At 43.4% G+C, this 115,343-nt stretch carries 93 protein-coding genes (2 of these 93 only partly in view); 52 read left to right on the top strand and 41 right to left on the bottom strand.

Annotated elements, in window-relative coordinates:
- Positions 1 to 616 carry the 5' portion of a helix-turn-helix domain-containing protein gene (locus MUCPA_RS03980; protein ID WP_008504595.1) on the bottom strand. It extends 593 nt beyond the left edge of the window, so only the first 616 of its 1,209 coding nucleotides appear in the window; it begins with the start codon at positions 614 to 616; its stop codon lies off the left edge, out of view.
- 463 nt (positions 617 to 1,079) lie between these two features.
- On the opposite strand from MUCPA_RS03980, the gene MUCPA_RS03970 reads away from it, so the two are divergent.
- The 6 genes from MUCPA_RS03970 (at position 1,080) to MUCPA_RS03945 (ending at position 7,443) form a co-directional block, all read left to right on the top strand.
- Positions 1,080 to 1,976 carry a hypothetical protein gene (locus tag MUCPA_RS03970; RefSeq protein WP_008504592.1) on the top strand — a complete coding sequence of 299 codons (897 nt, stop codon included), beginning with the start codon at positions 1,080 to 1,082 and terminating at the stop codon, positions 1,974 to 1,976.
- A gap of 124 nt (positions 1,977 to 2,100) precedes the next feature.
- On the top strand, positions 2,101 to 3,060 hold the full coding sequence (locus tag MUCPA_RS03965; protein WP_008504591.1) for a hypothetical protein: 960 nt from the start codon (positions 2,101 to 2,103) through the stop codon (positions 3,058 to 3,060).
- A 185-nt stretch (positions 3,061 to 3,245) separates the two neighbouring features.
- Complete coding sequence (locus tag MUCPA_RS03960) at positions 3,246 to 4,748, top strand: DKNYY domain-containing protein (RefSeq protein WP_008504590.1); 1,503 nt, start codon at positions 3,246 to 3,248, stop codon at positions 4,746 to 4,748.
- A gap of 123 nt (positions 4,749 to 4,871) precedes the next feature.
- Positions 4,872 to 5,336, top strand: coding sequence for a hypothetical protein (locus MUCPA_RS03955; protein WP_008504589.1), 465 nt, complete (start codon positions 4,872 to 4,874; stop codon positions 5,334 to 5,336).
- A gap of 120 nt (positions 5,337 to 5,456) precedes the next feature.
- The gene (locus tag MUCPA_RS03950) at positions 5,457 to 6,839 is read left to right on the top strand and encodes an NAD-dependent succinate-semialdehyde dehydrogenase (protein WP_008504587.1); all 1,383 of its coding nucleotides are present in this window, start codon (positions 5,457 to 5,459) and stop codon (positions 6,837 to 6,839) included.
- A 31-nt stretch (positions 6,840 to 6,870) separates the two neighbouring features.
- Positions 6,871 to 7,443: a YceI family protein gene (locus MUCPA_RS03945; protein ID WP_008504585.1), complete on the top strand. Its 573-nt coding sequence runs from the start codon at positions 6,871 to 6,873 to the stop codon at positions 7,441 to 7,443.
- A gap of 85 nt (positions 7,444 to 7,528) precedes the next feature.
- Here MUCPA_RS03945 and MUCPA_RS03940 read toward each other — a convergent pair whose 3' ends face one another.
- Positions 7,529 to 8,047 (bottom strand): helix-turn-helix domain-containing protein, encoded by a 519-nt coding sequence (locus tag MUCPA_RS03940; protein ID WP_008504583.1) that lies wholly within the window; start codon positions 8,045 to 8,047, stop codon positions 7,529 to 7,531.
- Positions 8,048 to 8,539: 492 nt separating this feature from the next.
- On the opposite strand from MUCPA_RS03940, the gene MUCPA_RS03935 reads away from it, so the two are divergent.
- Positions 8,540 to 8,893, top strand: a complete 354-nt coding sequence (locus MUCPA_RS03935; protein ID WP_008504582.1) for a cupin domain-containing protein — start codon at positions 8,540 to 8,542, stop codon at positions 8,891 to 8,893.
- Positions 8,894 to 8,957: 64 nt separating this feature from the next.
- Here the strand turns inward: MUCPA_RS03935 and MUCPA_RS03930 are convergent, their stop codons facing one another.
- The 8 genes from MUCPA_RS03930 to MUCPA_RS03895 all read right to left on the bottom strand — a co-directional run bounded on the left by MUCPA_RS03930 (position 8,958) and on the right by MUCPA_RS03895 (position 13,996).
- On the bottom strand, positions 8,958 to 9,500 hold the full coding sequence (locus MUCPA_RS03930; protein WP_008504580.1) for a helix-turn-helix domain-containing protein: 543 nt from the start codon (positions 9,498 to 9,500) through the stop codon (positions 8,958 to 8,960).
- A gap of 298 nt (positions 9,501 to 9,798) precedes the next feature.
- A complete protein-coding gene (locus MUCPA_RS03925; RefSeq protein ID WP_008504579.1) occupies positions 9,799 to 10,794 on the bottom strand; it encodes an MlaD family protein in 996 nt (331 codons plus the stop codon).
- A 5-nt stretch (positions 10,795 to 10,799) separates the two neighbouring features.
- A complete protein-coding gene (locus MUCPA_RS03920) occupies positions 10,800 to 11,588 on the bottom strand; it encodes an ABC transporter ATP-binding protein (RefSeq protein WP_008504578.1) in 789 nt (262 codons plus the stop codon).
- A gap of 5 nt (positions 11,589 to 11,593) precedes the next feature.
- Positions 11,594 to 12,364, bottom strand: a complete 771-nt coding sequence (locus MUCPA_RS03915; RefSeq protein WP_008504577.1) for an MlaE family ABC transporter permease — start codon at positions 12,362 to 12,364, stop codon at positions 11,594 to 11,596.
- Between the two features lie 74 nt (positions 12,365 to 12,438).
- Positions 12,439 to 12,870: a cupin domain-containing protein gene (locus MUCPA_RS03910; RefSeq protein WP_008504576.1), complete on the bottom strand. Its 432-nt coding sequence runs from the start codon at positions 12,868 to 12,870 to the stop codon at positions 12,439 to 12,441.
- A gap of 60 nt (positions 12,871 to 12,930) precedes the next feature.
- Positions 12,931 to 13,314: a hypothetical protein gene (locus MUCPA_RS03905; protein ID WP_008504573.1), complete on the bottom strand. Its 384-nt coding sequence runs from the start codon at positions 13,312 to 13,314 to the stop codon at positions 12,931 to 12,933.
- A gap of 105 nt (positions 13,315 to 13,419) precedes the next feature.
- Positions 13,420 to 13,713 carry a hypothetical protein gene (locus tag MUCPA_RS03900; protein WP_008504572.1) on the bottom strand — a complete coding sequence of 98 codons (294 nt, stop codon included), beginning with the start codon at positions 13,711 to 13,713 and terminating at the stop codon, positions 13,420 to 13,422.
- A 64-nt stretch (positions 13,714 to 13,777) separates the two neighbouring features.
- Positions 13,778 to 13,996: an SHOCT domain-containing protein gene (locus MUCPA_RS03895; RefSeq protein WP_040625700.1), complete on the bottom strand. Its 219-nt coding sequence runs from the start codon at positions 13,994 to 13,996 to the stop codon at positions 13,778 to 13,780.
- A 520-nt stretch (positions 13,997 to 14,516) separates the two neighbouring features.
- Between MUCPA_RS03895 and MUCPA_RS03890 the strand changes: the two genes are divergently transcribed.
- Genes MUCPA_RS03890 through MUCPA_RS03880 form a run of 3 tightly spaced genes read left to right on the top strand, consistent with a single transcriptional unit; the run spans position 14,517 to position 16,497 of the window.
- Positions 14,517 to 14,777: a hypothetical protein gene (locus MUCPA_RS03890; RefSeq protein ID WP_008504570.1), complete on the top strand. Its 261-nt coding sequence runs from the start codon at positions 14,517 to 14,519 to the stop codon at positions 14,775 to 14,777.
- A gap of 9 nt (positions 14,778 to 14,786) precedes the next feature.
- On the top strand, positions 14,787 to 15,782 hold the full coding sequence (locus tag MUCPA_RS03885) for an NADP-dependent oxidoreductase (RefSeq protein ID WP_008504569.1): 996 nt from the start codon (positions 14,787 to 14,789) through the stop codon (positions 15,780 to 15,782).
- Positions 15,783 to 15,810: 28 nt separating this feature from the next.
- Positions 15,811 to 16,497 (top strand): type 1 glutamine amidotransferase domain-containing protein, encoded by a 687-nt coding sequence (locus MUCPA_RS03880; protein WP_008504568.1) that lies wholly within the window; start codon positions 15,811 to 15,813, stop codon positions 16,495 to 16,497.
- Positions 16,498 to 16,596: 99 nt separating this feature from the next.
- Here the strand turns inward: MUCPA_RS03880 and MUCPA_RS03875 are convergent, their stop codons facing one another.
- The 5 genes from MUCPA_RS03875 to MUCPA_RS38120 form a co-directional block, all read right to left on the bottom strand.
- Positions 16,597 to 16,854: a hypothetical protein gene (locus MUCPA_RS03875; protein WP_157543806.1), complete on the bottom strand. Its 258-nt coding sequence runs from the start codon at positions 16,852 to 16,854 to the stop codon at positions 16,597 to 16,599.
- A 35-nt stretch (positions 16,855 to 16,889) separates the two neighbouring features.
- Positions 16,890 to 17,939 carry a zinc-dependent alcohol dehydrogenase family protein gene (locus tag MUCPA_RS03870; RefSeq protein ID WP_217220393.1) on the bottom strand — a complete coding sequence of 350 codons (1,050 nt, stop codon included), beginning with the start codon at positions 17,937 to 17,939 and terminating at the stop codon, positions 16,890 to 16,892.
- 19 nt (positions 17,940 to 17,958) lie between these two features.
- Complete coding sequence (locus MUCPA_RS03865; RefSeq protein ID WP_008504562.1) at positions 17,959 to 18,822, bottom strand: CHAD domain-containing protein; 864 nt, start codon at positions 18,820 to 18,822, stop codon at positions 17,959 to 17,961.
- Between the two features lie 20 nt (positions 18,823 to 18,842).
- Positions 18,843 to 19,490 (bottom strand): BON domain-containing protein, encoded by a 648-nt coding sequence (locus MUCPA_RS03860; protein WP_008504561.1) that lies wholly within the window; start codon positions 19,488 to 19,490, stop codon positions 18,843 to 18,845.
- 116 nt (positions 19,491 to 19,606) lie between these two features.
- On the bottom strand, positions 19,607 to 19,744 hold the full coding sequence (locus tag MUCPA_RS38120) for a hypothetical protein (protein ID WP_169316150.1): 138 nt from the start codon (positions 19,742 to 19,744) through the stop codon (positions 19,607 to 19,609).
- 444 nt (positions 19,745 to 20,188) lie between these two features.
- Here MUCPA_RS38120 and MUCPA_RS03855 point away from each other — a divergent pair, with 444 nt between their 5' ends.
- A complete protein-coding gene (locus tag MUCPA_RS03855; RefSeq protein ID WP_008504559.1) occupies positions 20,189 to 20,875 on the top strand; it encodes a PIG-L family deacetylase in 687 nt (228 codons plus the stop codon).
- 144 nt (positions 20,876 to 21,019) lie between these two features.
- On the opposite strand, the gene MUCPA_RS03850 is transcribed toward MUCPA_RS03855, so the two are convergent.
- Positions 21,020 to 21,265 (bottom strand): hypothetical protein, encoded by a 246-nt coding sequence (locus MUCPA_RS03850; protein WP_008504557.1) that lies wholly within the window; start codon positions 21,263 to 21,265, stop codon positions 21,020 to 21,022.
- A 457-nt stretch (positions 21,266 to 21,722) separates the two neighbouring features.
- On the opposite strand from MUCPA_RS03850, the gene MUCPA_RS03845 reads away from it, so the two are divergent.
- The 10 genes from MUCPA_RS03845 to MUCPA_RS03800 all read left to right on the top strand — a co-directional run bounded on the left by MUCPA_RS03845 (position 21,723) and on the right by MUCPA_RS03800 (position 36,452).
- A complete protein-coding gene (locus MUCPA_RS03845; RefSeq protein ID WP_008504556.1) occupies positions 21,723 to 22,328 on the top strand; it encodes an RNA polymerase sigma factor in 606 nt (201 codons plus the stop codon).
- 68 nt (positions 22,329 to 22,396) lie between these two features.
- Positions 22,397 to 23,404, top strand: coding sequence for a FecR family protein (locus MUCPA_RS03840; RefSeq protein ID WP_008504555.1), 1,008 nt, complete (start codon positions 22,397 to 22,399; stop codon positions 23,402 to 23,404).
- 19 nt (positions 23,405 to 23,423) lie between these two features.
- Positions 23,424 to 26,873, top strand: a complete 3,450-nt coding sequence (locus tag MUCPA_RS03835; RefSeq protein WP_008504554.1) for a SusC/RagA family TonB-linked outer membrane protein — start codon at positions 23,424 to 23,426, stop codon at positions 26,871 to 26,873.
- Between the two features lie 17 nt (positions 26,874 to 26,890).
- A complete protein-coding gene (locus MUCPA_RS03830) occupies positions 26,891 to 28,420 on the top strand; it encodes a SusD/RagB family nutrient-binding outer membrane lipoprotein (protein WP_008504553.1) in 1,530 nt (509 codons plus the stop codon).
- Positions 28,421 to 28,504: 84 nt separating this feature from the next.
- Complete coding sequence (locus tag MUCPA_RS03825) at positions 28,505 to 30,133, top strand: alpha-L-fucosidase (protein WP_008504552.1); 1,629 nt, start codon at positions 28,505 to 28,507, stop codon at positions 30,131 to 30,133.
- 12 nt (positions 30,134 to 30,145) lie between these two features.
- Positions 30,146 to 32,449 (top strand): beta-N-acetylhexosaminidase, encoded by a 2,304-nt coding sequence (locus MUCPA_RS03820; RefSeq protein ID WP_008504550.1) that lies wholly within the window; start codon positions 30,146 to 30,148, stop codon positions 32,447 to 32,449.
- Between the two features lie 10 nt (positions 32,450 to 32,459).
- Entirely contained in the window at positions 32,460 to 33,776 is a 1,317-nt protein-coding gene (locus MUCPA_RS03815) for a gluconate:H+ symporter (RefSeq protein ID WP_008504549.1), read from the top strand.
- 14 nt (positions 33,777 to 33,790) lie between these two features.
- The gene (locus tag MUCPA_RS03810) at positions 33,791 to 34,261 is read left to right on the top strand and encodes a RidA family protein (RefSeq protein WP_008504548.1); all 471 of its coding nucleotides are present in this window, start codon (positions 33,791 to 33,793) and stop codon (positions 34,259 to 34,261) included.
- A 13-nt stretch (positions 34,262 to 34,274) separates the two neighbouring features.
- The gene (locus MUCPA_RS03805; protein WP_008504547.1) at positions 34,275 to 35,378 is read left to right on the top strand and encodes a D-TA family PLP-dependent enzyme; all 1,104 of its coding nucleotides are present in this window, start codon (positions 34,275 to 34,277) and stop codon (positions 35,376 to 35,378) included.
- Positions 35,379 to 35,381: 3 nt separating this feature from the next.
- Positions 35,382 to 36,452 (top strand): dipeptidase, encoded by a 1,071-nt coding sequence (locus tag MUCPA_RS03800; RefSeq protein ID WP_008504546.1) that lies wholly within the window; start codon positions 35,382 to 35,384, stop codon positions 36,450 to 36,452.
- A 90-nt stretch (positions 36,453 to 36,542) separates the two neighbouring features.
- On the opposite strand, the gene MUCPA_RS03795 is transcribed toward MUCPA_RS03800, so the two are convergent.
- From MUCPA_RS03795 to MUCPA_RS03775, 5 genes are read right to left on the bottom strand one after another with little or no spacing between them, the layout of a single operon-like run.
- Positions 36,543 to 38,822 (bottom strand): GH92 family glycosyl hydrolase, encoded by a 2,280-nt coding sequence (locus MUCPA_RS03795; RefSeq protein WP_008504545.1) that lies wholly within the window; start codon positions 38,820 to 38,822, stop codon positions 36,543 to 36,545.
- Positions 38,823 to 38,833: 11 nt separating this feature from the next.
- A complete protein-coding gene (locus tag MUCPA_RS03790) occupies positions 38,834 to 40,945 on the bottom strand; it encodes an alpha-L-fucosidase (protein ID WP_008504544.1) in 2,112 nt (703 codons plus the stop codon).
- Positions 40,946 to 40,952: 7 nt separating this feature from the next.
- Positions 40,953 to 43,250, bottom strand: a complete 2,298-nt coding sequence (locus MUCPA_RS03785) for a family 20 glycosylhydrolase (RefSeq protein WP_008504543.1) — start codon at positions 43,248 to 43,250, stop codon at positions 40,953 to 40,955.
- Positions 43,251 to 43,265: 15 nt separating this feature from the next.
- Entirely contained in the window at positions 43,266 to 44,690 is a 1,425-nt protein-coding gene (locus MUCPA_RS03780) for a glycoside hydrolase family 125 protein (protein ID WP_008504542.1), read from the bottom strand.
- A gap of 15 nt (positions 44,691 to 44,705) precedes the next feature.
- Positions 44,706 to 47,369 carry a glycoside hydrolase family 2 protein gene (locus tag MUCPA_RS03775; RefSeq protein ID WP_008504541.1) on the bottom strand — a complete coding sequence of 888 codons (2,664 nt, stop codon included), beginning with the start codon at positions 47,367 to 47,369 and terminating at the stop codon, positions 44,706 to 44,708.
- Between the two features lie 241 nt (positions 47,370 to 47,610).
- On the opposite strand from MUCPA_RS03775, the gene MUCPA_RS03770 reads away from it, so the two are divergent.
- The 5 genes from MUCPA_RS03770 to MUCPA_RS03740 all read left to right on the top strand — a co-directional run bounded on the left by MUCPA_RS03770 (position 47,611) and on the right by MUCPA_RS03740 (position 55,219).
- Entirely contained in the window at positions 47,611 to 49,776 is a 2,166-nt protein-coding gene (locus MUCPA_RS03770) for a glycoside hydrolase family 3 N-terminal domain-containing protein (RefSeq protein WP_008504540.1), read from the top strand.
- Positions 49,777 to 49,865: 89 nt separating this feature from the next.
- Positions 49,866 to 51,734, top strand: a complete 1,869-nt coding sequence (locus tag MUCPA_RS03765) for a glycoside hydrolase family 97 protein (RefSeq protein ID WP_008504539.1) — start codon at positions 49,866 to 49,868, stop codon at positions 51,732 to 51,734.
- Between the two features lie 1,122 nt (positions 51,735 to 52,856).
- Positions 52,857 to 53,294 carry a hypothetical protein gene (locus MUCPA_RS03750; RefSeq protein WP_008504538.1) on the top strand — a complete coding sequence of 146 codons (438 nt, stop codon included), beginning with the start codon at positions 52,857 to 52,859 and terminating at the stop codon, positions 53,292 to 53,294.
- A gap of 53 nt (positions 53,295 to 53,347) precedes the next feature.
- A complete protein-coding gene (locus tag MUCPA_RS03745) occupies positions 53,348 to 54,043 on the top strand; it encodes a hypothetical protein (RefSeq protein ID WP_008504537.1) in 696 nt (231 codons plus the stop codon).
- 72 nt (positions 54,044 to 54,115) lie between these two features.
- Positions 54,116 to 55,219: a glycoside hydrolase family 43 protein gene (locus MUCPA_RS03740; protein ID WP_008504536.1), complete on the top strand. Its 1,104-nt coding sequence runs from the start codon at positions 54,116 to 54,118 to the stop codon at positions 55,217 to 55,219.
- Between the two features lie 100 nt (positions 55,220 to 55,319).
- Here the strand turns inward: MUCPA_RS03740 and MUCPA_RS03735 are convergent, their stop codons facing one another.
- The 9 genes from MUCPA_RS03735 to MUCPA_RS03700 form a co-directional block, all read right to left on the bottom strand.
- Entirely contained in the window at positions 55,320 to 56,495 is a 1,176-nt protein-coding gene (locus MUCPA_RS03735; protein ID WP_008504535.1) for a lipase family protein, read from the bottom strand.
- A gap of 80 nt (positions 56,496 to 56,575) precedes the next feature.
- Entirely contained in the window at positions 56,576 to 56,728 is a 153-nt protein-coding gene (locus MUCPA_RS37545; protein ID WP_157543805.1) for a hypothetical protein, read from the bottom strand.
- A gap of 38 nt (positions 56,729 to 56,766) precedes the next feature.
- Positions 56,767 to 57,513 carry a LytR/AlgR family response regulator transcription factor gene (locus MUCPA_RS03730; RefSeq protein WP_008504534.1) on the bottom strand — a complete coding sequence of 249 codons (747 nt, stop codon included), beginning with the start codon at positions 57,511 to 57,513 and terminating at the stop codon, positions 56,767 to 56,769.
- Between the two features lie 59 nt (positions 57,514 to 57,572).
- A complete protein-coding gene (locus MUCPA_RS03725) occupies positions 57,573 to 58,427 on the bottom strand; it encodes an HvfC/BufC N-terminal domain-containing protein (protein ID WP_008504533.1) in 855 nt (284 codons plus the stop codon).
- Positions 58,420 to 59,343: an MNIO family bufferin maturase gene (bufB, locus tag MUCPA_RS03720; RefSeq protein WP_008504532.1), complete on the bottom strand. Its 924-nt coding sequence runs from the start codon at positions 59,341 to 59,343 to the stop codon at positions 58,420 to 58,422. The genes MUCPA_RS03725 and bufB overlap by 8 nt, the downstream gene beginning before the upstream one ends.
- A gap of 15 nt (positions 59,344 to 59,358) precedes the next feature.
- Positions 59,359 to 61,449, bottom strand: a complete 2,091-nt coding sequence (locus MUCPA_RS03715; RefSeq protein ID WP_008504531.1) for a ferritin-like domain-containing protein — start codon at positions 61,447 to 61,449, stop codon at positions 59,359 to 59,361.
- A gap of 211 nt (positions 61,450 to 61,660) precedes the next feature.
- A complete protein-coding gene (locus MUCPA_RS35650) occupies positions 61,661 to 62,623 on the bottom strand; it encodes an SAM-dependent methyltransferase (RefSeq protein WP_008504530.1) in 963 nt (320 codons plus the stop codon).
- A 25-nt stretch (positions 62,624 to 62,648) separates the two neighbouring features.
- A complete protein-coding gene (locus MUCPA_RS03705) occupies positions 62,649 to 63,677 on the bottom strand; it encodes a phytanoyl-CoA dioxygenase family protein (protein ID WP_040625695.1) in 1,029 nt (342 codons plus the stop codon).
- On the bottom strand, positions 63,670 to 63,900 hold the full coding sequence (locus MUCPA_RS03700; protein WP_008504528.1) for a hypothetical protein: 231 nt from the start codon (positions 63,898 to 63,900) through the stop codon (positions 63,670 to 63,672). The genes MUCPA_RS03705 and MUCPA_RS03700 overlap by 8 nt, the downstream gene beginning before the upstream one ends.
- Positions 63,901 to 64,305: 405 nt before the next feature.
- Here MUCPA_RS03700 and MUCPA_RS03690 point away from each other — a divergent pair, with 405 nt between their 5' ends.
- From MUCPA_RS03690 to MUCPA_RS03680, 3 genes are all read left to right on the top strand, one after another.
- Positions 64,306 to 65,637 (top strand): DUF5690 family protein, encoded by a 1,332-nt coding sequence (locus MUCPA_RS03690; protein WP_008504527.1) that lies wholly within the window; start codon positions 64,306 to 64,308, stop codon positions 65,635 to 65,637.
- Positions 65,630 to 66,757 (top strand): TIGR03364 family FAD-dependent oxidoreductase, encoded by a 1,128-nt coding sequence (locus MUCPA_RS03685; protein WP_008504526.1) that lies wholly within the window; start codon positions 65,630 to 65,632, stop codon positions 66,755 to 66,757. Before MUCPA_RS03690 ends, MUCPA_RS03685 begins: the two co-directional genes overlap by 8 nt.
- Positions 66,758 to 66,871: 114 nt before the next feature.
- A complete protein-coding gene (locus MUCPA_RS03680; protein WP_008504525.1) occupies positions 66,872 to 67,561 on the top strand; it encodes an HAD-IA family hydrolase in 690 nt (229 codons plus the stop codon).
- Between the two features lie 35 nt (positions 67,562 to 67,596).
- On the opposite strand, the gene MUCPA_RS03675 is transcribed toward MUCPA_RS03680, so the two are convergent.
- On the bottom strand, positions 67,597 to 68,178 hold the full coding sequence (locus MUCPA_RS03675) for a cupin domain-containing protein (RefSeq protein ID WP_040627021.1): 582 nt from the start codon (positions 68,176 to 68,178) through the stop codon (positions 67,597 to 67,599).
- Positions 68,179 to 68,381: 203 nt separating this feature from the next.
- On the opposite strand from MUCPA_RS03675, the gene MUCPA_RS03670 reads away from it, so the two are divergent.
- From MUCPA_RS03670 to MUCPA_RS03590, 18 genes are all read left to right on the top strand, one after another.
- Positions 68,382 to 68,957 carry an HD domain-containing protein gene (locus MUCPA_RS03670; RefSeq protein ID WP_008504523.1) on the top strand — a complete coding sequence of 192 codons (576 nt, stop codon included), beginning with the start codon at positions 68,382 to 68,384 and terminating at the stop codon, positions 68,955 to 68,957.
- A gap of 178 nt (positions 68,958 to 69,135) precedes the next feature.
- Complete coding sequence (locus MUCPA_RS03665) at positions 69,136 to 72,444, top strand: carboxypeptidase-like regulatory domain-containing protein (protein ID WP_008504522.1); 3,309 nt, start codon at positions 69,136 to 69,138, stop codon at positions 72,442 to 72,444.
- A 20-nt stretch (positions 72,445 to 72,464) separates the two neighbouring features.
- Entirely contained in the window at positions 72,465 to 74,045 is a 1,581-nt protein-coding gene (locus MUCPA_RS03660; RefSeq protein WP_008504521.1) for a SusD/RagB family nutrient-binding outer membrane lipoprotein, read from the top strand.
- A gap of 56 nt (positions 74,046 to 74,101) precedes the next feature.
- Positions 74,102 to 75,337 (top strand): alkaline phosphatase family protein, encoded by a 1,236-nt coding sequence (locus tag MUCPA_RS03655; RefSeq protein ID WP_008504520.1) that lies wholly within the window; start codon positions 74,102 to 74,104, stop codon positions 75,335 to 75,337.
- Between the two features lie 8 nt (positions 75,338 to 75,345).
- A complete protein-coding gene (locus MUCPA_RS03650; RefSeq protein WP_008504519.1) occupies positions 75,346 to 76,434 on the top strand; it encodes an alkaline phosphatase family protein in 1,089 nt (362 codons plus the stop codon).
- Between the two features lie 305 nt (positions 76,435 to 76,739).
- Positions 76,740 to 77,021, top strand: a complete 282-nt coding sequence (locus MUCPA_RS03645; protein WP_040625692.1) for a hypothetical protein — start codon at positions 76,740 to 76,742, stop codon at positions 77,019 to 77,021.
- 60 nt (positions 77,022 to 77,081) lie between these two features.
- Positions 77,082 to 77,279 (top strand): hypothetical protein, encoded by a 198-nt coding sequence (locus tag MUCPA_RS37540; protein WP_008504514.1) that lies wholly within the window; start codon positions 77,082 to 77,084, stop codon positions 77,277 to 77,279.
- Positions 77,280 to 77,548: 269 nt separating this feature from the next.
- Complete coding sequence (locus MUCPA_RS03640; RefSeq protein ID WP_008504512.1) at positions 77,549 to 78,145, top strand: RNA polymerase sigma factor; 597 nt, start codon at positions 77,549 to 77,551, stop codon at positions 78,143 to 78,145.
- A gap of 67 nt (positions 78,146 to 78,212) precedes the next feature.
- Positions 78,213 to 79,328 carry a FecR family protein gene (locus MUCPA_RS03635; protein WP_008504510.1) on the top strand — a complete coding sequence of 372 codons (1,116 nt, stop codon included), beginning with the start codon at positions 78,213 to 78,215 and terminating at the stop codon, positions 79,326 to 79,328.
- A gap of 251 nt (positions 79,329 to 79,579) precedes the next feature.
- On the top strand, positions 79,580 to 83,056 hold the full coding sequence (locus tag MUCPA_RS03630) for a TonB-dependent receptor (RefSeq protein WP_008504509.1): 3,477 nt from the start codon (positions 79,580 to 79,582) through the stop codon (positions 83,054 to 83,056).
- Between the two features lie 11 nt (positions 83,057 to 83,067).
- A complete protein-coding gene (locus MUCPA_RS03625) occupies positions 83,068 to 84,483 on the top strand; it encodes a RagB/SusD family nutrient uptake outer membrane protein (protein ID WP_008504508.1) in 1,416 nt (471 codons plus the stop codon).
- A gap of 66 nt (positions 84,484 to 84,549) precedes the next feature.
- A complete protein-coding gene (locus MUCPA_RS03620) occupies positions 84,550 to 85,464 on the top strand; it encodes a glycerophosphodiester phosphodiesterase family protein (protein WP_008504507.1) in 915 nt (304 codons plus the stop codon).
- Positions 85,465 to 85,669: 205 nt separating this feature from the next.
- On the top strand, positions 85,670 to 86,443 hold the full coding sequence (locus tag MUCPA_RS03615) for an alpha/beta fold hydrolase (protein ID WP_008504505.1): 774 nt from the start codon (positions 85,670 to 85,672) through the stop codon (positions 86,441 to 86,443).
- A gap of 143 nt (positions 86,444 to 86,586) precedes the next feature.
- Positions 86,587 to 87,204, top strand: a complete 618-nt coding sequence (locus tag MUCPA_RS03610; RefSeq protein ID WP_008504504.1) for a sigma-70 family RNA polymerase sigma factor — start codon at positions 86,587 to 86,589, stop codon at positions 87,202 to 87,204.
- Positions 87,205 to 87,262: 58 nt separating this feature from the next.
- Positions 87,263 to 88,432 carry a FecR family protein gene (locus tag MUCPA_RS03605; RefSeq protein ID WP_008504503.1) on the top strand — a complete coding sequence of 390 codons (1,170 nt, stop codon included), beginning with the start codon at positions 87,263 to 87,265 and terminating at the stop codon, positions 88,430 to 88,432.
- Between the two features lie 276 nt (positions 88,433 to 88,708).
- A complete protein-coding gene (locus MUCPA_RS03600; RefSeq protein ID WP_008504502.1) occupies positions 88,709 to 92,113 on the top strand; it encodes a TonB-dependent receptor in 3,405 nt (1,134 codons plus the stop codon).
- A gap of 11 nt (positions 92,114 to 92,124) precedes the next feature.
- Positions 92,125 to 93,519, top strand: a complete 1,395-nt coding sequence (locus MUCPA_RS03595) for a RagB/SusD family nutrient uptake outer membrane protein (RefSeq protein ID WP_008504501.1) — start codon at positions 92,125 to 92,127, stop codon at positions 93,517 to 93,519.
- Between the two features lie 59 nt (positions 93,520 to 93,578).
- Positions 93,579 to 94,361 carry a PI-PLC domain-containing protein gene (locus tag MUCPA_RS03590; protein WP_008504500.1) on the top strand — a complete coding sequence of 261 codons (783 nt, stop codon included), beginning with the start codon at positions 93,579 to 93,581 and terminating at the stop codon, positions 94,359 to 94,361.
- Positions 94,362 to 94,609: 248 nt separating this feature from the next.
- On the opposite strand, the gene MUCPA_RS03585 is transcribed toward MUCPA_RS03590, so the two are convergent.
- The 5 genes from MUCPA_RS03585 to MUCPA_RS03565 all read right to left on the bottom strand — a co-directional run bounded on the left by MUCPA_RS03585 (position 94,610) and on the right by MUCPA_RS03565 (position 104,263).
- Positions 94,610 to 96,004 carry a RagB/SusD family nutrient uptake outer membrane protein gene (locus tag MUCPA_RS03585; RefSeq protein WP_008504499.1) on the bottom strand — a complete coding sequence of 465 codons (1,395 nt, stop codon included), beginning with the start codon at positions 96,002 to 96,004 and terminating at the stop codon, positions 94,610 to 94,612.
- 11 nt (positions 96,005 to 96,015) lie between these two features.
- Entirely contained in the window at positions 96,016 to 99,717 is a 3,702-nt protein-coding gene (locus MUCPA_RS03580) for a SusC/RagA family TonB-linked outer membrane protein (RefSeq protein WP_008504498.1), read from the bottom strand.
- Between the two features lie 126 nt (positions 99,718 to 99,843).
- The gene (locus tag MUCPA_RS03575; RefSeq protein WP_008504497.1) at positions 99,844 to 100,959 is read right to left on the bottom strand and encodes a FecR family protein; all 1,116 of its coding nucleotides are present in this window, start codon (positions 100,957 to 100,959) and stop codon (positions 99,844 to 99,846) included.
- 74 nt (positions 100,960 to 101,033) lie between these two features.
- A complete protein-coding gene (locus MUCPA_RS03570; protein WP_008504496.1) occupies positions 101,034 to 103,328 on the bottom strand; it encodes a Gldg family protein in 2,295 nt (764 codons plus the stop codon).
- A gap of 5 nt (positions 103,329 to 103,333) precedes the next feature.
- On the bottom strand, positions 103,334 to 104,263 hold the full coding sequence (locus tag MUCPA_RS03565; protein WP_008504493.1) for an ABC transporter ATP-binding protein: 930 nt from the start codon (positions 104,261 to 104,263) through the stop codon (positions 103,334 to 103,336).
- A gap of 302 nt (positions 104,264 to 104,565) precedes the next feature.
- Here MUCPA_RS03565 and MUCPA_RS03560 point away from each other — a divergent pair, with 302 nt between their 5' ends.
- Together MUCPA_RS03560 and MUCPA_RS03555 are read left to right on the top strand one after the other, a co-directional pair.
- Positions 104,566 to 105,360: an AraC family transcriptional regulator gene (locus MUCPA_RS03560; protein WP_233276842.1), complete on the top strand. Its 795-nt coding sequence runs from the start codon at positions 104,566 to 104,568 to the stop codon at positions 105,358 to 105,360.
- A 75-nt stretch (positions 105,361 to 105,435) separates the two neighbouring features.
- Positions 105,436 to 106,617 carry an FAD-dependent oxidoreductase gene (locus MUCPA_RS03555; RefSeq protein WP_008504488.1) on the top strand — a complete coding sequence of 394 codons (1,182 nt, stop codon included), beginning with the start codon at positions 105,436 to 105,438 and terminating at the stop codon, positions 106,615 to 106,617.
- A 129-nt stretch (positions 106,618 to 106,746) separates the two neighbouring features.
- Here the strand turns inward: MUCPA_RS03555 and MUCPA_RS03550 are convergent, their stop codons facing one another.
- Together MUCPA_RS03550 and MUCPA_RS03545 are read right to left on the bottom strand one after the other, a co-directional pair.
- Positions 106,747 to 107,328, bottom strand: a complete 582-nt coding sequence (locus tag MUCPA_RS03550) for an RNA polymerase sigma factor (protein WP_008504486.1) — start codon at positions 107,326 to 107,328, stop codon at positions 106,747 to 106,749.
- Between the two features lie 232 nt (positions 107,329 to 107,560).
- Complete coding sequence (locus MUCPA_RS03545; protein ID WP_008504484.1) at positions 107,561 to 108,436, bottom strand: helix-turn-helix domain-containing protein; 876 nt, start codon at positions 108,434 to 108,436, stop codon at positions 107,561 to 107,563.
- A gap of 240 nt (positions 108,437 to 108,676) precedes the next feature.
- Here MUCPA_RS03545 and MUCPA_RS03540 point away from each other — a divergent pair, with 240 nt between their 5' ends.
- A complete protein-coding gene (locus tag MUCPA_RS03540) occupies positions 108,677 to 111,187 on the top strand; it encodes a glycosyl hydrolase family 95 catalytic domain-containing protein (protein ID WP_008504483.1) in 2,511 nt (836 codons plus the stop codon).
- A 128-nt stretch (positions 111,188 to 111,315) separates the two neighbouring features.
- Here MUCPA_RS03540 and MUCPA_RS03535 read toward each other — a convergent pair whose 3' ends face one another.
- The 3 genes from MUCPA_RS03535 to MUCPA_RS03525 form a co-directional block, all read right to left on the bottom strand.
- Positions 111,316 to 111,789 carry a Dps family protein gene (locus MUCPA_RS03535; RefSeq protein ID WP_008504482.1) on the bottom strand — a complete coding sequence of 158 codons (474 nt, stop codon included), beginning with the start codon at positions 111,787 to 111,789 and terminating at the stop codon, positions 111,316 to 111,318.
- 19 nt (positions 111,790 to 111,808) lie between these two features.
- A complete protein-coding gene (locus MUCPA_RS03530) occupies positions 111,809 to 112,804 on the bottom strand; it encodes an alpha/beta hydrolase (protein WP_008504481.1) in 996 nt (331 codons plus the stop codon).
- 125 nt (positions 112,805 to 112,929) lie between these two features.
- Complete coding sequence (locus MUCPA_RS03525; RefSeq protein ID WP_008504480.1) at positions 112,930 to 113,970, bottom strand: cupin domain-containing protein; 1,041 nt, start codon at positions 113,968 to 113,970, stop codon at positions 112,930 to 112,932.
- 205 nt (positions 113,971 to 114,175) lie between these two features.
- Here MUCPA_RS03525 and MUCPA_RS03520 point away from each other — a divergent pair, with 205 nt between their 5' ends.
- The gene (locus MUCPA_RS03520; protein ID WP_040627018.1) at positions 114,176 to 114,871 is read left to right on the top strand and encodes a LytR/AlgR family response regulator transcription factor; all 696 of its coding nucleotides are present in this window, start codon (positions 114,176 to 114,178) and stop codon (positions 114,869 to 114,871) included.
- Positions 114,872 to 114,969: 98 nt separating this feature from the next.
- Positions 114,970 to 115,343 carry the 5' end (the start) of a response regulator gene (locus tag MUCPA_RS03515; RefSeq protein WP_008504478.1) on the top strand. It continues 1,828 nt past the right edge of the window, so only the first 374 of its 2,202 coding nucleotides appear in the window; the start codon lies at positions 114,970 to 114,972; the stop codon falls past the right edge of the window.

Genomic DNA, 115,343 nt, shown 5'->3' with positions numbered 1-115,343 from the left:
CGGATACCAGCAGGGCCGTTAACAAAGTAAAAGCGTATAGAAAATTACGTAACCACTTAAAACCGGCAACATCGGCAAACGAAAACTCAAGGTAGGTAAATATCCGGTATTGCAGGTAATAGCGGATAGACAAGGCCAGGTATGCCAAAATACTGACAGACCAGGTGATGCTGTACCATTTGTCAAAATCGGGATCAGTACGGCCATTCATTAAATAGTAGTGCCCTATCCATAACTTATCAACAACTACAACAATGATTGACCAGAGCATATAAAGAACACCGGGAATAAAGTGGTAGTAGTCGTTTTTTTTAATTTGATAGCCTGTATTGGTGAGACTTTTTAAATAGAGGTATAGCAAGGGCCCAAAAAATAAGGCGTGAATGAATGGCGTATAGAACAGGATTTCGCGATAGGGTTGCGTATCATACCAGCCGGCAAAGCCCGACATCCATGGAAAAATAAATAGTGCCGATGATAACAGGAAAGCACCTAACAATTGATCAGAAAGGCGGCCCTCAGTTATCCCTCGTTTCCAGCTTAAAATTGCATAAACAATTAAATGGGTAAAGAAAATTAAGAGTAAGGAACTGCGAAGGCCGAATTCAAAGTGCATTTACCAGTGTTTTATAATTGACTAAGATAGCAAAGTACTGATATGAAATAATAGGTTTGTCATAACCGGATAAAACCGCTCGTCGAGGGTCATTGGTCGAAAACATAATCCAAAAGTTTTGGCATAAGTTTCAACGGATTATTTAAATCATGCTTTTATACTGATTTTATTAATCGATAGGGACTGCGAACGGGCCATACAAACATATGTCAATCTTTTTTGCCGGTTGCTTTGTTTAATAGGCTTAGGCCTTGTATTCCGTAAATGTGCTCTTTTCCCGGGTAACCGTATTTTTGAATAATATGCTTTACACTGTCAAGCTTTAACGAAACCTCTTTTTTTACCGCAGCTGATATTTTAAGTATTGTTTTAAAGGATGGTATATTTTGCAGCATTATAGAAACGCAAAACCATTTATAACACAAATGGTTGTTCAAATACCAATTCATGGAATTACTAATCAATGGCTACAGCAAAATCCATAAATAAATGGTTGATAGGCATCCCGGGCCTGGCTATTATCATAATGGCCTTATCGGCATGTAACCAGCGCAATAAACAAAAAAGAGACGATCAGCTATCGTACAACTGTAATAACAAGGTATGGTATGATGTTCCCGATATTCAATTTAAAGGTTATTTACCGGCAGTAAAACCTATTGTTGTAATTAAGCGCGGGGGCCAGATTTTAGAAAACAAATTACAGTTAAAAGAGATCAGCAGAAGCGATACTATAAATTATCAACTCGCTGCTATTACTACGGATACCGCATTAATTAATAGAAGCGATACCGTGTTAATATCCGTTGGTAATGAAAAATACGCCATTTATGGTTTTAAAAGCAACTCCTATTATGGCGACCACCACATTGTTGATTGCGATAACCAATACCAATTGAACGGTAAAATATTTAAAAGTAAGGAATTAAACTTTATTTATAGCAGGAAACAGTCGCAAATAAGCTTACATCCGCTAAGCCCCTTTACTTATGAATTTAAGGACAACGCCCCGCAAGGAAAATATGTTATGGACAGAGCCGACTTCTTTTATGCAGATGCTAACAAGTACTTAACTAAAGAACAACAGAAACAACTTTTTGCAATAGTTAAAGCTCAGAAAGATAAAATCAATGGCAATTATAATGCCTTGTCAATTTATGTATACAAAAAAACAGATAAGCTAAACCCAACATATAAGGGAAGTTTTCAGGATATTAAAGGTGTTTATGATAACGACCTGCTTTCCTATACCCGATGGATGAATGGCAGGATGGATATCTTTTACATGATAAAAGACGGGAATGTAGTTTACGATATGGCAGAAAATAAGGAAATGTCGCCGCCTTTTGAATTTAACTAAATAAGAGCCGGATGAACTTAAATGTCAGCATAAACGGGCTTAAATATAAACTGCGAAAATAGTAACAATACAGATTGGAAAGCTCAGGCATTGCTTATTAAGCCAGATCCTAATTAATTACTTTATGACATATAGCTTTAAACACATTATTACAAAATTAAATGCCATACTGCTTATTGCTGCTGTTACAATTTTATGTAGCTGTGGCAATAAGCCTAAACCTGCTAACGACGAACAAGCCAATGTAACCGCAAATGATAAAGCTTTAACTTTTGATGGTGTACTCAAATGTCATTCTTATACTTATAACGATGGCTATTTTATGACGGCCGATTATGGTTGTATTTATAACCCCAATGGCGGCAATAACTGGGGTAACGTTGTTGTTTATTTAGTTCCGCAGAAAGCGTCGGACATAACCGACGATCAAATTGCGGCAGAAAACAAGAAAATCAATGCGCTAAATGCAGCTCAATATAAGAAAGATTATACCATCTATGTTTTCCTGGTTGACAAGAAGTATTTAAACTATAATAAAGACGGTGACCCTGCATATTATCAAAAAGATAAATTTACAGAAACCCTTTACACTTACGACAGCGGAAGCGATAAGTGGAATATAATTGACACTATAAATGTTAACGGGGATGCTACTAAAGAACAAACCTGGCGCTACAGTTTCTTAAATAAAAGAGTCAATAAGCCAAAGCCAGCGGTTGTTTCAGGCTCTGATTCTATTTCTGGCGAGTGGTTAGGTACCTACAATATTAACATCAATGAAGATCATAGTGACTGGAGAGATATGCAAAAAATCTCATTAATTGTTACTAAAGATTCTGTAATATACCATGCAGAGGGTTATCAGATCGATCAAACTTATTTGCTATCCGGAACTGAAAATGGAGCGTCGTTACAACTAAAATATAAAAGCGCGCTGGACAACACAGAAAGTGCAGTATTAGATAAAACAAAAGATTTCGGCACAATTACCAAGAACGGAAAAGACTATAAATGGACTTGCCCTTATCTAAACATCAGCTTTACAGAAGGTAAAAGTGCAGTATATACACTCAACAAAAAGTAATTGATTAAAATTTATGCTGGCAACTCTTTTAAGTAAAACTTATAAAAAATTGAATAATTATTCAAGCGTAGTTTATGTATGCGGTTTGTTGATGATGCTTAATTCCTGTAGCAATCGATCATCTTCGGGAAATAGATCCCAAATGACTGTTTTTCAAAAAAACTATTATCCATAATCTAAAATAAATGAGCGTAAGCATTATTAAACGTGTCGGGGTTACGGCAATCATAGTATTTCTATTGTTTTTATTAACATTTACGGTAGCTATGTTCTTATCAGACAGCAAGGGGCCGGATAGCAATGTTATAGATGATCATGGACAGAAAATAGGTGGGGTATTTATCCGTTATCAAAACCAGATATATGCAGCCGTGCCGAGTAATGGATACTATCTGATCAAGGAGGCTGATGCCAATAGCTTCAAACTGGTTGACGACAGCTACCAAAACCGACAGTTCGGTATAGATAAAAATCACGCTTACTGCGGCAACCTCGTTATCAAAGATTTCAATCCGGCTACAGCCAAAGCAATCGGAAATGATTATTTTACCGATGGTAAGCAAACCTGCTACTGCGCCTCAATGAGTGTGAGAAATGAGGCCTTATCAATTGCTTCAGAATTAGGTCAGCGGAGTTTACATGGTTTCGGCATATACGATAAACCACAGACCTATATTTACCCACTCACTAAACTTGAGGCCGGATACGCGCCTTATCGCGCCATCCTGAAAACGGAGGTTGTGACTAACGGAACCTTGTCTTATTACCAAGGTAAAATTCTTCCTCAAACGCATGCTGCGGGCCTCAGACAAATTTCAGAATTGTACAATGATGGTGGTATTCGTGAAAGTCAACACTATCTGGCAGATGGCCAATCGGTGTATTACAAAAATACAAGGTTGCCACTTCATGATCATCCTGATTTGCACGCCATAGTTATTGATGGCCAAAGCCAGACGGATTATCTTATAGATCCAAAGCAGGGTATGGTTTACGTAAATGATATACCTTTCGACAAGCAGTACAGTCCTTATCACGTGTTGTCTCTAAACGGAGAACATGTTTATCATTCTTTATTTCTAAGCAAGGATGGGGTTTTTTACTTTGATAAGCAGGAAAAGAAAGTTTTGAGGATCAAGGACAATCCTTTCGGTAGTGGTGGTTTCAAAGAAATTGCACCACTTATTTTTTCAGATGGTCATCAAATTCTATATACAGAAGCCAGCCAGATTTGGGGCGGGTATAGAAATCCGGGACTTAAATCCGAGTCAACCCATATTTTTAGATTGGATGAACCCACAACAGGAACATGGCAGAAAATCGGTATGGTTAATGGTAGCTTTGGATCGGTCTGGAAAAATGGGAACACCTATTATTACTTTGACCAACTTGGCTATTCTCAACTGATTAACCAAACCATTTACCGCATTACTGATCAGGCTACGGTTGATGCTTTGTTATTCCCCGAAATCCGGACTGACGACATTCGCAAGCTCGTAGACAAGGGGCACCTGGCAAAGGTTAAACGCACGGAATTACTTGAAGTAAAGACGAAGTTTTCGAACGGCCCTGGAGAGGTAATATGGATTGTATCAGCTGTATTTATAGGTATTCAACTGATAATATGGGTGCTCAGGAAATTAGGTATCAAGAGCCCTTTAGCATCAAAGATCAGCACCTTAAAGTGAATAGCTTTTTTGGAGATTTTACCCGCCGGAAGATTATGCACCGGATACGCTGTAAATTTGTGAAGCGCTGTTCCGCGCGTGATCTTAATTAAACTTATATATAATACGCTAATCCATTAAATTATGCAGTTTGCAGGAAACCTTCTTAATACCAGCCCTGTACTTGCCGCAATTTTGATGACGCTATTCTTATTTATTGATATTGTAATCATACTTGACCTTGTACGGGTATGCAGCAGATATTATTTACCGAAAAAGATACAGCTGCGGGAAGATCCGCCGCCTACTAAAGCGCCCTTAAAAAATAAATTCAAAGGGGTGTTATCGATATATGCTTTAGCTTTTGGTGCCGTAGCCTATTATTTTTTACAGTTTTTCATCTGGAACCACCGCCCTTCTACCGGCGGGATCGGATTGTTATATGTAGCCGTAATAGTTTTGTTAATAACAACGCTCCTCCTGCTTGCAGGTGCCATTTTAAATAAGATCAGAATCGCATATACCTCAAGAAAAATGCTGGCAATCAATTTAGTTGTGGACGTAGCGTTACTTATCGTTCTGAATGTGCTTTATTTTGGGTTTTGTTAACGGCAAATATCCAACATTCAGCCGGCCATAATGTGTGAATGATGTAACCTAAACTAAGATTTGTGTAACATCCATACTTGCTGATATAATCACCTTTAGGGATACGTAAATAAAATAAACATGTCTATTCAAACCATCAATCCTACCACTAACGAGGTTGTTATGTCTTTCGATGAAATGACCGATTCTACCGTGAATACGGCGGTAGCGCAGGCTGCATCTGCTTATAACGACTGGCGAAAAACTTCGTTTGCACATAGAGCTCAGTTGTTACACAAGGTTGCCGATTTGATGCGGGCCAAAAAAGAACAACTGGCTAAACTGATTACCCTGGAAATGGGGAAATTGTTATCACAGGCCGAAGGCGAAATTGTACTCAGCGCCGATATTATAGATTATTATGCCGATCATGGTGCAAAATTCCTGGCAGATAAACGCCTCAGCCCAAAATACGGGGAAGCGTTTATCCGCTACAGCCCAATCGGTGTACTTTTAGGTGTAGAACCCTGGAATTTTCCTTTTTACCAGGTGGCCCGTTTTGCTGCCCCAAACATCATGATAGGCAATACAGTACTGGTTAAACATGCATCAAACGTGCCCCAATGTGCCCTGGCAATTGAAGACCTGTTTAAAGAAGCGGAAGCTCCCGCAGGTTTATATACCAACCTGTTCATATCGGGTAAACGGGCTTCTGCGCTTGTATCAGATGTGCGGATCAAAGGTGTTTCTTTAACGGGAAGCGAAGCGGCTGGCGCCAGTTTAGCCGCCGAAGCGGGTAAGCACTTAAAGAAATCGGTTTTAGAATTGGGTGGGAGTGATGCCTTTATCATTTTAGAGGATGCCGACATTGATAAAACCGTGGAGTGGGCCGTTGTTGGCCGCATGAATAATAACGGCGAGTGTTGCGTAGCGGCCAAGCGCTTTATTGCGGTAGAAGCGATAGCCGACGAGTTTATTAAAAAATTTACCGATAAATTATCCAAACTGAAGGTTGGCGATCCGATGGATCCGGCTACAGAATTGGGCCCTTTGTGCAACGAAGCAGCAGCCGTACAAATTGCCGACCAGGTAAGCCGCTCGGTATCTGCCGGTGCCAGGCTGTTGTTAGGTGGCAAAAGGGTTAATCGTAAAGGGGCTTTTATGGAGCCAACCATTCTTACCGACCTGCACCCAGGCATCCCCGCTTATCATGAAGAATTATTTGGGCCGGTAGCTTCCTTTTACCGGGTGAAGGATGAACAGGCTGCTATTGATTTGGCAAACGACTCGGACTTTGGCCTGGGCGGCTCTGTATTTACCGGCGATGTTGAACGTGGCAGAAGAGTGGCCGACCAGATTGATACCGGAATGGTATTTATCAATCACCCTACCTGGACCCAGGCCGACCTGCCCTTCGGCGGAACTAAAGGCTCAGGCTACGGACGTGAATTATCTGAACTGGGGATTGATGAATTTGTTAACAAAAAATTGATTCGCACCAGCGCACTATCAGATCCTTTTTAATTAAATTTACATATACCTAAAAAACAAAAAAATGAAAAAAACAATATTGTTAGGGATAACTGCTTTGTTATGCTCATTATCTGTTGTTGCCCAGCACAAATATTTGCTGGACAAGTACCATGCAAGAGTAGGATTTAGTGCAACGCACTTCGGCATTTCGCATGTGGAAGGCAATTTTAAAACTATTGATGCTACGCTTACCGCCAAGAAAGCAGATTTTACGGATGCGGTAATAACCTTTACTGCTGATGTTAATTCAATCAACACGGATGTTGACTACCGCGATAAAGATTTGAAAAGCGCGGGCTACTTTAACGCTGAAAAATATCCAACTTTGAGCTTTAAAAGTACTTCGTTCAAAAAAACAGGCCCCAAAAGCTACAAACTTGCCGGTAATATTACCATTCACGGCGTTACTAAGGCCATTGTTTTTAACGTAATTTATAATGGTACGGCAGTTACTGCTATGAAAAAGCCTACCGCTGGTTTTACCATCACCGGAAAACTCAACCGGCTTGATTTTGGCGTAGGTACTGCCGCGGTTAGCAGTGGCGTAAGCAACGAGATTGAATTACGGGCTAATATCGAATTTACGGTTATTTAGTTCAGAAGACAGGAGATGAAGCCCGGCTTGGCGATTGCGCTAAGCCGGGCTTTTTTAATACCCTCGGGGGGCATAGTAATGAGTATTAAGGGTTAACCAGGCCTTTTTGGCGGTTCTCTTTAAATTTTTTAAAATGTGAAGGTGTTAAACCTGTAATTTTTTTAAACTGGTTAGATAGATGGGCAACGCTGCTGTAATGCAGTTTATACGATATTTCGGTAAGCGAAAGCTCATCGTAAACCAACAATTCTTTAACCCGTTCAATTTTATGGAGGATGATATAATGCTCAATATTGATGCCCACCACTTCTGAAAATAAGTTGGCCATGTAAGTATAATCGTGGTTGAGCTTACTGCTCAGATGATCGGAGAAATTTACTTTGGCGGGCTCTTCTGCATAGTGCACCAGTTCAACAATTACTTTTTTTATTTTTTCGATCAGGATGCTTTTTTTGTCGTCAAGCAGCTCCAGGCCAAATTTCAATAAAGCCGTCTTAAATTCCTTCTGTTGGGCTGCCGAAAGATCTTCGGCTATTTCCACTTCCCCCAGCTCAACGCAAATATAATTAACAGATAGTTTTTTAAGCTGTTGTTTGACGATCATCTTACAACGGATGCATACCATATTCTTTACGTAAAGTTTCATTCTGGATGGGGCTCGGCTTTAAAATGTATGAACAGGGAACTATTTTTTAACCAGAATGGATCTGACAGCAGAAACACGACATGCGCTAACAGCGTAGATTCCACCCACTGATTATTTATCTTTCAATGTTCAACCAGGCATGGCTGTAGGGATAAGGAATAAAACCCTTTATAGTTTTAACTATAACGTAAAATAAATAGATGGATAGTTTGTTGGGAGTTTTTGAGCTAAATTGTTGTTTTTCAAAGCGATTTAAACTTTTTTTACGCTTGCCATATTTGCCTTGGGGTGTGAATGATGTAACTTATTCATGGAGTTATGTAATACTTTAGATTGAACGATTGCCACCTTTATATTCTGATCTTTAACGATTAACATCAAAAGTACTCAACGTTGCGGATTCAGAATGGATCTGTGGAAAGTATCAGCGGCTAAGCAAGATTTACTATCATGGAAAATAATAAACCGGATAATACCGAGCTGGAACCCGGAAAGGCACACATTATTGTGGATATTATTGAATATGTACCGAATTCGGTGGTCATCAAAACCATCATCAGGAAGTCAACAGGCAACATCAGCATCATGTCTTTTGATAGCGGCGAGGGCCTCAGTGTTAAAACAAGCCCCTTTGATGCCTTTGCCCAGATTATTGAGGGTAATGCCGAGATTGTGATTGATAATGTTTCAAACCACCTGGAATCGGGCATGGGTATCATCATACCAGCGCATTTGCCCAATTACATCAAACCCAACGGCCGGTTTAAAATGATCCAAACTATTATTAAAAGCGGATATGAGTAGAGTAGAGCAGGGATCATCCGCAAAATGCGATCATCATTGTGCAGGCACAGCTTTAGTTTAATGGTTAGCTTGCTTGTATTTGCATTTTTTTAAAATGGGTAGGTGTTAAGCCCGTTATCTTTTTAAATTGATTGCAGAGGTGTGCTACACTGCTATACTGCATTTTGTAGGATATATCGGTAAGCGATAGCTTATCGTACATTAACAGCTCCTTTATTCGTTCAACTTTGTGGATAATGAGGTAGTGCTCAACGTTTATTCCCTCTACTTCAGAAAAGAGGTTGGCCATGTAAGTATAATCATGGTTTAGCATTTGGCTAAGGTGGTCCGAAAAATTGATTTTGGCAGGCTCCTCTTTGTAATGAATCAACTCAACAATCACTTTTTTAATTTTTTCGATCAGCACACTTTTTCTGTCGTCCAAAATATCCAAACCAAATTTTTGCAAAGCCATTTTAAGATCGGCCAGTTGGCCATTGGTAATATCTCCCTTAATTTCAACTTCGCCTAATTTAACAGCCCTGTGGGCAATAGATAGCTTTTTAAGCTGTTGTTTAACCAGCATTTTGCAGCGGATACAAACCATGTTTTTAATGTAGATCTTCATTTTAAACTACTGGTTTATTAGTTTGCCCGGCCAAATTAATAGGTGTAAAGTAAAGGGTACTCAGGTGGAAGCCCTTAGTGCAAATTATGCTTGTCCTACTCAGACTTTGGGGCTTTTTATTCTGGATTGACGGGCAATCCATTGATGGCAGCACCGTACTCAATGAAATTGTTGCAACATGGATGATGGGCTGTTTCATAACAGGTGATGTGCCTTTTGGCATTGATCAAAGCTGCTGAATAATTAGTTGAATAATATGACCGTCATCATATTTGATAGGGTTTGTTATCACAATAAATTATTGTGCACTTAACTTTTTATCAGCCTGCTTTTTTTTCTCCTGCTTCTTAAAGTATCCTTTAAAAAAGAAATTATGCTTTAAGGCTTCCATGTTTTGATTGAAGCCGTCGGTTCCTTTCATGATATTGTCGAGGCTGATGCTGATCTTTTGTACAATCAGGGAATCTTTAAGCAAGGCATGCAAAGTTCCTTTGCCATCATTCATATCATGGTTAACCGAGCTGAGGATGATATTGGCCTGCGCAGTTAGGCTACCGGCATTATCGCTGGCTAATTTTAGTTTACGCACAGCTTGTTTTAAGTTACCTGCAAGCGCGGTATCTGTAAGCAACAAGCCCGCGGTTCCTTTGCCTTGCCTGATCTGTATTACAAGACTATTTAAGCCCATGGTCATATCGCTGGCGTTTTTGCTGGCTGTATTGATATGACTCAGTGACGATTTTAAGCTCGGGCCAATGGTTTTGTCGTTCAGTACATCAAAAATAGCACTGCTATCTAACCGGAGCACGGTAGTTTTTAATACGGCCGAGATGCCTGCTATGTTGTTGTTGGTTTTGGATAGGGTTTGCAGCATTTCATCAGTACTTATCATGTGTTGTGCAGTTAACAGGTCGCCGGTGTTAACGCTGCTGCCTGCATCTTTACCGGGTTGAATATTCACTACTTTATTGCCCATCAACCCTTCGGTGCCAATTGAGGCCAGGGCATTTTTATGGATGAATGTTTTGATCTTGCTGTCAATCACCATGTTTACTTGTATGGTGGTGTCGTTAATCATTTCAATGCTTTTAACTGTGCCGGCTTGTATGCCCGAGAATAATACATTATTGCCTTCCATTAAACCGTTAAGATTAGTAAAGCGCACTTTAAGTTCAAAGTCGCTTCCAAAAATATTGCGGTTTTTGCCAATCATGTAAAAGGCCACCATCATAACCAGCAGCCCGGCCAGCACAAATAGTCCAAGTTTAACATTATTTTCTCCCTGTTTTGCCATAGTTATTATTCAAAAAATTGTTTAATTTTTTGGTCTGCTGCATGTGCCAGCTCATCATAAGTGCCATCGGCATAGCATTTACCTTCCAGTAGTAAAATAACCCGGTCTGCTAAATTTTTAACGCAGTTCATATCGTGAGAAATGATGATGGATGAAGTATGATACTTTTTTTGCAGCTTAAGTATCAGGTGGTCAATCTCCCGGGCGGTTACGGGGTCGAGCCCGGTTGTGGGTTCATCGTATAGTATAACTTCGGGCTTTAGTATCAAGGTACGGGCCAGGGCTATTCTTTTTAACATCCCTCCCGATAATTCCGACGGCATCATATTGGCGGTTTCAACCAAATCCACATTCTCAAGCGCCTCTTTCACCATGGCATTGACCTCTTGCTGCGGAAGGTTGATCCAGTGCCTGCGCAGGGGGAACTCCAGGTTTTCCCGCACGGTCATGGAGTCGTAAAGCGCGTTAGCCTGGAATAAGAATCCAACCTTTGACCTTACGCGATCCAGGTCATCGTCACTTAATTCGGTTACGTTGTCGCCCAAAACCACAATACTGCCTTTATCCGGCTTTAAAAGGCCTATTACACATTTAATCAGTACCGATTTACCGGCTCCTGATTTGCCTAATATCACCACGTTTTCTTCTTTGTAAACGGTAAGGCTAAAATCCTTCAACACTTCATTTAAACCGAACCGCTTGTAAAGATGTTCGATAACAATAACAGCGGTACCCTGTGCATGGGCGGCAGTTTCGGTATTTTTAACTGATGGGTTACTTGTCGCCTTGGTCATGGTATTTAATTTAAGCCCAGCAGGTTAGTGAGTTGTACGGTAAGCAAATCGATAACAAAAATGACCACCGAAGATAGTACCACGGCAGAATTGGCAGAATTGCCCACGCCTTGGGTACCTTTAGTAGAGTTAAAGCCTTTGTAGCAGCCGATGATACCCACGGCAAATCCAAAAAACAAGGTTTTAATAATAGCTGGCACGATATCGCTGTAAGTTAAGCTTTGAAATACCTGCGTAAAAAAGAAACGTACACTGGTTACCGCGTTGATGTTTACACCAATATACGCTCCGAATAAAGAAATGGCGTCTCCAAGTAGGGTAAGTACGGGCAACATTAAGGTAGTAGCCACTACCCTGGTAGCTACCAGGTATTTAAAAGGGTTGGTACCGCTTACGTCCATGGCGTCTATCTGTTCGGTTACTTTCATGGAGCCAAGTTCGGCGCCAATACTGCTGCCAATTTTTCCGGCAAAAATCAGCGCCGTTATTACCGGTCCTATTTCTCTTACAATAGCTATACCTACCATTACCGGCAATTCAGACTGTACCCCGTAAACAACCAGCGAAGGGCGTAGCTGCATGGTAAGTACGAGCCCCATAATAAAGCCCGTTAAGCCTACCAGCGGAAACGATTTGTAACCAATAAGGTAACACTGCGCAAGCAACTCCTTAATTTCAAACCGGGGTTTAATGCCACGCGAAAAAAAGTGTCCTGTAAACCTGGATATTTTTCCGGTTTGTTCAAGAAAATCATTTGTATCGGATAACAAAGACATATTTAAAATACCTGGTAGAGCTTGATAGCCGCTGGTGAATTATTGCCCATTTTATAGTTGGTGCCAAAAACTATTTATTCGGTGGTTGCACCCTCAAACTTTTCAGGGTTTTCTTGTGCTTCTTTTTTTGTTTCGCGCACTATACCGTCTTTATGATGGGGCGGCGCATAAATAGTGTACATTTTTAAATCGTTTTGCGCATCGGTATTGATTACGTTATGCTTGGCACCGGCGGGCACCACAATGGCATCGCCATCTTTAACTTTATATACATTTCCGTTAATAATGCATCTGCCGTTGCCACTTTCAAACCGGAAAAACTGATCGTTGGCGTTGTGTATTTCCTCCCCGATATCTTCGCCCGGCAAAAGGCTCATCAGCACTACCTGCATGTGGTTGCTTGTGTACAATACCTTACGGAAATTGCTGTTCTCCAGTACTTCGCCTTCAATAGGAGCGCTAAAACCTTTCACCGGTTTTACTTCCAGATCTTCATTGTTTTTCATTTTGATTGGTGTTTTTTTGTTTTTAGAGAGCGGTAGCCTGCAAATTGATAGGCCTGCTGCTTAGCAAACGGTAAAATAGTCGCGTACCAGGGCATGTTGCTGTTTATCGGTCATCTTATCAGCCGGAATTATTTCAAATTTAATATTGGCAAAAAGATGATCATCCTTTAAGGTATTATATAACTCAACCTTGGCTTCAGTAGGGCCAAAAAGCACTACCTCACTGTAATTTCTAATCACCTCGCCAAGTTTCCGGTAATAGTCGGCTTGCTCATGCTGTTCTTTATGGTGCATTAAATTTTCGCTTCGTTCCAGCGTTTGCTCTTTTTCCTGGTGGTTAAAATCACAATCAATAGTTGTAGTGGTCATCGGTTCTGCGCCAAATTCTATTAAATCAGCATGTTGATGATCCATCCAAATGCCTAAATATTTTGCTTCTTTCATTTCTTTTTTTGAAAATAAAGATGATCCTTTGCCAGCCAGGGCAATTACATAATTCGGTGAATGAGTTACATCATTCACACCTTTGTTAATAAAGTGGCTATATTGTTAACCCGCCTTCAGTGTTAAAAAGTCGTTCAGTTGTTGTTCCAGTAAACCACTGTTATATTCCGGGCTGATATGATTCTCGGTAACGGTGATCTCTTTTTCGGATACGATGATAGAAAAGGCAATTCCCTCAATTACATCGGGGAATAACACATTGATCACATCGTCAACATGGGCAAAACCTATGTTCAGGCCCGAGTCTAATTTACTGTTGATGTAGCCGGCAAATTCTGTTTTTAAAATGCCAAAAAGCTTTTCGGCGCTTAGCGCGGCCGTGTTTTTAATAGGTTCCATTTGTTGTAAAGAAGTAGAGATAGATATATGGTTAATGGTGCTCAGGCATGTAGAATAGCGGATATTACAGATCGCCCATGATTATTTTTCTTCGTTCTTCATAATCATCTTTATTGATTTCGCCCGAAGCAAAACGCTTCTGCAAAATATCCAGGGGCCCACTTTTTCTATTTCGCTGAAAGGGGACATCGTAAGGCGTGGCGAAGATCCAGATGAGCAGCATAATCCATACACACCACCAGATAAAATCCATTCCCCAGAAGTTGTTGTCGTAAAACATCATATTGGTTTTTTAAGTAAATTTTTTAATGAGAACACTACAAATCTGGCGTCTTTAAGCAACTGATTTATTATGCAATTCTTTTAATTAATTACATCATTCACACGTTGAGCTGATGCAGCAATGTGTGAATGATGTAAGCTATTGCCAATATTGTGTAATGCCCGATAGCAACGGAGTGCCCATCTTTATCCGGTTGATAGTTGATGTTTGATATTGCTTTTATGAGTAGGCATTTGCGCGGATCATGTAAACTTTACGACAGCAGGAATTTTAGCAAATAGGTGGCGGAGGAAATAGGGGAGGTGCTTGAAGCATACCTGCCGGCAAAACAATTTTACGCTTTAAAAGTTGAAACTATAAGTAGCGTGGCTAACGCGATGAAAAAAAATATCGGCTTGATTGCTGCGGGAGAGCGGCCATATTAACTTTTTCTATCCAGCATAATCAGCGTTAACAGAGGGAGCTATTTAATTAAACAGCCCGAAAGGATTATCAGAATAAGCTATAAGCAAAAGCACCAATGAGTTACGAAATTATACAAACTGAAGAAACCGGTGTGATCAGATTTCTGCACATCACTTCAACCAGTTTTAGGCGATGGAAAATATGGCGTATTCAGTTTCACGACGGTAAAGAAACATTTATGTACCGTTGCGGCAACCAGTGGATGCAATGGAGTAAAAACTATTTGGATAAGCCTGTTTTAAAGGCCATTGAAGAGTGTATCGAAAACAGCACGATCAGAAATCAGCTCAAGTCGATTTTAACGATGCTTAAATAACAACTCAATATGAATAAAATAATTGTTTTATACAAAAGGCCGGCCGGTAAGCCCGCCCTTGGTGATTTTAAAACTGAGATTGAAGATGTACCTACGGCCGATGATGGTGAGGTGTTACTTAAAACACGTTACGTTTCGGTAGATCCGTACCTGCGTGGCCGAATGAATGATGAGGAATCGTACATCCCGCCATTTGAATTGAATAAGCCATTACAATCGGGCATCATAGCCGAGGTGGTGGATTCCAATAATACGCTTTTTAAGGTAGGCGATTTTGTTTTGGGAAACCTCGATTGGAAAGAATACCAGGTATCTAACGGGAAAGGCTTACGCACCATACCGAACGATCCGGCCTACTTAACGGCCCACCTGGGCATTTTGGGTATGACCGGAATGACCGCCTATTTAGGGCTTACAAAAATAGGTGCGCCAAAGCCGGGCGAAACCATCGTTGTATCGGGGGCGGCAGGTGCTGTTGGCAGTGTTGTGGGCCAGGTAGGTAAATTACTCGGCTGCAGGGTAGTTGGCCTTGCCGGATCGGATGAAAAGGTTGAACTGCTTAAATCAAAATTCCATTTTGATGAAGCTATTAACTATAAAACCACGACTGATTTAAGCGCAGCTATTAAAACAGCATGCCCGGCTGGGGTCGATGTTTATTTTGACAACGTAGGCGGCCCAATATCAGATGCTGTTTTAAACAATATTAACAAGCATGCGCGCATTCCGTTATGTGGTGCTATTTCGTTGTACAATGCTGCCGAGCCGGTACTTGGGCCGTATATACAACCCGTGCTGGTAAAAAAGAGCGCGCTGATACAAGGTTTTATTATAGGCGACTTTGCTGCCCACTTGCCCGAGGCTACCAAGCAGTTAACCAGCTGGTTGATGGAGGGTAAACTTACCTATAGCGAAACCATTTACGAAGGTTTTGACCATATCACACAGGCTTTTCTGGCGCTTTTTGAGGGTAGCAATGAAGGAAAAATGATTGTTAAAATTTAATCTGATAAATTACAAAAATCCTAAAAAAATGAAAGTACTAATGGTATTAACATCCCATAGCGAATTGGGAAACACAGGTAAAAAAACCGGGTTCTGGATAGAAGAGTTTGCAGCACCTTATTACGTGCTGGCCGATGCCGGTGCACAAATAACGCTGGCATCTCCAAAAGGTGGTCAGCCGCCTATAGACCCCAAAAGTGAAAGCCCCGATGCGCAAACCGAAGCAACCCGCAGGTTTGATCATGACAAGGAGCTTAAAGAAAGGCTGGCGCATACGCTTCCGCTGGATACGGTAAACGAGATGCATTACGATGCCGTATTTTATCCGGGCGGCCACGGCCCTTTGTGGGATCTGGCTAACGATAGTGCGTCAATCGCCCTAATAGAAGATTTTTATGCACATCATAAACCCGTGGCCTTTGTTTGCCATGCACCAGGTGTTTTAATGAAAGTTAAATTACCCGATGGAAGCCCCCTGGTAAAGGGTAAAACCGTTACCGGATTCTCTAACACCGAAGAAGAGGCAGTTCAATTAACCGATGTGGTTCCGTTCCTGGTAGAAGACGAATTGCAAAAATTGGGCGGACTGTACAGCAAAGGCCCCGACTGGGGATCTTATGTGAAACAAGACGGCTTGTTAATCACCGGCCAAAACCCGGCATCATCAGCAGAAGCTGCCGAATTATTGTTAAAAGCCTTAGCAAAAAAAGAATAACCAACTATGATGGTAAGCCTTCGCCCGACAAATGTTTTTGTTATCCCGTTGTAACGGATGCCTTTAAGCAATTTTGTCGGGCGAAAATGGGCTTCAACATCATAAAACCTTGATCTTGTCTATCGCTATCATCAATTCCTGCGCGTCATTTTTGCATTTTGTAACCATTTCGGCGGCAATGGCACTTTGGCCTCCTAATTTCCGGGCGTCTACTTCAAAAGCAAAAACCTCCATCTCCCGGTTTCTAAAGCTTTCGGCGGTGTAGGCAATAATACCATCGCCTATAGCTTTCATTTCCTTTTGTTTGGCTGCCAAAGTATGCTTTACTTCGCTAATAATATTCTCAATTTCGTTCATGTTAAAAAGCATCTTTATGTTTATTGGGGTAAAAATCACATCACCAGTACAGCAGCGCCGCTGATATCGCCATTGCGAACGGCAGCCAGCGCCTCGTTGGCCTGTTGTAGTGTGAATAACCTTGTTTCGGTTTTTATTTCAACTTGTTTAGCAAGAGCAAAAAAATCTTCGCCATCCTTCCGCGTCAGGTTGGCCACAGAGCGGATTGTTCTTTCTTCCCAAAGCAGTTGATAGGCAAACGATGGGATGTTGCTCATGTGGATACCTCCGCAGATAACCGGGCAACCTTTATCGATATCCTTTAATGCTTTAGGAACAAGCTGCCCCGCCGGGGCGAAGATAATGGCACCATCTAATAGTACAGGCGGCGCATCTTCAGAATTACCCGCCCATACCGCGCCCATCCTGGTTGCAAATGCCTGTGCTTCCAGATCGCCATCCCGTGTAAAGGCATAAATTTGCTTACCCTGATGTTTTGCTATCTGTACCAGGATATGTGCGGCTACGCCAAAACCGTAAAAACCTATTTTTTTAGCCGCCTGCCCTATCATTTGATAAGAGCGATAGCCTATTAAACCGGCGCAAAGCAGTGGCGCGGCTGATGGATGCCCATATTGGGGCTCCAGGTGAAAGCAGTATTTTTGGAAGGCCACCGTAAATTCGGCGTAACCGCCATCTATAGTATAGCCAGTAAAAAGGGCGTTTTCGCATAAGTTTTCCTGGTCCCTGAGGCAATATTTACAATGGCCACAGGTATAACCTACCCAGGGTACACCAACCAGATCGCCTGGTTTTAAGGTAGTTACCTTGCTGCCGGTTTTTTCAACGGTTCCTATAATTTCATGTCCGAGTATCAGCGGGAGTTTGGGTTTCGGGAGTTCGCTATCCATAATATGCAGATCGGTACGGCATACCCCGCAGGCCATGATCCTGATCAGTACCTGTTGGTCGTTAGGTATCGGCAAGGGCATTCTTTTGTAAACCAAAGGCTGTCCGGCAACTTCCATCACCATGGCCTGCATCGTTTCAGGCAGTAGCGATGAGGCTTTGATTCCGGCTGTGGTTTTTAAGTTTTGGCTGTTCATCGTCATTAGTTTTGGGTAATTAGATCATAGCATATTGGATGAGCGGTTGTACTGGTTGGCGCGAACTGATGATTTGCTGCAACTGCTGGTATACCTGTAGCCTTATTGTTTCTTTTTCTTTGATCCACAGGCGCTCCAGAGTTCTCAAAATTTCCTTTTCAGATTCTTCCGTGTCTCTATTCAAACAACAGTCATGCAGCAGGCCTATGGCCGTATCCATGTCATGAAATTTGCCTAAAACCTCGGTAAATGCAGCTATGTTTTCTTTGCCCGATAGCAGGCCGTAAGGCGAAGTTTGAGCTACCTTATCGCCAATATGTGGCCATACATACAATAATCCTTTTAAAAGTTTCCTGATCTCGTGCAGCGAATCATCAGAAGGAAAAACCGGCATCAATAGCTTCTCCAATTTCTTAATTTCCGATCGTACAAACTGCGCTGCCGATTTAGAGCTGAGATGATCTGGCAGTAACTTCAACAGGTTTATTTCTGCCCTTTTAAAAGGCTGTACACCTTTCATGATCTGGCTGGCCACCACCATATGGTGCAGGATTTTATTAGACACCAAATTAAGATAAGCGCCTGCGCGCATAGCTTGCCTTGCATCCAGCGTGGTTTCAACATAAAGCTTTTGTAATTGCAGGTTTCTTACTATTCCTGCTACCTCAAAATACTTCAATAGCCTTGGCGGTATTTTTATGGCCTTATGCTGCTGCCCCCTGGCCGCGTTTATCAGTTGGATGCAGGCGGCCAGTTTTTTCACTTTAACCCTGAACACCCGGATGTCGTCTTCATGAAAATGCAATCTGATACTTTCCAGGCCGATATTGATCTTTTCAAATCTTGTTTTAACAATATTATCTATTTCGTGGTGCTTTATCATTTTCTGTATGTGTAAACTCCCTATTCAATTACCAGTTCGTTGTTAACCATCAAAACACCCGGCGCATTCCAGGCTACTTTTTCCGCCTCTTCTTTTTGATAGAATGACTGCACCGTGCCATTCAGTGTTATCGTATTCTTATCGGCCTTAACCCTGATGTTTTGATCAACAGTAGCAGAATAACGGAGCAGCGCGTGTTCAATCGTCTTTTTTTCCAGCTGATCTTGCGTTTGTTTGGCCAACACAAGGTTGTTGGTAAAAACCCTGACACCCTGTACGCCACCTACTGATTTTTTGGCGGCTTCTTTTTGAAAATTATAGGCCACTTCACCATCAAGGGTAACGTGGCCTTGCTCTACCTTAACCGTTATACGGTCAACAGGTACCCAATTTAATTGCAGAGATTCAAGCACAGCTTTAGCAATGGCATCATCAGGAATTTCATCGTGGCCACCCAAATCAACGTTGATATGCTCTATCATCGCTTTAACACCATCAATACTCTTTGTAACAGTTTCCGCGCGTAATTTATCCAGGTAGTTTTTAACCGTGCCCGACAACTGTACCAAACCATTGTTTGCTGTTACAGTAATTTTCGCGCCTTTCAATAAGGGTTCCCAATTCAGGGCATCCAGGATATCTTTTTGTAAATCGCGGTCGTTTTTCATGTATTCAAGTGGTGAAAAGTAAAATTCAGATTTTAAGCGGGCGTAGCTGTTATGTAATTCTATGTTTAAGTTACATCATTCACACCTGGATACTGTTAGCGTATTGAAGATCATGATTAAGTGGATAAGATCAGCCCGGTTAGTTTTAACTGAGGCTGCGCCTGATAACCTATAGCGTCAGCTTCAACTCTTTTCAGTCTGTTTTTTTTAATACCTGCCGGGTTTACCATGTGTGAATCATGTAATCTATTCACATAGTTGTGTAAGATATTTAGCGCAACAAGTATGCATCTTTATGGCTATAGTTTAATTGATGCTTAAACTATGCACTGATCAACTAATTTGACAAAAACGGTAAATTACCAGGGCTAACCGGACCCTTATTGAATTATTATGATTTCTGGCCGATGAGATTGAATGAACCAAAAAGCTGGACTGTACCGGCCTCGAATACCCAAATTGATGGCATGGGCTACAGGAGGCGTTAAAAAAATAAATTAATAGTGTGGGTTAACGCGACCACATTTTTCTGCCTGGAATTAAAAAAACTTTGGTTTTACGGTGCTTGACGATTTTACTTCGCGAAATACCCCTCTGGAACGATGAGGCGCAACTGAACTTATTTGCTACCAATGATAAATACCGCCATTAAGCGCGGTAAAAATTAACAGCATACACGCTCACAGCTCAATAATTAAATGGAACAACAAAACTTAACGAATGTAGCTCTTATCGTGGCGTATCCGGATGAGGAAACGTTATGGGCCGGAGGTACTATCATCAGCAATCCGGGATGGCAATGTGATGTGGTTTGCCTTTGCAAAAAAAACGATCGTAACAGGGCGTCTGTTTTTTTCGAGGCGTTAACTGAGCTGGGAGCAAATGGATTTATGGGCAATCTGGATGATGGTCCCGAACAATTGCCGCTGCAAGATAGCCAGTTACAACAAATGATACAACAGTTAATGCCGGACAGGAAATATGATTTGATAATTACGCACAACCCCGACGGGGAATACGCCAGTTACCACAGGCACCAGGAGATTAGCAGGGCTGTAATCAATTTATGGGCAAAAGGCCTGATAGCAGCAAAGCAACTCTGGACATTTGCTTATCAAGAAGGGGAGTCAGGCCTATCTGCCGAACCAAGGGTTGATGCTGATCGCTACCATATTCTTGAGCAGTCTGTTTATGAAAGGAAATATAACATCATTACCCAAACCTATGGTTTTGAAACAGGAAGCCGGGAGGCTCAAAACATACCTGAGAATGAAGCTTTCTGGCATTTTCAAAACCCGGTAAAAGCAATGCAATGGTTGGTACAAGGGGGGCGGCCGCGTAAGCCTATCCAAGTACCGATGATCGATACCCGTGCAGCTATTTGATGCAGATTGAAAAGGTATAAAAGCCTGCAGCTATTTTGTGTGGAATTAAAGTTCGGCCCGGTAAACCCAGACCGAACTTTTTGCTTTATCTCAAAAAGCTACGAGTTAATTCATTTGAATATAAGCCCGTTACTATATTGAGAATTAGTGCTTAGTCCATTTTGTGCCGTTGCTCCAATAGATAGTCTTCCCGTCGGGAGAAAGCACGCCGGTAAAAGGGGCATCATCTGAAAAATCAACACCGCACGCAGGCTGAGGCAGTTCATCAATTTCATGTCCCGGAAACGGGCCTCTTCCGTTTCCGTATTTTACAGTTAGTATATTATTGCGTTCGGTAATCGTAACGGTTACATTACTGTGATCTGTCCAGTTTCCAATAAATGAGTTCATGGTTTTTGTTTTTTTTCCTACTCTTAAGGCTTTTCGGGTTTCGCCCCTGTATTAGTTACCCCACAGGCAGGCTCGTTTTTTTTAGTGGGGTCTGCTCCACTGGTAAAAGCTTTTAACAATGTAAATTTAAAGCTTCAACCAGCAGGTTTACAGCGTATTAATAAGCGTTTATGATATTGGGTATTTATACTTTTTTTGTTTTAACAGCAGGTATTAATACCTGCTGTTAAATTTTTTAATGGCCAAAACGAAACGGTAGCTTTGGCAACATTCGTTTGTTTTTTTTAAAAATTAATTTTTTGAATTTTTCAGCAGCATCTTGCAAAGGATAGTTGTAAGACTTAATTAGCCAGGGCGGCTATCGGGTGTGTTGTACCTTCAGTTTAGTTTTATTTTTAAATTATTAAGTGTACATTAGTTTTTTACATTTAGTTTTATTTGTGTTTTTTTAATTAATATGCCCCCTAACGAAGATATATTATTGCTTTGGAGTTTATTTAAACAAGGCGAGTGGGATGCGTATACCAAATTATACAATCAGAATTTTAAGCTTTTAAATAATTACGGTTATAAGTTTACTAAGGACATTAATTTAATAGAAGACGCCGTACACGATCTGTTTATTAAATTATGGACTAACCGCGCCAATTTGGGGAACCCCATTTCGGTGAAAAACTATTTGTATAAAGCCCTCCGGAGTGTCATCTTCCGGAAGATGCAGAATCAATCCCGGTTTACGCCGATGGAGGATGATTACCCTTTTTTATTTGAAACATCTTTCGACCTGGTGTACATCGCCAACGAAGATGAAAGGCTTCTGCAGGATAAAATCAAATCTGTAATTCAAACTTTACCTCATCGCCAACAAGAAATTATATTTTTGCGCTTTTATGAGGGCTTTAGTTATCCAGAGATAGCTGATATTATGGAAATTAACGTAAGTTCCACTTATAAGCTGCTTTATAAGGCGCTAAATAGCATGCAAATGTCACTTAAGCTATCAAAATTGGTAATTATTTGGGCTATTCTCTCCCAAATTAATAAAAACGCAAAAATTTTATAAAAAAAGTCTCAACCCGAGGGATAATTGGGCATGGTGTCTGTATATCGGTAGTGTAATAAGCTTGATACATGGACACCAATAAGTATTCAAATTTCACATTTAAAGATTTTTTAGAGGATGACGACTTTCTAAACTGGGTAATTGGCCCGTCAGCAGAAAGCGATTTGTTTTGGAATGGATTTTTAGAACAATTCTCTGAAAAAAAGGATGACATCGTTAGGGCCCGGGATGTTATTCGCCTTTATCGTGAACAAGACACTTTTTACAACCAGGATCGCCAGGCAGAAGTGTGGAAACGCATTGAAAGCTCGGTAGGTACAAATGTGCAGGCAAAAACTTTCAGGTTACCGCAAGTACTACGTATAGCTGCAGCTATATTACTGGTAGGCCTGGGGGCGTTCATTTTCTGGTATCAGAAGGATCAAAATTTCCAAACCGCTTTTGGCGAAATCAAAACGGTAGTTATGCCGGATGGTACAACCATTTTGCTGAATGGAAATTCAAGCCTTACGTATCAGCGCGGCTGGGGCAAAAACTCCAGGGAGGTTTGGCTTAAAGGGGAAGGTTTTTTTAAAGTTACACACCTAAACCAGGATTCAACCCACATTAAGGCAGGCGAGCGATTTATTGTGCATTGTAACAACATCAGCATTGAAGTATTAGGTACTACTTTCAATGTGAATAACCGGCACAACAAAATCGATATTGGCTTGGTTACAGGGAAAATCAAAGTTACGCCTAACGCGCAAACCAACAACAGCACGGTACTGACGCCGGGCGATTATGTAGAGTATTCTGCCAAAGCTACCGCATTAAAAGTTAAGCTGCCGCATCCCGAAAAGTTAATGGGATGGACAAAAAGACAGTTCATTTTTAACAATGTGAAATTGGGCGATATTCTTAAAACTCTTGAAGATACTTATGGCTACCGGATAAAATATGGTAATCCGGCCGTAAAGGATATTCAGATTGAAGGTGAGATCAATGTTACCGGTGTTAAAGAACTGCTGGAAACGGTATCTACCTCGCTACACGTCAGTGTTTTTCAGAGTGATGATCAAATAACTATTAATTAACCCTATTAATTTAAAAAGTATGAGAAATTTCAACTCAACGAGTTGTTTAAGATGCTATACCTTATTGTTTATATTTTTGATCAGCGGCTTTTCAAGTAATGCGCAATTGGCCATGGCCAGTAAACCGTTTAAAAATAACATAAGGTATACTCAAAGCGGGCAATCGGACACCGATTCAAAAAAATCTCTGAAGGATGCAATCGAAACGCTTAAGTCGCAATACCATATCCAGATCGCTTTTAAAGAAGGCTTGCTTAATAATAAGTTTGTAACCTCCGTGGATTCGGCCGGCAGCGACGCCAGTGTTGATCATAAACTTACACGCCTACTAAACGAATTTGATCTTTTATTTAAAAAGATCGGCACAAAACAATATGTGATTTACCAGGCCCCGGCAGATAAAAACGTAGCCAGTACCAATGTAAAAGGTAAAGTTGTTTTTAGCGAAGATGGCACAGGTGTACCCGGAGCTACAATAACTTTAAAAGAGGATCGCCAGGTTGGTACTACAACTGATATAAACGGTAATTTTGATCTTAAAATACCAGCCGCTTATGATGATAAGCCGGTTACAGTAGTAGTAGCTTTTATTGGTTATGCCAAAATGGAAGTGCCCGTTGCCAATAGGGCCAACGCTATACTGGTTAAGCTCGCAAAAAACGACCAAACATTGAACGAGGTTGTGGTAACTGCATTAGGTATCAGCAAACAAAAAAAATCATTAGGATACGCGGTTACCGAGGTTAAAGGCGATGAGCTTACCCAAGCCCGCGAAAACAACGTGGCCAACGCTTTAACAGGTAAGGTAGCCGGTGTAAACGTTGCCGGTATGTCCACAGGGCCGGGCGGATCGAGCCGCATCACTATCCGGGGTAATGGTTCTTTGTCAAGGGATAATCAACCGCTCTATGTTATCAACGGTATGCCAATGGATAATTCGGTGCCGGGGTCGGCACCAACCACAAGCGGTGGCGGCAGTAACGTTGACCGTGGCGATGGCATAGCGGCTATTAATCCGGATGATATCGAATCGATAACGGTATTAAAGGGCGGTACAGCTGCCGCTTTATACGGTTCAAGGGCGTCTAACGGTGCTATTTTAATTACAACCAAAAAAGGTAAAGCTCAAAAAGGTATCGGTGTTGAATTCAATTCCACCGCAACCGTCGAGAAGATAACTTCCCTTCCGGATTTTCAATATGAATATGGACAGGGCGATGGAGGGGTAAAGCCAACCACGCTTGCAGCGGCCCAATCTACAGGCCGCAGGTCGTGGGGCTCTAAAATAGACGGCTCAACCGATTATGTTGGCGTTGATGGTTTAACCCACCCTTATGTAGCTCAAAAAAACAACCTGCAAAATTATTATCAAACCGGCAGCACTTACACCAATACGCTGGCGTTATCGGGCGGTTCGGATGCGATAGTTTATCGTTTTTCGATGGCCGACCTTAACAGCAAAGGCATTTTGCCTGGTAGTACTTACGACCGTAAAACAGGCAACCTGTCTTTAAGCGGAAAATTAAGCCCGAAGTTAAGTTTTGAGGCATTGGCGCAGTATAATTTGGAGGTGGCGCATAACCGCAGCAGCGCCGGTGATGCTACAGCCAACCCTAACTGGTCGCCGTACATGATTGCCAATACGGCTGATGTACGCTGGTTAAACCCTGGATACGATGCCAGTGGTAACGAAACCGTTTGGAATGATGCCAACGTTGCTACCAACGGTTATTTTGTAATTAATAAATTTAAAGAGGATGACCGCAAAAATAGGTTTATTGGCCAGGCGTCCATCAGCTACGAATTTATAAAGGATCTGGTACTGAAGGGAACGGTTAGCCAGGATCATTATGATTACAACTACGTTAGTATTACACCTACAGGCACCTTGTACGCATCAACGGGCCAATACGGCGGTATCAAATCCGATGCTTCGGAAACCAACGGATTAGTTACCTTATCCTATAAAAAACAACTCAAAGATTTTGGCGCTTCTTTTTTAGGTGGTGTTAATAAAAGGCACTCCGAGAATAACGAGCTGGATATGAGCGGTACCGGTTATATTATTCCTTATTTTTATAGCTATAACAATTTATCGTCATCTACAACTCAGGCTCTCAACCAGCATCAGGAAGTTAATTCAATCTTCGGCTCGGCAGATTTTAGCTACAAAACCTATTTGTATTTAACCGTTACCGGCCGTAAAGATTGGTTTTCTACACTGAGCCCCGAGCATAACAGTATTTTTTACCCGAGCGTTAATGGTAGTTTCATTTTATCAGAAGTAGTTCAGCTACCCAAATTTGTCAGTATGCTAAAGCTTAAAGGCGCATACGCGCAAGTTGGGGGAGGAGCGCCAGATCCGTATGCTGTAAAGTTAACCTACAGTAACGTACCAAGTTCGGGCCAGCCTTTAGAAAACGTAACCGCTAACACAACAGGCACAGGCATTACCGGTATTAGCAATGCTAATCTTTCTCCAGTTAAATCCATTACTTCAGAAGGGGGGATAGAAGGCCAGTTATTTGGTAACCGCCTCAATTTTGATGTAACCTATTATAACAGGTTAACACAAAATGATATTGTTAATGCAACTATATCATCAACATCCGGTTATAATAATGTGTACTTAAACACAGGCGAGGTGCGTAACCGGGGTATAGAAGGTTTGCTAAGCGGCACGCCTGTGAAAACTTCTAAATTTAGCTGGACAACCAGCTACAACATAGCTTATAATGATAACAAGGTTTTAAGTTTAACCGATGGTGTAACATCACAAAATGTTGCTACAACTGTGGGTAACTGGGGCAACATCAACAATATTGTAGGCGAATCGGCATTCGAGATCGTTGGTACCAGGATACTAAAGGATGCTAATGGCAATACCGTATTTAATTCTGCAACAGGGTATCCCGTAGCAACCGGACAGGTACCGTTGGGCAAAAGCGTTGCGCCTTTAACTATGGGTTACAGCAACGAATTCAGGTACAAAAGGTTCTCGCTGAATTTCCTGTTAGACGGAAAATTCGGAAATAAGATCTTCTCGATATCTGAGGTTTATGAAACCCGTTTAGGTTTGCTTAAATCAACCCTGCCAGGCAGGGAGAATGGTTTAACCCTTACCGGTGTTGATCAAACAGGCGCTGCTTATAACCGTGTTGTTCCGGTAAGCGGTTTACGCACCTATTATGATAATTATAAAAACTATTCTGAATTATTCCTGCACGATGGCAGCTTCATCAAGCTCCGCCAGGTTATTTTTTCTTACAGTGTTCCAGTCAATAATATTAAGGTATTTAAGATTCAATCGGCCAATATATCATTTGTTGCACGTAACCTGGCGATCCTCTACAAGCATACCGATTTTGATCCCGAGCAAAGCTATACCAACAGCAACTTCCAGGGGTTTGAGTCTATCGGTTTGCCACGTACCAGGTCATTTGGTTTAAATCTTTCAGTTAAATTTTAATCATAAAAATGATAACGATGAACAAGTACATCAACAAATATAAAATACTCGCATCTTTTGGTCTGATCGCTTTGGCCTCATGTACCAAAAACTTTGCCGATCTTAATACCAATCCCAACGCGGTAACCACCGCTACACCTCAATACTTTTTTACCAAAGCCGAGTACGATGGTGTGGCTAACATGCTTAACCTGCTGCTGGGAACCATGCAATATACCACCAGCTACAACGATGTTTCGGGCTTTGGCTCCAAATACGTTGCCAGTCAGGTCAATACATCGTCGTCGTCGTTCTCCAGCGCCTATCCCGGTGCATTGAACGAATTGGCAACCGTTATTACCGCCGTGCAAAGCGATCCTGCCCAGGTTAACTTATTAGCTGCAGCGCGGATATGGCGCGTATATTGCTATAGCCGATTGACCGATGTATATGGTGATATTCCCTATTCTCAAGCTACACAAGGCTACACCAGCGGACAATATACACCTGCATACGACGCTCAAAAAGCAATTTATGCCAATATGCTGACCGAGCTTGACCAAGCCGCAAGCAGTCTTGACGCATCAAAAACTACATTTGATAAAGCAGATTTGATGTACGGAGGCAATACCGTTCAATGGAAGAAGTTTGCTTACTCTTTAATGTTGAGGTTAGGCATGCGCTTAACCAAAGTTGATATCACCACGGCACAAACATGGGTAACTAAAGCTATCGCCGGCGGCGTGATCACCGCTGATGCTGATATTGCAAAAGTTAGTTACCTGGCTTCGGGGCAAGTAATCAACCAAAATCCTTTAGCTTATACTTTATACAATAGTGATTATATTGCAGCCGATGGTAACAAAAACCAAGAAGGAGGCAAGTATCAGGATGTATTTATCAATTACCTTAAACAAACTAAGGATCCTCGTTTAGGTGTTGTATCTATCGTTTACTCTGGCGGAGTGCCCGATACCACTTTTGCCAAGCAGCAGGGTATGCCTGCAACATTGAGCTCAAAACCTGCAAATTTTAGCACTTTAAGCGAGCCCAATCCTAAAACTGTATTGCTTTTAAATTCTCCCCGGTTAATCTTTACCGCTTCTGAGAGCTATTTTTTGCTTGCCGAAGCTGCTTTAAGAGGCTGGTACACGGCATCAACAGCAAGTGCATTGTACACCAACGGAGTAAGCGCGGCTTTAAGGCAATGGTCTGTTATCAGTTTAGGTTCAAGCGATGGTACATTGTCATCAGCGCAGATCAGCACTTATGTTAACCGTAATACCCTTGCCGCAGGCACGTTTGATCAGCAAATGCAACAAATCTATACCCAGTTTTGGGTAAGCATTTTCCCCGATGCACAGGAAGCATTTGCCAGCTACAGGCGTACCGGTTACCCCTCATTAACTCCCAATAATTATCCAGGCAATGCAACCGGCGGCCAGTTTCCGCGCAGGTTTTTATATCCCGTTTCCGAGCAAAATTTAAATGCCGTATCCTATGCCGCAGCAGTAGCAAGGCAAGGGCCCGATAACTTGCTTACGCGGGTATATTGGGATAAACAATAATAATTTCCCCTTAATTAGGTTTGATTTGTTTACAAGTTCAGGAAGAGCGAAAGTTCTTCCTGATTATTTTATCCCCCACCTACCATGTTGAATAAAGTATTTGCATTTTTTTTATTGATACTTTGCCTTAACAAAGCGTTTGCACAAAACGATGTTGTTAACGATGATGAAAAAAGTAGTTTTAATCTGAATAAGCCCGAGCGCGAACAATGGCTCAAAAATACAGGGGCCGGTTTATTTATCCATTTTAGTGTTGATGCACAATTAGGCGTCGTGATCAGCCACTCGTTGGTAGGCGCGTCTGACGATTATGTAGATCGCTTTTTTACAGAATTGCCTAAAACCTTTAATCCCGATAAATTTGATCCTTACCAGATAGCTGTATTGGCTAAACTTGCCGGGATGAAGTATATTGTATTCACCACAAAACACCACTCTGGTTTTTGTATGTGGGATACCAAAACAACCGATTTTAATATCACCAAAACACCGTATAAAAAAGATTTGCTTAAGCAGTTTGTTGATGCCACCCGTGCAGTTGGGTTGGATGTAGGGCTATATTTTTCTCCGGAGGATTTTTATTTTTTACATGCTAACCACCTCCCAATTAGCCGCACCAATGTAGTTATGGATGCCGCGCTCACCAAAAAATATGCCGATTATAACCGTCGCCAGTGCGAAGAGCTGATGACCAATTACGGCAAAATTGATGTTTTATTTATCGATGGCGAGCCTAAAGAAGTTGTTAAACAAACTTGCTGGAAACTGCAGCCCGATCTGCTAATCACCCGTGGTGCAATCAAAACGCCCGAGCAAACTTTGCCCGGTACCCCAATTACGCAACCATGGTTATCGCCCATTACCATTGGTACCGCATGGCAATACCAACCCACTAACGAACGTTATAAATCGGGCTCGCAGCTCATTAACCTTTTGGTTGAGGCGCGCTCAAAAGGTGGTTCTCTTTTATTAAATGTGGGGCCGAAGCCTAACGGCGAACTTGCCGAAGAACAGGATGGCCGCCTGCGCGAAATGGCGGCATGGTATTTTATTAACCACGAATGTATTGACAGCGTTAAAACGTGGGTGATCAATAAAGAGAACAACATACTTTTTACGGCAAAGGGCGACGCGGTTTACGCCATAGTTACCGAAGCAGCCGAATGGAAGGAAGGTGAACGTAAAACATTTACCCTGCACTCGGTAAAAGCTCAAAGCAATACAGTAGTTAATGTGTTGGGCCAGAATAGTAAAATTATGGAATATAAGCCTAATGCTGATGTGAGCTGCAAGTATAAGCAAACCGCTTCAGGCCTTGAGGTATCGGTGGTGAAGGCGCAACGCATCTATGATGATCATCGGTGGCCAAATGCTGTGGTGATTAAGCTTGATCATGTTTTGCCCGCCATTACTGAGGCTGTTACCGTTGAAACGGACGACGCCAAACCGGCAGGCACCGGTTTTTTATTAAGCGGACGTTTGTATGACTTTAAAAATAAGAATGTTAAACGCGCCAGGTTTGCTTATCGTGCTTACCGCGGCCGGGTGGAAACCTTGTATGCCGACCAATGGAAATACACCGATTGGGTAAACGTTAGCCCAGAAGGACGTTTTAACACTACCATAAAAACTGCATCCGGCTCGTTTGAATACAAGGCCGTAGCCGAACAAAGTAAGGTTGATGTGGAGGGTGATACCAAGCTTTTAAATTAAAAAAAAACAATTGTGTACTGCATAACAAAGCAAAATGTTTTAGCTTATATTTTGTATCTCTCCTTGTATCTGGGCGTGATGATCAGGCCATGTTATGCACAGCGGCCAGCTGTAATTCCGCAGCCGGTTGCGTTAACGCAGAATAGTGAGGTATTTGTTTTGAATACCGATACCCGGCTCTACAGAAGCATAAACATAGCAGAGAGCAATCTCGTTTTTTTTAACCAGTACGTTAGGTCAATTGCCGGAATAACACTCAAGGCAAGTACGCAGCGTACCGGCAGCAACCTGGTCACGCTAACGATTGATAGCGTAGCAGTAAAACAGAAAGAAGGCTATCATTTAGCAATTGGCAATAAGGGCATCCAATTAACAGGTAACAATGAGGCCGGTGTTTTTTATGGCCTGCAAACACTTATCCAACTGATGCAACCCGTGGTAGGGAAGAGGATCAATATACCAGGCGGTAATATAACCGACTATCCACGGTTTGCTTACCGGGGTATGCACCTTGATGTTAGCCGCCATCTTTTCCCGGTGAGTGCCATAAAAAAATGGATAGATATTTTAGCCCTTTACAAGATCAATACTTTTCACTGGCACCTTACCGACGACCAGGGCTGGCGTATCGAGATCAAAAAATATCCTGCACTGCAAAATATTTCGGCCTATCGCAACGAAACGCTTATCGGCCATAAGAAGGAGTTACCCCACCAGTTTGACGGCCAACGCTACGGTGGCTATTATACGCAAGCCGAAGCTAAAGCTATTGTGCGTTACGCAGCTGAACGCCATATTACCGTAATCCCCGAGATTGAAATGCCGGGCCATGCCCTTGCCGCGCTGGCGGCTTATCCGCAACTGGGCTGTACAGGAGGGCCTTATCAAACCGCTACTTACTGGGGCGTTTTTAACGATGTTTATTGTGCCGGCAACGAGGCTACCTTTACTTTTTTAGAAGATGTACTCAGCGAGGTGATCAATATATTTCCCTCACAGTATATTCATATCGGCGGTGACGAATGTCCCAAAGACAAATGGAAAGTTTGCCCTAAATGCCAGCAACGGATTAAAACAGAGCATTTAAAAAACGAACACGAATTACAAAGCTATTTTATTAAACGGATAAGTAATTACCTGGCTACCCAAGGCCGCAAAATTATTGGCTGGGACGAGATTTTGGAAGGCGGCCTGACTCCCGGTGCTACGGTGATGAGCTGGACAGGCGAGCAAGGCGGCATAGAATCGGCAAGGCAGCATCACCAGGCTATCATGACACCCGAGAAGCAGGTTTACCTTGATTATTACCAATCGCTTTATGCAACAGATTCGCTTGCTGCCGGTGGCTATACGCCGCTGAGTAAATTATACAGTTACGAACCGGTACCCGCAAGCCTGACACCGGCGGAGGCCAGTTACATATTAGGTGTACAAGCCAACCTGTGGACAGAATACATCACCAACACCCGCAAAGCCGAGTATATGATGTTCCCCCGGATGCTTGCCCTGGCCGAAATTGCCTGGTCGCCAAAGGCAACCCGTAACCTCCCCGGCTTTTTAACCCGTACACGGGTTAACCTTAAGCTGTTAAAAAAACAGGGCATTAATGCTGCCGATAATTTTGACCAGATAACCGATACCGTTACCACCAGCAGCGATGGTACACTTTTCCTGACTTTAAAAAGCAGCCTGCCAAACGCGCAACTGCGCTATACTACCGATGGCAGCCTGCCTGATGCTTTTAGCCTGAAATATACATCGGCTTTGCCGGTAAAAAAAACATGTACCGTAAAGGCGGCTTTGTTTATAGGCAAAACACGCTATCAGGATATCTATACCAAGCAGTTGGTAGTGAGTAAGGCCACAGGCAAAAAAGTAAGCTTGCAAAACCAACCGGCAGGTAACTATAACCCTGGCAGCACCGACCGCATGGTGAATGGCCTTACAGGCAACAGCCGCTATAACAATGGCGAATGGTTTGGCTTTAGCGGTACCAATATGGTAGCTACAATTGATTTGGGTAAGCCGCAATCCATTAGCTCCATTGCTACCCATGTGCTCAACTATCACTGGCAAAAAATGTGGCCCCCGGTCGAAATGGTTTTCTCCATATCGGCAGATGGTGTTAACTATCAGGATGTCTACCGGCAAACCAACTTCCCTTTAAACGGCATTAATACGGTTGGTGCAAAAATACCGGCTGTTACGGCGCGCTACGTTCGCGTTAATGCTGTTAACCAGGGTACTATCCCTGCTGGCGAGTATGGAACTGGTGCTGCGGCCTGGTTGCTGGTTGATGAGTTTATTATAAATTGAAAATAAAAAAATGACTTTAATTATAGTACTGCTTTGCATTGCCGCCCTGGTCGTCATGATCTCTGTATTTAAGGTCAGTGCTTTTCTTTCTTTCCTGGTTATATCGGTCGCTGCCGGCTTAATGCTGGGCATCCCACCTGCACAAATTTCACATTCGGTTGAAAAGGGTATCGGCGACACGCTGGGCTCGTTGGTTATTATTTTATGCCTGGGCGCTATGCTGGGCAAACTACTTGCCGAGAGTGGCGCTGCGCAAAACCTGGCCAGCTCCATGATGGGGGTATTTGGCACCAAATACATTCAGTGGGCTATGGTGGTAACAGGTTTTGTTATTGGCATCCCCCTTTATTACGGTATCGGTTTTGTGTTGATGGTGCCGCTCATATTTTCTATCGTTTATCAGTATAAAATGCCGGCCATCTATATCGGGTTGCCTATGCTGGCTGCTTTATCGGTAACGCATGGCTTTTTGCCCCCGCATCCATCTCCATCTGCATTGGTAGTACAGTTTAATGCCAATATGGGTATCACGTTACTATACGGTATAGCTATAGCCATACCGGCTATTGTGGTGGCGGGGCCATTGTTTTCCAGAACACTTAAAGGTATTGAGGCGCATCCGCTTGAGGTTTTTATGCCAGCGCAGTCTTCGGGCTCAAAAATACCAGGTACGGCCAGTAGCTTTTTCACAGCGTTATTACCGGTGTTGCTGTTAATGCTTACCGCGGTGTACCCCTTTTTATATAATCACCGCCTGCCTTTTCAAAATATAGTAGCTTTGGTGGGGCAACCCTCTATCGTGATGATGCTTGCGCTGATGTATGCTACCTGGTCGTTAGGTATGCGATGCGGTAAAAGCATTAAACAAGTGATGACTATTTATGCCGATGCCGTTAAAGATATCGGTATGATCGTCCTCATTATAGGCTCGTCGGGTGCGTTAAAACAGGTACTTACAGATAGCGGGGCCAGTATGCAGATAGCCGGTTTGCTGCAACATGTTAACTTACCGCCGCTATTGCTGGCCTGGTTAATGGCAGCGGTAATAAGGGCTTGCGTAGGCTCGGCAACGGTAGCCGGTTTAACAACAGCGGGTATCATATTACCTTTAATGCAGCAAACCCATACCGATCCCAACCTGATGGTACTGGCCGTTGGCGCGGGCAGCCTGATGTTTTCGCACGTGAACGATGCCGGCTTCTGGATGTTTAAAGAGTATTTTAACATCAGCGTAAAAGATACCGTTAAATCGTGGTCGGTAATGGAAGCGCTTGTGGCTACCATGGGGCTGGCAGGCGTTTTAGTAATTAATCAAATAATCAAATAATATACATCGCATTTATGAACACTCCTGAAGAAAATTTCGAACAAACCGGCCTTAACCTGCCACCCGCACCTTCTCCGCTGGGGGTTTACAAACCTTACCTGGTAGATGGCAAATATTTGTACGTATCTGGCCATGGCCCCGTACAGGATGATAAAAGCCTGATCATTGGCCGTATTGGCGATACGATAGATATGGAGAACGGCAAATTGGCTGCGCGCCAGGTTGGCCTTACCATTCTATCAACCATTAAAACAAACCTGGGTAGCTTAAACAAAGTAAGAAGAGTGATCAAGGTTTTAGGAATGGTAAACTGCACGCCCGATTTTGAAAAACATCCCTTTATTATTAATGGTTGCAGCGAACTTTTTGCGCAGGTTTGGGGTGCCGAGAACGGTATAGGCGTGCGTAGCGCCGTTGGCTTTGGCTCGCTGCCGGATAACATCCCGGTTGAAATAGAGGCTCTTTTTGAGTTGGAACAAGAATAGCTTCGAGAGTAATATGGAAGACTGGTTTAGTATAACTGATATTGATCTGCCCGATAGCCCTGCTTTAATTGTTTATCCCGAAAGGGTAAAATATAATATTGGGCTATTAGTGAGCAGTATTGATAACGTAAACCGTTTAAGGCCGCATGTAAAAACCCATAAAAGCAGCCAGGCTGTTGAATTATGTTTGGAGGCAGGCATCAGCAAATTTAAGTGCGCTACTATAGCCGAGGCCGAAATGCTGGCCTTGTGCAATGCGCCCGATGTATTGCTGGCTTACCAGCCCGTAGGCCCCAAAATCGACAGGTTTATCGCCTTAATTAAGCATTATACCGCTACGCAATTGGCCTGCCTGGTAGATGATTATACCGTTGCCGAAAGAATGAACGAACTGGCTTTAGCTAACCAGTTAACCATCCAGGTTTATATTGATCTGAACGTGGGCATGAACCGCTCGGGTATTGTACTGCAACACGCTTTGGCTTTATACCAGCGTTGTGCGGCCTTGCCAGCTATTCAAGTAAAAGGTTTACATGCATACGACGGGCACATCCATGATGAAGATCTGGCCATTCGTGCAGAACGCGTGAATACCGCTTTTGCACCTGTGGATAGTTTGGTTGTACAGTTGCGTAGCCTGGGCTTTGAGCCGGTTGTTGTAGCCGGGGGCACACCTACTTTCCCTGTCCATGCCGCTAAAAGCGATATAGAATGCAGCCCCGGAACGTTTATTTATTGGGATGGCGGTTACCAGCAGGCGTTTACCGAGCAGGCTTTTTTAACAGCCGCCCTGGTTATTACCCGCGTGGTGTCATTGCCTGACGAAACTAAGATCTGTGTGGACCTTGGGCATAAATCAATAGCGTCTGAGAATGTTTTAGATAAACGCGTCACTTTTTTGAACACACCCGAACTGAAATTTGTGGGCCATAGCGAAGAGCATTTGGTTTTAGATGCAGGGCCCAATCACCAATACCAAATTGGCGATGTGCTTTACGGCTTGCCCCACCACATTTGCCCAACGGTGGCTTTGTATGCAAGTGCTACCACCATAATTAACAAAAAGGTAAGCGGCGAATGGCAGAACCAGGCACGCAACCGTAAAATTAATTTTTAGAACATGTTTATAATAGATGCCCACCTCGATTTGAGTATGAACGCGCTCGAATGGAACCGCGATTTAACCCAACCGGTTGCCGCCATTAATGAGCGCGAACTTGGTTTGACAGATAAGCCCGACCGGGCTAAAGCGGTGGTAAGCCTTCCTGAATTACGCAAAGGTAATATTGGCCTGGTGGTTGCTACGCAAATAGGCCGTTTTGTGGCACCGGGTAACAACCTGCCAGGCTGGCACTCGCCGCAACAGGCCTGGGCGCAAACACAGGGGCAGCTGGCCTGGTACAAAGCCATGGAAGACTGCGGAGAGATGGTGCAGATTAATAACTTAGATACCCTTGAAAGCCACCTCAAGCTCTGGTCTAACGGCGAACAGACAGACAAAAAACCTATAGGCTATATTTTAAGCCTGGAAGGTGCTGATTCCTTAGTTACAGTTGGCCATCTGGAGCAGGCCTACAACAGCGGCCTGCGCGCTGTTGGCCCCGCACACTATGGCCCGGGCCGCTACGCCCAGGGAACCGATGCCACGGGTTTAATGGGGCCTAATGGCCATGCTTTGCTGAAAGAAATGGAACGCCTGAATGTGATTTTAGATGCCACCCATTTATGCGACGATAGCTTTTGGGACGCACTCGATCACTTTAACGGGCATGTATGGGCAAGCCACAACAACTGCCGGGCTTTGGTAAACCACAATCGCCAGTATAGCGACGAGCAGATTAAGGTATTAATTGAACGCGGTGCTGTAATTGGCGCTGTGCTGGATGCCTGGATGATGGTGCCAGGGTGGGTGAGGGGCGAGTCGACCCCAAGGGGGATGAACTGCAATCTGGAAGTGATGATCAACCATGTCGACCACATTTGCCAGATAGCAGGTAATGCCTTGCATGTAGGTATGGGGACTGACCTTGACGGCGCTTTTGGCCGCGAGCAATGCCCTTACGACCTGGAAACCATAGCCGATCTGCAAAAGGTAACCCAGCTGCTGGCCAACCGTGGCTATACCGCTCAGGATATTGAGAATATGATGCATGGCAACTGGCTCCGGTTTTTAAGAAAAGCCTGGGCTTAAGCCGATGCCAAATAACAGAGGCTGATTAAAATAGCCATGAGCAATTTTAATCAGCCTCTAAAATAACGCCTATAGTTATCTGTCGCTTAATTAGTGGGGGTCGGAGTGGGGCCTGTCTGCGGGTTTAGTGCCCCATGCCAAATTGGGTTTGGGCCCCATTTCAAAAATCAGCTCTCCGCCTTTTTTTAGCTCGGTATAAGTTATCAATGTTTTGCTGTGGGGCTTGCCGTTCAGCCAGGCTTTTTGGATGTAAATATTTTGGCTGCTGTTGTTTTTAGCAATGATATGCATTTTACTTTTGGCAGAGAGGGTAAGCGTTACTTCGTTAAACAGCGGGCTTCCAAAAACAAAACCTCCATCAGCCGGGTCAACCTGGTAAAAACCCATCGACGATAAAATATACCAGGCCGACATCTGGCCAACATCTTCGTTGCCGATGATGCCATCCGGTTTAACGGTATAAAAGTTATTCATAATGTAACGCACCTTTTCTGCGGTTTTCCAGGGCTGGCCGCTGTAGCTATATAGGTAAGCAATATGGTGGCTCGGTTCGTTACCGTGTGCGTACTGGCCAATCAAACCCGAAATATCGTTGGATGCGCCCGGACCCATATCGCCCTGCGCAATAAAAAGCGAATCGAGTTTCTCATTAAAAGCCTTATCGCCGCCCTGTAGTTTAATCAGGCCGTTAACATCCTGCGGCACCAGCCAGGTATATTGCCAGGCATTGCCCTCGGTGTAATCATCCTTCATGTGTACCGATTTGAAGGGATTGAACGGCGTGCGCCACTGATGGGCGCTTAACCTGCCACGCATAAAATGCGTTTGCTGATCAAAGTAATTTTGATAGTTATTGGCCCTGTTTTTAAAATACAGATAATCGGCTTGCTTGTTCATCCTGAGGGCCATTTTGGCTATCGCGGCGTCATCAATGGCATATTCCAAACCCATCGCTACAGATTCTACCGTGCTGTCGGCAGGTATAAATCCATTTTGTTTAATAAAGTTTAATCCACGGATGTTACCCATGTTTGTTGTTTTAACAGCCTGGTAAGCCAGCTCCGCATCAAAACCCTGATAGCCTTTTAAGTAGGCGTCAACAATAATGGGGATGGCGCTGTTACCGGGCATGGTATTGGTTTCGTTAGCCATTAAAGGCCAAACCGGCAGCCTGCCCTGTTGCTGGTAAATAGCCAAAAGCGAATTGATGATGCCGCTCATCCTTTCGGGCTGAATAAGCGTATAGAGCGGGTTTGCAGCCCTGTAGGTATCCCATAACGAAAAGGTAGTCAGGTTGGTAAAAGTGGCTTTGCGGTGTACCTGTTTATCGGTTCCCCAATAGTCGCCGTTAGCATCATTAAAAGTTGATGGCGCTATCATGGTATGGTACAAAGCCGTGTAAAATATTTTAAGTTGCCCGGCATCGCCGGTTTTGATCATCACCTTTTGTAATTGCTTATTCCAGGCCTTATCCGCAGACGATCTGACTTGTTCAAAATCCCAACCGGGTATTTCGGCAGCAATATTGAGCAAGGCGTTTTCGGTACTTATGGGCGATAGGCCAACCTTAACGTATACCTTTTCGCCGTCGAGGGTTTCAAAACTCACTACACCTTTTACTTTGGTTGCTGTTAGCGAAGTACCGCCGGTTAGTTGATTACCGTTGTAAACAGCGAAGTTTTTTACCGGTTTTGAAAACACGGCGGCAAAGTACACCCGTTTATCTTTAGCCCAACCGCTGGTATAGCGGTAGCCGGTAATGGTATTACTATTCAACAATGTGATGGAAGTACTTACCGGAGTTCGGCCTATCCCTTCCTCTAAATCGATAATGATGTGCGACCGGCTGTTTTTGGGGAAGGTATACTCGTGGAAACCAACCCTTGTGCTGGCAGTTAGCCTTACGCCTATATCATATCGCTTTAGCCTTACGGCATAGTAGCCGGGTTTTACCACTTCATCCTTGCGGTCAAACAACGAAACGTAGCCGCTTTGTATATCGGCTATGGTGCCTTTGGTAACTTTAAGTTCGCCGGTGGTAGGCATCACCGAGATATCGCCCAGGTCGCCTATGCCGGTACCGCTTAAATGGGTATGCTGGAAACCGATAATGGTTGAATCGGAAATATGGTAGCCCGAGCACCAGTCCCAGCCCGTAGATAAATTAGTGGGCCCTAATTGCACAGCCCCGAAGGGCACATTGGCACCAACAAAAACATGGCCGTGAAAACCGGTGCCAATGTATGGATCAACAAATTGCGTTAAGTTGTTCGCCGTATTTTGCGCGTTAACCCAGGTTATACTATTTAAAGTTATAAAGGCACTGAGCAAAATAATTTTCCATATCGTGATACTCTTGTTGGCGGGCATTTTCAATAGCATTAATGTTGTATAATTACGCCTATTTCGGCAGCCGTTATGCCGTTGCCATCAATGGCATGCAGGGCTTTAAAACTAAAAAATCTGGCCTTATGGGCGCCATTCAGTTTAACCAACTGCTCAATCGGGTTAGACCTGATATTGGAAAACTCGCCTGTAGCCACCTGCTGCCAGTTAACGCCATCGTTACTGATAGCGATCTCGTATTGATCAATAAGCCCGGCTGTTTTTTTATCCTGCCTTGGCAGATAGGTAAACGCCGTTATGTTTTGAGCTTTGCCCATATCCACCATGATTTGCGCCGGGGCAAATTTGGCGGTGGTATCTGTTTGCAAGGTGCTCCAAAGCGAGTATCCCTTTTCATCAATGGCCCTTTCAGGATGGTCGGCTGTACTGCCGGGCATTACTTTCCAATCCTGTTTGCTTAAGCCAAATTGCTCATAAGCCACTTCGCTTATTTTTTTGCCGTCCATCGCTATCGCTTTGATCGATCCTCCGTCGGGAAACGTGATGGTGCCGGTATATAATGGCGAGTTTAGGCCTGGCCTTGTACCATCTGTAGTGTAATGTATAGCTGCTACCGGGGCATCTGTATTGATGCTAACCTGGCCATTTTTGTTTCTGCTGATGTGCGGTGCTGTTACGTGCACGGGTTCTTTATACAAGCCAAAATCACTGAGGGTTACGCAAGCGGCTGATTTTACTATCCTTAGCCTAACCTTACTGGTGCTGATGTTTTGCGGCAACCTGATTAAGCGGTTAGCACCGATACTTGTGGCAGATGCTATTTTTGTCCACTTGCCGGATAACAGCGCGTCAACTTCTATTGCTTCTATGCGCTGGCCGAGCTTAATGTTTTCGCGCAGGCGAATCACATTGAAGTTTACGGGCTTGCCCATATCCAATACCAGTTCTGGAGTAGTAACGGCATCATCGGTAGCCCAATAGCTGTACCGGTCGTCATCAAACAAAAAACCGGGGCCAAACTTTTGATTGTTTTTACCGCGAATGTTGCTGGCGGTAGTTTTGGCCTGTTTAGCCAGGTTAACCGCAAATGTTTGGGTTAAAATATCGCCGAACTGTTTTAACGACGCCACATCTTCGGTATCCAACAAACCATCCCGGTTAGGTGATAAACCCAGATCTAATGCTGCACCGCGTCCTACACTTTTGTAATACAGATCCAGTAAAGTATATGGGGACTTTACCTGCGCGTTTTGGCTGGCATGGTAAAACCATCCCGGCCTTAAAGGCACATCGCATTCTGCGGGCATCCAGCGTGTGCCATGCATGGTTCCTTCGGTAGCTTCCTCGTAGTTGCTGTAACCATTGGCGGCAACTTTACCGGCATCGGGGGCTTTGGGGTCGTAGGTGGCCCAGCAGGTTTCGCCTGCGTAGCCTTCTTCGTTACCAACCCAGCGTACATCCGGGCCAACATCGCCAAATATAGCCGCCGAAGGCTGCATTTGGCGGGTAATGCCCCAGGTTTCGGGCCAGTGGTAATAGCTGGTACGGTCTATTTTACGTACTTCCCTGGTGCCGCCATAATAGCCATCGCCGCCATTGGCGCCGTCGTGCCATGATATAAATAAGCGGCCATAGTTTTGGTACAACTCGCGCAGCTGGCTCTGGTAAATGGCTAAATATTCGGGCTTGCCATAATAGGCATTGTTCCTGTCCCAGGGCGAGCAGTAAATGCCCATCTGTATGTTCAGCTTTTGGCAGGCTAACTGGTACTCTTTAACCATATCGCCTTTGCCGTTTTTCCAGCTGGCTTGTGTTATGTTATGTTGGGTGGTTTTTGTTGGCCAAAGGCATAGCCCATCGTGGTGTTTAGCTACCACCGTAATACCTTTAAAGCCGCCCGCTTTGGCTGCACCAACAATTTGTTCGGCGTTAAATTTAACCGGGTTCAGTATTTTAGGGTCTTCATCGCCAAAGCCCCACTCTTTATCGGTATAGGTATCAACCCCGAAATGGATAATACAATACATTTCCATCTGGTGCCAGTTAAGTTGTGCTTTTGATGGTAAAGCGCCATAAGGCTTCGGTGCCAACTGGCCAAATGCCAATGGACTGGCAAACGTTAAAAAAAGGATAATCAGTTTTTTCATGTTACTATTAGTGTTTTAACCAGTCTGCCGGCATATCTTTCGGTGCAGAACCATCTTTACTATACTGCAGTTTAAGCGTGTAGCCGCCGCCTCCTTCAATAAAATTAAGCGCTATAGGTTGCAGGCCCTGCTTCAAGGCCACCTGCCCTTCCTTTTCAATAGCCGAATGTTGCCCGTCATTATCAACCACCGGCCGGTTGGCTATATTTAATACGCCGCCATCATCGCAGGTTAAATAAAAGGTATAAATGCCCGTTTCGGGGATGGCCAGGTAGCCCGTATACCTTAAACCGAAGCTTGGCGCTGTAGCCTCTTTAGGTACAAGCACCTCGTTAACAATGTAGTTGCCTGTGGGCTTTTCAAACGGTATCATTTTAGTTGCCTTGTAAAAGCCTGCAAAATAATTGCAACTCAGGCCATTGTGTAAAGTTAACGTAGCAACGGGATCGGCAAACGCCTGCTGCTGGTAATTGATGTTGTAAATATCGCCGTGTAAACCATTGGGCATAAAAGCTGCCAGTTTAATGGTTTGAGGGGTAGTGATGACTAAAGGCTTGCTCAGCTCTGTTGAAGTTGCGGTAGGCTCGGTGCCGTCGGTAGTGTAATGCAAGCTCATTTGGGCTAAAGGTTTGGTTACGTTTAGCGTGGTTTGGCTGGTAAATACGTTGTTTTCGCCAATGTTCAGCAAGTCGGGCAGGCGGTAGTGTACATTCAAAGCATCAAGGCGTGCCAGGCTTTGGTTTAATCTTTCGGTATAACCATCATAATCCTGTTTGTTGGTCCATAAAACCTCAGCAAGGGCGGTCATCCTCGGGAAAACCAGGTAGTCGGCACGGTTTTCTGTCGGTACATGCTCTGTCCAAACGTTGGCCTGCGCCCCGATGATATTTTTTGCTTCTGCGGCATTCAATTTTTCAGGAACCGGATTGAAATGATACACATTGCTGATGGAGTTTTTATCAGGAATATTATCAAAATAAAGCGGGCTGCCTGGCGTCATAATTACCTTATTGCCGTTTTTGGCCGCTATAACCGGGGCGTTTGGTTTCCAGCTGCGCCAGTACATAACGATAGCCGTAGGGCTGATGCCGCCTTCCAATATCTCGTCCCAACCGATCAGTTTGCGACCGTGCTGATTAAAGAACTTTTCCATCCGGTTAATAAAATAGCTTTGCAATTCGGCAGTGGTTTTGATGCCCTCTTTGGCCATTAAAGCTTTACACGCGTCGGATTTGCCCCAACTGGTACGGTCAACCTCGTCGCCGCCGATGTGGATATATTGGCTCGGGAAAATTTCAAATATCTCTTTAAAAATATTTTCGGCAAAGGTGAAGGTAGTTTCGTTACAAGGGCATATCGGGGTGGTAAACAATTCTCCCCATTTACTGCCGCCTTCGCACGATAGAAAGGGGTAATTGTTAATAGCCGCCATCATGTGGCCGGGCATATCTATCTCGGGTATAACATCAATATGGCGCTGTGCCGCATAGGCCACAACATCCTTCATTTGCTGCTGGGTATAAAAGCCGCCGTATAAGGTTTTGCCGTTCCGTTGGATGATGTGTTTAGGGTCGATAATAAAATCGGGGTTTGTTTTGGCCTTTACCATACAGGCCGAATCCTGGTTATTGAAGGTGCGCCATGCGCCCTCTTCGGTGAGCTTAGGATATTGCTTGATCTCGATACGCCAGCCCTGGTCGTCGGTTAAATGCAGATGCAGCTTATTAAATTTATAAAGCGCCATCAGGTCGATGTATTTTTTAAGATAATCGACAGAGAAAAAATGTCTCGAAACATCCAGGTGCATGCCGCGCCAGGCGTAAACGGGATAATCTTCAATCTGCACGGCGGGCAGTACCAGCTGCTTTTCCGCAGTACTTTGCCTGGTTTCTACCTGTGCAGGTAACAACTGACGAATGGTTTCTATCCCCCGCAAAATACCGGCTGCATTTTTTGCCGATAGAACGATGTGCTTACTATCAACAAGCAGGTGGTGCCCTTCTTCGGTTGTTATTGCCGGATCGGTTACCAGCTTAATAAAGTTTGTTTTGGGTTGGATACCATATTTTAGCGGGCTACCTAAAGTGTTAGCCATCAGTTGATTGAAAAGATCGGCCTCCTGCAGGTACTTTTTACCCGGTGGCAATACCATAACGGTTTGCTTGTTAATGATAAATGCGCCCGTGCCAGTAGTTACATTTTGAGGATAGGGAATTAAAGGTAAGGGTTTGTTTTGCGCCCATAAATTGGTACTGACGAGCAGGGCCAGCACGCAAAGGATAAAAAAGGATCGTATTGTTATCATGGTAGAATTGAATTGTTAAGCATTCAGCAGATGTGGTTTTGCCTGGTAGGTTTCCCATAGAAACTCACCAAAAATGGTATTGGCCCAGGCGAACCACTTGCGGGTAAAATCCGCCGGGTTGTTCTTGTTAAACGATTCGTGCATAAAGCCAGTACCGGCGTGGCTGCCCTTTAACATGCGGATACATAGCTTAATCTCGCTGTCATCAATACTGGTTAAACCACGGCAAATAATGCTTAAAGGCCATATCATATCGGCTTTGCCCACATGGGGGCCACCAACGCCCGATAAGCTTTGGCCCTGGTAATAATAGGGGTTGCTATCTGATAATACAAAGCTGCGCGTATTTTGATAAACCGGATCGTTCACCGGTACCGCGCCCAGGTAAGGTAGCGAAAGCAGGCCCGGGATATTGGCATCGTCCATCAGGTTCACATTGCCAAAGCCGTCAACCTCAAAAGCGTATATTTTTCCAAATTTAGGATGGTTCACCATGGCGTGCTTTTGCAGGGCCGTTTCAACTTCGGTTGCTAACAAGTTAAGTTTACCGGCAAGCGGGTCATCATTAAATATCGCTTTAACCATTTCGGCAGCTTGTTTAAGACTCACAACCGCGAAAAAGTTAGATGGTATCAGGAACGAATAAGTGGTAGCATCATCGCTGGGGCGAAACATAGAGCAAATCAAGCCTGTAGGCTTAACCGGGAAACCATAGCCATCCATGGGTAAGGTATCGGTGGGCTTTAAAGTTTCGCGCTGAAAGTGGTACTCACCCCTGTTGCCGTTTTTGCGTTGCTGCGCCGTAAATACTTGTAATATTAATGCTATAGCGCTTTTAAATGTATTGTTAAAAGGGGCGGTGTCGCCGGTTCTTTTCCAGTAATGATAGGCCAGTCTGATGGGATAACATAACGAATCGATTTCCCATTTTCGCTCATGAACGCCGGGCTTCATATCGGTATGGTCGTTTTTCCACTCGCTTTCCTTGTTACCATCTTTATAAAAAGCATTGGCATAGGGGTCTTTCAAAATACATTTCATTTGCCTGTTTATTACACCGGCAACCATGTTTTTCAGTTCCTCGTCCTGCTTCAAAAAAGTAAGATAAGGCCAAACCTGTGCGCAACTGTCGCGCAGCCACATGGCATCAATGTCGCCGGTTATCACATAGGTATCAGGCAGGCCATTATCCTGGCTAAAAAATACCGTGGTATCCAGCGTATTAGGGAAACAGTTTTCAAAAAGCCAGGCCAATTCCTTGTCTTTTACACCTGCCTTAAATTGCTCAATGGCAGCCTCAACAGCTTTACTTTTGAAATTGCGTTTTGATGGAACCGGCCTTAGGCTGCTCCAATCGGCAACCGAGGCAAACAAGTTCTGATTAAACAGCAGCCCGGCAGATAGTAAACCGGCACGCTGTATAAAATCACTTCTTTTCATAGTTAAAGCTCTTATTTAATTGATTTTTATGGTTTTAGCTTCCAGATTCCACCCGCTGACAGCTAACAAGGGCAATTTTGTAAACGTGGCGGCATCATAATCTATCATGATGGTTTTCTGTTCGCCAGGCAATACAGAAACGTAATTGTCCGAATAAAAAACAGGCAGTAATCTTTCATTCGATTCTGCTTTTACTAAGGATAAGCGATTGAAGAATGCAACCGGCGCGTCTGCAGGATTGCTTAAAACAACCTGTACTTTACCTGCCGACACCAAGTGGGCCGATAGGTTCAGCTTTGATGGTGGCATTTTTTGCAATCCGCTGTAAATGCCTTTAGCGTTGGGCAACCAATAAAGGTTATCGCTTAAAATATCCTGATGCAGATTCAGTAAGCGGAGCGACAAAAAGATGCCATCAGCCTTGGCGGCGATATTAATTTTGTTTTTAATAGCTGCATAGCCTTTTACTGTTGATGGCAGTATCTCCTCAAAAACTTTGACGACGTTTTTTTCCTTTCCATTCATATCAAGGGTTGTAACAATCAGCATCATGTCCCGTTTGGTTTCAAACGAGTTGTTTACAATGGTTACCATGCCATCCAGTGGGTTGTACATTACGTGTAGTGGTTCGCCACCTTGTTTAAGGCCGTACAGGCAGGCGTTAGGGTCAAGGTAGTAATCATACATCTGGCCCCGCATGGCAGTCCAGGGGTTTTGCGTTTTCCATATCATTACGCCGGTATACCAATCCCACATGTGCGCGCTAAAGCCTTCTATTAATGCGCGGTACTGGTTATAGTTAACCAGTTGTGCCTTATCGGCAAAATCCTTTGTATCTGTTGGCTTACCGTAGGCATCTACCGATGCATCATAACCAATGTATTTATGGTAATCCCATACCGAATCTGTTTTGGTGGTGTTGTTTGCTGCGGAAAACTGAGGCGCTATTAAATTTTCTTTCGGGATAAAACGCTTGAGCGATTCATAGTCGCTTAGGCCTACCGAGCCTACCTCGGAGTTGAAAGGATAAGTATGCGTGCGCCAGAAAGACGAGTCGGGCTGGATGGTGTAGGGGCCGTCGCCGTTGCCGCCAATGGTATTTAACGACATTTTATCCGAATTGGAATACTCGGCAAACCATCGCGTTCCATCAAGTTTAGGCAGCAAGGTATCGCGCAGCGCCAATAAAATATCTTCTGGTGGTGTAATTTCGTTACCGCCGCACCAAATGGCCAATGATGGATGGTTGCGAACCAGTTTAATCTGGTCAGCAGCGGAAGCAAGATAAAGCTGATGATCGTCGGGATATTTACGCCTGGTCCATTGATCCTCCTTTTTCATTGGGTCGTCCCATCGCCCGTTCGCATCGCCCGACATCCAGAAATCCTGGAAAACCAGCATACCATATTTGTCGCAGGCATCGTAAAACTCGGGGCGCTCAACCAAAGCACCGCCCCATATACGGATCAGGTTTAAATTCATATCGCGGTGAAAGCGCACCTCTGAATCATACCTTTGGTTTGTGAACCTCAGCATAGCATCCGAGATGATCCAGTTACCACCTTTAATAAATATCTTTTGACCGTTAATCGCAACTTCAAGGCTTTTGGTTTGCCCGTTCCAGCTGGTTTGCAGCTCGCGTACGCCAACGTTGATGCTCTGCTGATCAGAAACTTTATCCCCAATTAAAAACTGAATATTGGTTTTATACAAGTAAGGCGTTCCGTAGCCGTTTGGCCACCATAGTTTAGGGTCTTTCAGCGTAAAATCACTAAGCTTAACTTCTACTGTTGTATGGGGTTTAAGCAGCACATTTTTAACTACTTTATCATTGCCGATGAGGTATTGCAATACGCCCGACACCGCTTTGCTTGTAGGGTTAGTAAGCTGGGCCGATACCTTGATACTTGCCGGTTGTTGCTTACCATTAACCTGCCTTAGGCCCGGCACCAAAGTTATAACGTGCGGGTTAGATACCTGTACGGCTCCTGTAGTTTCAATAGTCACTTTGTCCCATATGCCCGTGTTACGGTCGCGGATGGGTTGTATCCAGTCCCAGCCGGCGGTATATTGCAGGCCCACGTTTTTAGCAATACGGCCATCGCCGCCCTGCCCGCCATTGGGTTCGCCTGCCGGGTCGGGTGGGTAAACCAAAACTGCCAGGCGGTTTTTGCCGCCTTTGTTAAGCAGGGGCGTAATGTTATAGGCCTGGCGCAAAAACATCCCGTAATGGGTTTTATCGTTTAGCTTTTTGCCGTTTAAATAAACCTCGCAGCTGTAATTTACACCCCTTAAATTCAAATAAACTTGTCCGTCGGCAGCTGGTAGGGCTTGTTCAAAATCTTTAACAAACCAGTAGGTATAATAATCGCTGCCGGTATAATAAATATCTTTAATCAGGTTATTGTTCATTCCCCAAAAAGGATCGGGTACTTTTTTATTGTTAAGCAGGGTAGTGAGCACGGTACCCGGTACGGTAGCTTGCATCCAGGATTGCAGTGAAAAATCTGTTTTAGAAATTTGTGGGCCATCAGCCTTTAAATCGCCTTTCTTTTTACAAACCCAACCGCTATTTAGTTCATATTTGGCCTGGCCAAACACTTTGAAAGCCGAAAAAAATATAAAAAAAAGGATAGGAGTTAACAGAAATTGTTTTTTTAAGGATATATGTTTAGTCATTGATATGAATTTATTGCTTTTATACGTTTAACACCTGTTTTTATCCCTTTTTAATGCAGTTAAATTAAAAGAACCATATAGGCGAAGTGATTACCCTAATAGAATTTAAGTTCATAACGCAGTTTTTAGGGTCATATTTTGCATAAAGAACACAAGGAGCTATTTAATGCCTGATTTTATGTTGATGCTAAGGGATAAAAATTAATGCGCCTTGTATAATAAACACATTACCAACTATCAAATGAAGTATAAAAAAATTTGGATAATTTTTGCCGTCCTCACCAGTTTGGGCCTTATTAAAACAGCATTTTGCCAGCAAATACCGATTTATAGAAACCCCGATAAAAAGCTTAGCACGCGTGTGCAGGACCTGATTTCGAGGTTGACGCTTGCCGAAAAGGTTTCGCTGCTGGGCTATCGCAGCCAGGCTGTGCCGCGTTTAAATATCCCGGCCTATAACTGGTGGAACGAAGGGCTGCACGGTGTGGCCCGCGCCGGCGAAGCCACTATTTTTCCGCAAGCTATTGCTATGGCTGCAACTTTTGATGATAACCTGGTTAAGCAGGTTGCCAACGTAGTATCAACCGAGGCCAGGGCCAAGTACAATTTATCAACCGCTATGGGCAGGCATTTGCAATATATGGGGCTCACGTTTTGGTCGCCCAATATTAATATTTTTCGCGATCCGCGTTGGGGCCGCGGGCAGGAAACCTATGGCGAAGATCCGTTTTTAACCAGTAAAATGGGTAATGCCTATGTGCATGGCCTGCAAGGTACAGATCCCCTGCATTTAAAAACATCGGCAACGGCCAAACACTTTGTAGCCCATAGCGGCCCCGAAGGCGAAAGGGATTATTTTGACGCCCTGGTTGACGAGAAAGATTTACGCGATACCTACCTCTATGCCTTTAAAAGTTTGGTAGATGGCGGCGTAGAATCTATCATGACGGCCTATAACCGCGTAAACGGTGTGCCCAATTCTATCAACAAAACCTTGGTGAACGACATTGTGATTAAAGAATGGGGCTTTAAAGGGCATGTAGTAACCGACTGCGGTGCCCTGGACGATGTTTACAAAACCCACAAAGTGTTGCCCAATAGGATGGAGGTTGCCGCCGCAGCCATTAAGGCGGGTGTAGACCTGGATTGCTCGAGCATATTTCAAACCGATATCATCAACGCCATTAACAATAAATTACTGACCGAGAAGCAGGTGGATGCGGCCTTAGCGGCAGTTTTATCAACCCAATTTAAATTGGGTTTTTTTGATGCGCCATCATCATCACCGTTTTACAGCTTCGGCGCCGACAGCATTCATAACGACAGCCACGTGATGCTGGCCCGCCAAATGGCGCAAAAAAGTATGGTGCTTTTAAAAAACGACAAGCAAATTTTACCACTCAAAATGCAAAACTACTCGAGCATAATGGTAGTAGGGCCGAACGCGGCGTCGTTAGATGCCCTGGTAGCCAGTTACCACGGTGTGAGCAGCAAAGCTGTTAATTTTGTTGAAGGGATAACCGCCGCCGTAGACAAAGGCACAAGGGTAGAATACGACCTTGGCGCAGACTACCGTGATACCACGCATTTTGGCGGAATTTGGGGAGCCGGTAATGCCGATGTAACGGTGGCCGTAATAGGATTAACCCCGGTTTTAGAAGGGGAGGCTGGCGACGCATTTCTATCGCAAACGGGCGGAGATAAGAAAGATTTAAGTTTGCCTGCCGGCGATATTGCTTTTATGAAAGCCTTGCGCAAATCGGTTAAAAAGCCCATTATAGCCGTGGTAACCAGTGGTAGCGATGTTGATATTGCAGCTATTGCACCTTATGCAGACGCCGTTATATTGGCCTGGTACCCAGGCGAACAGGGCGGAAATGCGCTTGCCGATATTTTATTTGGCAAGATTTCGCCATCGGGCCATTTACCCTTAACTTTTTATAATTCGGTTAATGATTTGCCCGCCTACAACAACTATAGCATGAAGGGCCGCACTTACCGTTACTTTGCCGGGGCGGTGCAATATCCCTTTGGTTTTGGTTTAAGCTATACTACTTTTAACTATCAGTGGCAGCAACAGCCTAAAACAAGTTACAGCGCTAAAGATACTATCCAGCTTTCGGTGGTTGTAAAAAACACAGGCAACATCAGTGCCGACGAAGTGGTACAAGCATACATTGGCTACCCTACTTTAAACCGGATGCCATTAAAGGAGTTAAAGGGTTTTAAACGCATTACCTTAAATAAAGGTTCCACAAGTTTGGCCAGCATCAGTATACCTGTCACCGAACTGCAAAAGTGGAACAGCAGCAAACATCAATTTGAGCTTTATCCGGGTAATTATACCGTGTATCTGGGGAGTGATTCTGAGGATAAGAAGCTGAGTGCGGTTTTTAAAGTGAAGTGATGAAGCTGAATATACCATAGTTGCAATAATTTATTTACTTTTAAAAACTGTGCAGCACAGTGCTCATACTCCAAGTAACAAGGATACCAATGAAAGCATTTAATACCCTACTGACTTTTTTGTTTTTAATAACTGTAAAAAGCGCATTTGCGCAAGGCCAGGCCGTTACTATCAACAGTCCGGATAAGCGCTTGTCATTAAGTGTTTTCACAACGGATAAAAAGCTTGTTTACTCCGTTCGGGCGGGTAATACTCCCATTATCAAACCCTCTGCACTGGGTTTAAAGGTTGATAATACCGATTTGGGCGACAATGCGCAGATAAGCGGTACAGCGGTGCTAAGCACCATCAATGAAAGTTATGCAATTTTAGGAAACCACAGCGTGGCGTATAACCGCGCCAACGAGGCAGATATCCCCGTTGCAGCATCAGGCCGTAAATTCAGCATCATCGTTCGTGTTTATAATGACGGCGTTGCTATTCGTTATACAATCCCAGTCGAATCCAAACATATTGATGGCGAGTACACAGCCTGGAGCCTGCCCGATAAAGTTACTAAAATTGCCTGGGCCGATTTTCATCAAAGTTATGAGGGTTTAAACTACGTAACCCCTGTAGCAAAAATTCCAGAAGGAAAAACCATCATGTCGCCGGTTACTTTTGAAGCTGGCGGCTACTATGTTTCGATAGCGGAGGCCGACTGCGAAAATTTTTCGGATATGGCGCTGGTTCGTAACGGTAATGTATTGAGTGTAAACTTCCCGTTCGCAAAAAGTGGCTGGGACATCAAACCTGCAATCACCCAAATTCCGTTGAATGGTATGTATCACGGAAAGCAAGTTTCGCCATGGCGCACCACCCTTGTAGCCCGATCAATGAACGAACTGGTGAACTCAGACCTGGTAACCAATTTATGCCCGGCACCGGCAGCAGGAAGCGATTTTTCGTGGGTTAAACCCGGGCGGGCCCTATGGCAATGGTGGAGTGTTGGCTCGCCAAAGTACGAAGACCAAAAAAAATGGTACGATGCCGCGGCGAAACTAAAATGGGAGTATTACCTTGTTGACGATGGATGGCGCTACTGGCAACAACCCGGAAAAGACCAGTGGGCTTTATTGAAGGAAGTGATTAACTATGGTAAAACGGTTGGCGTAAAATCATTGGTTTGGGTAGATTCGAAAGAGTTTAGGAAAGCGCCGGAACGCAAGGCCTACCTGGAAAAGGTTAAAGCTATTGGTGCGGATGGAATTAAAATTGATTTTATACCCGATGCTACAGACGAAATTATGCAGTGGTATGCCGAAACTATGCAGGATTGCGCTGATTTAAAATTACTGCTCAACTTTCATGGCAGCGTAAAACCCACGGGCCTGCGCCGTACTTATCCTAACGATATGACCAGGGAAGCCATAAGAGGCAACGAGTACCACATGACGCGATACAACCGTGTTATGCCGCCGCAGCACGATGTTACGGTGCCTTTCACCCGCTTACTGGCGGGTCCGGCTGATTTTACTGCGGTGATATTGAACCCTAAAGAACTTGAAAGTACAAAATTTACCTGGCCGCATGAGTTTGCGCAGGCCATTGTTTACCTATCGCCCATCACTCACTTCGCCGATCAGTACCAGTATTATCTGGATAGCCCGATGTTTGATCTTTTTCAGCAATTGCCTACCACCTGGGACGAAACCAGGGTATTGCCTTGCACCAGCATGGGCGATGTAGTGGCCTTTGCACGCCGTAAGGGTGATACCTGGTGGGTAGGTGTAATGAATGGAGGGGATGAGCGGGAAATCAAAATTCCGCTGGATTTTTTGAACAAGAAAACTCAGGCTTCGCTTGTTTATGACGGGGCAACCAATAACAGTGTTGACAGGCGAGAGCAAACCGTAACAAAGCACGATGTATTAACCATAAGGCTGCGCCCAAGTGGTGGTTTTGTTGCTAAAATGTAACCGCTTTTGAGTGATGGAGCAAAAGTTGGTTCTCTGACGAGTAGTATGGTTAAATTGAAAAACAAAGCAATAAATTACAGTTTATAATGACGCATTGTTAAGTTTTTGATTTTCAGTACTAAATTTCTCTCCATCATGTCATCCTGACGGGAGGAGGGATCTTTTGCACGCGGTAAGTATGCAGCATATTGAGTGCACTGATTGTCAATCGCTTATTTTGCGTTAATAATCAGAGCTCTTAATTTAAAGCATCGGCCCGCTCAATCGCCGCGGGAAGGGGCTTGTCACTTTTTGTCTTGATACAAAAAGTAACCAAAAAAATCAAGACTGCCCGATCCTTCCACCCACAGGCCAACACCCGGCCCGGCGTGCAGTCAGGCTTTTGCGCACATTTCTTTCTGCGCAAAATAGCCTACAGGTTCCCAACGTCATACCTGTTTTTTCCCGTTGGCCGGGTCCGTTACTTATAATGAAATTCATTTAAGTTGTTGATTATCAATGCATTTTTTCTTTTCACTTTGTCATCCCGACGCGAGGAGGGATCTTCTGAAAGCGTTAAGTATGCATCATATTAGGTGCGCTGATTATCAATGTGCTTATTTGTTCCGATAATCAGTATTCATAATTTATAGCGTCGGCACGCTCAATCGCTGCGGGAAGGGCTTTGTTCTTTTTCTTGACAAAAAAGAACCAAAAAGTCAAGACTGCCCGATCCTTCCGCCCACAGGCCAAACCCGGCCCGGCGCGCAGTCCGGCCTTTGCGCACTTTGCCTGTGTGCAAGAGAAGATCACTAAGGTTCAAAATATCATCGCTTTTTTTTGGCTGGCCAGGTTTGTTACTTGTAAAAGTTTATGATGCTGATAATCAATGGTTAAATTAAAAATAAGATCTTAAAATAGTAGTGGGATTTCACAAAAAATATCATTAGTAAAATATTGGCTTAGCCTATCACTTACAAATCGAATTTTTAGTGCCCATACAAAACGTCATAGAGCCCAAAAGTTTATGCCGTGTTATGATGATTTTAAAATATTCATATTCTTTTAAAAGCCTTTGGATGTAAAGCCCAAAGGCTTTTTCTATATTTACGTCTATTTTAACCTTGATCTTATCCTTGTTATATGAAAATAAAGCATATCCTTTCTGCCATTGCAATCGGGGTGGTGTTTTTCATCAGCTCATGCAAAATGTATTACATTCCTGTTGAGAGCTTTAAACAACAATTTGCTGTTTGGGATACCTCTAAATTTAAGCAGGTGAAAACACAGGGGCCTATGGGTGATGTAGTTAAATACAAAACTTACCCGATAGATGCTGTGAAATGCGTAGATAAGGATGGAAATCCGGTATTACTAAAAAATAGCCCTGCCCTGGAAATTCGTTTTACCGACGTCAATAACAAAAGGACCACGTTTTATTTCGACCGTATTTTTGTTAAAGGAGATTCGATACAAGGCTCGCAATCCAGGTTTTTTTTCGTGATCAAAACCATTCCGTTAAGTACGGTGAAACTGATTGAGATACAGGATAGCAGGAAGAAATTAAAGTATGTTGACTAAGGGCTTTTTGCATCGCCTTAATATACCAATTTTGCCTACCGGCATCACTTACTATGAGAATAGCACTAATTATTGTTTTATTAAGCTTTTTCAATTTTGCTCATGCACAAAATACGCTGAATGTTTCTTTGAAAAAGAAGTTAGATAGTATCGGTGTACTTGATCAGAAGTATCGCGAAGCTCAGACAATTTTAAACAGGGGAGGCAATGCCGATTCTGTTGCCGATTTGTTCGGCAGGTCGTCCAAGGGCCTGTTCATGTTTTTGATTAACGATATGCAAAGGGTTGATTCGCTCAATATGTTACAAGTGAAAGCAATGATCAACCATTATGGTTATCCCGGAAAAAGTTTGGTTGGGGTTCCTACTAACGAAGTAGCCTGGAATGTTATTCAACATTCACCACATATAAAAGACTACATCAGCATCATTGAAAAGGCTTCGAAGCATCATGAATTACCCTTTACCTTGTATGGCAAAATGCTGGACAGGCGGCTGATGGAGGAAGGTAAAGCGCAAATTTTTGGCACCCAGATTTATGGATTAACAGTAGTTGATAGGGCAAGCGGAAAAAAAGAATGGCGGATGTTTGTGTGGCCTGTACGTGCAGCCAATCATGTTAATGCTGTGCGGAAAAAAGCGGGTTTTGAGCAGTCGATCGAGGCTTATGCGAGATCTTTTGGTGTAACATATAGCCCGATAACATTAGCAGAAGTAAAAGAACTCCAAAAGGCAGTAAATAAATTTTAGAGAAAATTTCTGCACAAGTAAGCAGCATGCTTATATTGCAGCGTATTCCAATAAAATTATAAACCACTGCCAATGAGATTCTTTAAGATTTTAGCAACTGTTGCTGCACTGGCCTTATCGGCGGGCAGCAGCTTAGCACAAAACAATAACGCTGAGCAAGCCCCTACGGGTATCGAAATCGTATCCAGGTTGCAAAAACCGAAGAACGCGCCTGTCTTTGATGAGAAAAAATTGAGCGGCTACCTGCTGGTTTATTTTAAAGATCAAAACCAATCGGCCTACCTGGCTATCAGTAAAGATGGTTATACCTTTACCGATATTAATAACGGGCAGCCCGTATTTATAGGCTCACAACTGGCTGAACAAAAAGGTGTACGCGACCCGCATATTACACGTGGGCCCGACGGCGCTTTTTACCTGGCCATGACCGACCTGCATATCTTTGGGAAAAGGGCAGGCTTTCGCGATACCGAGTGGGAGCGCCCCGCAGAAAAATACGGGTGGGGTAATAACCGCGCTATGGTGATGATGAAATCGTACGACTTGATCCACTGGACACATGCTGATTTCCGGGTTGACCTGGCTTTTCCGGAATTAGGAGATATCGATTGCTCATGGGCGCCTGAAACCATTTATGATCCTGTGAAAAAGAAAATGATGGTGTACTTTACCATACGCTACAATAATAAAGATGCTAACATTTACTACTCATACGCCAATAACGATTTCACCAAATTGGAAACTGTGCCCCAACAAATAACTACCGTAGGCGGTATCGACGCCGATATAACAAAAGTTGGCGATCAGTACCAGTTATTTTATGTATCAAAGGCGCGGGTGTTTCATGCCGTATCGAACAAAATTAATACTGATTTTAAAGCGGAAGACAGGCGGATAGATCCTGAAACGGTAAACACCGAAGCCCCCAATTTATTTAAGCGCCTCGGTACCGATAAATGGGTGTTAATGTACGATGTGTATGGCGCCCGCCCCAACAATATGGGGTTTAGCGAAACGGTCGATTTTGTAAACTTTACCAATATTAATCACTTTAACGAGGGTGTAATGAAAACCACCAACTTTACCGGCCCTAAGCACGGCGCGGTAACTTATCTTACCCATGACGAGTTAAAGGTCATTGCTGCACATTGGAAAGTTGATATCAATCTGGATTGATCGTGTTGGTATTCTTCGGCCAAAGCCAAACCGGCAGCGGCATGAATCTGCGGCCGCCGGTTTATTCTCAAAAAAACAATTTCAAATAGCCAATCCACGCTTAAAGATGCGCGCAAAGGCAGATATTGTTATTGTAAAGCTGTTGCGTAACGCTACATACGTCGAAAGGTATTGAAGGCGTGGTTTGCAAAATTTCCAGTGAGTAGGCGGCAACGTGCTGGTAGAGCATCTCGGCTACAAAATCGCATAAATCAGCGTCATCTTTATCACTTGAAGTTACGCAAGCCGCGGTGCAATTATAGCCTGGGGTGTCGGCAGGTTGTACAAATGTTCCGGCAAACTGGCCCTTTTTGTCCGGATCCATTGGGCTGTAGTCATCTAAAGCAGTGCCTACCTGTGCCCTGGTAATAATGCAGTTTACGTATTTAGGTGTGGTTACCCCATTTGAAGCGTAGATGCTTTTGATAACACCAAGGTTGGCCCATGCTTGCGGAACCACATCCAGCGAATTCCATATTTTACAATTAAACTGTTGCCATACCGGGTTGGTGCCTGGCCCGGTTGCCTTGAAAGACTGGGTAAAATATTGAACGTAGTCTTTATTGCCGATATCGGGCCCGGCAGTTGCATATACATTGGCTGCTTGCAGTAGTGCGGGGTTAACTGTGGCTGCTGTACCAAACAAGGCAAGCGCCAAAGCAGGTGCCAGCGCACCGCCAAGGCTGTGCCCTGTTACCACTACTGAGTTTGTCGCCACATTGATGTTGTCGCCGGCAAAGAAATCGCTGATGGATAAACCGGTTGATGGGTCGGTCATTTCGTATAATAAAATGTTTACGCCATCATTGGTGCCGGTTGATATCTTAGGATTCAGTCCGCCAGGCGAGCCGAAAGCCCATTTTACTGTACTTACTACCTGCCCATCTTCAACCACCACGTCAAATACCGACGTTGCCTTGGTACCGGCGATAGCTACTACATAGGTGTTAACGCTGTTTATGGCCAGGTTAAAAACTACCATCGTGTTACTTGCAGTAGCGGTTACGCCGTTGTTGTTTGATGAATAGTCTTTTGGGGCGATATATACTGCCGGCCCCCAGGCCACAGATACGCCAGACAGGCCGTAGTCGGTCAGATAACCAGGTATGGCATCTTTTAATTGTGTCTGCATGGCTTGTTCTGCCTGCTCAATGGAGTCTACACTCGTATCATTAACGAGTTCCTTTGCCATATTGGAGATCATGGACATGGCAAAAATCTGTTGAAATTGATTCATAATAGAATAGGTTTTTGGTTTAAGTAAATGTTATAGCCAACGTGTTGGCGTTGGCATACTTAAAGGTGGTAACAAAAACTTTAATGCCGGGATGTTTGATTACAGATACCCCTGTTTTTGGTTATAAAACGGGATATAGCGGGGACGAAGTTAACATCGCTAAAGGCAACAGAAATACAGGTAGGCAGGCCATCAATTAATTCGGCCCAAAGGATACCTGGCGGTATACTCATGGAGAGGCAAACTTTATCTTTTATTGACGTAGAGCCTTTTAAGAGATCAAATTAAGGCTATTTTTTAATGTTTTAATATACGAATCGTTTACGGTAAATCTTTTATATGGGGTATATACTTCGTCGCCTTTAAACTCATCAATAAACGGCAACTGCACAATCTCTGCACGGTTAATTTGTATAAAGTTATTTTGCAAGTGTTTGGGGATGATGTTTTGTGATGTTTTATGCAGCGAACTCCTGATGTAATATTCCATATCGTCTGCTGCATTAAACAGTACGGTATAATTTTTATCGGAAGTTAGGTAGACTACATTTTTCCAGGATACTTTTTTATACTTATCACCTATCTTTACAAAAAAAGTTTCGCTGCCATGGTTTTCGGGCTGCATAGGCGCATCAACGGCATGGAAATTTTGGATAGCGCTTTGTATCGCTACAATCAACGAAGCCATATCTAAAGGTTTGGTTAAATAGGCAGCAGGCCTTGATTGAATAGCTTCGTCAAGTGCGTCTTTTTCAAAACCGGCGGTTATAAAAATATACGGCTTTTTGTAAAACTTATACATCATTCTACCTAATTCAATCCCACCGATATTTTTATTGTTCAGATCGATATCAAGCAAAGCAATATCATAATTAAGCGTATTTAAAGCAATTACAGCTTCTTCAAAATTAGTTGCTATACCTGTCACGCGGAAACCCAATTCGTTAAGGCTGTTTTTCAGGCTTTTGGCCCATCGTTCTTCATGGTCTACAATCAGTATGGTTATATCTGTTTGCATTTGGTATTTTCAGTTTAGGTAGATAGTGATTTATAAATTATTGTAAATTCATGTTATTACTAACATGAATTTACTGGGAGTAGATAGCCGGTATCAATCGCTATCGGTGTCCATAACAATAGGTCGGCCATTAATTGGTGGGGTGGGATACAGCAAATATCGGCCACTGCACCAATGGTGCCTGTATAACTTGCTGAGCTTTGGAGTATTTGTAAAAAATGCCATTGCCATTGTTCAAGCTCCTGCATCCTGATATGGTAGTTTTTTCTGCTTACCGCTATCAAAGTTTCCTTTTTTTCGGGTATAAGGGCATCTTCCTTGCGGTAGGCTTTCCTCACAAAGTCAATTAAAGCAAACTGTTGCCTCAGCAGGCGTAAGGCCGGGTTAGTTTTAAAATGGGCTGTTGCATAAGCCCAGGTCAATTGTTCGCCGGTTGCTGGTAAGGCCGATTCCTGTTCGGCTCCTTTACATCTGGTTATTTCGGATATGGCACGCTCCAGTACGGCCATTTCAACCGGGAGGTTAAAAATGGCAATATCCTGAGCCATGCCTGATTTGTGGTCCGGCTGAGAGGCTTGCAGAAAATCAGGAAAATCTCTGCCCAGGTCAAATAAATCCGGACTTTGAGAGGGTACATTCACCAGGTAGGCTCGTACAAATGTTTCGAACAGTTCATCGCCCATTAATTTTTTTACTGCCGTAAATTCAGCCATCATACATTCCAGCAAACGATAGAAATAGCCTCGTGCATAAATACCTATCTTTTCGGAGGCTGATAATTTAAAAGATGCGTTGATCAGCTGTTGATGATTGAGCCCGTAATGATGGTCGGCAAGTCCGATTTTATCAGGCAGGGTACCAGGTTTAACCAGTATGGAGGTAAACCACCTTTGCACATTTTCCAGCTCAGTCATAAGATACCCAAAGTTGGTGGTCAACTGGATTTGACGCCACTTGGCCCGTTTGCATGCTGTACACCGGAACTTCGGGGAAATTGCCGAGTAACACTTGCCTTGCCTTATTAACTTCGGCAACCAGTTCCGGGTAATCCGGAATGTTGGAATCCCACTCCAGCAGGGTGGATACACCTCCGGTTAGTTGCTGCGCCAGGCGATATAATTTCCAAACCTGGGTGGGTACCGGCTGATCATGAGTATCCAGCAAATGAGTATGGCAGTCGGTTGGGCCTGCTATGTGTATCTGCACAACGGCATCATGTGGTATGTTGCGGATGTAAAATTCGGGATCGAAACCATGATTGGTTCCCGAAACGAAAACATTATTCACATCAAGCAGCAAACCGCAGCCCGTTTTGTTAACCAGTTCGGTCATAAACTCCCATTCCTGCAAGGTTGAGTGCTGAAACTGAAGATACGTAGAAGGGTTTTCAAGTATTAATGGCCGTTTTAAAAAATCTTGTATCCGGCTTACCCTCCCGGCCACGTGGTCCAGGCTTTCCAGGGTTAAAGGCATAGGCAGCAGGTCGTGCGTGTTTAAATTTGCCACCCCGGTCCAGCATAAATGGTCGGATATCCAAACTGGCTTTACCAGGTTGGCCAGTTCTTTTAATTGCGTTAAATAATTCAAGTTGAGCGGGTCTGTGCTCCCTACAGACATGGATACGCCGTGCATCACAACAGGCCTTATGGAGGCGATATGTTGCAGCACATGCCTGGCATAGCCAAAGTTGTTCATGTAGTTTTCGCTAATGATTTCGAACCAATCCACCACCGGGTCATTCTTCATCAGGTGATCATAGTGTTTGGTACGTAAACCAACGCCCAGGCCTAAATTGGGGAGGCCCAGGCGTTTTGTTTTGGCTGTGTTCATCTCAGTTTAAATTGATCAGGTTGAAGGAGGAAAAGCCATACGCAGATCGCTTGTTACCGGTTTTGGGGGCACTGGCTGTGCAGGGTTACGGTTGGCCAGTACGGCAACATAGGCGTTCCAGGCGATATCATGCACCAGGTCGCCGGTTTTAAATCCTATTTTGTTTTTTCCATCGGGCAGTTGTACCGTTTTATACGAGCCATCTGCTTGTTTAACAAAATCGTTAAGCTCCATGGTGCCCGTAGTTATGGTTTTGCCATTATCAGTGCTGATAACCGGGTAAATCTGCGAAGCCGATATTGGTACAGCGCAGCCGCCGAAACTTCCGCAAAGATTATCGCCAGGAGCGCTGTACACAGGCTGTGGCGGTTTTGGCCCGCCGCATAATGGCTCGGCAGCTTTTAATTTGGGTACGCTTGCCCCACATGATTTGGACTGCCCCACCTGCTGTACAAATCCGCAGCCGCCTTCGCCCTTGCACGAGTTAGAGCCCCTGCAGTTATGATAAATTTCGGCAGAAGCACAGCTGTTGCCCGGGCTGTCGCCGTAATCAATGCCTTGGCAGGCGTGGTACAGCGCGTTGTTTTGTTTTTGTTGTACCGGTACTGACAGATCAGGCACTTGCCCAAATACGGCCCAGCACATCATCAGCCTGTCGCCAGAACCACTCATGGAAGGGAAAGGAAAACCAACGCTGCTGTTTTGCCAGTAACTGTCCAGTACGGAAGTTATGCCCGCAATTGCTCCGGTGGCAATCTCGCAAAATTGCTTATAGTTTTCCAGTCGTTTGGTATCGTTCGAGTCGCCGTTGCCGTTCGGGTCATTCAGCCTGTTTAAAGCCCCGGCAATATCTTCTGCTTTGGGCAGCGGGTAGGTGTTTTGATCGTAGTCGACCGTTTTCAAATCTTCGGCTTTCCATTTGCCACCGCCTGTTTTATGCCAGGTTGGCCAGGTAATTATTTTATTTGATTCCAGGTCTGTCCTGATTTCGATGAATCTCTCATAGTGGTCTTTTTTATCATTATGAGAGCGGGCATAAGCATCTGTCGATGGTGCTGGTTTGCCTGCATCGGTGTATGATGGATAATCAGTTTCCAAAGCCAGGTCAGATGCCTGATAGTCGGGCTTAACGGCCTGCAAGCCGAATGCTTCTTTGGCTATACTTTTTTTAATCCCGCTGCCCTCACCCTGGTCGGTAATGGCGCTGATCAGTTTAAACACCACCTCTTTGGCTTTTTCCGGAACCCAGCCCTCAATGGTGGTTTCAAAACCCTGGTATTCGCGGTAGGGATGGCCGGGAGATGAAGCGTTAAAAACATCCTGTTGTAACGCACCGGGCGAATAAACTTTTTCAAAAAGTGTGGTATTATCGTGGTAGGTGATGTTGAGGTAATCCCATATCAGCTGATACATCAACCCGATGCTTCCCAGCATAGGAAGCTGTTCGCCAATTTGCCAGTTTTTTAACGGCGCAGTATGGATGTACTTAGCATGATACGCTGGTTCAATACGGCCTATAGCATCTTCTTCGGGCGCTTCAATAGCTAAAAATAGTTCGTTTTGTAATTGGTTTAGTTCGTCTAATTTTACCCGGATGTCTTTGTAATAAACGGGAGCTTTGCCACTTTGGGGTTCAGGCCAAACCGGTTTGCAGTCTTTAAAATCAATAATGCCGGGTATAACGGTGCTATCTTTGTCATAAACAGTCCATGCATAACCGGGCGCAGGCGACATTTGCGTAAAAACAGGCGTAACACCTAATGCATTGGCCAGGTTTGAAGCTAACTGCAGGTGAAGCATTTCTTCAATAAATACGCTGAATATGGTATTAAAGGCAACCTCGTTTTCCTTAATGTTACCCAGGTTGTTATTACCCGGCTTGTAGGTGGGTGCCATTCCCGGCCATTTGCGGCCCTGGTAAAGGTTGTTGTTGCCGGTAATCTGGTGCATGCCCTGGATCGAATACAACGAGGTCATGTACAGGGGGATGGTAAAAAGTTCAACATTTACTGCAGTTTGAATGAGCGCTGCAAGAGCCGCTTTGTCCGTCTCGAGGTTTGACGAATGGCGATCAACAAGATCAGCCTTGGTGGCATGAAGTTTCATAGTAATAAGGTAATTGGTTAAAGGTTTATAATTTGCTTTTGGTAATAAGCTGGCCCGGTATTGAACCAGGCTACTTTTTACTTAGGCATATTATTGGATTTTTAGGTTAATCTAATTTATAAAAAAAATAAAGTAATAAGTATAATTAAAAAATATTTTTTTTGATCAGGTTTAAATTGCTTTGGAGGCTGATTTGACTGTAAGTATTTGGCTAACTGAATAATTGAAATTTAAAATGCGGATTGCTGTTTAAGATATATTCAAAAGAAACCGCTGTAGTTGTATCGTCTAACAAGGCTAAATGATAAGGTAAAGTAAGGCCGCTTTGGTAAGCGTCAAGTTTATGATCCCCATATACCGTTATATCGGTTAACAGGGCTAAAGTTTTATGGCTTTCAACGGAAGGTACCGGCAGTGTTACGGGATGGTTTTGATTAACGTATTGCCCGACTGTATAAATATTGCCAATCAATTTACGCTGTGATTTTTGGCCGCCTTCAAGAAACGATGCCTGCTCTTGGGCCATATTGAGCAACATGGCGTTAACGGAAATTTCTTGCGGAATAAAAATTCCCTTGTCTGGCAGTTGGGGTATCAGGTTGTTCATAATGGCCACCTGTGGTTCTTTGCGTAACGCGTTTTGCATTGTTTCCGTAATAATCAGGTGGATATGATCTTCCGGGTCTAAAAGATAAGTGGAGGCATCAGCATGAATATATTTTTGAACATAATAATCTATTTCGAACTCCTTATATAGCTTGGATACGGCATTAAGCGATACTTCATTAATATCGAGCATAAACAATGAAATTTGCTCTGCCGTAAATAGGCTTGTTAGGGGTGTTACTAATGTTGCGTACGGCCCTGTGCCTGCATAAAGTATATTGATTCTGGTAGATGGGTAATGATGTTGTAACTGCAATATGGCTTGGTATATACCTTTAATAAATTTCCTGGTGCGCTCAATATCCAATAAACAATGAGCTGCCTTTTGAGGGGAAATTGCTTTGCCTGATTCGAGAAAGATATCCTGATCTGTAATACTGTTGGCGTAGATGCGGGTAATAGCCGAATATTGGTTGTGCAAGAGATGGACAGCCTCGTATAGATCTTTATAGTTTTCACTAAAAAGCAGCGTTTGGATGGCACTGTCAATATTTTCAATAGATTTCATGTGGTATGTGTGATAAGTTGATAGGTTATTTTGCAGGATATGATTCGGGCGCGTTGGCTGGTTCGTACTTAATGTATTGAACAAACCTGGGTACATCAGATGTATTAGGGCTGCTGCCGTGCGGAAGCGCATGGTGCCAGATAATAAAGTCACCTGCTGAGGCGGTAATCGGGATGCTCCCTAAAGCGTGAAGATTCTGCCGGGAAGGATCGGTGCCCGGCGCAAGGCCATCCAGCCAGTTTTTAATTTGATGTTGAAATCTGGGTACAAGCGTAAACGCTCCCTGGTTAGCTGCGGTATCGGCAAGATACAAGATGCCCTGTAATCCAAACGGTATGGGTAAAGTTAAAGCGCAATCCCAGTGCAAATCCGGACCCGGAAATTTCCAGGTATCTGTTTCCGGTGGGTTAAAGCCTGTGCGGTCGGTATTTAGCCAAATATCTGTGCGCTGCCAAAGCTGCTCAAAGGCCATCCTTATTTTGGCCGACCTTCGGTTCTTCTCCAGCAAAGGGTGCTGGAAAAGTTGCACCATAATGCCCTGCTTTGCGGGATGCGGTTTGTACCAGGTGTGAGGGTTATCACGTTCAACACCGATATGGTTGCAGATAACCTCGATGGTGGCATCGCAATCTTGCCGCGGTACGGCATTTTTAATAATAATGTAGCCGTTTTTATCCCAGAAATCCAGCTGTGCTGCAGCTATTATCGTTGGTGTTTGCCCTGTGCCGCTATCATTAGCGGGGGGATGAATCGTATTGTTAAAACGCTTTATAGTTTCGGCAGATGGTACTCCGGCAGTATCTACTATCCATTTTTCTAACTGTTCAAAAGTAGGGGCAGAGTTGTACATGTAGATGATGCATTGTTCAAGGCCAATTCCAAGGGCCGATAGCAGTGTTTTATCTGTCTGCCATTCCTGATGATAGGCATTGGCACTTAACAAATTCTGTTTTTTCAACTGGGCCTTGTTCCAAAATCTTTTCAGATGCATAATCCCCAGCCCGCCTGTTTCTGCAGATGGTGCTATATCCGGCAATTCGGTTGTATTATTCATGATTGTTAACGCTTTGTTCATACATGTTTATCTGGCAGGTCCAGCTAATCATTTCGGGGAAGCTTTTGGTATTAAGCTTGGTTGCGGTTGCATAGCTGTTAGCACCGTCGTGCTTAATTCGTTTCAGGCGTTCTTTTTCAATGGCAACAATTATTTCACCATTTTTTAAAATGCAGGCGGAACCATCATGTGATGGTCCGGTCCCTAAGATATAGGTACTCATTAAAAGCGTATAGGATATGAAAAAATTTAGGTTTAGCGTAAAATTAATAATTGTATTATAATAATTAATAGCTATTTGAATTAATATGCACAAGCTTAGTTTTTTTATCAGCAAGCCGTGTGTACAGTATGGAAAAAACTTTTTACTTGTTTATAAAAAAAGCGCTAAACTCATTTTGCCTGCTATAACCTTAAATAGTTATATACTACTAAACCTGTTACTTATCGCAGTTTTATGGAACTACTTCTTACGGCAGGGTTATGAGTAAGCAAATTACACCCGCATCAAACATTACATTTAACATTAATTTAGTTTAGTATTAATAAACAAAGTATAGTATTGCTTAGTAATTGATCGAGTTACAGGTTTTCTGATTTTTAGATATTATGCGCCTTTACTGGAAATATGAATAGGGATCTTCAAATAAACACAGACAGTAAAATTATACAGCGTTTGCGGATTGAGGTAGCTAAATTACCTTACGGAGTAATATCGGTGTTGGCTGCTATAGCTGCCTTTGGAACTTATACAGCAATGTATGCTTTTCGTAAGGCATTCGCTTCAGCTACATTTCCCGGTCAACAATATTTGCATGTAGATTACAAAGTATGGTTAGTTATAGCCCAGGTTTTGGGTTATACGTTAAGTAAGTTTTATGGTATTCGCTTCATTTCAGAACTTAAGGATGACCGCCGCGCGCCAAGTATTTTTTTACTGATCGGCGCAAGCTGGCTTGCCTTGTTGCTATTTGCGCTTATACCTGCGCCCTATAATATTATTTGCCTGTTTTTAAACGGTTTCCCTCTCGGCATGATATGGGGGATCGTTTTTAGTTATCTTGAGGGCCGCAAATCCACCGAGTTTATGGCAGCGGTGCTATCAATCAGTTTAATTTTTGCGTCTGGCTTAATCAAAACCATTGGGCGTACATTAATTAGCAGCTGGGCAATTAACGCCTATTGGATGCCATTTTTAACGGGCGCTTTATTCGTAATCCCTTTAGTACTATTTGTTGGCTGCCTTGAGCTGATGCCTCCGCCTACTGCCGAAGACATTAGTTTGCGTACCAAAAGAGCACCCATGAATGCAGCTGAACGTTTAGATTTTTTATCCCGCTTTTGGCCCGGTATATTACTAACCATCGTAATTTATGTATTACTTACCGTGATGCGAGATGTACGCGATAATTTTGAGGTAGAAATCTGGTCGGCCTTAGGGATACACGATAACACCATCTTTACTAAAATTGATACCATTATTTCTGTTATTGTATTGGTGTTAATGAGCTTACTGGTGCTTGTTAAACGTAACCTGCAAGCTTTCAGCCTCATTCATATCATGATCATTTTAGGGTGCGTGTTGATATGCGGTGCAACACTATTATTTAATATGCAGATGATAAGCCCCATGGTATGGATGACTCTGGCCGGCCTTGGGCTTTACTTGGGCTATGTGCCATACAATGCCGTATTTTTTGAACGGATGATTGCTACTTTTCATTGCAAAGGTAATGTTGGCTTCTTAATTTACATTGCCGACTCCATGGGTTACCTGGCCTCAATCAGTTTATTGTTGGTTAAAGAACTTGGGCGGCCATCAGTTAGCTGGGCCGCTTTTTTTAGAGATGGTGTTCTTTTGGTAGGTATTATAGGCGGCCTGTCCGCTATTTTTTCATTATTATATTTTAGAAACCGGGCAACTAAGCCCGTCACATTAAAAACAGAACAGTATGAGTAAGTCGGCCATTATTATTGGCGCCGGTATAGTAGGGTTAGCTACTGCCAGGGCGTTGGCGGTACGAGGATACCAGGTAAGCATTTTTGAACGGAACGAACAAGCTGTTGGGGCATCTATACGCAACTTCGGGATGATCTGGCCCATTGGCCAGGCCACCGGGCCCATGTACGATAGAGCGATGCTATCGCGAAGCATTTGGAAGGAGCTATGTACCGAGGCCGGGATATGGCACGATGAAGTGGGCTCGCTGCATTTAGCTTATCATGACGATGAACTACAGGTGATGAAGGAATATGTAGAGAGTAATCAACAATATAGGCCATGCCAGTTACTGAATCCTTCGGCAGCCGAACAAAAATCGCCGGCAATACAGCTTGATGGTTTAAAAGGAGCTTTATGGAGCCCCGAAGAAATGATTATCGAATCGAGGGTGGCAGTTGCACAGGTTGCAGCTTACCTGGCCGAACGATATCATGTTAAGTTTTACTGGAATACCGCTATCAGTTTAATTGAATATCCTAAAGTATTTTCGGGTACGCAAGCCTGGGATGCCGACGAAATTTATGTTTGCAGCGGCCAGGATTTTGAGACGCTATATCCGGAGTTATTTGGGGCTTCGGCAATTACCAAGTGCAAACTGCAAATGATGCGGCTTGAAACGCAACCCGATGGCTGGCGTATAGGCCCTGCGCTTTGCGGGGGCTTATCCATGATCCACTATCCGGGCTTCCAGGTGGCGGCTTCATTACCTGCTTTGCGCAATCGTTATGAGGTACAGTATGCGGAGTATTTAAAATGGGGTATTCATGTCATGGTATCGCAAAACGGTGGCGGGGAGCTAACCATTGGCGATTCTCACGAGTATGGACTGGTGCACGACCCTTTTGACAAAGAGTTTATCAATCGTTTTATTAAAGATTATCTACACACTTTCGCTAATTTAAAAAACTGGAATTTACATCAGTCATGGCACGGTGTGTATCCTAAAATGACCAATGGCGAAACTGAATTAATAGTTGATGTTGAACCGGGTGTAACGGTAATTAACGGCCTTGGTGGTAACGGCATGACACTTTCATTTGGCCTTTGTGAACAATTGATAGCCAGCAGAGTTGGATAGCCAGTTAATGTGGCAATAAATTTATTTAGAACAGTTGAATTTTATGATGTCGGTTATATAAAATAAAACAGCTCTCATAATTAAAACCGACAACATTTATAGATTAACGCAACAATGGAACATCAAATAAAGATGGTTGTATTCGATATGGCCGGAACTACGGTAAGCGAAAACAACCTGGTTTACAAAACACTCAACAAGGCAATTAACGAAGCCGGTTTTAATATTGGTTTAACTGAAGTTTTGGCCCTGGGAGCCGGTAAAGAGAAAAAGCAGGCCATAAGGGCTGTACTTGCAACTCAAGCCAGCGTGGCTGATGAAGCCTTAATTGATCAGATCTATGATAATTTTTTTACCCAGCTCACCAATGCATACGCGGTAGAAGAGATTTTACCACAACCCCATGCAGCCGAGCTATTTGCTGCTTTAAAAAAAATGGATGTACTTACCATTTTGAATACCGGCTATGACAGGGTTACCGCGCAAACAATTATTGATAAGTTAAACTGGCGGACGGGAATAGATTTTGATGCTTTAATTACCGCATCGGATGTAGCTCAAAACAGGCCTTATCCTGATATGATACAACTTGCCATGAAACAGTTTAATATACTTAACGGCAACCGGGTTATTAAAGTAGGCGATTCTGCCATCGATATTGAAGAAGGAAAAAATGCAGGTTGTTACTATAGCATTGGTATTACAACCGGAGCACAAACTGTTGAGCAGTTACAAGCCGCCAAGCCGGATGCCATTATAGACGACCTGATGGAAATACTATCGCTCATCAATCGAAGCAAATAGTGATATTAACCGGAACGGACATTATTATATTATGATTAAACTTTGTTCTCTTCAAAAAAATAAATAACCAGCATCATCGCTTTTTCCGTTCCGATATTTTTAGGTGTGTGCGGTATACGCCCGTCAAATAACATGGAATCACCAGCGCTGAAAGTAATTGTTTTGTCGTTAAAATGGTACGCTATTTCGCCTGATAAAAAATATTTAAATTCAAAAGCCTGTGTTTCAACAAATGGCCTTGAGGCGTCCACATTCAACTCCAGTAGTACAAAATCAACAGTTGAATGTTTAATATGTTGGGTAAAAATCCGCTGGTAATAGAAGCCATGTGCGTCTTCTTTTTCAAAATGCTCATATTGTTCTTTGCGCCTGACGATGATTGGGGTACTTGATGATTTACTATGAATATCCTTAAAAAATACGTTCAGATCGATATCTAATGATCTGATAATATCAATTAAAACAATTAACGACGGTATGGTTCTGCTATTCTCTATTTGCGAGATCAACCCTTTACTTACATTAGCCTTAATGGCAAGGTCGTGTACAGTTATGTTTTTTTCGCGCCTGCGCTCTTTAATTTTGTTACTGATCTGGATTAATATATCTTCTTCCATCGGTTGGAGTATAATTGCGTGTGAAAATATGGTTTTTGATATTTCGGCGCAAGCAAACATTTGGTTAAAATCTGTTAAGTGGGGTTTTTCAACAAGCGGGTTGCATCGCCACGCAAAATAAATTATTAAAACAGCAACAAAACACATTTTACGTTAACGGTAGAGTAATAATACTTGCCTTAATTTGAATAAATCAATAAAATATGACCTTTAACCCGGTAGCAATAGTCGACAGTTTATTTGCCTTATATGAATTACATGGCAATGATGATTACATAGGCGAACCTGTTTCGCAATTGGAACACATGTCTCAGGCCGCTGCTTTGGCAGAAGCCGAAGGTTTTGAAGATGAAGTGATCTTAGCTGCTTTTTTTCACGACATCGGTCACCTTTGTGCCGCAGACGGTGAAACGCTTAGCATGGACGGTTTCGGCAATGTTGATCATGAAAAGATAGGTGGCGATTACTTGCGTAAACAAGGTTTTTCGGAGCGGATGGCTGCTTTGGTAGAGAGCCATGTGGTTGCCAAGCGTTACCTCACCTATAAATTTCCAGAATATTATCAGCAACTGTCGGAAGCCAGTAAAGCTACCCTTCAGTTTCAGGGTGGCGTAATGACGGCGGAAGAAGCCCGCGAATTTGAGTTGAACCCCGATGCAGAGTTGATAATCAAAATCAGGACGTGGGATGATATGGCTAAAGAAACCTCAATTCCGGTTAATAATATCGATATCCTCAAACAAAAGGCAATCAGTCACTTAGTTAAAAATCAATCATAGGTATATCGTTAATCTATTGTAACTCAACTGTGATATTGTTGTTAGTAAAAATAGATTTTTAACAGTAAAAGCCCATAAACTTAAACAACTCTTAATGTAAATTTTGTTTAGTATTTATAAACAAAGTTTAGTATTGCTGCAATAAATAAAATGTTAAATCAAACCAAATTTCACTTTTATGCAGCAATTGTACTTCAAACTGAAGATGCTGGTAACTGTACTGTTACTGGCTGTTCTTCCTCATTTAGTTTTTGCCCAGAGTAGGTTGTCGGGCACTGTGTTTGACGCAGATAAGCAGCCGCTCCCCGGTGTTTCTGTATTAGTTAAAGGGACAGCCAAAGGCGTTTCAACTGATGCTGATGGCCGGTTTATGATTAATGCAAACCCCGGCGACGTATTGGTTTTTAAATTTATCGGTTCCGAATCAAAAGAAGTTTTGGTAGCCAGTAAAAAAGTTATTGATGTAACCCTTTTACCAGATTCAAAAACGCTTACCGAGGTTGTTGTAACCGCCTTAGGCGTAAAAAAGGAAACCCGTACCATTGGGTATTCGGTTCAGGAGGTTAATGGCGAAGATTTAATTAAAGCGCGCGACCCCAACCCCATATCCGGCTTAACGGGTAAAGTTGCCGGTTTATCGGTAGCACCCAACGCCGAGTTATTGCGCTCGCCTAACGTTTTGTTGCGTGGGAGCTCCATATCATTGTATGTAGTTGATGGTTTTCCTATCAATACCGATACATACGATATCAGCCCCGACGATATCGAAACCTACACGGTATTAAAAGGCCCAACCGCAGCCGCCCTATACGGTAGCCGTGCCCAGGCCGGTGCCATTTTAATTACCACCAAAAAAGGAGATAAAAATAAAAAAGGCTTTACTGTTAACTTAAACAGCAGCACCGTTCTTAATAACGGTTTTTTAACTTTCCCAAGATTACAGGATAGCTATGGGCCCGGTGAAAGTACCTACTACAAGTTTGTGGACGGAAAGGGTGGCGCACCCGGAGGTGTAGATGGTGATTATGATGTTTGGGGACCATACTTTAACGGCCAGTTAATACCCCAGTACGACAGCCCGGTTATAAATGGAGTTAGGCAAGGCACACCCTGGGTTGCCCGTGGTGCCAATAATCTTAACCGTTTTTTGCAAGCCGGTTATCAAACCAATAACAATATTTCATTAACAGGCAACGGCGATAACTACACAACGCGATTTTCATTGTCTGATCAGCATCAGCAAAGCTACATCCCTAATAACTATTTAAATATAGTTAACTTTAACATGTATGCCAGCTTTAATCCAACATCGCGAATTAAAATAGAAGGTAACTTAGACTTTAACAGGCAGTTTACCGATAATTTTCCGGATGTTGATTACGGACCTAACAGCTTGATCTACAACATAGCGATATGGACCGGTGCCGATTGGGATATCAACGCCCCGGATATTAAAGGCGAATGGCAACCTGGTAAAACCAATGTTCAGTCGGTATTTGCAGAATATCAGCGTTACCACAACCCATGGTTCCAGGTAAACGAGTGGACACGCGGGCACTACAAAACCAATACTACCGGTTATCTTTCTGGCAATTACAAGATCAACAATAATTTGAACGCTACTTTGCGTGCACAGGTTAACACCTACGATTTGTTACGTACAGAAAAAATGCCGTATTCGGCACACCCTTACGGTCGTGAAAATAATGAGGGTGACTACAGAGAAGACCGTAGAAATTTGTTTGATAACAATACGGAGTTGTTTCTAAATTATAACTACACTATCAAAAAGTTTTTAAACTTGTCGGGATTGGTGGGTACCAACCTGCGTAATTTCTCTTATTCGTCAAACTGGACATCTACCGATTATTTGAATGTTCCGGCTGTATACTCATTCAGTAATTCAAAAAATCCGCTACAGTCGTCGAGCTTTAACGCGGGTTTATTAACCTTGAGCGAGTACTTATCGTTAGATGCCGGTTTTGGTAAATATGCTACTTTCTCATATACTATCCGGAACGAGAAGAATTCGGCTTTCCAAACAACCACCTCATACTCGTATCCAAGCTACTCTTTATCAAGCGTATTAACCGATTATTTATCTATCCCTAAGGCCATTTCGTTCCTCAAACTGAGAGCCTCTTACGCCGAAGTTAGGGGTGCCGATTCACCGGCAACTATTGGCCCTGCACCTTTTAGCAACATAACCGCTTTGGGTGGAGGCGCAAATAAAGATAACCCATTAATGTCAAATCCTTTAGATTACGGCCAGGCTTATGCTTCGCCATATAATGGCCCTGGTTACAGTTTGTTAACATCGTACACTATATCTAAACCATACAAAAACCAAGCGGCAGGTTACGGCTCTGATGCCCTTTACCAGCAAGGAATTGTAACTTCAGACCGTGTAAACTACGAAGGTGGTTTTGATATTAAATTTTTAAATAACCGCTTAGGTTTTAGCGGTACCGCGTTCAAGTATATTGATGGGCCGCAGATATTGAAAAACTCTATATCATCTGCAACCGGTTACTCAATATTCTACCTTAATGCTTTAAAAACACAAACAACCGGTTTGGAAGCAAGTTTAAGCGGTACGCCAATAAGAAACGCGCGCGGCTTTGGTTGGGATGTTATGGTTAACTGGTCAACCAACAAAACTATTTATAAAGAGTTGCCTCCGGGCCAAACCTTCTATTTAACAAATTATACCGTAGGCGAAAGAGTTGACGATTTGTACGGAACAGATTTTGTAAGATCGCCTACAGGTGATATTATCTTTGATGCCGCTGGTAAACCCATTACACCAACCCGTCACGACCAATTATTGGGCCATGCAGGTGCTGATTTTTCGTGGAGTTTAATCAATAAATTCCATTATAAATCATTAAACTTTGGTTTCCAGCTGGATGGTTCGGTAGGTGGGGTTATTGCCGACTACATGTTTAATAAAACAGTTCGTGGTGGCCGTAACATCATTACCGCCGAAGGTGCCCTGGGCGATGCACGTTACCAGGATTGGAAAAACTATGTACCCAATGGCATCCCCGGTGCCGATCCTAATTACAAAGGTAGCTATGTAGGCCAGGGCGTAGTGATCTCCAATGGGGTAACACCAACATTTGATCCTAATACCGGCGCTGTTACCAACTATGCTGCCTTACAATTTGCGCCAAATACCACACCCGCCCTGGTGCAGGATTATGTGAGTAAATACTACAACATTACTTCAACCAACCTGGCCAGTAAAACCTTTGCCAAACTGCGCGAAGTAACCATAGGCTATGATCTGCCTAAAAAATGGTTATCCAAAATAGCTGTCGAAAAACTATCAGTATCGGCAGTAGGCCGTAACCTGCTTTATTTTTATGGTAATAAAATGTTTAAGGATGTGGATATGGATCAATATAACGGTAATTCGACAAGTACGGTGCTACAATCGCCAACGGTAAAAAGCTATGGCTTTAACGTGAATATTACCTTTTAATTAACAATCAGCTAACAGATATGAAAACGATTTATAAAACATTGATGGTGTTAGGCATTGTAGCTATAACATCAACCAGCTGCCAAAAAGAATTTGATAAGCTCACCCTAAACAAGAACGTACCTACCAATGTTCTGGCATCATTGCTTTTACAGGGCGTAGTTAACGATTTACCCGACTTACCCGATAGCCAGTACGAAATATGGAGCCAATACCATTTGTACAATTATGATTATTATGGCAATAACCGTTATGATTTTAGCGGAGGTAAATTTTATTATACCACAATAAAAAATGTGGTATTGATGGAAGCCGCAGCTATCAAGGCGGGGGCACCGGCCACTAACCCCTACAGTGCCTTGGGTAAATTTTTCAGAGCTTACTTTTTCTCGAAAATGACTTTGCAAATGGGCGATATCCCGATGACGCAGGCCTTACAAGGACTCGATAACCTAACACCAGCTTATGATACGCAAAAAGCTGTTTTTATACAGGTTTTGAAATGGCTGGAGGATGCAAATACCGATTTAACCACCTTAATCAACTCTGGTACTACTACGGTTGATGGAGATATCTATTTTGAAAGCGGCAATTTAACCCAATGGAGAAGAGTAGTAAATGCCTTTAGACTAAGAATACTATTGGAGTTGAGTAAAAAAACATCGGATACTGATTTAAATGTTGCCGCTCAGTTTGCTGCTATTGTTAACAACCCAGGCAAATATCCTTTAATGACATCTTTGAGCGATAATTTGCAATACGTATTTCTTGATCCGACCAATTACTATCCCGAAACGCCGAGTAATTTTGGGCAAAATGCAGGGCGTAAAAACATGAGCAGTACCTATGTAGGTTTGCTTACGGCATCAAAAGATCCACGGGTATTTGTAACCGCCGAGCCGGCACGTTACCTGGTTGATACCCAAGGCCAAAGTGCTACAGATTTTGCGTCATTTGTTGGTGCCGATCCAGGTTTGGATTTGGGTATTATGTATAAAAACGCTATTCAGGGTCAATATTCATTTATTGGCCGTAAACGTTACTACTCCACTTTTACCGGCGAACCAAGCATACAAGTAGGCTACATGGAGCAACTGTTTAATATAGCAGAGGGTATTAATCGTGGTTGGATTAGCGGCAATGCCGAAAGTTACTACATACAAGGTATACAAGCCTCGCTCCAGTGGTATGGCATCCCTACAACGGGTACTTTTACCGCATCTTTCTATCGCCCGGGCTCAAAAGATACCGGAGTGCCTTCTAATTACGACAATTATACCATTACTACAGACTGGAATACCTTTTACAACCAAGCTGCTGTTAAATATGCCGGTGGTACAACAGGCTTAACGCAAATACTACAGCAAAAATACCTGGCGGGCTTTCGTCACAACGGTTTAGAGTCTTACTATACCTATCGCCGTACAGGGGTTCCTAATTTTACTACCGGAACCGGAACGGGTAACAGCGGGCATATTGCACTGCGTTTTCAGTACCCCACATCAGAACATGATGCCAATACCACTAACTACAATGCTGCCGTGAGTAGCCAGTATGGCACTACCGACGATATTAACGGCACCATGTGGATACTTAAATAAAAACAAGGTTAAGAGGCATAGCATAAAGTTATGCCTCTTTTTAATTTGATGAAGAGATGAAAAAATACTTGTTGATGCTTGCCGGGATACTGCATTTAGGCCTGTGTGTTGCCCAAACAGCACCTAAAAAAGTAGTATTTATTATTGCCGATGGTATTCCTGCTGATGTTTTGGAAAAAGCCAATACCCCCAATATTAAAAAAATGATAGCCGAAGGCGCTTATTCCCGCGCGCATGTTGGCGGCGATAAAGGTACTTACAACCAAACGCCAACCATATCTGCACCCGGGTATAACGATTTGCTTACCGGCACATGGGGTAATAAGCATAATGTATGGGATAATGATATTAAGGCACCAAACTATCATTATAAAAACATTTTCAGGTTACTTAAAGAGCAACAGCCGGATAAAAAGATAGCTATTTTTTCTACATGGCTGGATAACCGCACAAAACTGATAGGGGAGGGCTTGCAAGAAGCAGGCAACATCAAGTTTGATTATAAGTACGACGGTTACGAATTGGATACCATGGCATTTCCGCATGATAAACTGAGCGCATACACCCACCTGATAGATAACAAGGTTGTAGCGGAAGCCGCCAATTGTATTAAAATGAACGGCCCTGATCTGTCGTGGGTATACCTGGAATACACAGATGATATAGGTCACCGTTTTGGCGATAGTGAGCAGCAAATGAAAGCCGTAGGGTATGTAGATGAGCAGGTTGGCCAAATTATGGAAGCATTGCGCTATCGTAAAGAACACGACAAGGAAGACTGGATGATTGTGCTAACAACCGATCATGGGCGCGATGCCAACACCGGCAGAAACCACGGAGGCCAATCCGACCGTGAGCGTACCACCTGGATAGCAACCAATCAAAAACCAAACGCCTACTTTACTTCGGGGCAATTGGCCATAGTTGATATTTTGCCTTCTATAGCCCGGTTTATTCATATCGATCTGCCTGCCGAAATCCAGCGCGAGCTTGATGGTGTGCCGTTTATGGGCAACATAGCCATAAGTGCCGCGCAGGCGGTATTAAAAACCGATAGCCTGAACGTGAGCTGGAAAGCATGGAATAACAAAGAGAAAGTAACTGTTAGCATAACTACTACCAATAACTTTAAAAACGGCGGAGTTGATAGCTATACTACAACCGTTACGGTTCCGGCCGGACAGCAATCTGTGAATGTGGATGTAAAAAACAAAGCTGCCGACTTATACAAAATTGTACTGCAAACTAAAAGTAACACCTTAAACAGGTGGGTTATTAAACCAACTCAATAAAATAAGCCATGAAAAAAAATATTTTGTTAATGTTAGCCATTACCCTGGCAGCATCATCGCTTTTTGCGCAAACCAATAAAACAAAAAACGTAATTATTGTTACGCTTGACGGCCTGCGGTGGCAGGAACTTTACCGTGGTGCCGATTCGATGTTGGTAAATTCAAAATATACCAGCGATAAGGATGTGGTACTTAAAAGTTTTGATGCCCCTGCATCGCAACAACGTCGTAAAATGCTGTTCCCTTTCTTTTGGTCAACTATCGTTCAGCAAGGGCAGCTTTATGGCAATCGCGATATGGGCAGCAAAGACGAGGTATCAAACCCGTATCATTTCTCTTATCCCGGATACAATGAAATATTTACAGGTTTCCCAGATAAACGCATGAATACCAACGACCCTATCACCAATCCCAATATGAATTTGCTCGAGTTTTTAAATAAGCAAAAAGGATTTGAAAACAAAGTAGCTGCTTTCTCTTCGTGGGAACGTTTTCCGCAGATATTGAACGTTAAAAGATCGGGCCTGTTGGTTAACTCCGGCTACGCCGACCTGGATGTACCGGGCATGAACAGCCAGTTAAAATACTTAAACGAGCTGCAACACGAAGCACCTCAATACCTGGGCGATTCAACCCGGATAGATTTTTTAACTTTTGAATTTGGAAAGCAATACCTTAAACAATTTAAACCGCGTGTACTGTATATTGCCTTTGACGAAACCGATGATATGGCGCACGCCGGTAACTACCAATTTTATCTTGACCGCGCTCACCAGGAAGATGGCTTTATTAAACAATTATGGACAATCATACAATCAGACCCCATCTATAAAGATAAAACCACTTTAATTATCACCTGCGACCATGGAAGAGGAGATACGCTTGAGGGTTGGCGCAGCCATGGTACAGATGTACCCAACTCTGAGCAAACCTGGTTTGCAGTGATTGGCCCCGATACCAAGCCAACCGGAGAAATGAAAAATACAAGCACCTCACATCAGCAACTTGCGCAAACCATATCCAAATTACTGGGGTTTGATTTTAAAGCAGCTGCCGGTCACGAGGTTGGAAATGCTATACCCGGTGTAACAAAGTAAAGAGGCAATCATGTTTTGCCGATGTTAAATAGGGCTTTGTTTAGCCCTGCCGGGGGCCGAATCCTTTAACAAAGGCAAACTATCAATTTATTGTTTGGGCCATCAGTAACAGTAGCCACCATCATGGTGGCTACTGTATTAATTATATCACATAGGCCAACAGCATACAGGGTTGAGGTGCTTTTTATATCACGAATTATTTTTTTTCGTCTACTTTTATTGTTTCAATCAAACAACTTAAATTATAGGTTTGCAGGAAGGAAGAAAAAATAAAGAATTGCTTTTAACGAACCTGAGTTCGGCTTTTGCCGTCGGCGGCTATCGCCTTTACTGTAATATGGAACGTGCTGTTTTTTACCGACCAGCTTGGTTATTTTGGTAAAAAAAGTAATATGCCGGTTGGCAATGGTGCACGTATAGCCATTGCATTTGCCTTTTTATTTGCCCTGGCTATATTGATAGCAAAGCCATTACAAAAAGTAGTATTAAAGGAGGGACGAACGATACAAGATGTTAAATTGTTTTTACTTTTTTTAATGTTTATAACGGGTATCTTGTTTATGGCACTAACTTTTATGCCTAATTAATATCTGCAAAAAACAGGATTTGGTATTTTTAGCTCGTATCTACAGCTAAATGATGCCAATATGCGAGGAATAGATTTTAGCTGTATGCCCTACATGCTTTATTGGGCCACCTCAAGAAGCCGGAGGATTGATAATGGCCTGGCGATAGATAACGTGGGCATTAAGCCCGATCAATATTTAACTCCCGGACAGGACTGGGTTGAGGAAGCCAAGCATTTTGCCGAAAGTGCGGCATTAGACACCGTAGTTGGATTTTAAGCAACTTGTGTTCTTCAGAAAACTTGATCTGCTTAACATTTGCGGGGAATAACGGGTTTAACATCCGCATAATTTGCGGGTATTAAAAATAATCAGAAATCTTTTATACGCTGCGTTTTCTTTTGTTGATTTTTTCTTTGATGTCGGTAGGTAATACCTGATTCTTTCATGGTATCTTCAAGCAATAGCCATTTGAATCTGAGTAGGGCTGGTCATATAATCTGCTGTTAACTTATAGTTCATAATAGAAGTTTAATTTTGAATTACTAATGGACTTGCTTAATACAACGGCTGACGAAGAATTACTACCCGAACTTATATCGGGCAGTGCCGATGCATTTACTGTGCTGTATGACCGTTATCATAAAAGTATTTATCAATTTATCTATAAGTACGTACATTCTGGCGCTTTGGCTGATGACCTTACCCAAGAAGTATTTATTAAGATTTGGAATGGCAGGCACCAATTGAACAACATCCAGTCCTTCAAGGGGTATTTGTTCGTAAGTGCTCGAAATCATACACTTAATAGTCTGAAAGCGGCCTTGCGGTCGGATAAGACCATGGGTGAGATTGTGAAGAATTTCGTTGCTCAACGCAAGGCTACAGATGAGCGCCTGCTGGAAGCAGATTATGCCGCGTTTCTGCAACGCGAACTTTCCAAACTACCAGAACGCAGCCGCGAGATCTTTCGGTTGTGCCGCCAGGAATATAGAACCTACGAAGAAGTTGCCCAACAGTTAGGTATTTCAAAGAGCGCTGTAAAAAGCCACATGGTATCTTCAATGAAGGTGTTAAAAACATCGGTGGAGCAAGAACTTGGCGTATCCTTAGCTACCGTTTTAGCCGTTTTTTTGCTCAGGTAAAATTTATTTTAAATTTTACTACCCTTGTCTTATCCGAGCGCTGTCTTATCCAAAGAAGCGCATAGCAATGGAAGACGAACAATATTATAAATTACTGGTGCAACGTTTTTCTGATCGTACCGCTACGGACGAGGAATTGGAAGTATTTATCAAATTAGCTAACGAAGGTAAATTAGATAAATACCTAACCGAGGCCATGAACCGCGATGCAGCTATCGCCGCAGAAGATGAAGCTAACTTTTTGCCTCCCGCGAAGATCAGGAAACTTTGGCCGCGTAGGATAGCTGCCGCATCTGTATTATTAGCGATATCAATAGGAGGCTATTTTATATTACACAAACCTGCAGCATTAAAACAAACTGCTCAAATTCAGCCTCAGGATATATTGCCAGGCCATAACCAGGCTACCCTTACTTTGGCCAACGGAAAAAAGATCGTGCTAATAAAAGGCCTTTCGGGTAAACTGGCACAGCAAGGCAATACACAGATCAACGTGAATGGCTCCAGTGAGGTTATTTACACCGAAACCGGTGCAAATACGGCGATCCAATATAATACCTTATCAACCGCCAAAGGTGAGGTATCTCCATATCCGTTAGTATTAGCGGATGGGACAAAAGTATGGCTGAATTCGCAATCTTCAATTACCTTCCCGATAGCCTTTACCGGTAAACAACGCCATGTTGAGATTACAGGGGAAGCGTATTTTGAGGTAGCCCATAATTCAGCCAAAACATTTACTGTTAAAGCGGGGAATCAAACTGTTGAAGATATTGGCACTGCGTTTAATATCAATAGTTACGGAGACGAACAAACTATCAGGACGACTCTTGTAGAAGGCTCAGCAAAAGTAACCGCGAATGGTATCGCTAAAATACTTTCTCAGGGTCAGCGTACTCTGGTAACACAAAACTCTCTTCTATTGCAAACAGCGGATGCGGAAGCTGAAACAGCCTGGATGAATGGCAGGTTTATTTTCCACGATGAGGACTTACATAGCGTGATGCGCCAGCTTACCCGCTGGTATGATATCGACGTAATTTATGACTACAACCCGAATAACGTTCTCCTTGGCGGAGGATTTTCAAAATCAAGAAATATATCTAAAGTACTCAGCGCATTTGAGCAGACCGGTGCGGTTAAGTTCAGGATCGAAGGGCACACGGTACATATAACACAATGATCCTTTAAAGAACAGTCAGTTTAAATCAAAAAATCATGAAAAAAATTTTACGTCAAGGATCACCTTAAGGGTAGGCATGCGACGAAACAAACCAGGAGTGCGGCAAACACCCCCGGTTCAATGTTCAGGTTGCTCCCCCAGTAAAAAGTGCGAACAAATTATTGAAATTACAAACCCAAACATCCAAATGTATGAAAATTTGTACAACAAATTTTTGTAGTGAAACCTACATTCCTAAATTTCTGCTGGTCATGAAAATTACCGCATTGATGATACTCATCTGTATCATGCAAGTCAGCGCCGCAACGTATGCCCAAAATATTACTATAAAAAAATCGGGTGCTCCATTAAAAGCAGTGATAGAAGAAATTCGTAAGCAGAGTGGCTACGATATTATTTTCGATGCTAATCTGATTAATCGTTTAAAGCCCGTAACAATAAATGTTAAAGACGCGACGATTGAAACCGCCCTTGATATGTGTTTAAAGGATGAGCCAATAACTTATATAATACAAGATAAGTTTGTTGTGCTTAAAATTAAGAGCCCCTCAACTTCTGTCATACCATCGCAAATTGTGGTTAAAGACATTGTAATAACAGGACGAATTGATGACCAGTATAACAGACCGCTCCCCGGTGCTACTGTTAAAATTCAAAATTCACCAGTCGCCGTTGCAACTCAGGAAGATGGGACTTACAAGATAGTAGTTCCTGATGCTAAAGCTGTATTGGTTTTTTCATTTGTAGGTTACGAATCACAGACGGTAACCGTTGGAAACAAAACTGAAATAAACATTATTTTAAAAGATCGCAACAGCCAATTAAACGCTGTGGTTGTAGTTGGTTACGGCACACAAGCAAAAAGAGATGTATCCACATCAATTGCAAGCGTGAAAGCAAGCGATTTGGAAAATCAGATCGTTGGAAATTTTGACCAGGCCCTTGTTGGTAAAATGTCCGGGGTTCAAGTCATTCAAAATAACGGAAAGCCTAATTCGCCCACTGACATCAGAGTTCGCGGTACCGGTTCCATTACCTCAGGTGTTGACCCTTTATATGTTGTCGACGGGGTGCCTTTAGGTAGTGGGCAGGTAACCGAAATAGTAGACATGAATGATATTGAAACTATCGACGTGTTGAAAGATGCATCTGCTGCTGCTATTTACGGCTCAAGAGGCGCGAATGGTGTTGTAATGATAACTACAAAAAAAGGAAAAGAAGGCAAAAAAGGCAAAACAACGGTCAATTACTCATCTTCCTACGGACTGCAATCTATCACCAAAAAAATTCCGATGTTGGATGCCTACCAATATGCTCAACTGTCCTACGAAGGCCACAACGCTGCATATTTAGGCGATGGGGCTACAGCCAGCAATCCAAACCCTCAACCAGGCGATCCGGCTTCTGTCCGGCCAAATTCGTATGATAAAATTCCACCAGATCTATATCCTTATTTAGGTTTAAAGTCGGATGGTACTCCGGGGGGAGCGGTTGTTGCCGGGTTAACCAACACAAACTGGCAGGATCAGATATACAGAACGGCCCCAATTACGCGGCATAGTCTTTCCGTATCCGGTGGAAATAATAAATCAAAATATTATATCTCCGGAAATTACGAAGATCAGGACGGAATCATCATCAATTCTGATTACAAAAGGTATGGGCTAAGAGTGAATTATGCTTTCACTGAAGGAAAGATCAAAGTAAACGTAAATGTTACGCCTACATTTTCAACCGAAGACCGGGTAAATAGCGACGATTATTATGGAAATTATGGCATAGTTCAGTCCGCTCTTGCCATAAGTCCGATATGGCCTGTGTATAATCCCGATGGATCTTATAATTACGACGCCAACGGTAAACTTAGGCTGGGTACCGATTATCAACATAACGAAGTAGTTAACCCGGTAGCGATAGCCAACCTTTACAAAAACAAAGTAGATCATGCCAATTTTTTGGGTAACGTTTCTTTTGATTGGGAGATATTAAAAGATCTTCATTATAAATTATCCGCGGCAGCAACTTATAACACTTATGGAAATGACACTTATTGGCCATCAACACTGCCGCTGATCGGCGTTAAATATTACGCTGCGGGCTCCTATGTACCCTCAAGTCCTATAGGTCATACTTCTACTACTACCTACCTGGATTGGTTGACTGAAAATACTTTAAACTACCAGAAAACACTGGGCCAGCATCATATCAGCGCACTTGTAGGGTTTTCGACCCAAAAAGATCAAATGAAGAAAGAAGGTTACAGTACTTCCGGGGCTACTAATGATGCTGTTCAAAATGCCGGAGGCGGAAGCTTTTTTTCCGGGACGCCCGACTATGATTTACAAACCTGGACTTTGGCTTCTTTATTAAGCCGGGTACAATACGATTTTTCGGGAAAATATTTTTTTACCGCTGCATTAAGAGCTGACGGTTCTTCCCGTTTTGGGAAAAATGACCGTTGGGGCTATTTTCCATCAGCCTCTGCGGCTTGGATTGTCTCATCAGAAAAATTCATGGAGCGTGCCAGGTGGATCACCAATATGAAGCTGAGGGCAAGTTACGGGGTATCTGGTAACTTTAAAATCGGTAACTACCAGCAGTCGGAGTTACTTGGCAACAGCGTTGCGGTTTTCGGACAAACACAGGCACTGAGCGTTGGCACCGCGCCCACGCAATATGGAAACGATGATTTAACCTGGGAGAAAACTGCCATGACTAATGTCGGTCTTGATATGTCATTTTTAAATGATAGAGTCGGCTTTGAGTTAGACCTATACAACGGAAATACTTTTAATTCGCTATTAAATTTGCCTGTTCCTACCATTACAGGTTATAGTACCGCCTTACAAAATATTGGCCAGGTTAATAATCAAGGATTAGAGATAGCTTTGATCGGGAACAATACATTTGGGAAATTCAGATGGCATACGAGATCAAATATCTCTTTTAATAAGAACAAAGTGGTCAAGCTGGGCACCCAGGATGCGCCAATAATTGCAACAAGCGGCACTGCGACTGCTTATTTTATAACTCAGGTAGGTAAGCCCATCGGCAGTTATTATCTTTTAAAATATGATGGGATTTTTAAAAACGCAGCTGAATTGGCAAGTTATCCTCATTTTTCAACGTCCCAGGTTGGCGATTTTAAGTTTGTTGATGTCGACGGTAATGGCGTAATGGATGTTTCCGCGGATCGTACTATTGTCGGTAATTATTTTCCCAAGTTCACCTACGGCTTTACCAATGACTTTTCTTTTTCAGGATTTGATCTGTCTGTATCTTTTCAGGGCGTTTACGGTAACCAGATTCTCAACCTTTCGCGCCGGTATATTGCTAATATGGAAGGAAACATTAACAATACCACAGAGGCTTTAAACCGTTATGTGGACGCTAATAATCCCGGTAACGGACTGGTGAACAGAGCCAACAGGAAGTCGACAGGAAACAATGCCACAATTTCTTCCTGGCACGTCGAAGACGGGTCTTATTTAAGATTGCAAAACATTGTATTTGGTTATACGATTCCTGCGTCATTGCTTAAAAAAGTAAATATCCAAAAAATGAGATTCTATGTAAGTGGACAAAATCTGCTGACGATCACAAAATATACGGGTTATAATCCCGAAGTCAATATGAACGGCGGCAGTAACCAGCTAACGCCGGGTGTAGATTATGGCGTATATCCATTGGCAAAAACGATTGCATTGGGACTTAATTTAACTTTTTAAAATCAACCGACATGAAAAGATATTTAATCATCATCATACTGCTTGGATCGCTAACTTCTTGTAAAAAGTTTTTAGACCTGGCTCCCGAGGCCGCTGTAACAACCAATAGTTTTTATGTGACAGCTGCTGACTTTAACGCAGCAGTTGTTGCCTGTTATTCAGCTTTACGTTCTTATCCTACCACAGAAATTTTTCCATTAGTGGAATACCGCTCCGACAATATGTATGTGAAAGCCTTTACCGCTGGCTCCCAGGATCAATATATGATCAATAAATTTAATGACGTATCTGCCAACTCATTAACTACTGCCGCATGGACAGATATGTATAACGGGATACTTAAATGTAATGAGGTAACATCACGGATAGGAAGTGCCACCTTTTCTTCCACCCTGAAAGCACAGTATGACGGGGAAGCGCGTTTTATTCGTGCGCTTTATTACTTCACACTGGTAAGGATGTACGGTGGTGTACCGCTGGTACAAAAACCAATTTCAGTAAACGAGGCGCTTTCAACTCCGCGATCAAGCGTTACCGGCGTTTATGCATTAATTGAATCTGACTTAAACACGGCAATTGCCGAACTGCCCGAAACGTACGCGGCTACCGATCTGGGCCGGGCAAGAGCTTCGGCAGCGAAAACACTGCTATCAAAAGTTTATATGACGGAGGGTAATTTTGCTGCGGCGCAGCCGGTATTATTTGATGTGATTAAACATGCCGGTTATTCATTACAATCGAATATTGCCAATGTGTTTTCTGTAACAACAGAAATGAACAGCGAAATCATCTTTGCGATCCGTTTTGCAAAATCGCTGACAGGTGGTGGTCACAGCGCATGGTTCAGTCCGGGAGCCGACTCCACCACATCAGAAGTAAATGCATCTCTTATTACGGCTTACAAGGCAGACGCAAGGCGTAAACTCCTATCTTTTACAAAAACCGGCAGTATCTATTACATCAATAAATATGCTGATGTGCCGGATGCTACAACAAAAAACTTTGATAATGATTTTATCGTTTTAAGATATGCGGATGTGCTGTTGATGTATGCCGAATGTTTAAATGAAACATCTGCGTTAATCACCGATATTACAAGCGAGTCAAGTCCTTTGTTTTGGCTTAATCAGGTGAGAAAGCGCTCCAGTCCTACAGTTCCATTTACCGCAGCGCAGTATACAAGCCAAAGTGCGCTGCGCGATATTATTATTCAGGAAAGGTGGTTGGAGTTTCCATTAGAGGGCCAGCGATGGTTTGATCTGATCAGGACTAAAAGCGCCAAAACGCAGTTGCTGAAGAATTCAGGAACGGGCGCAGCTCCTATAACCGACGTGCCCGATTTTCGTTTGATTTACCCTATCCCGAATGCCGAAATACAAAAAGTAAATAACCCTCAAATTTTACCTCAAAACCCTGGTTATAATTAAATAAAGGTTTTAACAGGAAATGTATTAGCTCCTATATTTCCTGTTAAAACCTTATAGACTACCCGTATGAAAAAAGAATCTTTTAAAAAACTAATCATCATTCCTCTGCTGTTGCTGATATCATGGGTCAAAGCCCAGCAATCTCCTCAGGAAAAACTAAAAGACGTATTTAATCCGAAAAGTAATAAAGTCTTGGTGGCGGCACATCGCGGCGATTGGCGTAATGCGCCTGAAAATTCTCTACAGGGATTAAAAAATTGTGTCGCTATGGGCGTCGATATCGTTGAGTTGGATTTAAAAAAAACAAAAGATGGGTTTTTGATTGTGATGCATGATAAAACCATTGATCGTACAACTACAGGTACAGGTTATCCGGCGGACTATACGCTTGATTCCCTGAAAAAACTTTTCCTGAGAAAAGGCAATGGCGTACCGTCAAACCATAGGATACCAACCTTTGAGGAGTTTTTAATTGCGGGCAAGGGGAAAGTCATTATTGATGTAGATAAGGGCTATGAATATTTTAATGATGTTGTGCAACTGTTGAAAAAATATGATATGACCAAACAGACTATCATCAACATCGATGATAACACGTACTACAACAGTATTGTTACCCGTTTTGGGGCAATTGATACTTCGGTCATTATGATGCCTATAATCAATTATGCCAAACCAAATGCCGGGAAAATCATAGCCAGCTATTGGGGTTATCCCAACACCATCTTTCAGCCAGTTTTTAAATCAGATACATTATCACTTATAGCTAACCTGGACTTGTTGAAACGGCGAAGGTTCGGTTTATGGCTAAACAGTTTATGGCCTTCTCTTAACGGCGGCCACGATGATGATAAGGCTGTAGAAGAAAACCACCCGGATGAAACCTGGGGTTGGCTCCTTAAAAAAGGCGCCAACATTATTCAAACAGATCGGCCAAAAGAAATGCTTGAATATTTAAGGAAGCGAAAGTTACATCAATAGAAAACGATAGGGCAACAAATTACCGAAACGGCAGTTAGAGTTACTTCGTCAACTTCCGTACATTTCCAATTGCTGACGACGTGTATCCTCAATTGAGTTGGAGCCAATACAAAGGTATCATCGGTCATAAAATTAAAGTAGTTTAACATTTACGGCTTTTGGTAAGTATACCTTTGCATTACAAATAAATGTTTAATCAATTTATATGGCACTTATCAAAATTAATGACATCGAGCTTTACGTCGAAGTGAAAGGAAGCGGGTTTCCTGTAATTTTAATACACGGCGTTGGCGGAGACCATGAGGCACATTTAAGAAATGTAATTGAGCCACTGTCGAAGAATTTCAAAACGGTAGCATTGGATTGCCGGGGGCATGGACAGTCGGATAAGCCGTTAGAATTTACCATCGACGATCATGCGAATGATATTTTAGGAATCATGGACCATTTTGGTTTCCAAAAAGTGCATTTGCTTGGTGTATCCATGGGCAGTTATATTGCTCAACTGGTTGCCATCATGGCTCCGGAGCGTATTGATAAACTCGTGTTAACTGTTACAAAATCAAATGGCCTTAGCTCTTCCATACAGCGTTTGTTTAAAGAAAACGAAGAAGAAATTAAGGGTTTGAATATGCATGAAACCATCATAAAACTATTAAAATTTATGGTGTACGATACCGGACTGATGAAAAATCATTTGGAGATATTTGAAACCAAACTGAGCCCCGATCAATTTAATGCAGCCAATAAAGCTATTGGCGCCTTCGATTTCAGAAAGGAACTCTCAAAGGTAACAGCAAAAACCTTGGTTATCAGCGGCAAATATGACGGTCTGAATCCGCCCGATGATGGAAAGGAAGTTGCTTCACTCATAAAAAATGCAACATTTGTGGAAATGCAGTACTCCGGACACGCGCCTATGTTCGAAGAACCGGATACCTACGTAAATATTGTTCAGGGCTTTTTGTTAAAACAATAAAGGGCAGGCCATAAACCATTAACAGCTAAAAATCACTATTGTAAAAGTTGCTGTGCTTTATAAATCAACCTCCACTGCGATAATAATGATAAGTTAACATAGCATGACTAATTTTGCATGGGCCAGCAGGCAAATGAGTCTTTATGAAACAAACCAGCGAACACGAATTACTGGAACTGATCAGGAACTCAAACTATGCCGCTTTCGAAGAATTACATCACCGCTATTATAAATCCCTTTACGGATTAGCAGTAAAGAAAATAGGTAACCAGGATGATGCCTATGATCTTTTACAAGACATGTTTATTGAACTTTGGAACAAAAGGGCAACTTTTTTCATCACAAATCCCTTACACAATTATTTGAAGAACCGCTTGTGGTTTAAGCTTTCAGGCTATTTCAGAACTAAGGGCTTTCAGGAAAAGCACTTTAAAAACTTTTCGGATTTTATCAACCGTGAGCAGGATATCGATGTCCAGCTGGATGAATTGGAGATCAGGGAGCTGAATATTCAATACGAAGCGGTGATGGAAGTAATTAACCGTACCATCGAAGAGATGCCCGCTAAAATGCGGGAAGTTTTTTTGATGAGCCGCAGCGACGAATATTCTATTAATGAGATTGCTCAAAAACTGGAAATATCTCCCAAAACGGTTAAAAATCAGATTAATACAGCACTTAATCGTATCCGCCATGCTACTGCCGATCCTTCCATAACGGCGATGCAACTGGTTTTCGTTATTTGGCTAACAAATAATTAACAGAAGGTTAACACTAAATTTCTGGGTCCTTTTGCTGTTTACTGCTTATTAGTATTGTATGCAGGATGAAAGACAATACTTAGAAGAACTTTTCAGGAAATACCAGAACGGATCGGTAACGGATGCAGAAAAGGATATCATTGAGCGTTGGCTAAGCCATTTGGATGTTAATGAAGTACCACTATCAGCAGAAGCATTTTTTCAACAAGAACAACGATCAAAAAAAGCGCTGAAGGAAAGCCTGTTAATACAACCGGAAACTAAAGTGATTCGTTTACCGCGTTGGGCTAAAGTGGCAGCCGCAGCCGCTATGCTGATTATAACAGCATCTCTGTATTTTTACCCGCGACTCAAACACTCACCCGAGGTTGCTGCACGGTATGTCAAACCCGATTTTCCTCCGGGTACTAACCGGGCAATACTCACGCTGGCCAATGGCTCAAAAATCAATCTGACGGGAGTTAAAAATGGGGTACTTGCCCGGCAGGGGATTACCGCCATCCAAAAAACAAACAATAGCGAAATCATTTACACGGCAACTGATAGCAAAGGCTCTGTTAACGATACCGCTCCTTTATTGAACACCATCAGTACCCCAATAGGCGGGCAATACCAGGTAACATTGCCCGATGGAACTAAGGTTTGGCTGAATGCTGTATCCTATATTCGCTTTCCGGCAAGTTTTGACGGCGATAGGCGCCGGGTAGAGATAGGCGGAGAGGTTTATTTTGAGGTGGCTAAGAACCCACATAAACCATTTATAGTGATTTGTGCCGGGCAGCAAATAACTGTATTGGGTACCCACTTTAACGTTAATGCTTACCCTGAAGAAAATGGTATTAAAACCACTTTGCTGGAGGGCAGTGTTAAAGTATCAGCCCTTAATCAAAATATCTTTTTAAAACCAGGCGAGCAATCACTGGTGGCTTATCCTTCATCATCCCAACCAACGGCTCTACTTATTCCGGATGCCGATATCAATGAGGCGGTTGCCTGGCAAAAAGGGATGTTCTATTTTAAACGAACCGGTATTGCGACAATTATGCGGCAGGCTGCGCGATGGTATGATATGGATGTGCATTTTGAAGGCCCTGTACCCGATAAATACATTACCGGCAAAATCAGGCGAAACGTAAACGCATCAGAAATGCTTAAAATGCTGGAATATACCGGCGTTAAATTCAATATACAGGGAAAAAAAGTAATTGTATTATCAACCAAACATTAACCACTTAAAACATGCAAACGCTAAACAACTCCGGATAAACATTGCTGTGGTTGCCATAAAAAAACCGGTATAGTGTTGTCGCACTATCCCGGCAAAATGCTGGACTAACCATCAAAATAATTTGACAATCGGTTTGAACTCTTAATCCAACAATTCAAAAATATGAATTTTTATTCTTTATTATTTGCTGTACGCAAAGTACGGCCTGCCACCATGTGCCATCATCGGCCACATAGATCGTCGCCCCCCAATCATGATTTTAAAAGAAAACTGATTATGCGGATAAATTTGAGTGCCTTGCTAATCTTGTTCGGATTATTGCAGGCAAGTGCCAATGTATACAGCCAAAAAATAAGTATCAGTGAGAGAAATATTTCTTTAGAAAAGGTTTTCGAATCTATAGAAAATCAATCTGCCTATACCTTTTTATACGATGATCAGCAGTTGCAAAATGGGCACAAGATCAGCATCAGCTTAAGGGATGCATCGCTGGAAAGCGTATTGAACGAGTGTTTTAAAAATCAGCCCTTCTCTTTTAAAATTATCGAGAAAACGATCGTAATATCTTCTAACAATGACCAGGTTAAATATCCGGTCAGGATTTCTGGTGTTGTTTATGATGAAAACAGCCAGCCCCTGCCCGGTGTAACCATTAAATCAAAAAACGGGCAGGCAATTACGGTTACGGATAAGGATGGGAAGTTCGAAATGGTAGTAACTGATTTAAACAGTCCGTTGGTTTGTTCCTATATCGGCTATAATTCAAAAGAAATTAGCATTGGCAACCAAAGATTATTGAAAATAGTTTTACAGCCAAGTGTTAAAAGTTTAAACGATGTTGTTGTGGTTGGTTATGGCATAAACACCCAGCGGCAGGTATCCGGGTCTATCGGATCGGTAAAAGCTAAAGACTTAAAAGACCAGCCGGTAACCAGTTTTGACCAAGCCATGGCCGGCAAAATTGCGGGGGTAAGGGTATTGCAAACATCCGGTTCGCCGGGCGCGGCCCTGTCTATAAGAGTACGGGGGTTAAACTCCATATCCGCCGGTAACGATCCCTTATATGTTATTGATGGCGTACCGCTATCAAACGACATCAAAAGCGCCACCGGCACTACAAGTTCAAACATACCAGACAACCCCATTAACGTTTTAAGCTCGTTAAATATTGATGATATCGAATCTATCAGCGTGCTTAAAGATGCATCGTCGGCCGCTATATACGGATCAAGGGCATCAAACGGTGTTGTTTTAATTACCACCAAGCATGGCAAGGCCGGTAAGCCTGTAGTGAAGTACGATACCTATTACGGGTGGCAGTCTGTTGCTAAAAAAATCGACTTGCTTGATGCTTATCAATATGCTAAGATGGCGCTTGATGCGCGCAATAATGCCTATCTGGATGCCAATCCAGCCGGTTCCATAAACGATCCGAATAGTGTGCGGCCCTCGGCTGGGCAAATTCCGCCTAATTTATTACCATACCTGCAAGGCCAGACGGGACTAACCAATACCGACTGGCAGGATCAAATATTCAGGAGAGCGCCTATTCAAAGTCATACCCTATCGGTATCCGGTGGTAACAACAGCACCAATTATTATTTGTCCGGTAATTACCTGGACCAGAAAGGTGTGGTTATAGGCTCGTCCTACAGCCGTTACAGTACCCGGTTTAACCTGGATTCCAAATCGGGTAAATTGCATTTTGGCGTAAACATGAACCCAACGGTAACCATAAATAACCTCATCAACTCCGAAGGACCTTATTTTGATGAAGGGATAATTGGTTTGGCGCAAACGCTGCCGCCAATTTACCCTGTGTACAATCCGGATGGCTCATATAATTTCAGCGGCAATGTGCAGGGATATGGCTTATCAAGTATCTTAAATCCGGTGGCATTGGCAAACGAAGTCAAAGATAAGCTACAGCAGATATCCATACTGGGAAATACTTTTGCCGAGTATGAATTTATAAAAGGCTTAAAATATAAAATTTCGCTGGGTGTTGATCTCAATGCCTTCCATCGTGATTATTTTAGGCCTACAGATCTGGAGATAGCCAATGTTAAGGGCCCTTCCATAGGTACGGGTATTTCACGGTCTGAACAGTTTATTGACTGGCTTGTAGAAAATACACTTAACTATAACAAAGCCTTCGGAAAGCATACCCTTGATTTGCTGGCTGGCTTTAGCACCCAAAAGGATAACGATACGTACAATTATCTTTCATCATCTAACTTTCCCAATAATTTAGTACAAACGCTAAATGCCGGTCAAATATCATCAGGCGGTTCATCTTTACAGCAATGGTCGCTCATATCTTATATCGGCCGGGCGCAATACAATTACGATAATAAATATTTTGCTACGGCATCCATCCGGTCAGACGGATCGTCCAGGTTTGGCCCCAACCACAAGTATGGTTATTTTCCTTCTGCATCGGTGGGATGGTTAGTATCGCAAGAAGAGTTTTTGAAAAACAATAAAATCATCAGCACCTTAAAGCTGAAAGCCAGCTATGGGCTAACGGGTAATTTTCAAATACCAAACTATGGTTCTTACGGTTTAATCAATTACAACAATTACGTGCTGGGCAATAATGTAATTACCAGTGGCGTAATACCTAAAACTGCAAGTAATGATAACCTGACCTGGGAAAAGACCGCCATGTTGAATACCGGGTTCGATCTGGGTTTATTTCACGACAAACTCTTCTTAGAAGCTGAATATTATGACAGTAATACATCCAACCTGCTTTTAAATGTTAATGTTCCGCAAATCACCGGCTTTAGTACGCAACTCCAAAACCTGGGTAAGGTTAACAATCGTGGCGTAGAGGCTACTTTATCGGCACAAGTGATAAGTGGTAAATTTGAGTGGACTTCAAGTTTTAATATTGCCGCCAATAAAAACCGCGTAAAAGCCTTAGGGCCTGCCGGCGATCCCATTATTGTGGCAGGCGGCACAGCAAATACTTATTTTATTACCCAGATTGGGTCGCCTATAGGCTCTTATTACCTGATGAAGGTTGACGGCGTATTTAAAAATCAAAGTGAGATTGATAATTACCCCCATTTAGCCAATACCAAGCCGGGTGATTTTAAATTTGTAGACGTAAACGGAGACGGTAAAATTGATTTATCGAGCGACCGGACAATTGTAGGTTCATACCTTCCGTCTTATACTTTTGGCTTTACCAACAGTTTTGCATACAAGGGCCTTGATTTAAGTGTGGCCGTACAGGGCGTGCAGGGCAACCAGATTGTTAATTTAAACCGGCGCTATCTGTTTAATGTAGATGGTAACATGAACCAGATGGTTGGCGTGCTTGATCGTTGGATGTCGCCTTCGGATCCCGGAAACGGTTTGGTAAACCGGGCAAACCGCAGCCCTACCGGCAGTAACGGCACTACGTCTACCTGGCATGTGGAGGATGGCTCTTATGTAAGGATACGTAATATAGCTTTAGGATACCAGTTACCCCTGAAGTGGGTGCAAAAAGCAGGCATAGCTAAGCTGCGGATTTACTGTTCGTTACAGAACCCTTTTACCTTTACCAAATTTACCGGATACAATCCCGAAGTAAGCAACAGGCCGGATAATGCGCTGTCATCAGGCGAAGATTATGGCACTTATCCGCTTTCAAAAACAACCACGCTGGGCCTTTCCGTTACCTTTTAACTCAAACAATCATGAAAAAGTATATACTTACCCTTGTTTTGTTAACAACCTTGCTGGGTGGTTGCACAAAAAGTTTTATTGATTTGAAGCCACAATCCAACGTTGCCGTGGCTGATTTTTATCAAACTAAAACGGATTTCTTAACGGCGATAAACGGCACCTATGCATCATTGCAAAGTAACGCCATCTACGGCAATGACTACTTAACGCTTACCGAAAACCGGGCAGACAATGTGGTTGATAATTTCCCCTCAACCAACGGCGGGCTTAAATATAATATCGATCAGTTTTTAGAAGGCACAACCAATACAGTGCCGGGTAATGCCTGGCAGGCTTTTTACAATACCATTTATGATAGTAATGTGATACTTAACCGTATTGGTGATGTGAGTTTTGACGACGCAACAAAAAAACGTATCATAGGCGAAGCATCTTTTATACGGGCCTTGTGTTACTTTAACCTGGTGCGCCTGTTTGGTAAGTTGCCCTTAGTTACTACAGAAATAACCGCTGCTGATGCCAAGGTATTAACCCGAAGCGATGTGAGTGTGGTTTACAACCAGATAGAGGCCGATCTGAAAAGCGCGGCGTTAAATCTGCCGGTAAGTTACACAGGAGCAGATATTGGCAGGGCAACCTCTGGTGCAGCAAAAGCCATGCTGGGCAAAGTTTACCTGACGGAGAAAAAATACCCCCAGGCAGCAAGTATTTTAAACGATGTGATTACCGGTAATGCTTATCAGTTACTCAGCAACTATAGTGATGTATTCAGTACATCCAATAAAAACAATGCAGAGATCATATTCGCCGTTAAGTTCTTAAAGGGAGGGGTGGGGCAGGGGCACCCGCTTTGGATCCAGGCTAACGGAGGTATCGACTCCGTTGTTGCACCCAACCTGAAAAAGGCATACCCCGTAGGCGATAAGCGTTTGTCGCTGGTTTACTCGGGGAAGCCATCAGGCACATCTATTATATGTGCGGTTAAATTTTTTGACGCCATAGGCACAGGTAATGATGCCGGTAACGATTTTATCGTGATCAGGTATGCCGATGTTTTATTGATGTACGCGGAGGCACTTAACGAAGTGGCTTATGATGCAACAGGTAGCAACGGCGCCTTATCAAATTTAAATAAAGTTAGGTTAAGGGCTAAAATTCCGGCTTATACCCTAACGGATTTGCCGGATCAAACAACCTTTAGAAACGCCATTTATAAAGAGCGAAACCTGGAACTTGCACTGGAAGGCGACCGCTGGTTTGATTTAATACGCACCGGAAATGCTATAACCGCTATGGCGGCCGTAGGAATAAAAATTCAGCCCTATCAATTACTTTATGCTGTGCCTCAGTCCGAAATAAGCGTGATCAACAATCCCGCAATTTTCCCACAAAACCCTGGCTACTGATTAGTCAAACTATACACCACAGGGCAGCTCGGGCTGCCCTGTTTATAAAGCATCAACCAATGTATTACAAACATTTATTATCTCTTTTTTTTGCGCTGTTTGCATGCTGCAGTTTAACAGCACAGGTAAAACCCATCGTCCGCGCGCATGCGCATAACGACTACATGCACACACATCCGTTAAAAGATGCACTGGCTTTAGGCTTTACAAGTGTGGAAGCCGATATTTATTTAATAAACGGTGAACTTTTTGTTTCGCACGAAAGGCCCGAAAAAACAAACCCTCTAAAAACGCTTAAAAGTTTATATTTAGATCCCCTGCAAAAAATAATGCAGGCCAATAATAACCGGGTATATAAGAATTACGACGGAATATTTTATTTAATGATCGATATCAAGTCCGATTCGCTCCATACCTACCAGGCGTTAAAGGCACAAATTCTTGGCTATCCGGAATTTCTGCATAACCCTCACTTTAAAATATATTTAACCAGTTTTGAAGACCTGCATTTTGTATTAAAGGATAAAGCCAGCATTGCCGGTATTGACGGTAGGTTGGCAGATACCAAAAAAGGATATAGTTTAGCGCAGGTGCCGGTAATTAGCGAGGCTTTTAAAACAATCACCCATTGGAACGGGAAGGATACCATAACTGAAAATCAATATAACCAGGTAAAGGCGTTTATAACACAAGTACACCGGGATGGAAAGAAATGCAGGTTGTGGGCAATTCCAGACCAGCCTGAAGTATGGCGAAGATTGCTAAATGATGGGATGGATTTTATCAACACCGATAAATTACAGGAGTTTAATCAGTTTATACAGATGAATCCCACATTCTGATCGCCAGTTCGAGGTAACTTTGTATGGATTGTACTCCCAATATAAATTCTGCCTTTGGTGCCCTTCAATGTTTTTGCTATTAATGGCCTTGCTGTCTAATCTCCCGGTATAGGCGAGCGCCTGCCAATAGCAGTTATTTTGTTCATGGTTAGAAGTGCTGCCGGGCAAAAAAATAAAATAAAACCGCCAAAATACATCCGGGCTTTTGGCAAGGATGTATTTTGGCGGTTAAAATGAGAAAGCGGTAATTAACGCTGGTTTTGAGGGAGTTTTGACCCCGTAATAACTTCTTGTGGTATTAACAAGGTATACCGTGGATCGTTAGCCGGTAAAGTGAACGTTTTGGTTGATGTGCCTGTGATAATATCGCGGGCCTGGTTTACGGCAAAGCGGCTATCCTTATTTAGCCTGCGTAAATCAGTCCACCTTTGCGCGCGCATAATCAGCTCTTTACGGCGTTCTGCCACTATTTTGGTAAGGGCATCATCTGCACTGACTGCGGTTACGTTTACAAAGGTGCCGGTTGTCCACCTTGCCTTTAATAAAGTATTCAGATCGGCCAGCGCAGCCGCTGTGTTACCGGCGCGGGCATAACATTCGGCACGTGTAATGTAAAGCTCATCTGTAGTTAATCCATTGAACAGGTTGGAGCCTGTTGTGGGTTCGTAATTACCGGTAAAACGGAAGCTGCCATCATTGTTTTGCTGGAAGAAGAACGTCTTTCTTAAATCGTTACTGTCATAACTGTTTACAAAATCTGTTTTTATTTTAGCCGTTGTAAAATCTGCCGAACCGCCGGCCAGGAAATCGTTGTTAGCCAGGATAGAATGAAAAACAACTTCGGGATTTGTAAAACGCCTGAAGGGTGAAGGGTTCTGCGGGTCGATGGTGTTGAAATCAAGCAGCGTGCTGTTTAAGTCCAAAGCGGCTTTTGCGTTGATCAGCGCATTCGGGTAGTCTTCCATGGAAAGGTAAACCCTTGCCAGCATGGCGTAGGCGGCAGCCTTATTTGGCCTGGACGATATGGTTGAGGTGGTGTTCAATAAACCGGCGGCTTCGGTTAAATCCTGAATGATGCGGTCATAAGCTTCCTTTACCGTTCCGCGCCCCGGCGTATTATTCACATCAGATACGAGATGGATAGGAATACCGGGATCAGATGATGCCGTTGCGCTGTATGGTTTAGCGTAAAGCTGTGCCACATTCCAAAAAGAATAAGCCCGCATAAAAAGCGCTGAACCCCGGAGGTTATTGATTACCGATTGATTTTCTGTGCCTGCCAGTTTATCCAGCGCCTCTATGATCAAATTGGCGTGGTAAACTTTATTATAAGGGCCAACCCATTGATCAGAACCTGCGCGGATAGAACCGGGTAGCCAGGTATATACACTAAGATCTTCCACACTGATAAAATCCTGCGTGTTGTACATATCGTCCGTCAGGTAATAATCGTCCGACGAGGCTTCGCCATCATAGGGATAACCCGTATTGAACAAGGTATAATTATCCAGTAAAAGCTGACAGTCGTTAGCCGTGGTTATAAAGGATTGTAAACTGCTTTTCTTAATGTCTACGTATTTTCGGCACGATGCAAAAAACAAGCTCAGCATCACCAGTATCAATATATGTTTCTGTAATTTCATGATGATTTTAATTAAAAGTTAGCAGCAAATCCGATACTATAGGTTTTTGGAATAGGGTAATCAAATACGTCGGGATCAATTCCTAATTTATTTGCCCGCCAAATGATGCCCAGGTTTGTTACATTGGCATAAACCCTTGGGTTTTTAATGAACCAGCCTTGAGGAGCATGAACGGCATAAGATAAATTAATCTCCTGCAACCGGATATGATCGCCTTTTAAAACATTGATCTCCGAGTATTGGTAAAAAAGATCCCTGTTTTGATTGGTAGACGAAAACACCGCAGACGGAACATTGGTATGGGCTTCGTCGCCGGGATTTTGCCACCTGTTGTTATATTCAGCGCCCTGTAATACCGGTGTGCGGTTGTATAAGGCACTGTAGCTCACTATCTGAGAAGCCGGCCGCCTGAAATAATAACCTAACTTATAAAGGATGTTAGCCGATACCGAAAATGCACCATAGCTCAATGTGTTTCGGAACGAACCGTAATAAACCGGTACAGCCGAACCGAAATAATGCAGAGTGGATAGTGGTGCGTTCTGGATAGCGTTGTAGGCGGCTGTTCCAGCGGCTGTATTTGAAATGGCTGTAGCAACGCCGTTTACATAACCTCTCGGGTCGCCCGTCTTGGGATCGAGGCCTGCCCATTGATAACCAAATACGCGGGACAAATCGAAGCCTTCGTTATATGACCCGGTGCTGTTAGATACCACCTGACCTGCCGAACTCGCCGACGTGCCGTAAAGTTTGGTAACTTTTACTTTGTTATAGCTAAATAGTAAATTGCTGGCCCACCTGAAATTTCCGGCCTTAACGTTAACCGAGTTGATAGTAATATCCATACCGTAGCCCTTGAGGTCGCCGGTATTGAAGGTAGTGTTGGAATAGCCTGTACTTGGGTCGAGGGCGCCATTAGCCAGCAGATCCGTTGTTTTTTTGTTATAATATTCTACACTTCCGGAGATCCGGTTGCCTTTTACGCCAAAATCTAATCCAACATTAAATATACCGGTTTTTTCGGGGCGTAATAAGCTGTTTGAAACTCCCGAACTTGCATCAGTATAAGCATAAGGAAGGTTGTTTGTACCGTTAAAGGTGGAATAATTGATGAGCGGCCTTGCTAACACGGCCGGGTTTACGTTACCATTGTAGCCAAAGGTTGCTCTTAACCGCAACATGGGGAACAAAGCCCAGTTATAAAATTTTTCCTCATTGATAGTCCAGCTGCCACCGAAAGAGTAAAACGGAGTGCCGCTGTTATTGGTGCCCTGCCCAAATTCGCTCGACAAGTCGCGGCGGAAACTGCCGGACAAGGTATACCTTCGGTTGTAGGTGTAAGCGGCGTTGGCGTAATAGCTATAGGTTCTTACCTTGGAATCAACAAAGCCGGAAGTTATTTTGGGAATATATTCACTGGCGTAGCCACTAAAATCCGATGCGAACAATATAGGTAACAGGTCGTGATAATTGATATTGTTGGCACTTTGCAAGGTGTTTTCATTATAACCGTAATAGCCGTCAACTTTCGTAATGCTATAGTTTTGGGCTACATCTATACCGGCTATAGCCGATAGCTGGTGCTTTTCGTGCCATGTTTTATCATAATTTAATTGCCCGCGCAAAGTTTGGTTGCTGGTTTTAACTAAATTGGTTGTGTACTGCCCTCCTAATGGCAGGTTATGAACAAATGCCGGTACCGGTTCGCCCGTTTGCTCATCAAATGAGTAGGGCGATGTGGTATGGTAATCATACAGGTTACGCATAAAAAATGAGTTTTGCCTGTAAAGGGTATTATCATCATTACGTCCCGAATTATAGTTGTAAGCTATTTGTGCCGAAAGTCCGTCTAATACTTTATAGTTGGCTTGGAAATTCAGGTTGATATTCTGCGATTTAACCTGGTTATAACCCTCGTTAATATCATCAAGCGGGCGGTATTGGAGGCTTTGGATCTTATCGCCATAAGTACTGGCCAACAGGTCTACCAGGCCCGGGCGGTATGTTTTAGTTACCAGGGCAGGGTTGCCATTATCGTCGGTTAAACGGGTATAGGGTTGAAAAACCGAGTTTGTGGCACCGGTAATGGCATTTTCGGCAGCCTGGTCATTAGTATGCTGAGCGTTGTAGCTGATATTGGCCTGCAGATCCAGATTTTTTACCGGCCGTGCCGAAATGTTAGCAGCCACAACGATACGGTCGGAACCGGAGGCTTTGGTGTTATTAATGGATTTATCATAACCGCCTGACAAGCGATAGTTAACCAGGGTTGATCCGCCGTCGATAGCCAGCGAGTAGCTTTGGGTAACCGAATTGCGCAGGAAGTATTTGGTATAATCGCGCCTGATGTCGTTCCCGCGTAGGGCGTCAATCTGCTGGTTTGCCTGCGCGGCGGTAAGTGTGTTTTTATTTTTCCAGGCATCCATGATCTCCGCAACCGGTGATACAGGTTCCTGGCCATAAAGGTCCGAGATGCTGATAGCCGGCAATACCCGGTTGGTTTGGGTAAACTGGGCCATTTGCGCGTCGATAAAGTCGGAGGTGCTCATGGTTTTATTGTAAAACAAGTTTACTTTTTCAGTAACACTAACATTGCTGTTAAAACTGATCTGCGTTGGCCGGTTGTAAGCTCCTCTTTTGGTTTTGATTACAATAACCCCGTTGGCAGCCCTCGATCCCCATATAGAGGCTGCTGCTGCATCCTTCAAAACGGTAATGCTTTCCACATCGTTAGGGTTCACTTTATCGATAGAATAAGGGCTTGCTATGCCGTCAATAACAACAAGTACCTGTCCGCTGGTATTTCCGTTCAAATCTGCATTTACCGCATCGTTAAGCGTGTTTTTGCCGCGGATAGTAAGCAGCGCCAAAGGCGACCGTTTCGCGTTAGGGTCGCTGGAGTTTGTAGGTCGCAGGTCGTTCCTGAAATCCAGGCTGGTTGTTATACCCTCCAGCCGCCTCACCAGGTTAGGGTCGGTGCTATGCGCTAACTGCTGTTTGGTAATTAATTCAAAAGAGCCGGTAGCCCGCTCTTTAGGCAGATCCTGGTAACCTGTTGATACGATGGTTACCGCCTGTATGGCCCGCAACTGGGGTTTTAACTTGATATTGATCTCGGTAAAGCCCCTTATGCCTATGGTATCTGTTTGATAGCCGATATAGGATGTAATGAGGTTGCCTTCATTAGGTACGTTTTGAAGGAAGTACCTTCCGTCGGCATTGGTGATGACTACTTTTTGAGTTCCTTCTATTCTTACAGAAGCTCCGGGGAGTGGTTCGCCCTTATTATTGGTTACTATGCCGGTGATATTAATCGATGCTAAAAAATCTTTAACGTTGTCAAAAAAAGAAGCCTCCTTTTGTTTAATTACAATGGTATGCTCATCAATGGTATAAGTTAAGGGCTGATCTTTAAATAGCTGTTCAAGCACAGTTTGCAGTTCGGCCCCTTTAACATTGATGCTCACCGATCGGGCATCTTTCAATAGCTGGGCGGTGTATACAAAATCGTAATTACTTTGCTGCTGTATTTTTAGGAATATTGCTTTAAGGCTTGCTTTTTTTTCTGACAGCGTTATCCGCTGGGCAAAGCTATTGGCGCTTACCTGCATTATGGTTATCAGAATAATTATGGTGGTTAACCGCATCATCAGCAAGAGTTTATGGATGTGCTTTTGGGACACACCAAATTTGCTTGTATAAATTTTATACATTTGTTAAGTCTGTTTTAAGAAGTTAATACGATCTGAAGTTTTATTGACGTAATCCAGGCATTGGCCAGTTGTGTTGCAAGCACTGCTGGCCTTTTGTTTGTAAAAGGATTACCGCTGTAGTAGTAATTATTTTGTAACGATAATCCTCCTTCCTGCTATTTTAAAGTGTACCTTATTGGTTAATTCGAGTTTCTTTAATACTTCTGATACATAAGCGCCACGGCTTACCCTTCCTCCAAAATCATCTGCGGGTTTATCGCCCTCGTAAATCACTTCCACGTTATACCAGCGGGCTATCTTACGCATTACCGATTCTATTTTTTCATCCTCAAAAACAATATAGTTATTCTTCCAGCCCATAGTTTCGTCAATGTTGGCTATAACCACCTTTACGCCGCCCGGTGTAACCCTCGCCTGTTCGCCGGGTTTTAACAAGGTTTTGTTGAGCAGGATGCTGCCCTCTAAAAGTGTGGTTTTGGCAAGAGGTTCATCTGCATAGGTATTGATATCAAAGTGGGTACCCAGCACTTCAACTACCTGTCCGGTTGAAGCAACACGGAATGGTACTGCCTTATTTTTAGCAACCTCAAAGTAAGCTTCGCCGGTAAGTTGAACATTGCGCTGCTTTAAGCCGGAAAAAGTGGAAGGGAAAGTAATGGAAGAAGCCGCATTGAGCCACACCCGCGTACCATCGGGCATTAAAAGCTGGTAGGTGCCGCCCTTGGGGGTGTTTAGGGTGATGTTTTCATTGTCTCTCGAGCTATTGCTTTTTGCCGATGTATCAATTTTGCTCCCGTCATTATAAACAAGGCTGGCCGCATTAATCATAACGCCCGATTGGTTATTGCTCAGGTTAATTACTTTGCCATTGGCAAGGGTTAAGGTAGCTTTATTATTGCCCGGTGCTATATCAAATTTAGTATGAGCCAGTTGGGCGGTATCTATTCCTGCGGTTGAATTTCTGTTGATGAGTAAAAAGATGAGGCCTACCAATAAAAACACAAGGATTGATGCTACAGCCGCTACGGTGCGCCAACTGCCAATTTTTGTTACCGGGATGTTATCTCCATTGATATGCTGCCAGGCTGCATTTACTGCGCGCAATCTTTCATCCATGCTCAATTCTTCCGGTCCAGGTTCCTCAAAATCAAGATACCAGCTTTCCAGCAATGCCTTATCCTCGTCGGTGGCAGTGCCCAATCTGTATCTGTTTAGCAGTTCTTTTACTTCGTTATCGTCCATTTGAATTGGCTGGTCATTCCCTTTGTATAGTAAGACAAGCTGATGCGTCTGCCGGAGGTATCAGCTTGTAAAATTTATTTCCTTTTCCTCCCAATCAGTATAAACGCTCCTAAAGCTACGATTAAGGCTGGCACAATAGCCAAAAAAACCAGCTTAAAAGTGGAAAGCTGCTTACGCTTTATCTGTAAAGTATCGTCGGTTGTTGCAAAACGGCTTACATCTACCGGAAACTCCCCGTTGCAAAACCATTTAAACAGCAATTGGCTATAAGTTAAGTTATAGCCTTTAGGGGCTTTAAGTGCCAGGTTGCTCATCAAGTCGGCATCGCCGGATACGATGATCTTTTGCTGGCGCGAGTTGATCATTCTGGAAAGCGCCGCGGCTACCGGGAAACTTCCTTTCTGATCGCCTGCCGCAGCATCGTAAGTTACTTCTGTTGATGTAAGGTCTGTTTTGCCTGTTTTGTTCCAGCCCGAAGGTGCGCTTTCTAACAGTGTGTTGATATGGAACTTGTTTTGTTGTTCAAAAGCAATTGCCGCTACTCCCTGCATGGCTACAAAGCTATGGTTTTGGTGGAGCCGCCCAAAAACAGGGTCGATGAGAGCGGCCTGGTCTGCAATTGTAGCGTAAACCATATCCGGCGTTTCATTTTTACTTGGCGCTACCAACATGCCATTCATTAATTGTACCCCTAAGTACTTCAACAGCGGGTTGATAATCTGCTGCCTGCCCGGTTCGGCAGTAATCAGCATATCGCCGCCAGCGTCAACATAGTTTTTGATTTTTTGTACTGCAGCATCAGTCAAAGCAATAGTCGGATCGGCCAATACCAGCACGTTAATATCGCGGGGGATGGCCTGGTTGTTAATGTCGCTATTCTGTGCATCAAATCCCTGGTTAATGAGCGATTGGCGTGCGGTTCTGTCATTGATGATCACCTGGTAGTTCCTGTCGCCCGTTTTATCAATGCTTCGTTCGTTGTTGCCGGTTATAAACCCAATTTTGGGTGGCGTAACCACTAATCGCTTTATGGCCGCAGTTATCTCCGCCTCTTCCGGAAAGCGTTTCATTTCGTTATATAAACGCAGTTTACTTGTTTTGCCGTTGTAACTAAGCACCCGCACAAAGGTGTTGTTCTCCTTACTCAGATCTATTATCTTGCGGATCTCGGCCGGAGGCATAAAATCGTCCAGATCAAGTCCCATATTATCGGCTACCTTTTCGGCCACCTGTTTGATGCTCAAACCTTTGATATTCCCCTGGTAAATCATGTTACGGTTATTCTGCAGATCGGTAGCATCGTAATAGTAAACGTATTTCATGGTTAAACCGGGGATGAAACGCCGGTACTCAGCAAACATATCCAAGTCGCTGTTTCTCGCGGCGGGCAGTCCCGAATATACGTCCTGGTCGAGCAGGTTCACGTAGGTAGTTATCGTTAACGGACCAACTATTTTTTTTGCCACATCCTGACTGTTTTGGGTAAGCGTTCGTGATTTGGTCGCCGTCATGTCCAGGTAAGCTATCAAAGAAGGCCTCGAGCTGATGTAGCCCAGCATCAGGGATATTACCAATAACAAAACATACTTACCTACTTGCACACGCCATGGCTTTGCCTCGCGGCCAGCCTGAAGCCTAAGGATACAAAGCGAGATAAATAATACAATAATGATGATAAAATATAGTACATCTTTGGTGGTGATAAGGCCTTTCAGCATATCATCGGCCCGGCCGGAGATGGAGAGGAAATAGGTAAGGTCTCTTACAAAATTGATCTCCTGGCCAATACCTCCTACAAAGCGAAGCACTGCAAATACAGCCAGTGTACTTATAGCAGCCACAACCTGGTAACTGGTTAAGCTCGACATAAACAAGCCGATGGCTGAGTATGTACACGTTAACAGGAAAAGCCCTATAAGGCCGGAAAGGATAAGGGTAATATCGGCATCCTTTATAGCAATAACCCCAATAAGGGAGTAGACAGCAAGTATCAGAATAAGTATAAAGCCATAGCTTACAATGGCCAGGTATTTTCCGAGGATGATCTCGCTGATCTTTACGGGAGATGATAGCAGCAATTTGATGGAGCCGCTACTGGTTTCCCTGCTCATGAGCCCCATGCTCAATAATGGGATATAGAGGTACAATGTTTCGGTGATTTTTGCAAACAAGCCGCTTACTCCCGGGAAGGCGGTAAAAGTCAGATCGCCCATGTGCGATCCCATCAATAAAGCCTCCTGCACACCTTGCAGCATGTTAAAGAAACCCATGCCCGATTGTACCATGAAAATAACCAGTACAAGCCAGGCTACCGGCGAATAGAACAGGATACTGATTTCCAGTTGAGCGATTTTTATAGTTTTTAGCATGGCTGTTATCGTAGAGGACGGTTAGAGAGTTGGGCGAATATTTCGTCGAGCGAGCTTTTTTCAAGCAGGATCTCAGTCAACTGCCAGCCGTTGTTTATGCTGAGTTCAACAATTTTCTTTGAAATGGTGCCCGATGCTTTAAACCGGATGCGGATGCGTTGGTCGTTCAACAGCTCGGCGCTCGTTACGCCATTTATAGCTTCCAGTTCGGCGAGTGCAGGTGGGTTGTCAAGCGATACCAGCAGGGAGTTTGGTAAGATGTAATTGTTGAAGGCTTCCATCGTATCGGCAAAAACCATTCTGCCTCCTTCTATCATCCGGATGTCGTTACAGGTAGCCTGCACTTCTGAAAGGATATGGGTTGAAAAAATCACCGACCGTTCTTCGGCTATTTCCCTGATCAGTTTACGTACTTCCAATATCTGTATCGGATCGAGCCCGTTGGTAGGTTCATCCAATACAACCAGCTTAGGTTGGTGAATGATAGCTTGCGCTATGCCTACGCGCTGCCGGTATCCGCCGGATAGATTACTGATCAACCGTTGACTGAAGTGCGCAATACCACACCTGTCCTTTGCAGCTTCAACGGCTGCCTTTATCTGCTTTTTTTCAATATTCCGTATAAATGCGCAGTATCGGAGGTATTCATCAACGGTAAGGTCGAGGTGCAGGGGGGCATTTTGCGGTAAAAAACCCAGTAACTGTTTAGCCTGCTCCGGGTGTTCGCGTAAGTTAATACCATCAATAAAAACGTTTCCTTCGGTTTGGTTGAGCACGCCGCAAAGGATGTTCATGGTTGTAGATTTACCCGCACCATTAGAACCCAATAGGCCTAATACGCCTTTTTGGTTTATCTCGAAATTAATATCTCTTATCGCCCAGTTTTTGCTGTATTTATGCGAGAGGTGTTCTACGCTTACTATATTTTTTTCCACCAATTTTAATCAGCGCCTCTGTCTGTGGTTACTTTACCATAGCCCTGGCTTTGGGTGTAAGACAGCGAGGTGCTATGCAGGAGGTATCGGGATGGAAAATAAATAATAAAAAGTGTAAGCTTTCTCTTTTGATGGCACACTGTTTTCGCTTTTGATGGTACACCAAGGGCTCGGTGCATTAGCGTTAATAACGCTATGCAAATTGCAGCATTTAACCTGTATTTTTGCAATTGAAAAGGATGCAAAAAAAAAGCAAACATATCCCTGTCAATACTTTGCCGGCTGGAACCCGGGAAGGAATAATGATTGCAAGAAAATCGCATAATGGCTTGCCTGATTCCAAAGAGGTTGAGCGGTCGCACAGGGACAACGGATATGTGTTTATCTTACAGGAAAAAGGAACAACCCGCATAGAGATTGATTTTCAAGAACATCGCATAGCCGCATCTTCTGTCATATTTATAAATCCACATCAAATACATCGTGTAATAGGGTTTGAAAACGCCACGATCACGAGCTGGATGATCACCCCTGAAAATCTGCAGCTGAAGTTTCTTGAACTGCTGGAAAGCCTTACTCCGGTAGGCGCCCTTGCTTTAGATGCAGAAACCCTATCTATTATAGCTCAAACCGCTTCTCTCTGTATGCAATTTGCTGAACGGAAACACGAGAAACTATTTGATGCCATCCTGAAAGAAAGCTGCAATACCTTAGTTGCATTGGTCGCATCGCAGTACATAGCATTGGCTAAAGCAACCGATAACTCTTCAAGGTTTGAGGTGGTCACTAAAGCGTTCAAGTCATCGTTAGAAAATAATTTTACAACCGTCAAAAGCCCGGGAGCGTATGCTAAATGCCTTAATATATCTACTCCTTACCTGAACGAGTGTGTAAAAAGCACCACCGGTCAGCCGGTTTCCGATCACATACAGCAGCGTGTTATTTTGGAAGCCAGGCGGCTGCTTTATCATTCTACCAAATCCGTAAAAGAAATCGCAGTTGAATTGGGCTATGATGACTATTCTTACTTTACCCGCCTGTTCACTAAGATCACCGGAATGCCCCCCTTAGCTTTTCGGAGCAAAAACCTCGATTAGTGCTATACTCACTGCGTATCTGTATTGTACAAGCGGGCCTTAAGATGTTCCTTTGCTTCAATCAAAGAACATCAAATGAAAACATCAAAAGCAATAAATCTTTTACAAAATAAACAAGTAGCCATCATTGGCGGGGGGCCGGGTGGGTTAACACTTGCAAGGCTTTTGCAGCTTAAAGGTGTAAATGTAAAAGTTTATGAGCGGGATTTCAATGCCACGGCACGCGTGCAGGGTGCAACGCTTGATCTGCACTTCGGATCGGGATTAAAAGCAATCGAAGCAGCAGGTTTGATGGAAACTTTTAAAGCTACCTACCGGCCGGGTAACGAAAAAGGACGCGTGGTTGATAAAAATGCGAACATCATCTACGACGAACACAATAAGGAAGCTATTAAAGACTTCGATAGTTCATCCTATCGACCGGAAATCGACAGAGGGCCTTTAAGGGACATGCTGTTAAACTCGCTCCATGATGATACTGTTGTTTGGGACAGCCAATTAAAATCCCTTTCCAGGGATGGCCATGGCTGGAAACTGAAATTTAAAAACGGTTCGACGGCCACCGCTGATCTTGTAATTGGCGCTGATGGTGCTAATTCCATTGTTCGTCCCTTAGTTATACCTGTTAAACCTCTTTATTCCGGCGTATTGATCGTACAGGGGAACGTAGAAAATGGTAAAACTGCTGCACCCCGCATTCACCACTTATTAAAAGACGGGAAGATCTATGCGTATGGTGACGGTATGTTTTTACATATTTCTTCTAAAGGGGATGGCAGTATAGATTTTTATATCAGCCTGAAAAAGGATGAGCATTGGCTGAAAACCAGCGGAATTGATTTTGCAGACCGCACCCAAGTGCATACGTGGTTTAAAAATGAGTTCCTGGAATGGGATAGTATATGGCTTGAATTGATTGAAAATACAGAGTTGCCACTTTTATTGCGTCCGCAATATTATATTCCTTCAGGGCAAACCTGGCAAGCACAACCCAATATAACCCTGCTGGGCGATGCGGCTCACATCATGCCGCCATCCGGCGAGGGTGTTAACCTTGCAATGCTGGATGCTCTGGAATTAAGTGAATGTATTACCAGTGAAAGTTATGATGATCTTAGGTCTGCAGTTGCAGCTTACGAAGAACCGATGCGGGCACGGGCGGTACAAGAACTAAGAGACTCACTCGAAATGGCAGAATGGATGCATTCCGAAAATGCGTTGTCACTGATGGTAGAACTACTTGATCAAAATCAGTGATCAATAATTAGGTGATGTTAAATAAAATTAGAAGATACATGCAAAGCCTGGGAATATGAAAAAATATCTATGATTTAAAGCTCATCAAAAGTAAAAGTAGAGTGCCGCTAAAAGGGTAAATAAAAAAAATCAGCGGATGGTGATCAGCAAATATAGATAAGCTATCAATCCTAATTTGGAACGGAGCACCTTTAAGGTGTTAGTCATTTGTTTTTTAACAGTTTGCTCGCTGGTGCCCATTATTTCGGCAATTTGCTTGTGGCTTAAATGTTGCTTTCGGCTCAGTTCAAACACCTGCCGCATTCTGGGTGGCAGCGCGGCAATTTCTTTTTCTATCAGCGCCTTAAACAGGTTTTCACGAACCAGGTGGTCGGTTACCGTTACATTTTCGGCAGAAAATTGCTGAATAGACGACACATACCTGGACTGAACATCTTTGCGCGCAATGCTATTCAGGATGTGGTTGCGCACGGCACTGTACAGGTATCCCGATAAATTGCTGCCTATATTGATAGTTTCGCGTTTACTCCACAGCGCTGCAAAAACTTCCTGCAAGGCATCTTGCGCTTCGGCAGTATTACGGGTTTTGTTCCAGGCGTGGTTATGAAGTATGAATTTGTAGCGGTTATAAATTTCGGCAAAAGCAGAGCGGTCGCCGGTTTTTAAAAAACCAGCCAGGTCAGCATCTGAATATGTGCTATAGTCTGCCATATTAATTAGTGTGCCTAAATTAAGAAATTATTAAAAAAATGTAACTATGAAAATTGAGGAACGGCTTTTTTGATCAAAAGCGTTTGTTATTCGGTGTACGGGTACTTTATTTCAGTAACAAAGCATCATATTACTTCCCGTGCAATTGCACCGGTATGGGTAATTCCATACCTGCTAAGTTATTAAGTTAAACAACAAAAAAGGTCCTTTTCCCTCGGGGATGGCTGCCTGGTCAGCCAATGGTATTATCCCGTTTATAGGCTCCGGCTGTAAGCCCGGTAATGTTTTTAAATATCCGCGCAAAATAAGATGTACTTTCAAAACCCGATTGCCTGGCTACCTCATAAACGGGCAGGTCTGTTGTCGTCAAAAGCAGCCTGGCGCGTTCTACACGCCGCAACTGCAGGTAAGCCAGGGGGCGTTCACCTGTATTCTCATGGAAAAGCCGGGAAAAATAATCAGGATGCAGGCATGCTCGTTTGGCAAGCTCTGTTACCATAACGCCCGACTGAAGGTTGGTAAGCATAAAATTAATAGCATCTGCAATTTTGGAATTGATGGCGGTTTCTTCGTTTTCATTGAAAGTTCCCGAGGCAATAAATCTGGCCATTAACTGCAACAGCAGGCCGCGGGTTTCCATCAAAGCAGGAGCCGACATGGCCTGATTAAGCTCCTGGTACCGCTGTAGTGCGGCGTGTTTCTCAAACACGGATGGATTATGCGAGCCCTTTAGCCCCCGCCCGGGGTTTAGTTTACAGATACGTTTTACAGCCTCTGCTTCCTGGTCGCGTGCAGGTATCTTAAAGATCTTGCGGTTGGCTGCAAATAAAGACGCACCGTCGGGCGACTCCTCCACAAAAGTGATGTAATATTGGCTCATGTATTCCGTGCAGTGATAATTGCAGGTGGTAAAACTCGGAATGAGGTATAAAAATCCGGGTTCCAATTTGATACTTCCGGCTGCGTCATCAATGTTTCCGCTACCTTCACCGATATAGTAGATGCGGTAAAACGTGCTCGTTACATTCTTGTAATTCCAGTTTTTGTTCAACGCAACAAAATCCGCATTCAGTAGCGTTAAATTCAGCTTTTGGACATTCTTAATCATTAATTCAATATTAGTTAATAAAAAGGATCAATCCATGCCAGATCTAAAATATCGGATTTGTTCAACTTTTGGTTGCCTTTGTGGAAAACCGGAAATTTACAGTTGGGTACCTTTAACTTATTATAAACCGGTAGCTGGCGTAAAACGAAATGCACCCGGCACGGATGCTTAGGCCGTTGCTTAAACCTGCATTTTATTTTTCCAGCACCTTATTTTACTACACATCACGGTACATTTTAAATGAAAAAACCATTACTTCAGCATTTTACATTCTGCACATTCGCCTTTGTTTTGTTCTGCTTGAATGTAGCTGAGGCGCAGGTTAAGGTACCTGCGCAAAAGGGCAGTATCGATGGATTTGCAGCCGCCTCTAAACATCCAATCGTAGCTGACAAACCCGCGCAGGATTTTTTTGAGGGCTCGCTTCTGGGCAATGGTGCAATGGGCGTAAATGTAACCAGCAGGCCTGATGCAATAGTGCTGTATTTCGGGCATAATAATGTTTGGGATATCCGCCTTGCGGAACATCACCGGGAGGAACTGGGAACCTTTGAACAGGTGTTTGAAAAGGTTAAGAAAATACCGGCTGACTACGGCGACCTGAGCGACGATGCCTGGTACCGTGAGTACAACCAGATGGCGGGAGACAATTACCGCAAACCTTACCCGCGCCCATTCCCCTGCGGTTCGGTACTAATAGGCTTTGACCGCAGAAAGGTACAGGTATTGGGGCAGCGGCTGGATATCTCTAATGGCTTATGCACGGTTAGCCTGTTAACAGCCGGCAAAAAGCGCCTGTTCCTGAAAATATTTACCGATATGAATACGGACAGACTGCTGATGCACCTGGTTAACGAAGACGGCAGCCCGGCAGCCAATATCTTCGAACGGATCAAAGTGATGCCTGATCCTTCCACCCCCGCAGACATCCCGGCGTTCAGCGCGCAGGAGGATCTGAAGGGTGGCAAACTCTCTTTCCGTCAAACGCTGCCTTTCGACGAACCTGATAAGCATAGCACAGCAAATTCCGCGGATAAAGCGTTCCGGCTGACACTTGCCCTCAATGGCAATTTTGTTAAAAAGACCCGTATGAATTGGAACGGCAGAACGGAAAACATGGCCGTGCTGGAAGGCGCACTTTCAGCGCAGCAATCATTTGATGTAGTGGTGAGCCTGGAGGAAGGGCTTGCATCCGTTATACCGCAGGAAATTCCCCAGACTATCGCCCCCGGAGCAAAGCTGTTTGCCGACGTGTTTAAACAAAACGAACAGATATGGATGGCTTACTGGTCTAAATCGGCAGTCATGCTGGATGATCAGTTTCTGGAAGAGATATGGTACCGCAATCTTTACTTTTTAAACTGCACCGCAAAGCCGGGCGTTACCTGCCCGGGCCTTTTTGCCAACTGGAGTTATAATAACATCGGTACGGCCTGGCACGGCGACTACCACATGAATTACAATGTTCAGCAGCCTTTTTGGGTTACCTTCAGCAGTAATCATCTCGAAAAAAATATACCCTATGTTGATCTCATCAACTCTCTTCTTCCCGTTAGTACCAAGTGGGCAAAAGAATATTATAAGCTGCCGGGGGCCTATTTCCCGCATTCTGCCTACCCGGTTTCAATGAGCATCAACCCGTACCCGGTGCCCGACTGGGGCTGGGAAGTTAGCGAAACGCCCTGGGCTGTTCAGGGTTTATGGTGGCATTACCTATATTCAGCTGACAAAGCTTTTTTAAAGAACAAAGCTTATGAGCCTATTAAAGCGGCATGCCAGTTTCTCGCCGCTTATATGAAACGGGCGGATGCGTATGGCGGAGACCGGTGGAAGGATGATAAATATCACGTGTTTCCAACTGTTGCACCGGAGTTATATGCCTTGCGGCCTGGTTTTAAATACAATTACGACTGCGGCGTAGACCTGACGCTAATTAAATTTATATTTAAAGCTTTTGACCTCGCCGCCACAATACTGGGAACGCGTATGCAGAACAAGGCTTTACTGACCGACATCGGTGATATTTTGAGCCATTTCCCCGAATATCCGACAGCAAAAACCGAATCAGGAGCCGATATACTGGTGGCCGTACCCGGTGAAAGTGCCGGAACGGTTTATAATGTGCCCGACGCCCTGTTCGCCGCTTTCCCAGGCGAGGACTATGGCTTGCACTCGGATAAAAAGACGCTGGAACTTTTAAAAAACACCTACCTCAACCAGCAGAACGAAGGCGGCAACGACCTTGTTTTCGCCAACCTGCAAGCGGCAAGGATCGGCATGCTGGACATGGACGAGTTTAAACGGCAGATTAAATACTGTTTGCTGCCCAACGGAAGCGCTGCCGATATGGTTATGCAAACCCATGGCCGCTATAACGACCTAAGCGACTACGCATATATGAAGAAAATGGGAATTTGGTTTGAGAACTTTGCGCTACCGGCCGTGATTAACGAGTGCCTGATGCAAAGCTATAATGGCACTATCCGGCTTTTTCCGAACTGGCCTTCCAATCATAACGGGAGGTTTGAAAATCTCAGAGCGGCGGGCGCATTCCTCGTTAGCGCTGCAAAAATCAACGGTAAGGTAACCCAGGTACGCATATACAGTGAAAAAGGCAATGACCTGCACCTAATATCCCCATGGGGGAACAAGGTAACGATCAAGGTGTCAGGCAAAGACGGAAAGATCGTTTCCGGAGAAATTGTTGTTAAAACCAGGCCCGGACAATGGCTTACACTGAGTAGTGATTGATATGGGAAGCGTAGGGGAGAGGGAGCGACGATTTTTTTATCACTGACTACGAATACAATGCGTATGTGATGAAAATGCCTGTTAGTTAAAAAAAATACGCCGACCCACAATGGAGTCGGCGTATTTTTTTACCTGAAATGCGACCTGAGCATCCAGGCCATGCCTTCGTGCGTTTCCATCAGCCCGGTGATAAAATCACTTGTACCGGCATCATTATATTCGGTAGCAAATGGATTAATGTTTCCGCGGATGAATTCAATGATGCTTTCGTGGTCTTCCAGTAATTCTTTCAAAAAGCCCTGGCTGTCGTTCTTGCTATCGCTTTTTTCGGTTAAGTGGGTCAATTGCAAAAACTGCGCTAAAGTAGCTGGTGCATAGTGACCTATTTTACGGATACGTTCTGCAACGCTATCCATTAGTTCGTCCAGTTGGCCATACTGTTCTTCAAAAAATATGTGCATGGAGTGAAAGTCGGGGCCTTCAATATTCCAGTGTGCATTACGGGTTTTGGTGTACAGCACAAATTCGTCTGCCAATAATTTACTTAATTGATCTGAAACAGCTTTCCTGTCTGCTTCGTTGATGCCAATGTTAGGTTTCATGATATTGTTTTTTTATGGATTATATAAATAGATATTTCTTTAATTCGGCAGCAGCCTGCACAATGAGCGATTTAACCGAAGGCACGTTTGCCAGCGCATTTAGCAAGCCAAAATCGTGGATCATGCCATTATAACGTACCGTAGTAACGGTTACACCAGCCTCATTCAATTTACGGCCGTAAGCTTCGCCCTGGTCTCTCAGGATATCGTTTTCCGCAACCTGGATCAAGGCCGGCGGAAGATCTTTTAACTCTTCCGGTGTGGCGTTTAGCGGCGATACCCATATTTCCGCGCGTTCGCCGGCATCGGTAGTATATTGGTCAAACATCCATTTCATCAAAGGTGCAGTTAAAAAACGATCTTCTCCAAAAAGTTTGTAAGATTCCCAATCAAACCTGGCATCGGTTACGGGCCACATCATAACCTGCAGACTAATTTTGGGGCCGTTTTTTGCTTTAGCCTGTAGGGCGGTAACGGCAGTCATATTTCCACCTACACTATTACCTACAACGGCCAGGCGGTTACCATCTACATTAATCTCTTTTCCATTTTCGGCAACCCATTTTGTCGCCGCATAAATCTGGTTAATAGCAATTGGGTATTGCGCTTCTGGCGATGGCGTGTAATTTACAAATACAGCTACCGCCCCAGATGCAACAACCAGGTCGCGAACCAGGCGCTCATGTGTCGGGAAATCGCCTAATATCCAACCGCCGCCGTGTATAAAAATAAATACCGGCAACTCTTCGGTTATCGCTTCAGGGCGAATAATGTTCAGGCTGATTTCCTCACCATCGGCAGTGATCGTTTTTTGTGAAACTTCAATACCCGACAGATCAACTTTAACGGAAGCCTGGGCGCCAATCAAAACCTGTCTTGCATCTTCTTTTGATAAAGTTTCCAGGGGGGCACCACCACTATTTAATACTTTTAAAAATTCTTTAACCTGGCGGTCGATGTGTGGGTCGGTTGCGTAATTTGCAATTTCAATTTCTTCAGTGATTGTGGTTTTCATGATATTTAATTTAAGTGTTTTTATAATGTTAATTGCTTTGTTTGTTGATGTAAAAGTATGCTGTTGGTATTAAAAGTTGATTTGCCATTCGTTGAACAGGCATGTTTTGTCGTTGGGATATGCTTTTAGTACTTTGGAGGAATGGCAAATAATTTACGTTGCGGTAACTTGTCAACTATTGCTTCCCCTATTCCTAAATTAGTAGCTATAACATCCTTCGGATTGCCTGCCAGCCACTGGCTCAGATCGATGGCCTCATAGTTGCCACTATTGAACCCGATCAGTATCCGGCAAACCTCGTCGCCGGTGTTTTTAATATAGTGGCCTGCGCCCATGGGTACGTAACCTACATCGCCCGCGTTAAACTGCTCTGTAACTGCGGTTGCTTCGGCTAAAAACACGGTCATTTCTGCCTTGCCGGCCAGGTAATATTGCCATTCGTCGGCATTAGGGTGCCAATGCATTTCGCGTAGTGCGCCGGGTTGCAACTCGATAACAGAACCCGTTATTGAAGTGCTGATGGGGAATTCTTTTACAGACGCCACTCTTTGTGTGCCTCCACCAGGAATCAGCCTTGGCTGCTGGGCTTCCAAAGGGTAGCGATGCAAACTGGTTAACGCCGGTTCGGCTCTGGCAAAAGCAATTGTACTGCTTTCATCAGGATTAGGGCCCAATGCAAAATAAGCTTCTTTGTGCGGAAGTTGCTCTACTTCGCCCAGTGTGAGGCCAAAGTTTTGGGCAACAACTTCCGGCGGGGTATTGGCTATAAAATCAGTGATGCTAAAAGTATGATCTTCAGAAAAGTTGCCATTATCGAAGATTAAGATAAAGTGACACTCCTTATCGCCTGTTGCCTGTATGGAATGGCCGTACCCCCTGGGGAAATACCATACATCACCCGGGCCAAAATTATCAATAAAAGCACTGCCATCAGGATGAATGATGGTTGTCCGGGCATTGCCTGTAATCACATAAGCCCATTCGGCAGCATTGGCGTGCCAGTGCAATTCCCGCATTCCCCCTGGTTGTAAACGCATTGATACACCTGCTATACCTACTGAAACAGGAAATTCACGAACTGATGCCCCCCGGGTTATTCCGCCAGGCCCTAATCGCGGTGTTTGTTTTTCAAGCTCAAACTTGAAGCTGATCTGCGGCTTTTCCATAACTCTAATATTAAATTTGGTGTTTGTTATTTGCTGACCTAAAGGTGCGAAGGAGTGATGCGATCTACAGCGTATATTCGTTGAACAGGCACTTATAATCGTTAAATGCGTTTTAAAACCGCTAATGCCGGTACGCCAAAATTGGAAGACTATTTTTTTTAACCGATATTTACGCTACCGAATCATATACGATATACATTACACTATGACCTGCCTCATCATTGACGACAATCCCATAGCCCGAGCCACCCTGAGTCAACTGGCAAGCCAGGTTAAAGACCTGAATGTTATTTGCGAATATTGTAATGCCATTGATGCCTACAATCATTTACAGGCCGAAGAAGTCGACCTGATATTTCTGGATATTGAAATGCCGGAAATGAGCGGCCTGGAGCTCACCAGGAACCTGCGTAATAAAGGAACCATCATTGTATTTACCACCTCAAAAAAAGAATACGCAGTTGAGGCGTTTGAGCTTAACGTTGCCGATTACCTGGTAAAACCCGTTACACCTGCCCGTTTTCTGCAAGCGGTAAGCAAAGCCAGGGAAATTAACGACAGTAAAAAAGAGGATGTGCAGGTTAAGGCCGACGAATTCATTTTTGTACGCGATTCGAGCATTACCCGGCGCATCAGGTTTGACGAAATTTTATACGCAGAAGCGATGGGCGATTATGTTAAGTTTTATACCAAAGCAAAAACTTATGCCATTCATGGCACACTAAAGGGAGCAGAGGAAAAACTGCCCTCCGCTAACTTCATCCGGGTTCACCGCTCCTATATCATCGCCATGGATAAGATAGACACATTGCAGGAAGGGGGATTAGTGATTAACGGGCAATTCTTACCTATTGCTGATGCTTACCGCAAATCGCTGAATAGCCGGATGAATATTTTTTAGCAAACCGTCCTTTTTGCCTCTTCAACGATCTTTAATGCCCTTTTAACGAATAAACTAATCAATTAAACGTCCTTTTATCCAATTTTATCGATTGTTCTATGAACGCAACACCCCGGATAATGGCAAATAAACGTTTTGGTTATTTTATGCTGGTGGCTTTCGGCACCGCTACTGTACTATTGCTCATCATACAGTATAACTTTTCTGCCAATATGGATACCATGCTGCATGGTAATGAAAAATTGATGCAGGAATTGAGAGCCAGTAACCACCTCAGGGAAATTGACCGCGATATATTAGGGGTGGAAAGCCGGATCAGGGCGGCAATTGCAACCAACGATACATCGCACCTGGAGGGGGTGGATGGAAAGGTATCTGCTATCATGCTGTATCTCGACTCGATGGATAATGATGCGGCCGGAAAAACTACCATCAAGTATCTCCGCAGGCTAAAGCAACTCTCCGAAGAAAA

This window comes from Mucilaginibacter paludis DSM 18603, assembly GCF_000166195.2.
Lineage (GTDB): Bacteria > Bacteroidota > Bacteroidia > Sphingobacteriales > Sphingobacteriaceae > Mucilaginibacter > Mucilaginibacter paludis.
The sequence above is the reverse complement of the archived record's forward strand: the minus strand, read 5'-3'. Positions and strand labels throughout refer to the sequence as shown.

Excerpts from the sequence above, each read along its gene's own strand:
- MUCPA_RS03970 (WP_008504592.1), top strand. The coding sequence starts at position 1,080 with ATGGCTACAGCAAAATCCATAAATAAATGGTTGATAGGCATCCCGGGC.
- MUCPA_RS03965 (WP_008504591.1), top strand. The coding sequence starts at position 2,101 with ATGACATATAGCTTTAAACACATTATTACAAAATTAAATGCCATACTG.
- MUCPA_RS03960 (WP_008504590.1), top strand. The coding sequence starts at position 3,246 with ATGAGCGTAAGCATTATTAAACGTGTCGGGGTTACGGCAATCATAGTA.
- MUCPA_RS03955 (WP_008504589.1), top strand. The coding sequence starts at position 4,872 with ATGCAGTTTGCAGGAAACCTTCTTAATACCAGCCCTGTACTTGCCGCA.
- MUCPA_RS03950 (WP_008504587.1), top strand. The coding sequence starts at position 5,457 with ATGTCTATTCAAACCATCAATCCTACCACTAACGAGGTTGTTATGTCT.
- MUCPA_RS03945 (WP_008504585.1), top strand. The coding sequence starts at position 6,871 with ATGAAAAAAACAATATTGTTAGGGATAACTGCTTTGTTATGCTCATTA.
- MUCPA_RS03940 (WP_008504583.1), bottom strand. The coding sequence starts at position 8,047 with ATGATCGTCAAACAACAGCTTAAAAAACTATCTGTTAATTATATTTGC.
- MUCPA_RS03935 (WP_008504582.1), top strand. The coding sequence starts at position 8,540 with ATGGAAAATAATAAACCGGATAATACCGAGCTGGAACCCGGAAAGGCA.
- MUCPA_RS03930 (WP_008504580.1), bottom strand. The coding sequence starts at position 9,500 with ATGAAGATCTACATTAAAAACATGGTTTGTATCCGCTGCAAAATGCTG.
- MUCPA_RS03925 (WP_008504579.1), bottom strand. The coding sequence starts at position 10,794 with ATGGCAAAACAGGGAGAAAATAATGTTAAACTTGGACTATTTGTGCTG.
- MUCPA_RS03920 (WP_008504578.1), bottom strand. The coding sequence starts at position 11,588 with ATGACCAAGGCGACAAGTAACCCATCAGTTAAAAATACCGAAACTGCC.
- MUCPA_RS03915 (WP_008504577.1), bottom strand. The coding sequence starts at position 12,364 with ATGTCTTTGTTATCCGATACAAATGATTTTCTTGAACAAACCGGAAAA.
- MUCPA_RS03910 (WP_008504576.1), bottom strand. The coding sequence starts at position 12,870 with ATGAAAAACAATGAAGATCTGGAAGTAAAACCGGTGAAAGGTTTTAGC.
- MUCPA_RS03905 (WP_008504573.1), bottom strand. The coding sequence starts at position 13,314 with ATGAAAGAAGCAAAATATTTAGGCATTTGGATGGATCATCAACATGCT.
- MUCPA_RS03900 (WP_008504572.1), bottom strand. The coding sequence starts at position 13,713 with ATGGAACCTATTAAAAACACGGCCGCGCTAAGCGCCGAAAAGCTTTTT.
- MUCPA_RS03895 (WP_040625700.1), bottom strand. The coding sequence starts at position 13,996 with ATGATGTTTTACGACAACAACTTCTGGGGAATGGATTTTATCTGGTGG.
- MUCPA_RS03890 (WP_008504570.1), top strand. The coding sequence starts at position 14,517 with ATGAGTTACGAAATTATACAAACTGAAGAAACCGGTGTGATCAGATTT.
- MUCPA_RS03885 (WP_008504569.1), top strand. The coding sequence starts at position 14,787 with ATGAATAAAATAATTGTTTTATACAAAAGGCCGGCCGGTAAGCCCGCC.
- MUCPA_RS03880 (WP_008504568.1), top strand. The coding sequence starts at position 15,811 with ATGAAAGTACTAATGGTATTAACATCCCATAGCGAATTGGGAAACACA.
- MUCPA_RS03875 (WP_157543806.1), bottom strand. The coding sequence starts at position 16,854 with ATGAACGAAATTGAGAATATTATTAGCGAAGTAAAGCATACTTTGGCA.
- MUCPA_RS03870 (WP_217220393.1), bottom strand. The coding sequence starts at position 17,939 with ATGAACAGCCAAAACTTAAAAACCACAGCCGGAATCAAAGCCTCATCG.
- MUCPA_RS03865 (WP_008504562.1), bottom strand. The coding sequence starts at position 18,822 with ATGATAAAGCACCACGAAATAGATAATATTGTTAAAACAAGATTTGAA.
- MUCPA_RS03860 (WP_008504561.1), bottom strand. The coding sequence starts at position 19,490 with ATGAAAAACGACCGCGATTTACAAAAAGATATCCTGGATGCCCTGAAT.
- MUCPA_RS03855 (WP_008504559.1), top strand. The coding sequence starts at position 20,189 with ATGGAACAACAAAACTTAACGAATGTAGCTCTTATCGTGGCGTATCCG.
- MUCPA_RS03850 (WP_008504557.1), bottom strand. The coding sequence starts at position 21,265 with ATGAACTCATTTATTGGAAACTGGACAGATCACAGTAATGTAACCGTT.
- MUCPA_RS03845 (WP_008504556.1), top strand. The coding sequence starts at position 21,723 with ATGCCCCCTAACGAAGATATATTATTGCTTTGGAGTTTATTTAAACAA.
- MUCPA_RS03840 (WP_008504555.1), top strand. The coding sequence starts at position 22,397 with ATGGACACCAATAAGTATTCAAATTTCACATTTAAAGATTTTTTAGAG.
- MUCPA_RS03835 (WP_008504554.1), top strand. The coding sequence starts at position 23,424 with ATGAGAAATTTCAACTCAACGAGTTGTTTAAGATGCTATACCTTATTG.
- MUCPA_RS03830 (WP_008504553.1), top strand. The coding sequence starts at position 26,891 with ATGAACAAGTACATCAACAAATATAAAATACTCGCATCTTTTGGTCTG.
- MUCPA_RS03825 (WP_008504552.1), top strand. The coding sequence starts at position 28,505 with ATGTTGAATAAAGTATTTGCATTTTTTTTATTGATACTTTGCCTTAAC.
- MUCPA_RS03815 (WP_008504549.1), top strand. The coding sequence starts at position 32,460 with ATGACTTTAATTATAGTACTGCTTTGCATTGCCGCCCTGGTCGTCATG.
- MUCPA_RS03810 (WP_008504548.1), top strand. The coding sequence starts at position 33,791 with ATGAACACTCCTGAAGAAAATTTCGAACAAACCGGCCTTAACCTGCCA.
- MUCPA_RS03805 (WP_008504547.1), top strand. The coding sequence starts at position 34,275 with ATGGAAGACTGGTTTAGTATAACTGATATTGATCTGCCCGATAGCCCT.
- MUCPA_RS03800 (WP_008504546.1), top strand. The coding sequence starts at position 35,382 with ATGTTTATAATAGATGCCCACCTCGATTTGAGTATGAACGCGCTCGAA.
- MUCPA_RS03795 (WP_008504545.1), bottom strand. The coding sequence starts at position 38,822 with ATGCCCGCCAACAAGAGTATCACGATATGGAAAATTATTTTGCTCAGT.
- MUCPA_RS03790 (WP_008504544.1), bottom strand. The coding sequence starts at position 40,945 with ATGAAAAAACTGATTATCCTTTTTTTAACGTTTGCCAGTCCATTGGCA.
- MUCPA_RS03785 (WP_008504543.1), bottom strand. The coding sequence starts at position 43,250 with ATGATAACAATACGATCCTTTTTTATCCTTTGCGTGCTGGCCCTGCTC.
- MUCPA_RS03780 (WP_008504542.1), bottom strand. The coding sequence starts at position 44,690 with ATGAAAAGAAGTGATTTTATACAGCGTGCCGGTTTACTATCTGCCGGG.
- MUCPA_RS03775 (WP_008504541.1), bottom strand. The coding sequence starts at position 47,369 with ATGACTAAACATATATCCTTAAAAAAACAATTTCTGTTAACTCCTATC.
- MUCPA_RS03770 (WP_008504540.1), top strand. The coding sequence starts at position 47,611 with ATGAAGTATAAAAAAATTTGGATAATTTTTGCCGTCCTCACCAGTTTG.
- MUCPA_RS03765 (WP_008504539.1), top strand. The coding sequence starts at position 49,866 with ATGAAAGCATTTAATACCCTACTGACTTTTTTGTTTTTAATAACTGTA.
- MUCPA_RS03750 (WP_008504538.1), top strand. The coding sequence starts at position 52,857 with ATGAAAATAAAGCATATCCTTTCTGCCATTGCAATCGGGGTGGTGTTT.
- MUCPA_RS03745 (WP_008504537.1), top strand. The coding sequence starts at position 53,348 with ATGAGAATAGCACTAATTATTGTTTTATTAAGCTTTTTCAATTTTGCT.
- MUCPA_RS03740 (WP_008504536.1), top strand. The coding sequence starts at position 54,116 with ATGAGATTCTTTAAGATTTTAGCAACTGTTGCTGCACTGGCCTTATCG.
- MUCPA_RS03735 (WP_008504535.1), bottom strand. The coding sequence starts at position 56,495 with ATGAATCAATTTCAACAGATTTTTGCCATGTCCATGATCTCCAATATG.
- MUCPA_RS37545 (WP_157543805.1), bottom strand. The coding sequence starts at position 56,728 with ATGAGTATACCGCCAGGTATCCTTTGGGCCGAATTAATTGATGGCCTG.
- MUCPA_RS03730 (WP_008504534.1), bottom strand. The coding sequence starts at position 57,513 with ATGCAAACAGATATAACCATACTGATTGTAGACCATGAAGAACGATGG.
- MUCPA_RS03725 (WP_008504533.1), bottom strand. The coding sequence starts at position 58,427 with ATGACTGAGCTGGAAAATGTGCAAAGGTGGTTTACCTCCATACTGGTT.
- bufB (WP_008504532.1), bottom strand. The coding sequence starts at position 59,343 with ATGAACACAGCCAAAACAAAACGCCTGGGCCTCCCCAATTTAGGCCTG.
- MUCPA_RS03715 (WP_008504531.1), bottom strand. The coding sequence starts at position 61,449 with ATGAAACTTCATGCCACCAAGGCTGATCTTGTTGATCGCCATTCGTCA.
- MUCPA_RS35650 (WP_008504530.1), bottom strand. The coding sequence starts at position 62,623 with ATGAAATCTATTGAAAATATTGACAGTGCCATCCAAACGCTGCTTTTT.
- MUCPA_RS03705 (WP_040625695.1), bottom strand. The coding sequence starts at position 63,677 with ATGAATAATACAACCGAATTGCCGGATATAGCACCATCTGCAGAAACA.
- MUCPA_RS03700 (WP_008504528.1), bottom strand. The coding sequence starts at position 63,900 with ATGAGTACCTATATCTTAGGGACCGGACCATCACATGATGGTTCCGCC.
- MUCPA_RS03690 (WP_008504527.1), top strand. The coding sequence starts at position 64,306 with ATGAATAGGGATCTTCAAATAAACACAGACAGTAAAATTATACAGCGT.
- MUCPA_RS03685 (WP_008504526.1), top strand. The coding sequence starts at position 65,630 with ATGAGTAAGTCGGCCATTATTATTGGCGCCGGTATAGTAGGGTTAGCT.
- MUCPA_RS03680 (WP_008504525.1), top strand. The coding sequence starts at position 66,872 with ATGGAACATCAAATAAAGATGGTTGTATTCGATATGGCCGGAACTACG.
- MUCPA_RS03675 (WP_040627021.1), bottom strand. The coding sequence starts at position 68,178 with ATGGAAGAAGATATATTAATCCAGATCAGTAACAAAATTAAAGAGCGC.
- MUCPA_RS03670 (WP_008504523.1), top strand. The coding sequence starts at position 68,382 with ATGACCTTTAACCCGGTAGCAATAGTCGACAGTTTATTTGCCTTATAT.
- MUCPA_RS03665 (WP_008504522.1), top strand. The coding sequence starts at position 69,136 with ATGCAGCAATTGTACTTCAAACTGAAGATGCTGGTAACTGTACTGTTA.
- MUCPA_RS03660 (WP_008504521.1), top strand. The coding sequence starts at position 72,465 with ATGAAAACGATTTATAAAACATTGATGGTGTTAGGCATTGTAGCTATA.
- MUCPA_RS03655 (WP_008504520.1), top strand. The coding sequence starts at position 74,102 with ATGAAAAAATACTTGTTGATGCTTGCCGGGATACTGCATTTAGGCCTG.
- MUCPA_RS03650 (WP_008504519.1), top strand. The coding sequence starts at position 75,346 with ATGAAAAAAAATATTTTGTTAATGTTAGCCATTACCCTGGCAGCATCA.
- MUCPA_RS37540 (WP_008504514.1), top strand. The coding sequence starts at position 77,082 with ATGCGAGGAATAGATTTTAGCTGTATGCCCTACATGCTTTATTGGGCC.
- MUCPA_RS03640 (WP_008504512.1), top strand. The coding sequence starts at position 77,549 with ATGGACTTGCTTAATACAACGGCTGACGAAGAATTACTACCCGAACTT.
- MUCPA_RS03635 (WP_008504510.1), top strand. The coding sequence starts at position 78,213 with ATGGAAGACGAACAATATTATAAATTACTGGTGCAACGTTTTTCTGAT.
- MUCPA_RS03630 (WP_008504509.1), top strand. The coding sequence starts at position 79,580 with ATGAAAATTACCGCATTGATGATACTCATCTGTATCATGCAAGTCAGC.
- MUCPA_RS03625 (WP_008504508.1), top strand. The coding sequence starts at position 83,068 with ATGAAAAGATATTTAATCATCATCATACTGCTTGGATCGCTAACTTCT.
- MUCPA_RS03620 (WP_008504507.1), top strand. The coding sequence starts at position 84,550 with ATGAAAAAAGAATCTTTTAAAAAACTAATCATCATTCCTCTGCTGTTG.
- MUCPA_RS03615 (WP_008504505.1), top strand. The coding sequence starts at position 85,670 with ATGGCACTTATCAAAATTAATGACATCGAGCTTTACGTCGAAGTGAAA.
- MUCPA_RS03610 (WP_008504504.1), top strand. The coding sequence starts at position 86,587 with ATGAAACAAACCAGCGAACACGAATTACTGGAACTGATCAGGAACTCA.
- MUCPA_RS03605 (WP_008504503.1), top strand. The coding sequence starts at position 87,263 with ATGCAGGATGAAAGACAATACTTAGAAGAACTTTTCAGGAAATACCAG.
- MUCPA_RS03600 (WP_008504502.1), top strand. The coding sequence starts at position 88,709 with ATGCGGATAAATTTGAGTGCCTTGCTAATCTTGTTCGGATTATTGCAG.
- MUCPA_RS03595 (WP_008504501.1), top strand. The coding sequence starts at position 92,125 with ATGAAAAAGTATATACTTACCCTTGTTTTGTTAACAACCTTGCTGGGT.
- MUCPA_RS03590 (WP_008504500.1), top strand. The coding sequence starts at position 93,579 with ATGTATTACAAACATTTATTATCTCTTTTTTTTGCGCTGTTTGCATGC.
- MUCPA_RS03585 (WP_008504499.1), bottom strand. The coding sequence starts at position 96,004 with ATGAAATTACAGAAACATATATTGATACTGGTGATGCTGAGCTTGTTT.
- MUCPA_RS03580 (WP_008504498.1), bottom strand. The coding sequence starts at position 99,717 with ATGTATAAAATTTATACAAGCAAATTTGGTGTGTCCCAAAAGCACATC.
- MUCPA_RS03575 (WP_008504497.1), bottom strand. The coding sequence starts at position 100,959 with ATGGACGATAACGAAGTAAAAGAACTGCTAAACAGATACAGATTGGGC.
- MUCPA_RS03570 (WP_008504496.1), bottom strand. The coding sequence starts at position 103,328 with ATGCTAAAAACTATAAAAATCGCTCAACTGGAAATCAGTATCCTGTTC.
- MUCPA_RS03560 (WP_233276842.1), top strand. The coding sequence starts at position 104,566 with ATGATTGCAAGAAAATCGCATAATGGCTTGCCTGATTCCAAAGAGGTT.
- MUCPA_RS03555 (WP_008504488.1), top strand. The coding sequence starts at position 105,436 with ATGAAAACATCAAAAGCAATAAATCTTTTACAAAATAAACAAGTAGCC.
- MUCPA_RS03550 (WP_008504486.1), bottom strand. The coding sequence starts at position 107,328 with ATGGCAGACTATAGCACATATTCAGATGCTGACCTGGCTGGTTTTTTA.
- MUCPA_RS03545 (WP_008504484.1), bottom strand. The coding sequence starts at position 108,436 with ATGATTAAGAATGTCCAAAAGCTGAATTTAACGCTACTGAATGCGGAT.
- MUCPA_RS03540 (WP_008504483.1), top strand. The coding sequence starts at position 108,677 with ATGAAAAAACCATTACTTCAGCATTTTACATTCTGCACATTCGCCTTT.
- MUCPA_RS03535 (WP_008504482.1), bottom strand. The coding sequence starts at position 111,789 with ATGAAACCTAACATTGGCATCAACGAAGCAGACAGGAAAGCTGTTTCA.
- MUCPA_RS03530 (WP_008504481.1), bottom strand. The coding sequence starts at position 112,804 with ATGAAAACCACAATCACTGAAGAAATTGAAATTGCAAATTACGCAACC.
- MUCPA_RS03525 (WP_008504480.1), bottom strand. The coding sequence starts at position 113,970 with ATGGAAAAGCCGCAGATCAGCTTCAAGTTTGAGCTTGAAAAACAAACA.
- MUCPA_RS03520 (WP_040627018.1), top strand. The coding sequence starts at position 114,176 with ATGACCTGCCTCATCATTGACGACAATCCCATAGCCCGAGCCACCCTG.